Origin of the sequence: Cupriavidus sp. GA3-3 (assembly GCF_000389805.1) — a bacterium.
GTDB classification, from domain to species: Bacteria; Pseudomonadota; Gammaproteobacteria; order Burkholderiales; family Burkholderiaceae; genus Cupriavidus; species Cupriavidus necator_D.
Genome location: NZ_KB944461.1, coordinates 393,820 through 505,398 on the forward strand (window position 1 = coordinate 393,820; position 111,579 = coordinate 505,398).

The 111,579-nt window shown below is 67.5% G+C and carries 103 protein-coding genes, 1 tRNA gene, 1 pseudogene and 1 riboswitch (2 of these 106 cut by a window edge); of the genes and pseudogenes, 42 read left to right on the top strand and 63 right to left on the bottom strand.

Translation table 11 applies throughout. The features are described from left to right. From C265_RS04515 to C265_RS04530, 4 genes are all read right to left on the bottom strand, one after another. A protein-coding gene (locus tag C265_RS04515; RefSeq protein ID WP_144062240.1) for a hypothetical protein crosses the window boundary here: on the bottom strand, positions 1–168 show its 5' portion. 225 nt of this gene lie to the left of the window's left edge; 168 of the gene's 393 nt are visible here — the first part of the coding sequence; it begins with the start codon at positions 166–168; the stop codon falls past the left edge of the window. 128 nt (positions 169–296) lie between these two features. Continuing rightward, positions 297–839, bottom strand: a complete 543-nt coding sequence (locus C265_RS04520; protein WP_010813749.1) for a GspH/FimT family pseudopilin — start codon at positions 837–839, stop codon at positions 297–299. Next, positions 830–1,285 carry a type IV pilin protein gene (locus C265_RS04525; RefSeq protein WP_010813748.1) on the bottom strand — a complete coding sequence of 152 codons (456 nt, stop codon included), beginning with the start codon at positions 1,283–1,285 and terminating at the stop codon, positions 830–832. Before C265_RS04525 ends, C265_RS04520 begins: the two co-directional genes overlap by 10 nt. After that, positions 1,266–4,730, bottom strand: a complete 3,465-nt coding sequence (locus C265_RS04530; protein ID WP_246840176.1) for a pilus assembly protein — start codon at positions 4,728–4,730, stop codon at positions 1,266–1,268. The genes C265_RS04525 and C265_RS04530 overlap by 20 nt, the downstream gene beginning before the upstream one ends. 243 nt (positions 4,731–4,973) lie before the next feature. Here C265_RS04530 and C265_RS32755 point away from each other — a divergent pair, with 243 nt between their 5' ends. After that, positions 4,974–5,177, top strand: coding sequence for a hypothetical protein (locus C265_RS32755; RefSeq protein ID WP_246840177.1), 204 nt, complete (start codon positions 4,974–4,976; stop codon positions 5,175–5,177). Here C265_RS32755 and C265_RS04535 read toward each other — a convergent pair. From C265_RS04535 to glyA, 5 genes are all read right to left on the bottom strand, one after another. Next, entirely contained in the window at positions 5,159–5,767 is a 609-nt protein-coding gene (locus tag C265_RS04535; protein WP_010813746.1) for a PilX N-terminal domain-containing pilus assembly protein, read from the bottom strand. The two genes, C265_RS32755 and C265_RS04535, sit on opposite strands and share 19 nt — an antisense overlap. Beyond that, positions 5,764–6,783 (bottom strand): PilW family protein, encoded by a 1,020-nt coding sequence (locus C265_RS04540; RefSeq protein WP_010813745.1) that lies wholly within the window; start codon positions 6,781–6,783, stop codon positions 5,764–5,766. Before C265_RS04540 ends, C265_RS04535 begins: the two co-directional genes overlap by 4 nt. Before the next feature lie 16 nt (positions 6,784–6,799). Next, the gene (pilV, locus tag C265_RS04545) at positions 6,800–7,429 is read right to left on the bottom strand and encodes a type IV pilus modification protein PilV (RefSeq protein WP_011615852.1); all 630 of its coding nucleotides are present in this window, start codon (positions 7,427–7,429) and stop codon (positions 6,800–6,802) included. Positions 7,430–7,561: 132 nt separating this feature from the next. Then, positions 7,562–8,029, bottom strand: a complete 468-nt coding sequence (gene nrdR / locus C265_RS04550; protein WP_010813743.1) for a transcriptional regulator NrdR — start codon at positions 8,027–8,029, stop codon at positions 7,562–7,564. 156 nt (positions 8,030–8,185) lie between these two features. Continuing rightward, positions 8,186–9,433 carry a serine hydroxymethyltransferase gene (glyA, locus tag C265_RS04555; RefSeq protein WP_010813742.1) on the bottom strand — a complete coding sequence of 416 codons (1,248 nt, stop codon included), beginning with the start codon at positions 9,431–9,433 and terminating at the stop codon, positions 8,186–8,188. 124 nt (positions 9,434–9,557) lie between these two features. Continuing rightward, a riboswitch (ZMP/ZTP riboswitch) is annotated at positions 9,558–9,703 on the bottom strand. Between the two features lie 155 nt (positions 9,704–9,858). Here glyA and ybgC point away from each other — a divergent pair. The 11 genes from ybgC to C265_RS30965 all read left to right on the top strand — a co-directional run bounded on the left by ybgC (position 9,859) and on the right by C265_RS30965 (position 20,509). Beyond that, on the top strand, positions 9,859–10,263 hold the full coding sequence (gene ybgC / locus C265_RS04560) for a tol-pal system-associated acyl-CoA thioesterase (protein WP_010813741.1): 405 nt from the start codon (positions 9,859–9,861) through the stop codon (positions 10,261–10,263). Beyond that, positions 10,260–10,943 (top strand): protein TolQ, encoded by a 684-nt coding sequence (gene tolQ / locus C265_RS04565; protein WP_011615851.1) that lies wholly within the window; start codon positions 10,260–10,262, stop codon positions 10,941–10,943. The genes ybgC and tolQ overlap by 4 nt, the downstream gene beginning before the upstream one ends. 71 nt (positions 10,944–11,014) lie before the next feature. Next, complete coding sequence (tolR, locus tag C265_RS04570) at positions 11,015–11,458, top strand: protein TolR (protein ID WP_010813739.1); 444 nt, start codon at positions 11,015–11,017, stop codon at positions 11,456–11,458. 36 nt (positions 11,459–11,494) lie between these two features. Beyond that, entirely contained in the window at positions 11,495–12,511 is a 1,017-nt protein-coding gene (gene tolA, locus C265_RS04575; protein ID WP_052181592.1) for a cell envelope integrity protein TolA, read from the top strand. A gap of 208 nt (positions 12,512–12,719) precedes the next feature. After that, positions 12,720–14,093 (top strand): Tol-Pal system beta propeller repeat protein TolB, encoded by a 1,374-nt coding sequence (tolB, locus tag C265_RS04580; protein WP_010813737.1) that lies wholly within the window; start codon positions 12,720–12,722, stop codon positions 14,091–14,093. Between the two features lie 15 nt (positions 14,094–14,108). Next, entirely contained in the window at positions 14,109–14,615 is a 507-nt protein-coding gene (gene pal, locus C265_RS04585) for a peptidoglycan-associated lipoprotein Pal (RefSeq protein WP_010813736.1), read from the top strand. 31 nt (positions 14,616–14,646) lie between these two features. Beyond that, positions 14,647–15,405 (top strand): tol-pal system protein YbgF, encoded by a 759-nt coding sequence (gene ybgF / locus C265_RS04590; protein ID WP_010813735.1) that lies wholly within the window; start codon positions 14,647–14,649, stop codon positions 15,403–15,405. 127 nt (positions 15,406–15,532) lie between these two features. After that, positions 15,533–16,216, top strand: a complete 684-nt coding sequence (gene queC / locus C265_RS04595) for a 7-cyano-7-deazaguanine synthase QueC (protein ID WP_010813734.1) — start codon at positions 15,533–15,535, stop codon at positions 16,214–16,216. A 26-nt stretch (positions 16,217–16,242) separates the two neighbouring features. After that, entirely contained in the window at positions 16,243–17,358 is a 1,116-nt protein-coding gene (locus tag C265_RS04600) for a YeeE/YedE family protein (RefSeq protein ID WP_010813733.1), read from the top strand. Positions 17,359–17,414: 56 nt separating this feature from the next. Next, positions 17,415–17,490: transfer RNA gene (locus tag C265_RS04605), tRNA-Lys, on the top strand. Positions 17,491–17,608: 118 nt separating this feature from the next. Next, complete coding sequence (locus tag C265_RS30965; RefSeq protein WP_052181593.1) at positions 17,609–20,509, top strand: EAL domain-containing protein; 2,901 nt, start codon at positions 17,609–17,611, stop codon at positions 20,507–20,509. A 21-nt stretch (positions 20,510–20,530) separates the two neighbouring features. On the opposite strand, the gene C265_RS30970 is transcribed toward C265_RS30965, so the two are convergent. From C265_RS30970 to C265_RS04615, 3 genes are all read right to left on the bottom strand, one after another. Then, positions 20,531–21,037, bottom strand: a complete 507-nt coding sequence (locus tag C265_RS30970) for a DUF3318 domain-containing protein (protein WP_010813731.1) — start codon at positions 21,035–21,037, stop codon at positions 20,531–20,533. Continuing rightward, positions 21,034–21,414 carry a phage holin family protein gene (locus tag C265_RS04610; RefSeq protein WP_010813730.1) on the bottom strand — a complete coding sequence of 127 codons (381 nt, stop codon included), beginning with the start codon at positions 21,412–21,414 and terminating at the stop codon, positions 21,034–21,036. The genes C265_RS30970 and C265_RS04610 overlap by 4 nt, the downstream gene beginning before the upstream one ends. 168 nt (positions 21,415–21,582) lie before the next feature. Then, positions 21,583–21,909, bottom strand: a complete 327-nt coding sequence (locus C265_RS04615) for a YqjD family protein (protein WP_010813729.1) — start codon at positions 21,907–21,909, stop codon at positions 21,583–21,585. 256 nt (positions 21,910–22,165) lie between these two features. Here C265_RS04615 and C265_RS04620 point away from each other — a divergent pair, with 256 nt between their 5' ends. Continuing rightward, on the top strand, positions 22,166–22,804 hold the full coding sequence (locus tag C265_RS04620) for a peroxiredoxin (RefSeq protein WP_010813728.1): 639 nt from the start codon (positions 22,166–22,168) through the stop codon (positions 22,802–22,804). A gap of 151 nt (positions 22,805–22,955) precedes the next feature. On the opposite strand, the gene C265_RS04625 is transcribed toward C265_RS04620, so the two are convergent. Then, complete coding sequence (locus C265_RS04625; RefSeq protein ID WP_010813727.1) at positions 22,956–24,149, bottom strand: acyl-CoA dehydrogenase; 1,194 nt, start codon at positions 24,147–24,149, stop codon at positions 22,956–22,958. Positions 24,150–24,396: 247 nt separating this feature from the next. Between C265_RS04625 and C265_RS04630 the strand changes: the two genes are divergently transcribed. Further along, positions 24,397–25,206, top strand: a complete 810-nt coding sequence (locus C265_RS04630) for an IclR family transcriptional regulator (protein ID WP_010813726.1) — start codon at positions 24,397–24,399, stop codon at positions 25,204–25,206. Between the two features lie 25 nt (positions 25,207–25,231). Here the strand turns inward: C265_RS04630 and kynA are convergent, their stop codons facing one another. Genes kynA through kynB form a run of 3 tightly spaced genes read right to left on the bottom strand, consistent with a single transcriptional unit; the run spans position 25,232 to position 28,072 of the window. Further along, on the bottom strand, positions 25,232–26,116 hold the full coding sequence (gene kynA, locus C265_RS04635) for a tryptophan 2,3-dioxygenase (RefSeq protein WP_010813725.1): 885 nt from the start codon (positions 26,114–26,116) through the stop codon (positions 25,232–25,234). Positions 26,117–26,129: 13 nt separating this feature from the next. Continuing rightward, positions 26,130–27,386: a kynureninase gene (kynU, locus tag C265_RS04640; protein WP_010813724.1), complete on the bottom strand. Its 1,257-nt coding sequence runs from the start codon at positions 27,384–27,386 to the stop codon at positions 26,130–26,132. A gap of 35 nt (positions 27,387–27,421) precedes the next feature. Further along, positions 27,422–28,072 (bottom strand): arylformamidase, encoded by a 651-nt coding sequence (kynB, locus tag C265_RS04645; RefSeq protein WP_010813723.1) that lies wholly within the window; start codon positions 28,070–28,072, stop codon positions 27,422–27,424. A 158-nt stretch (positions 28,073–28,230) separates the two neighbouring features. On the opposite strand from kynB, the gene C265_RS04650 reads away from it, so the two are divergent. Further along, positions 28,231–28,713, top strand: a complete 483-nt coding sequence (locus tag C265_RS04650; RefSeq protein ID WP_010813722.1) for an Lrp/AsnC family transcriptional regulator — start codon at positions 28,231–28,233, stop codon at positions 28,711–28,713. Here C265_RS04650 and C265_RS04655 read toward each other — a convergent pair. Both C265_RS04655 and C265_RS04660 read right to left on the bottom strand, forming a co-directional pair. Then, the gene (locus C265_RS04655) at positions 28,710–29,165 is read right to left on the bottom strand and encodes a MarR family winged helix-turn-helix transcriptional regulator (protein WP_010813721.1); all 456 of its coding nucleotides are present in this window, start codon (positions 29,163–29,165) and stop codon (positions 28,710–28,712) included. The two genes, C265_RS04650 and C265_RS04655, sit on opposite strands and share 4 nt — an antisense overlap. A 17-nt stretch (positions 29,166–29,182) precedes the next feature. Beyond that, a complete protein-coding gene (locus C265_RS04660; protein WP_010813720.1) occupies positions 29,183–29,740 on the bottom strand; it encodes a flavin reductase family protein in 558 nt (185 codons plus the stop codon). Positions 29,741–29,896: 156 nt separating this feature from the next. On the opposite strand from C265_RS04660, the gene C265_RS04665 reads away from it, so the two are divergent. The 5 genes from C265_RS04665 (at position 29,897) to msrA (ending at position 35,280) form a co-directional block, all read left to right on the top strand. After that, complete coding sequence (locus tag C265_RS04665; RefSeq protein ID WP_010813719.1) at positions 29,897–30,967, top strand: hypothetical protein; 1,071 nt, start codon at positions 29,897–29,899, stop codon at positions 30,965–30,967. Then, positions 30,964–31,785 (top strand): alpha/beta fold hydrolase, encoded by an 822-nt coding sequence (locus C265_RS04670; RefSeq protein WP_010813718.1) that lies wholly within the window; start codon positions 30,964–30,966, stop codon positions 31,783–31,785. The genes C265_RS04665 and C265_RS04670 overlap by 4 nt, the downstream gene beginning before the upstream one ends. 88 nt (positions 31,786–31,873) lie before the next feature. Further along, on the top strand, positions 31,874–33,127 hold the full coding sequence (locus tag C265_RS04675) for an acyl-CoA dehydrogenase family protein (RefSeq protein ID WP_010813717.1): 1,254 nt from the start codon (positions 31,874–31,876) through the stop codon (positions 33,125–33,127). Beyond that, on the top strand, positions 33,124–34,659 hold the full coding sequence (locus C265_RS04680; RefSeq protein ID WP_010813716.1) for a class I adenylate-forming enzyme family protein: 1,536 nt from the start codon (positions 33,124–33,126) through the stop codon (positions 34,657–34,659). The genes C265_RS04675 and C265_RS04680 overlap by 4 nt, the downstream gene beginning before the upstream one ends. A gap of 78 nt (positions 34,660–34,737) precedes the next feature. Continuing rightward, on the top strand, positions 34,738–35,280 hold the full coding sequence (gene msrA, locus C265_RS04685; RefSeq protein ID WP_010813715.1) for a peptide-methionine (S)-S-oxide reductase MsrA: 543 nt from the start codon (positions 34,738–34,740) through the stop codon (positions 35,278–35,280). A gap of 58 nt (positions 35,281–35,338) precedes the next feature. Here the strand turns inward: msrA and C265_RS04690 are convergent. From C265_RS04690 to C265_RS04715, 6 genes and pseudogenes are all read right to left on the bottom strand, one after another. After that, positions 35,339–36,028, bottom strand: a pseudogene (locus tag C265_RS04690) (CoA-binding protein); the annotation flags it as partial. Positions 36,029–36,198: 170 nt separating this feature from the next. Continuing rightward, positions 36,199–37,251, bottom strand: coding sequence for a DUF72 domain-containing protein (locus C265_RS04695; protein ID WP_037023587.1), 1,053 nt, complete (start codon positions 37,249–37,251; stop codon positions 36,199–36,201). A 15-nt stretch (positions 37,252–37,266) separates the two neighbouring features. After that, positions 37,267–38,508 (bottom strand): cyclopropane-fatty-acyl-phospholipid synthase family protein, encoded by a 1,242-nt coding sequence (locus C265_RS04700; protein ID WP_010813712.1) that lies wholly within the window; start codon positions 38,506–38,508, stop codon positions 37,267–37,269. A 232-nt stretch (positions 38,509–38,740) separates the two neighbouring features. Continuing rightward, positions 38,741–39,379 carry a pyridoxamine 5'-phosphate oxidase gene (gene pdxH / locus C265_RS04705; RefSeq protein ID WP_010813711.1) on the bottom strand — a complete coding sequence of 213 codons (639 nt, stop codon included), beginning with the start codon at positions 39,377–39,379 and terminating at the stop codon, positions 38,741–38,743. 145 nt (positions 39,380–39,524) lie between these two features. After that, positions 39,525–40,718 (bottom strand): MFS transporter, encoded by a 1,194-nt coding sequence (locus C265_RS04710; RefSeq protein ID WP_010813710.1) that lies wholly within the window; start codon positions 40,716–40,718, stop codon positions 39,525–39,527. A 308-nt stretch (positions 40,719–41,026) separates the two neighbouring features. Further along, positions 41,027–43,378 (bottom strand): AsmA family protein, encoded by a 2,352-nt coding sequence (locus C265_RS04715; protein WP_010813709.1) that lies wholly within the window; start codon positions 43,376–43,378, stop codon positions 41,027–41,029. Positions 43,379–43,589: 211 nt separating this feature from the next. Here C265_RS04715 and tcdA point away from each other — a divergent pair, with 211 nt between their 5' ends. Continuing rightward, the gene (tcdA, locus tag C265_RS04720; RefSeq protein ID WP_010813708.1) at positions 43,590–44,459 is read left to right on the top strand and encodes a tRNA cyclic N6-threonylcarbamoyladenosine(37) synthase TcdA; all 870 of its coding nucleotides are present in this window, start codon (positions 43,590–43,592) and stop codon (positions 44,457–44,459) included. 15 nt (positions 44,460–44,474) lie between these two features. Here the strand turns inward: tcdA and C265_RS04725 are convergent, their stop codons facing one another. Further along, positions 44,475–45,053 carry an ATP-binding protein gene (locus C265_RS04725; protein WP_010813707.1) on the bottom strand — a complete coding sequence of 193 codons (579 nt, stop codon included), beginning with the start codon at positions 45,051–45,053 and terminating at the stop codon, positions 44,475–44,477. A gap of 124 nt (positions 45,054–45,177) precedes the next feature. Here C265_RS04725 and C265_RS04730 point away from each other — a divergent pair, with 124 nt between their 5' ends. After that, positions 45,178–45,618: a bacteriohemerythrin gene (locus tag C265_RS04730; RefSeq protein ID WP_010813706.1), complete on the top strand. Its 441-nt coding sequence runs from the start codon at positions 45,178–45,180 to the stop codon at positions 45,616–45,618. 6 nt (positions 45,619–45,624) lie between these two features. Here the strand turns inward: C265_RS04730 and C265_RS04735 are convergent, their stop codons facing one another. Then, entirely contained in the window at positions 45,625–46,002 is a 378-nt protein-coding gene (locus tag C265_RS04735) for a cupin domain-containing protein (protein WP_010813705.1), read from the bottom strand. Between the two features lie 70 nt (positions 46,003–46,072). After that, the gene (trxA, locus tag C265_RS04740; RefSeq protein ID WP_010813704.1) at positions 46,073–46,918 is read right to left on the bottom strand and encodes a thioredoxin; all 846 of its coding nucleotides are present in this window, start codon (positions 46,916–46,918) and stop codon (positions 46,073–46,075) included. Positions 46,919–47,152: 234 nt separating this feature from the next. On the opposite strand from trxA, the gene C265_RS04745 reads away from it, so the two are divergent. Then, entirely contained in the window at positions 47,153–48,868 is a 1,716-nt protein-coding gene (locus C265_RS04745) for a long-chain fatty acid--CoA ligase (RefSeq protein WP_010813703.1), read from the top strand. 69 nt (positions 48,869–48,937) lie between these two features. On the opposite strand, the gene C265_RS04750 is transcribed toward C265_RS04745, so the two are convergent. Together C265_RS04750 and C265_RS04755 are read right to left on the bottom strand one after the other, a co-directional pair. Then, positions 48,938–49,738, bottom strand: a complete 801-nt coding sequence (locus C265_RS04750; RefSeq protein WP_010813702.1) for an ankyrin repeat domain-containing protein — start codon at positions 49,736–49,738, stop codon at positions 48,938–48,940. A gap of 17 nt (positions 49,739–49,755) precedes the next feature. Next, complete coding sequence (locus C265_RS04755; protein ID WP_010813701.1) at positions 49,756–50,511, bottom strand: gamma-glutamylcyclotransferase; 756 nt, start codon at positions 50,509–50,511, stop codon at positions 49,756–49,758. Between the two features lie 255 nt (positions 50,512–50,766). On the opposite strand from C265_RS04755, the gene C265_RS04760 reads away from it, so the two are divergent. After that, positions 50,767–51,087 (top strand): hypothetical protein, encoded by a 321-nt coding sequence (locus tag C265_RS04760; protein WP_010813700.1) that lies wholly within the window; start codon positions 50,767–50,769, stop codon positions 51,085–51,087. 80 nt (positions 51,088–51,167) lie between these two features. Here C265_RS04760 and C265_RS04765 read toward each other — a convergent pair whose 3' ends face one another. The 7 genes from C265_RS04765 to C265_RS04795 all read right to left on the bottom strand — a co-directional run bounded on the left by C265_RS04765 (position 51,168) and on the right by C265_RS04795 (position 55,703). Next, positions 51,168–51,515: an FKBP-type peptidyl-prolyl cis-trans isomerase gene (locus tag C265_RS04765; protein WP_010813699.1), complete on the bottom strand. Its 348-nt coding sequence runs from the start codon at positions 51,513–51,515 to the stop codon at positions 51,168–51,170. A 59-nt stretch (positions 51,516–51,574) separates the two neighbouring features. Beyond that, positions 51,575–52,123, bottom strand: coding sequence for a YaeQ family protein (locus C265_RS04770; RefSeq protein ID WP_010813698.1), 549 nt, complete (start codon positions 52,121–52,123; stop codon positions 51,575–51,577). Positions 52,124–52,234: 111 nt separating this feature from the next. Further along, on the bottom strand, positions 52,235–52,543 hold the full coding sequence (locus C265_RS04775) for a hypothetical protein (RefSeq protein WP_011615834.1): 309 nt from the start codon (positions 52,541–52,543) through the stop codon (positions 52,235–52,237). 108 nt (positions 52,544–52,651) lie between these two features. After that, the gene (locus C265_RS04780; RefSeq protein ID WP_010813696.1) at positions 52,652–53,239 is read right to left on the bottom strand and encodes a YceI family protein; all 588 of its coding nucleotides are present in this window, start codon (positions 53,237–53,239) and stop codon (positions 52,652–52,654) included. Between the two features lie 14 nt (positions 53,240–53,253). Continuing rightward, positions 53,254–53,637 carry an MAPEG family protein gene (locus tag C265_RS04785; RefSeq protein WP_010813695.1) on the bottom strand — a complete coding sequence of 128 codons (384 nt, stop codon included), beginning with the start codon at positions 53,635–53,637 and terminating at the stop codon, positions 53,254–53,256. Between the two features lie 66 nt (positions 53,638–53,703). After that, the gene (locus C265_RS04790) at positions 53,704–53,946 is read right to left on the bottom strand and encodes an RNA-binding S4 domain-containing protein (protein ID WP_010813694.1); all 243 of its coding nucleotides are present in this window, start codon (positions 53,944–53,946) and stop codon (positions 53,704–53,706) included. Then, on the bottom strand, positions 53,946–55,703 hold the full coding sequence (locus C265_RS04795) for a glutamine--tRNA ligase/YqeY domain fusion protein (protein WP_010813693.1): 1,758 nt from the start codon (positions 55,701–55,703) through the stop codon (positions 53,946–53,948). Before C265_RS04795 ends, C265_RS04790 begins: the two co-directional genes overlap by 1 nt. 255 nt (positions 55,704–55,958) lie before the next feature. Between C265_RS04795 and C265_RS04800 the strand changes: the two genes are divergently transcribed. Next, positions 55,959–57,398 (top strand): CoA transferase, encoded by a 1,440-nt coding sequence (locus C265_RS04800; protein ID WP_010813692.1) that lies wholly within the window; start codon positions 55,959–55,961, stop codon positions 57,396–57,398. Between the two features lies 1 nt (position 57,399). On the opposite strand, the gene C265_RS04805 is transcribed toward C265_RS04800, so the two are convergent. The 4 genes from C265_RS04805 to C265_RS04820 all read right to left on the bottom strand — a co-directional run bounded on the left by C265_RS04805 (position 57,400) and on the right by C265_RS04820 (position 61,763). Continuing rightward, positions 57,400–58,017 (bottom strand): pyridoxamine 5'-phosphate oxidase family protein, encoded by a 618-nt coding sequence (locus C265_RS04805; protein WP_010813691.1) that lies wholly within the window; start codon positions 58,015–58,017, stop codon positions 57,400–57,402. A 56-nt stretch (positions 58,018–58,073) separates the two neighbouring features. Beyond that, positions 58,074–58,934: a PhzF family phenazine biosynthesis protein gene (locus C265_RS04810; protein ID WP_010813690.1), complete on the bottom strand. Its 861-nt coding sequence runs from the start codon at positions 58,932–58,934 to the stop codon at positions 58,074–58,076. 173 nt (positions 58,935–59,107) lie between these two features. Continuing rightward, positions 59,108–60,733, bottom strand: a complete 1,626-nt coding sequence (gene ggt, locus C265_RS04815; protein WP_010813689.1) for a gamma-glutamyltransferase — start codon at positions 60,731–60,733, stop codon at positions 59,108–59,110. Positions 60,734–60,785: 52 nt separating this feature from the next. Next, the gene (locus C265_RS04820) at positions 60,786–61,763 is read right to left on the bottom strand and encodes a tripartite tricarboxylate transporter substrate binding protein (protein ID WP_010813688.1); all 978 of its coding nucleotides are present in this window, start codon (positions 61,761–61,763) and stop codon (positions 60,786–60,788) included. 163 nt (positions 61,764–61,926) lie between these two features. On the opposite strand from C265_RS04820, the gene C265_RS04825 reads away from it, so the two are divergent. Beyond that, positions 61,927–62,811, top strand: a complete 885-nt coding sequence (locus C265_RS04825; protein ID WP_010813687.1) for a LysR substrate-binding domain-containing protein — start codon at positions 61,927–61,929, stop codon at positions 62,809–62,811. 227 nt (positions 62,812–63,038) lie between these two features. Next, positions 63,039–65,294: a catalase/peroxidase HPI gene (gene katG, locus C265_RS04830; protein ID WP_010813686.1), complete on the top strand. Its 2,256-nt coding sequence runs from the start codon at positions 63,039–63,041 to the stop codon at positions 65,292–65,294. A 143-nt stretch (positions 65,295–65,437) separates the two neighbouring features. Here the strand turns inward: katG and C265_RS04835 are convergent, their stop codons facing one another. The 3 genes from C265_RS04835 to C265_RS04845 form a co-directional block, all read right to left on the bottom strand. Then, on the bottom strand, positions 65,438–65,911 hold the full coding sequence (locus C265_RS04835) for an aminoacyl-tRNA deacylase (protein WP_010813685.1): 474 nt from the start codon (positions 65,909–65,911) through the stop codon (positions 65,438–65,440). Between the two features lie 181 nt (positions 65,912–66,092). Then, positions 66,093–67,595 (bottom strand): tripartite tricarboxylate transporter permease, encoded by a 1,503-nt coding sequence (locus tag C265_RS04840; RefSeq protein WP_010813684.1) that lies wholly within the window; start codon positions 67,593–67,595, stop codon positions 66,093–66,095. Positions 67,596–67,608: 13 nt separating this feature from the next. Then, positions 67,609–68,070, bottom strand: a complete 462-nt coding sequence (locus tag C265_RS04845) for a tripartite tricarboxylate transporter TctB family protein (RefSeq protein WP_010813683.1) — start codon at positions 68,068–68,070, stop codon at positions 67,609–67,611. 352 nt (positions 68,071–68,422) lie between these two features. Here C265_RS04845 and C265_RS04850 point away from each other — a divergent pair, with 352 nt between their 5' ends. Further along, a complete protein-coding gene (locus C265_RS04850) occupies positions 68,423–70,219 on the top strand; it encodes a potassium/proton antiporter (RefSeq protein WP_010813682.1) in 1,797 nt (598 codons plus the stop codon). Between the two features lie 32 nt (positions 70,220–70,251). Here C265_RS04850 and C265_RS04855 read toward each other — a convergent pair whose 3' ends face one another. From C265_RS04855 to C265_RS04865, 3 genes are all read right to left on the bottom strand, one after another. Continuing rightward, positions 70,252–71,247 carry a tripartite tricarboxylate transporter substrate binding protein gene (locus tag C265_RS04855; RefSeq protein WP_010813681.1) on the bottom strand — a complete coding sequence of 332 codons (996 nt, stop codon included), beginning with the start codon at positions 71,245–71,247 and terminating at the stop codon, positions 70,252–70,254. Between the two features lie 26 nt (positions 71,248–71,273). Continuing rightward, entirely contained in the window at positions 71,274–71,729 is a 456-nt protein-coding gene (locus C265_RS04860; protein ID WP_010813680.1) for a DUF2214 family protein, read from the bottom strand. 93 nt (positions 71,730–71,822) lie between these two features. After that, positions 71,823–73,043, bottom strand: a complete 1,221-nt coding sequence (locus tag C265_RS04865) for a CaiB/BaiF CoA-transferase family protein (protein WP_010813679.1) — start codon at positions 73,041–73,043, stop codon at positions 71,823–71,825. A gap of 298 nt (positions 73,044–73,341) precedes the next feature. Here C265_RS04865 and alaS point away from each other — a divergent pair, with 298 nt between their 5' ends. Then, on the top strand, positions 73,342–75,966 hold the full coding sequence (gene alaS, locus C265_RS04870; RefSeq protein ID WP_010813678.1) for an alanine--tRNA ligase: 2,625 nt from the start codon (positions 73,342–73,344) through the stop codon (positions 75,964–75,966). A gap of 62 nt (positions 75,967–76,028) precedes the next feature. Here the strand turns inward: alaS and C265_RS04875 are convergent, their stop codons facing one another. From C265_RS04875 to C265_RS04885, 3 genes are all read right to left on the bottom strand, one after another. Continuing rightward, positions 76,029–76,796, bottom strand: a complete 768-nt coding sequence (locus C265_RS04875) for a slipin family protein (protein WP_010813677.1) — start codon at positions 76,794–76,796, stop codon at positions 76,029–76,031. Between the two features lie 2 nt (positions 76,797–76,798). Beyond that, on the bottom strand, positions 76,799–78,298 hold the full coding sequence (locus tag C265_RS04880; protein ID WP_010813676.1) for a nodulation protein NfeD: 1,500 nt from the start codon (positions 78,296–78,298) through the stop codon (positions 76,799–76,801). Between the two features lie 102 nt (positions 78,299–78,400). Next, on the bottom strand, positions 78,401–79,294 hold the full coding sequence (locus C265_RS04885) for a LysR family transcriptional regulator (RefSeq protein WP_010813675.1): 894 nt from the start codon (positions 79,292–79,294) through the stop codon (positions 78,401–78,403). Between the two features lie 129 nt (positions 79,295–79,423). Between C265_RS04885 and C265_RS04890 the strand changes: the two genes are divergently transcribed. From C265_RS04890 to C265_RS04920, 7 genes are all read left to right on the top strand, one after another. Beyond that, a complete protein-coding gene (locus C265_RS04890) occupies positions 79,424–80,683 on the top strand; it encodes a YbfB/YjiJ family MFS transporter (protein WP_037023594.1) in 1,260 nt (419 codons plus the stop codon). 143 nt (positions 80,684–80,826) lie between these two features. Next, positions 80,827–81,603 carry a class II aldolase/adducin family protein gene (locus tag C265_RS04895; protein ID WP_010813673.1) on the top strand — a complete coding sequence of 259 codons (777 nt, stop codon included), beginning with the start codon at positions 80,827–80,829 and terminating at the stop codon, positions 81,601–81,603. A gap of 52 nt (positions 81,604–81,655) precedes the next feature. Beyond that, a complete protein-coding gene (locus tag C265_RS04900; RefSeq protein ID WP_010813672.1) occupies positions 81,656–81,844 on the top strand; it encodes a 4-oxalocrotonate tautomerase in 189 nt (62 codons plus the stop codon). A gap of 28 nt (positions 81,845–81,872) precedes the next feature. Continuing rightward, positions 81,873–82,904 carry a low specificity L-threonine aldolase gene (locus C265_RS04905; protein WP_010813671.1) on the top strand — a complete coding sequence of 344 codons (1,032 nt, stop codon included), beginning with the start codon at positions 81,873–81,875 and terminating at the stop codon, positions 82,902–82,904. Positions 82,905–82,949: 45 nt separating this feature from the next. Further along, positions 82,950–83,534, top strand: coding sequence for an NUDIX domain-containing protein (locus tag C265_RS04910; RefSeq protein ID WP_010813670.1), 585 nt, complete (start codon positions 82,950–82,952; stop codon positions 83,532–83,534). A 50-nt stretch (positions 83,535–83,584) separates the two neighbouring features. After that, a complete protein-coding gene (locus C265_RS04915; protein WP_010813669.1) occupies positions 83,585–83,812 on the top strand; it encodes a sulfurtransferase TusA family protein in 228 nt (75 codons plus the stop codon). A 356-nt stretch (positions 83,813–84,168) separates the two neighbouring features. Continuing rightward, complete coding sequence (locus C265_RS04920; protein WP_010813668.1) at positions 84,169–84,612, top strand: GNAT family N-acetyltransferase; 444 nt, start codon at positions 84,169–84,171, stop codon at positions 84,610–84,612. A 66-nt stretch (positions 84,613–84,678) separates the two neighbouring features. Here C265_RS04920 and C265_RS04925 read toward each other — a convergent pair whose 3' ends face one another. From C265_RS04925 to C265_RS04945, 5 genes are all read right to left on the bottom strand, one after another. Then, positions 84,679–86,247 carry a UxaA family hydrolase gene (locus C265_RS04925; protein ID WP_010813667.1) on the bottom strand — a complete coding sequence of 523 codons (1,569 nt, stop codon included), beginning with the start codon at positions 86,245–86,247 and terminating at the stop codon, positions 84,679–84,681. 20 nt (positions 86,248–86,267) lie between these two features. Further along, complete coding sequence (locus tag C265_RS04930) at positions 86,268–87,062, bottom strand: transporter substrate-binding domain-containing protein (RefSeq protein ID WP_010813666.1); 795 nt, start codon at positions 87,060–87,062, stop codon at positions 86,268–86,270. 61 nt (positions 87,063–87,123) lie between these two features. Beyond that, positions 87,124–87,852: an amino acid ABC transporter ATP-binding protein gene (locus C265_RS04935; protein WP_269446640.1), complete on the bottom strand. Its 729-nt coding sequence runs from the start codon at positions 87,850–87,852 to the stop codon at positions 87,124–87,126. Between the two features lie 49 nt (positions 87,853–87,901). Next, on the bottom strand, positions 87,902–88,552 hold the full coding sequence (locus C265_RS04940; protein ID WP_010813664.1) for an amino acid ABC transporter permease: 651 nt from the start codon (positions 88,550–88,552) through the stop codon (positions 87,902–87,904). 15 nt (positions 88,553–88,567) lie between these two features. Continuing rightward, positions 88,568–89,251, bottom strand: a complete 684-nt coding sequence (locus C265_RS04945; protein WP_010813663.1) for an amino acid ABC transporter permease — start codon at positions 89,249–89,251, stop codon at positions 88,568–88,570. Positions 89,252–89,499: 248 nt separating this feature from the next. Here C265_RS04945 and C265_RS04950 point away from each other — a divergent pair, with 248 nt between their 5' ends. Next, positions 89,500–90,531: a GntR family transcriptional regulator gene (locus C265_RS04950; RefSeq protein ID WP_010813662.1), complete on the top strand. Its 1,032-nt coding sequence runs from the start codon at positions 89,500–89,502 to the stop codon at positions 90,529–90,531. A 111-nt stretch (positions 90,532–90,642) separates the two neighbouring features. On the opposite strand, the gene galU is transcribed toward C265_RS04950, so the two are convergent. Continuing rightward, positions 90,643–91,533, bottom strand: coding sequence for a UTP--glucose-1-phosphate uridylyltransferase GalU (galU, locus tag C265_RS04955; protein WP_010813661.1), 891 nt, complete (start codon positions 91,531–91,533; stop codon positions 90,643–90,645). Between the two features lie 129 nt (positions 91,534–91,662). After that, positions 91,663–94,530 (bottom strand): valine--tRNA ligase, encoded by a 2,868-nt coding sequence (locus tag C265_RS04960; protein WP_010813660.1) that lies wholly within the window; start codon positions 94,528–94,530, stop codon positions 91,663–91,665. A gap of 219 nt (positions 94,531–94,749) precedes the next feature. Between C265_RS04960 and C265_RS04965 the strand changes: the two genes are divergently transcribed. Then, positions 94,750–97,098 carry a UvrD-helicase domain-containing protein gene (locus tag C265_RS04965; RefSeq protein ID WP_010813659.1) on the top strand — a complete coding sequence of 783 codons (2,349 nt, stop codon included), beginning with the start codon at positions 94,750–94,752 and terminating at the stop codon, positions 97,096–97,098. A 45-nt stretch (positions 97,099–97,143) separates the two neighbouring features. Here the strand turns inward: C265_RS04965 and C265_RS04970 are convergent, their stop codons facing one another. From C265_RS04970 to C265_RS04980, 3 genes are all read right to left on the bottom strand, one after another. After that, positions 97,144–98,436: an MFS transporter gene (locus C265_RS04970; RefSeq protein WP_010813658.1), complete on the bottom strand. Its 1,293-nt coding sequence runs from the start codon at positions 98,434–98,436 to the stop codon at positions 97,144–97,146. Positions 98,437–98,649: 213 nt separating this feature from the next. Further along, on the bottom strand, positions 98,650–100,179 hold the full coding sequence (locus C265_RS04975) for an acyl--CoA ligase (RefSeq protein ID WP_010813657.1): 1,530 nt from the start codon (positions 100,177–100,179) through the stop codon (positions 98,650–98,652). Then, positions 100,176–101,657 (bottom strand): aldehyde dehydrogenase family protein, encoded by a 1,482-nt coding sequence (locus C265_RS04980; protein ID WP_037023598.1) that lies wholly within the window; start codon positions 101,655–101,657, stop codon positions 100,176–100,178. Before C265_RS04980 ends, C265_RS04975 begins: the two co-directional genes overlap by 4 nt. Before the next feature lie 207 nt (positions 101,658–101,864). Between C265_RS04980 and C265_RS04985 the strand changes: the two genes are divergently transcribed. Then, entirely contained in the window at positions 101,865–102,623 is a 759-nt protein-coding gene (locus tag C265_RS04985; RefSeq protein WP_010813655.1) for an IclR family transcriptional regulator, read from the top strand. A 74-nt stretch (positions 102,624–102,697) separates the two neighbouring features. On the opposite strand, the gene C265_RS04990 is transcribed toward C265_RS04985, so the two are convergent. The 4 genes from C265_RS04990 to C265_RS05005 form a co-directional block, all read right to left on the bottom strand. Further along, entirely contained in the window at positions 102,698–103,504 is an 807-nt protein-coding gene (locus C265_RS04990) for a BPSS1780 family membrane protein (RefSeq protein WP_010813654.1), read from the bottom strand. 5 nt (positions 103,505–103,509) lie between these two features. Continuing rightward, a complete protein-coding gene (locus C265_RS04995; protein ID WP_010813653.1) occupies positions 103,510–104,505 on the bottom strand; it encodes a homoserine kinase in 996 nt (331 codons plus the stop codon). A gap of 131 nt (positions 104,506–104,636) precedes the next feature. Further along, positions 104,637–105,071, bottom strand: coding sequence for a membrane protein (locus C265_RS05000; RefSeq protein ID WP_010813652.1), 435 nt, complete (start codon positions 105,069–105,071; stop codon positions 104,637–104,639). A 220-nt stretch (positions 105,072–105,291) separates the two neighbouring features. After that, the gene (locus C265_RS05005) at positions 105,292–106,239 is read right to left on the bottom strand and encodes a TIGR00730 family Rossman fold protein (protein WP_011615808.1); all 948 of its coding nucleotides are present in this window, start codon (positions 106,237–106,239) and stop codon (positions 105,292–105,294) included. A gap of 4 nt (positions 106,240–106,243) precedes the next feature. Between C265_RS05005 and polA the strand changes: the two genes are divergently transcribed. The 3 genes from polA to C265_RS05020 form a co-directional block, all read left to right on the top strand. Continuing rightward, the gene (gene polA, locus C265_RS05010; protein ID WP_010813650.1) at positions 106,244–109,060 is read left to right on the top strand and encodes a DNA polymerase I; all 2,817 of its coding nucleotides are present in this window, start codon (positions 106,244–106,246) and stop codon (positions 109,058–109,060) included. Between the two features lie 157 nt (positions 109,061–109,217). Further along, positions 109,218–110,543: an NAD(P)/FAD-dependent oxidoreductase gene (locus tag C265_RS05015; RefSeq protein WP_037023600.1), complete on the top strand. Its 1,326-nt coding sequence runs from the start codon at positions 109,218–109,220 to the stop codon at positions 110,541–110,543. Between the two features lie 158 nt (positions 110,544–110,701). Further along, positions 110,702–111,579 carry the 5' portion of a dienelactone hydrolase family protein gene (locus C265_RS05020; RefSeq protein ID WP_010813648.1) on the top strand. It continues 1 nt past the right edge of the window, so 878 of the gene's 879 nt are visible here — the first part of the coding sequence; its start codon is at positions 110,702–110,704; the stop codon is cut by the window's right edge — 2 of its three bases fall inside, at positions 111,578–111,579.

Below are 111,579 nucleotides of genomic sequence, written 5' to 3' on the forward strand. Positions count from 1 at the left end.
CTGGGCCAGCGCCTTCGGCGCCAGCCCCATCATTGGCATCAGCCCGGCACCAAGCACGATCAGCGCGCACAGCGTTTCATGCAGCGCGAATCCCGCGGGGCGGCCGGCGCAACGCGGTCTGCGGCGCGGGCGGGCAGGTGGATGTGCTGGCTTGCGAAGATCCGGCATGGGCGGTCACCGAGACTGGCAGGGACCGTCAGACTAGCTGTCGCGAGCAGGCGAATACGTGCCTAAGCGTGGAGGATTTGCGGAATGTTGTTTCGGTCTTCCCGGGAACAGCGACCAGGCAGCCTCGCCTACTGACACACCGTGGCTTGTGTCGGCACGGGCGCGCATACGCGGACCCTGCCCAACTGGCTGATATCGATGAGCTTCTGGTTGCCGGTGCCCAGTCCCATCAGCACCTGGGCAGACTGCATCGCATCTGCCAGCGTGCGGGTATAGCCTACGGGCGAGTAGGAGAGGACCCCCGACTGCGGCGTGCTGGAGAATGCTACGGTCAATCCCTGGGCGGAGGGGACATGCTGAACCAGCACGGCTTGGCCCGTGCAGTCCGCGTTTCGATTTGGGTTCAGGCAGACAGTCCAGCCGTTGCGCCAGTCATTGCTGACGGGCGCCACGGTGACCCAGCTATTGCGCGATAGCGCACTGGCCCGTGCCAGGGAAAGCGACGAAGCCAGCGCGTCTGCTTCAGTGGCAAGCGTGTTGCGCTGAATGAAGGAGGTGTAGGCGGGTGCCGCCATGCCGGCGAGGATGACCAGCACGACCAGCGTGACCAGCAGTTCGATCAGCGTGAATCCGGTCTGGGGTCGGGGGGCTTGAGGGCGCATCACCAGCATCCCTGGGGCAGGTTCGCGAAGGCGGCGACATTGTTGATCAGCACGCCGCGCTCGCCGGTGCTGCGCAGCAGCAGCGTGCCACAGCGGTTGTCGGCGATCGTGGGCGTGGCGCTGACCTGCACGCATTCGTTGAATGCCAGCCCTGCGCACGCGCCGGATGCAATCGCGTAGTTGCCGCTTTCCGAGGCTTGCGGGAAGCCGCGCCAGGCGCGCGTGCTGTCGGCGGGGTCGACGTAGGAGTTGGCCTGTGCGTAACGACGCTCCAGCGCTTGCATGGCCGTCATCAATGCAGCCTTGGCTTCGGTGCGGCGCCCGCGGGCAACATGTTCGGCGTAGTTGGGATACGCAATGCCAGCGAGGATGCCAAGGATGGCGATGGCAATCAGCATCTCCATCAGCGTGAAGCCGCTGGCGTGGCGACGCCAGTCACGGTGGCAGCGCTTCATTTGCGGCTCCGAAATTGCGAATCTCGCGCCAGCCAAGGCGCCCGGTGGTGGGGTGCCCCCCGTCGGTGGCTGTGTTGCCGGACACAAGCGGCCTGCTGGACAACGACGCGCCTGCGCTGCGGCCGCCACCCGATGCGCCGAACGAGAACACGTCGATGAACTTCAGCGTAGTGATCTGGCCGACGGCATTGCGTTGTGGATCGACCGTGGTCTTGGTCTGGATCAGCACTGGCGCACCCAGGATGCCGAAGGTGGAGAGATCGCCGGTCGATGTCCCCGTGGCGGGCATGCCGGTCAGCGCATTGATCTGATAGCGGCCGCTGTTGCTGGAGGCGCCGCAAAGATCATCGCCGGTCATCAGCGAGTTGAACCAGATCTTTCCGTAGGCTGGCACGAGTGCGGTGACCTGGCGTTCTCCGTTGCCCGGGAAATCAAAGTACCACCCCGCCTTCTGCCCAGTCTTTGAGCCGAGGCTATAGCTGCGTGACGAATATTCGTAAGCGCCCTTGCTGTTACGGGTCAGGGTGACCGGGTTCAGCATGCTGCGGTCTGCGATCGACTGGGAGCCTCCCGCATCGTAGATGCCGTACATGGCGTTCCGGGTCAGCGTGCCGGTGGTGATGGTGTCGGCAGGCTCCAGGTACTTCCCGGTGCCGAACACCACCATGTAGCCGCCGGGCGCGTAGACCCATTTGGGCTGGACCGTGATCGGTTGCGGCTTTCCGCTGGCATCGCGGGCCTGGAACAGCGGCCGGCCGTAGTTGCCGCCGCCGTAGTAGGGCAGGGCCCCGGCAGCGTTCCAGGTGGATGGGCCGCCATTCAGGATGAACTTCCAGAGGCGGCCCTGGAGGTCGCCGGCGTAGGCGGCGACGGTCTGCCCGTCGGTAAGCCGCACCAGCGCCGGCGAGCTCAGCCCGTTGGCAATGCCGGCGGTGACGTCCGCCGCCATCGAGATCTTCCAGTAATTGACGCCCAGTTGCCACGGCGTCCCGGCCGGCTTGTCCAGTGCCACGATGAACAGCACCGAAGGCGCGGCCGGATTGCTCGCGCCATCCGCATCGTTGGCATTCAGGCCGTTGCCCGTCATGGCAAACCACCTGTACACAGGCTTGTTGTCGGAGTCCTTGCCGGCAAACAGCTTGACGATCTGGGGCGGCGACATGACGTTGCCCATGTCGGCATCATCCTTGTCCGTGAACTCCCACAAGACATTGCCGGATCCGACGCTGGCGGGATCGCTGACATTCAGCGCAAAGAGGCCTTGCGCGCCGCCACCCATGCCAGAGACCAGCACGGTCTGCCAGGCGTTGCCGACCCGGGCTTCCGCCACGGCAGGCGTGGCGTCCACGTACGGCCGATGGATATAGCTCGGCGAGGTCAGCTGGACCAGGTTGGCGAACACTGCGTTTGGCACGTAGGCAAACAGTTCAGAGCCATTGGCCGCATTGAAGGCGTGGAGCATGCCATCGTTGGCGCCGATGTAAACTGCGGCGGTACGCTGGCTGTGGGCCTTGTAGAAGGCGGTGTAGTCGCTTTCGGCGATGGTGCTGGACGGGGCCGCCATGTAGACGGGGCCCGAGTTGACGATGTCGCCCAGCAGTGAGTCGCGCAAGCGCATGGTCCCCGTGCTGCCGGTGGATTGCTCCTGGCTGCGCTCGCCACGCAGATAGCTGAGCCGGCTCTGGGCCACGGTGTCAGTCTCTGTCGGCGCGAGCTTCAGTGCGGCCTTCTGCGCGGCGTTGAGGGATTTCCATTCGAAGGTGGCGCCCGCACCCGCGCCGGTTCCTGCATTGTCGGCCGTGCCCGACGGGACCCAGGTCAGCAGATTGCGGGCAGCGGTGCGGGCAGTCAGCACCTTGCCAGCCTCCCAGGTTTCGGTACTGGAGATCTGAACGCCGGTGTCGGGATCATTGGTCACCGCCAGTGCCGAAAGGCGCCCGTTCCATCGCTGGTCGAATCCGGGAGTGAACAAGAGGGTGTCGCTCGCCACCTGGGAAGAGGTCAGTGCCACGCCAGACAATGTGCCGGCCGCGTTGACGATTTGCGCGAAGACCTTCTTGATGGAAGCGATCATGGCGGCCGGCTGCCCGGCCAGGAACCAGTTGGCGGGGACGTCGGATCCGCCCGACGATTCCCATTCGGCATTGCTGGTGACGGTGGCGCCGCTGGCCCCCTTGGTGCGGAACGGATTGCCATCACCATTCTGGTCGTCAAAGCCGCCGTATTTTGCCGCCAGGTACATCTGGCTGCGGCGCTGTTCGTCGCCGACGCTGCCGTTCCCGTTCTCATTGACGTCGATGCTGAACGTGGTGACGCGCAATTCCGGCATATCGGGGCGGAAGCCGTAGGTATGGGCCCAATACGCGACGCCGGCCATATAGTAGGTGCCGTGGCCGCTGGAGCCGGTGTCGGCGCCAGCCAGGTTGGCGAGCGAGGTGTCGGGGCGGCTGTTGCCGGATGTTCCCGAACTCTCGAGATCGGCCACCGCCTGCGTCCAGGTCGTGACATCGAAGCTGTACTTGCTGTATTTCGATATCGCGTCCGCCGGCCGGGCCGAGTCGTTGGCAGAGACCGGCTTGCCACCGGAGAGGTAGGTCGTCCTGGTGTTGCCGGGAATGTAGCGGTCCCAGTGCGTATTGATATCGGCAATGGCAAGGACGTAGTTCTTCTGGCAACTGGCAAGGATGGGGTCTGTCCATTGTGTGTAGACCGGAAATCCATCCTTGTAGGCGCTGGCGTTGTCGATGGCTTCGGGCGTTGGTTGCCGGCCTTGCAGGTAGCGGATGCTCTCGTAGTAGAGTTCGCCGACCGGATCCAATGACTTGTAGGCGCCGGAACGCCCGAACTGATTCAGGTAATTGATGACGCCGCTGATGTTCTCTGACGCGCTCTCGGGGTTCTGGATGAATACGCCGTCGTCATCCCATTCCCGGCGCAGGTTGCTGGCTTGGTTGAAATTGCTGTCGACGGTGTTCGGCCCCACATACTTCAGGGGCGCCCGCAAGACACCGCCATAACGGGTATTGGCGCTGTCGTTCAGGTAGCCAAACGCGCCAAAGCGGACCTTGTCTGCATTGCGCTGCATTTCGCCAACCGGCTTGTACCCGGTGCGATACAGCTTGCAGAAATCGGTGCGGGACCTCGCTTCGCTTGCATCGCAGACTTGCACCCGTACCAGGTAGGTGCCCTGGTTCCTGTACTTGCCGGGGCTCGAGCAGCTGGCGCCGGACTCGGTGCTGTCCCCAAAGAACACCTTGTTGCCACATGAGGTGATGTACAAGGTCCTGCTGCTGAAAGGCGTGACCGAGGACGCCTTGTCGTAGGTCTTGCGGGGGAAGTAGGAGTTGCTGTTGAAAAAACTCTCCTGCAGCACGGCACGTTGCAGGATGGTCTGTGTGGCGGAGTCGACGACGCGGTCGCCCCCGGTCAGCGCGTAGCGCAGCATATCGATGGCCGAGGCCGTGGCCCAGTTCATGAAGTTGCCGCTGAACTGGCCCGTGCATGTGTGATCGGCCGTGTTGGCGTCGCCGGCAATGACAAAATAGCCATTGCTGGCGCTTCCGCTGTAGTTGTAGCACTTGCGCGGATTGAAGTAGCCAATGTATTCCGTGGTCGGCGAATACGTGCCGGAGCGATAGGCTGACCCCACCGTGGGGAACTCCACCGAGAGCGTCAGCAGCAGGTTGGGATGGATATTCTGGTTGCGGCCGTACAGCGGCGCCTGCGCGAGCTTGACGGTCGCGAGGCTGCTCTGTTCCGTTGCGGCAAGCAGCGGGCCGGCGGGCAGGCTGAGAAGCGCGGCCATTGCCGCGAAAATGAATTTCCGGATCCGGCTCATTTGCCGTGCTCCGCGACAGGCATGGACGTTGCCATTCATTCCCCCTTCCGGTAGTACGACTGCAACATGACCCGGGTCGCCGGGTTAGCGCCAAAGCCGACGGCCGTGACGCGGAAGATGTATGCGCCCTCGCTCGCGCCTGGCGACATGTCGCTGATCGGCTCGATGATGTAGCGCGGCAGGGCGGCAGGCAGCAGCCCGCCTGTCGCGGTCGGGAACCTGCGGCCGGTGAAGGTGCCGTAGGCGGTGGTGCGTGCGTTGGCGCCCGTCTGGCTGAAGTCAACGGCAAGCCAGTTCGGCGTGCCGTCGAGCACCGGGTCGCACAATCCCTGGAAGGGTGAGGCGCCTGTCACGCCCGTATTGCAACCCGCCACGAACGGCAGCACATTCATCGTGGTGCCGGAGAAGATGGCCGACCGGCTGGTTGGGGCGGAAACACCCTGGATGTCGATTTCCGCATCCAGCAAGGCTGCCTCGGCCGCTTGCTGAGCCAGGTCCCGGTCGCGCTGGTTCGATGCCATGCGCTTGCTGCCAATGGCCAGCCGGGCACCGGCGATGGCGATGACGCTGATGATCAGCAGCATCACCAGGGCGGTGATCAGCGCGATGCCACGCGGGTTGGGGTGCGCGGTGCGGGCGTTCATGTCGGCGAGCAGGTGGTGCAGGTGGCCATGTTCCGGAGCTGTACGGTGACGGTGTACAGGCGTCGCATGCGCTGCAGTTGCGTGGCCGGCGTGAAGGATGTGTCGTTGCCCGGCGAGCCCGGGAACAGGCGCCCGAACAGGCGCAAGGTTGGCGGATCCTGAGGCGATGCGCTGGCGGTATCGCCCATCAGCACCATGGCAATCTTGATGGCGACGACGTTCTGCCAGGTGGTGGGCAGGGCCAGCACCTCGGTGGCCGACAGGAAGCGGTCCGGGGTCTGGTCGAAATTCGTATCCATGCCGTAAAGCACCTGGAAGACTTCAACGCCTGAGATCAGCGAAACAGCCTGGTACGCCGTGCCGGCCGTGAGGATTTCCTTGTTGGCGGCGTCCCGTGGACGATAGCCGCACATCAGCTGAGGCATGCCGCCGGCATCGTTGCTGACATAGAAGACCGCCATGCCGCGCGCTAGGTCTGCGTCTTCCCAGGCCTGCGGCTCGGCGACGCCATTGCCGGAGCAGTCGATCATGCTGTTGTCCGGGACGGTGCGGTCCTGCTGCGTGCCGGAGCCGAAGAAGCGGACCTGCAGCACATCGCTCTTGTTCACGGCACCCGCTTGGGCCGGACACGCGAGGTTTTGCGCCGGATTGCCGAGATCTTGCGCGGGGGCGCCGCAGCTGTCGAGGCCGCTGATGGTCGGCGACAGGCTCGTGGTGGTGAGCATGACGCCTCCGGGGCTGGGCGCGGGAGGCCCGCTGGCGCCGGGAGAGGCCGCGGCGCTGTTGCCCGCATAGTTGCTCCACGCGGCCTGGCGCACGATCCGAACCACGGTATCCACCGCAAAACGGCCTTTCTCATCCAGCGCAGTGGTGTCATCGATGCTGTTGTAGTTGGCTCGTCCGGTCAGGTAGAGCGCCGCGGCAGCCATGATCAGGAGCAGGCTCAGCGTCATCGCCACCATCAGCTCCACCAGCGACAGCCCCAGTTGACGATGCCGGCCGGCGTTGAGATACATCCTGGCGTTCCGCATGTCAGTTAACCGTGCCCTGCGTGGCCACGATGACCACCTGGGGGCGCGTGCCCATGTCGGACATGTCGACCCGTGCCGCGACGGTTCTGGCGGCAAGCCGGGAGATCCAGCCGATCTTGATGACAATCGGTGCGTCGTCCGCGCGGCCAGTGGCCGATGGCGTGCATCCCCATGAGAAGCCGGTGGCCTGGTCGTAGGCGACCATGTCCCGGCAAATCACGGCGCGTCCGCCAGGCAGGCCTGTGCTGACACGCTCCCAGAACTCGGCGACATCGAAATCCGCCAGTTGCTGCGCGCACCCGGCCGCCGTGCCCGGGCAGGCGATCGCGTACGGGCTGTTTGCTGCCGTGAGCGCGGGCGGCTGCCCGGTGGCAGTGTCGATGAAGTAGCGGTTCGGGATGATGGCTTCCGCCGCCGCGCCGGTTTGCGAGACGGCCGGATTGGCACGCATGCGCTCGGCCATCTCGGTGGCCAGCTGCATGGCAGTGGTGTCGTAGGAAGCTTGTTGCGTGAAGCGGGATGAATTCAGCAGCAGGCTGGCGACGCCGAGCACGCCAACCGCCAGAACGACAATTGCCACCAATGCTTCGAGCATGGCAAAGCCGGCTGCCCCGCGGCAGCGTTGACCCATTCTGACCCCCGTCAAAAGACGTCCGACTTCGTTAACTTCTTTTTTTGGTCTGCAATCCCGGGCCCTTTTAATATGCGACAGCGGGCCTTGCGGAAATGCAACGGGGATTAAACAACGATTTTGTTACTTTTGCTACCCCTTCCGGGGGGTGGACGCCGCAAACTCATCCAGCACGTCGCGGAATTCCGACACGTCCTCAAAGCTCCGGTACACCGAAGCAAAGCGGATATACGCGATCTTGTCGAGCTTGCGCAATTCGCGCATCACCAGTTCGCCGACCTGGCTGCTGGGGATTTCTTTCTCTCCCAGTGCCAGCAGTTTTTCTTCGATGCGGGTGATGGCTTCGTCGATGGCTTCGGCCGAGACCGGGCGCTTGCGCAGCGCCAGGCGCATGGAATCCTTCAGCTTGGCGCGGGTGTAGTCCACGCGCGAGCCGTTTTTCTTGACGATGGCGGGGAAGAACAGCTCGATCCGCTCATAGGTGGTGAAGCGGCGGTCGCAGGCTTCGCAGCGGCGGCGCCGGCGCACGGCATCGCCGTCTTCCGACATGCGCGTGTCGAGTACCTGGGTATTGGAATGACCGCAAAAGGGGCATTTCATGCCGGACCACCTTCAGTTGAACCCCGTCGCCTTGTCCGTGTTGTCGTTCTGCGGAGGCGGGGCGGGTTGGCGAGGCCCGCAAGCCAGTGCCCGAGGACGCCGGCTTGCGGAGCTGCCGGCCGCTCATGCGGAATCCGCATGGGCGGCCTCGATGCATCAGCCGTAGACCGGGAAACGCTTGGTCAGGGCTGCCGCCTGCTCGCGCACGCTGGCGATATTGGCGGCGTCGTGCGGGTTGTCCAGCACATCGGCGATCAGGTTGCCGACGATGCGGGCTTCTTCTTCCTTGAAGCCGCGCGTGGTCATGGCCGGCGAGCCCAGGCGGATGCCCGAGGTCACGAACGGCTTTTCCGGATCGTTGGGGATGGCGTTCTTGTTGACGGTGATATGCGCCTCGCCCAGGATGCGCTCGGCTTCCTTGCCGGTGATGTTCTTGGCGCGCAGGTCAACCAGCATCACGTGGCTTTCGGTGCGGCCCGAGACGATGCGCAGGCCGCGCGCGATCAGGGTCTCGGCCAGCACGGCGGCGTTCTTCACCACTTGCTGCTGGTATTCCTTGAACTCAGGCGTCAGCGCTTCCTTGAAGGCGACGGCCTTGCCGGCGATTACGTGCATCAGCGGGCCGCCCTGGATGCCGGGGAAGATCGCCGAGTTGATGGCCTTCTCGTGCTCGGCCTTCATCAGGATCACGCCGCCGCGCGGGCCGCGCAGGCTCTTGTGCGTGGTGGTGGTGACGAAGTCGGCGTGCGGCACCGGGTTCGGGTAGACACCCGCGGCGATCAGGCCGGCGTAGTGGGCCATGTCGACCATGAAGTAAGCGCCGATCGACTTGGCAACCTTGCTGATGCGCTCGAAGTCGATGCGCAGCGCGAAGGCCGAGGCGCCGGCGATGATCAGCTTGGGCTTCTTCTCCTGGGCCAGCTTTTCCAGCGCGTCGTAGTCGATGTCTTCCTGGGCGTTCAGGCCGTAGCTGACCACGTTGAACCACTTGCCGCTCATGTTCAGGGCCATGCCGTGGGTCAGGTGGCCGCCTTCGGCCAGGCTCATGCCCATGATGGTGTCGCCCGGCTTGAGCACGGCGAAGTACACGCCCTGGTTGGCCTGCGAGCCCGAGTTGGGTTGCACGTTGGCGGCTTCGGCGCCGAACAGCTGCTTGACGCGGTCAATGGCCAGCTGCTCGACGACGTCGACGTACTCGCAACCGCCGTAGTAGCGCTTGCCGGGATAGCCCTCGGCGTACTTGTTGGTCAGCTGCGAACCCTGGGCGGCCATCACGGCCGGCGAGGTGTAGTTCTCGGAGGCGATCAGCTCGATGTGGTCTTCCTGGCGCTGGTTCTCCTGCTGGATGGCGGCAAAGACCTCGGGGTCGATCTGGTCGATCGTAAAACGGCTGCGTTCGAACATGGCGAAACTCGTCTGAAAAATAGGGAATCCGATTCACGCATCGGGGGTAGGGCGCGCGGGGAAGGCTAGCGGCGACCAGCACCGGCGGCTTGTAACCGTCGGTGCAGGGCGCACCCTGCTTCCCATTCGCTGCCCAGGCGAGCGGCAGGCGCAAGCAACTTCACGCCTAGGCGTGCTGAACGCTACGCGAACGCGCAATGAACGTCACGCCAGAGAACTTGCGCTTCCTCGTGGTAGTGCCCACTGACTTCGCCAGTCGCGCAAGATGGAATGGTTGCGCGCAGTGTAGCGCGAGGCGGGCGCCCGCCGCAAGCCGTCGGCCCCGCCAGGCAAGCGCTGGCAAGGGCTGGCCAGCAACTTGCTGTTGCAAAGTCGTCATGCGGGTTTACACGAAACCGCTATCGCTCTCCGTTACAATTGCGGCCATGACAAACTTTGTCTGGACCCTGCGGGTGTACTGGGAAGACACCGACGCGGGCGGCGTAGTGTTCTACGCCAACTACCTGAAGTTCTTCGAGCGCGCCCGCACCGAGTGGCTGCGTGCGCTCGGCATCGAGCAGCAATCGCTCGCCGACGAGGCGGGCGTGGTCTTTATCGTCCGCAGCACGGCAGTGGACTACAATGCGCCCGCCCGGCTGGATGACCAGCTCGAGATCCGCACGCGCATCGACCGGGTCGGCCCGGCGTCGGTCCAGTTCACCCAGGAAGCCTGGCGTGGCGAGCTGATGCTGGCCTCTGGCGCGATCCGTGTTGGGTGTGTCGATCGAAGCACTTTCCGTCCCGCCCCGATTCCCGACCCCGTTCTAGCTACCATCAAGTCCGCACGATGAATCCCGTGACCGTCACGCAAGACATGTCGATCGTAACGCTGGTGCTCCACGCCAGCCTGCTGGCACAGGCCGTCATGGCGCTGTTGCTCGTCATGTCGCTGTTTTCGTGGACCTATATCTTCCGCAAGCACCTGGCGCTGCGCTCGGCGCGCACCCAGACCGAGGGGTTCGAACGCGACTTCTGGGCCGGCGGCGACCTGCAGGCGCTATATAACAGTGCCGTCAACAACCGCCACAACACCGGCGCGCTGGAGCGGATCTTTGAATCCGGCATGGGCGAGTTCCTGAAGGCGCGCGAGCGCGGCAACGAAGCCGGCGCGCTGCTCGATGCGGCCCGGCGCGCGATGCGCGCGGCCTACCAGCGCGAGATGGATGTGCTGGAATCGCATCTGCCGTTCCTGGCGTCGGTGGGTTCGGTGAGCCCGTATATCGGCCTGTTCGGCACGGTCTGGGGGATCATGAACGCTTTCCGCGGCCTGTCGAATGTGCAGCAGGCGACGCTCGCATCGGTGGCCCCCGGTATTGCCGAGGCGCTGGTGGCGACCGCGATCGGCCTGTTCGCTGCCATTCCCGCTGTGATCGCCTACAACCGCTATGCCACGGAGATCGACCGCCTGGCGATCCGGTTCGAGAGCTTCATGGAAGAGTTCCTGAACATCCTGCAACGGCAGGCACGCTAACCGCACACGTATCGAATCTAATCCAGACGGTCCGGGCGCAAGCCCGGGCCGGCGTTTCCAGGAGTCCTGCAATGGCAGCCATTCAGCGCCGTGGCGGCTCGCGCCGCCGGGCCAGCGCCGACATCAATGTCGTGCCGTACATCGACGTCATGCTCGTGCTGCTGGTCATCTTCATGGTGGCGGCGCCGATCGTGAGCCCCGCCACCGTCGACCTGCCCACCGTGGCCAACGCCACGCCGCAGCAGAAGGCGCCGCCGATCGTAGTCACCGTGCACGAGAGTGGCCAGCTGACCGCGCGCGGCAAGGACAGCGCCGGCAATGCCTTCGAGCGCAAGCTCGACAAGCAGGGCCTGCTCGACTTCGTGCACCAGCGCCAGAACGAGAATCCCGACCAGCCGGTGGTGATTGCCGCCGACCGCGCGGTCAAGTATGAGGCGGTGCTGGACGTGATGTCGATCCTGAAAGCCGACGGCGTCAAGCGCGTCGGCCTGATGGTCAAGTCCAAGACCTCCTGACGCATTGAAGCGCCTATCTGATTGCCGTTGCGCCTGATGAAGACCGTCGCCGCCTATCCCTACCAGCCGGTCAAGGAGCGGGGAACCCTGCGTTCCTTCCTGTTCGCGCTCTTCATGCACATGCTGCTGGCTGTCGTGCTGTACTACGGCGTGCGCTTGCAGAGCAGCACCCCCGTCGGCGCCGAGGCCGAGCTGTGGGAAGAGATTCCGGCCGCCACCGCGCCCCCGCCGCCGGAGCCGGTGGTGCAGCCGCGCCCGGCCCCGCCGCTGCCCGAGGTGAAGAGCAAGGTCGAGGACGACGCCGACATCGCGCTGGAACGCCAGAAGCGCCGTGCCGAGGCGGCGGCGCGCGAAGAGGCCGAGCGCAAGCAGGCGGCTGCCCGCAAGGAAGCCGAGCGCAAAGAGGCGGAACGCAAGGAAGCCGCGCGCAAGGAAGCGGAGCAGCGCGAGGCCGAGCGCAAGGAAGCCCAGCGCAAGGACGACGCGAAGAAGAAGGCAGCGCAGCAGGAACAGCAGCGCAAGGAACAGGCCGAGCGCAAGGAAGCAGAACGCAAGGAAGCGGACGCCAGGGCCAAGGCCCAGGCGGACGCCAAGGCCAAGGCTGACGCCGAGAACAAGGCCAAGGCCAAGGCGGATGCCGACGCCAAGGCCAAGCGCGAGGCTGCGGCCAATGCCCAGCGCAAGAGCGAGCTGGCGCGCCTGCAGGCGCTGGCCGGCGGCTCCGGCGCGGGCGGCGGCGGCGTGGGCAGTACGGCCGGCGCGGGTGCCGGCGGCGGTGGCAAGGCGTCGCCGGGCTATGCCGACCGCGTGCGCCGCCGCGTCAAGCCGAATATCGTCTTTGGCGAGGACGTGCCGGGCAACCCGACCGCGGTGGTGTCGGTGCAGCTGGCGCCGGATGGTTCGCTGCTGTCGGCGCGGCTGTCCAAGTCCAGCGGCAACTCGGGCTGGGATAATGCCGTGCTGCGCGCGGTGGAACGTTCCGACCCGCTGCCGCGTGATGAGAACGGCAAGGCGCCGGCCAGCTTCACCATTACCTTCCGTCCGAAGGACTGAGTGGCCTGGGCGGCATGATTTGCAACATAATGCAACCTTCATGGCCGGGTCTTGGTCCCAGCGCTAGCATGACAGGTTGCCTGACGCGGCCGGCAGGGTGCGATACGCATGCAGACGGGGCATGCGCCACGCGCTGCAATGCCGCATTTGCCCGTGTTGCCGATTGCCTGCCGTGCCCGACGAAACTTGAAATCGACTGAGGAGCAGCATGCGAAAGCTTTGGGCCCCCAACTGGCTGTCCGCGAGGCGGCACAACGCAACCCAACCCGAATCCCAACGCGCCATCGGCCGGCATCCGCTGGCCGGCCGCCGCGCGCTGATGGCCTGGCTGGCCGCGGCGATGACGATGGCAGCCGGCGCCGCGCACGCGCAACTCAACGTTGAGATCTCCGGGGTCGGCTCCAGCCAGATCCCGGTTGCGACCGCCAACTTCCAGGGCGAGGCCCAGGCCCCGCAGAACCTGACCGCGATCATCCGCGCCGACCTGGCGCGCAGCGGGCGCTTGCGCAATGTCGATCCGGGCGGCGCCACGGTGGCGGAATCCGCCAATGTCGACCTGGGCAGCTGGAAGTCGCGCGGCGCCGATGCCTTCGTCGCCGGCAGCGTGACCCCGGCCGCCGGCGGCAAGTATGAGGTCCGCTTCCGCCTGTACGACACCGTCAAGGGCCAGAGCCTGGGCGGGCTGGCCTTTACCGTCAACCAGTCCCAGCTGCGCGTGACCGCGCACAAGATCGCCGACTACATCTATGAAAAGCTGCTCGGCGAGCGCGGCGTGTTTGCCACGCGCCTGTCCTACGTGTCGAAGGTCGGCGGCCGCTACCAGCTGCTGATTTCCGACTCCGATGGCCAGAACGCGCAGGTGGCGCTGACCAGCAACGAGCCGATCATCTCGCCGTCGTGGTCGCCGGACGGCGCGCGCGTGGCCTATGTTTCGTTCGAGGCCAAGAAGCCGGTGGTGTATGTGCACGACCTGGCCAGCGGCAAGCGCACCCTGGTGTCGAACCAGAAGGGCAACAACAGCGCGCCGTCGTGGTCGCCTGATGGCCGGCACCTGGCGCTGGCGCTGTCGCGAGATGGCAATACCCAGGTCTACCAGGTCAATGCCGACGGTTCCGGCATCCGCCGCCTCTCGCGCAGCAGCGCCATCGACACCGAGCCGCAGTATTCTCCGGACGGCAAGAGCATCTACTTCACCAGCGACCGCGGCGGTGCGCCGCAGGTCTACCGCATGCCCGCTTCCGGCGAGGAAGGTGGCGGTGCGCAACGTGTCACCTTCAAGGGCAGCTACAACGTCAGCCCGCGGGTTTCGCCGGACGGCAAGTACCTGGCGTACATCTCGCGCGCGGGCGGCTTCAAGCTGCAGCTGCAGGACCTGAGCAACGGCGACGTGACGTCGCTGACCGATACGGCCAACGACGAAGCGCCCAGCTTTGCCGCCAACGGCAAGTACATCCTCTATGCCACCCGCGTGGGCGGTCGCGCGGTGCTGGCGGCGGTTTCCACTGACGGGCGTACCCGGCAGGTTCTGTCCCTCCAGTCCGGCGATGTTCGCGAGCCGTCCTGGGGTCCTTTCATGCAATAACAGGAGTCATTCACCATGCCCCAACTGATGAGCAAAACCCTTGCCGTTGCCGCACTGCTGGCCCTTGGCGCCTGCAGTTCCGGCGTCAAGCTGGACGACACCGCCAAAGCCGGTGCCGGCGCGGGCACCGGTGCCGATCCGCGCGCAGTGACCCCGGTCACGGCCGCCGATCCGCTCAACGATCCGAACAGCCCGCTGGCCAAGCGCAGCGTGTACTTCGACTTCGACAGCTACACGGTCAAGTCCGACTACCAGGGCATGCTGGGCGAGCACGCCAAGTACCTGGGCTCGAACAAGGGCCGCAAGATCCTGATCCAGGGCAACACCGACGAACGCGGCACCAGCGAGTACAACCTGGCGCTGGGCCAGAAGCGCGCCGAAGCCGTGCGCCGCTCGCTGGCTTCGATGGGCGTGCCCGACGGCCAGATGGAAGCCGTCAGCCTGGGCAAGGAAAAGCCCAAGGCCACCGGCCATGATGAAGCCTCGTGGGCCGAAAACCGCCGCGCGGACATCAACTACTGATCTCTGATCTCTGATCTCTGGACTGCCTTTCATGAAAGCACGCGTTTCCACCCTGTTGTGGCTCGCCGCCGTCGCCGGCGGCGGCATGCTGCCGCTGTCGCAGGCGCATGCCGGAGTGTTCGATGATGACGAGGCGCGCAAGGCGGTCATCAGCCTGCGCGACCAGTTCAACGGTTTCCAGGCGACCGCGACGCAGCGCATCGAGCAGAACAGCCGCACCACGCTCGACATGCAGAACCAGCTCGAGGGCCTGCGCCAGGAAGTGGCGCGGCTGCGCGGCCAGAACGAAGTGCTGCAGAACACGGTGGACACGCTGCAGAAGCAGCAGAAGGACTACTACGCCGACCTGGACGCGCGCCTGAAGAAATTCGAGCCGCAGCAGGTTACGGTCGAAGGCCGCGAAGGCCTGTCGCAGCCGGGCGAAAAGCCCGAATACGATGCCGCGCTCAAGCAGTTCCAGGCGGGCGACTTCAAGAGCGCCGGGAGTTCGTTCTCGGCTTTCGTCAAGAAGTACCCGCAGAGCCCGTACGTGCCGCTGGCGCAGTACTGGCTCGGCAACTCGCTGTATGCGCAGCGCGACTACAAGGGCTCCACCTCGGTGCTGCAGACGATGATCAATAACAACCCGACGCATCCCAAGGTGCCGGACGCGATGATCGCGGTCGCCAACAACCAGCTCGAGTCCGGCCAGAAGGCGGCCGCGCGCAAGACGCTGGAGCAGGTGGTGGCCAAGTATCCGGGCACCGAAGGCGCTCAGGCGGCCAGCAACCGGCTGAAGACGTTGAAATAACACCGGAAGCGGCCGGCTTGCCCGGTCCTGTCTGCAAGGCCCGCTTCGGCGGGCCTTTTTCTTGGGGCGCGCTAAAATACGCGATTCGCCTGAATCTTTTGCGCGCCGAGGCGGCGCGCTTCCCATCATGACCAAACGCGCCATCGTCCTGCTGTCCGGCGGACTAGACTCCGCCACCGTACTCGCCATGGCCCGCGCCCAGGGCTTCGAGACCTATGCGCTGTCGATGCGCTATGGCCAGCGCCACTCCTCTGAGCTGGAAGCCGCCAGGCGCGTGGCGGCCGCGCTGGGCGCCACCCGCCACGAGATCATCGACCTGGACCTGCGCCGCTTCGGCGGCTCGGCGCTGACCGACGACGCGCTGGCGGTGCCGACCGACGGCGCTTCCGACGGCATCCCGGTCACCTACGTGCCGGCGCGCAACACCATCATGCTGTCGCTGGCGCTCGGCTGGGCCGAGGCCGTCGGCGGGCGCGACCTGTTCTTCGGCGCCAACGCGGTCGACTACTCCGGTTACCCGGACTGCCGCCCGGAATACGTTGCGGCCTATGAGACGCTGGCCAACCTCGCCACCAAGGCCGGGGTCGAGGGCGACCGCTTCCGCGTGCATGCGCCCATCATCGACATGACCAAGGGCGAGATCATCCGCGCCGGCATCGCGCTGGGGGTGGACTACAGCCTGACGGTGTCGTGCTACCAGGCCGACGACGACGGCCTCGCCTGCGGCGTGTGCGATTCGTGCCGCATCCGCCGGGCCGGCTTTGAAGCCGCCGGTGTGCCCGATCCCACCCGCTACCAGGCCGCTGCCTGATCACAAGCCGACGTCCACGCCCCTACATGCCTGAAATCGACCTCGCCGCGCTCTCGCGCACCGTGCTGCTGAGCACGTTCATCCTGACCTTCCTGTTTGGCGCCGTGCTGCAGCGCACGCACTTCTGCACCATGGGCGCGGTCTCTGACATCGTCAACATGGGCGACTGGAGCCGCATGCGCATGTGGGTGCTGGCGATCGGCGTGGCCATGATCGGCACCGGCGTGCTGGCCTGGACCGGCGCGATCGACCCTACCAAGACCATCTACACCGCCAGCAAGCTGGGCTGGCTGTCGGCGCTGGCCGGCGGGCTGATGTTCGGCTTCGGCATGGTGCTGGCGTCGGGCTGCGGCAGCAAGACGCTGGTGCGTATCGGCGCAGGCAACCTGAAGTCGCTGGTGGTCTTTGTCTTCCTGGGCCTGTCGGCCTACATGACGCTGCGCGGGCTGTTCGGCGTGGTGCGAGTGAATACCGTCGATGCGGTGGCGCTGACGCTGCCCACTACGCAAGACCTGCCGTCCATGCTGGCGCAGGGCACGGGGCTCGCGCGCGGCGCGCTGCAGCTGGGCCTGGGCCTGGCGCTGGGCGGCGTGCTGGTGCTGTGGGCGCTGGCGGGCCGCGGCTTCCGCTCGTTCGACAACCTGCTTGGCGGCATCGGCGTCGGGCTGATCATCGTGGCAATGTGGTATGTCTCGGGCCACCTCGGCTATGTAGCCGAAGACCCCAATACGCTTGAGGAACTGTTCGTCTCGACCAACAGCGGCCGCATGGAAAGCCTGAGCTTTGTCGCACCCTATGCCTACACGCTCGACTGGCTGATGATGTTCAGCGACAAGAGCAAGGTGGTGACGGTCGGCATCGTCAGCGTGTTCGGCGTGATCGCCGGCGCGGCGGCCTATGCCCTGGCCACGCGCACGTTCCGCTGGGAAGGCTTCGGCAATGCCGAGGACGTCGCCAACCATATGGTCGGCGGCATCCTGATGGGTGCGGGCGGCGTGACCGCGCTGGGCTGCACGGTCGGGCAGGGCCTGTCGGGTGTGTCGACCCTGGCGCTTGGCTCGTTTATCGCGCTGGCGGGTATCCTGGCCGGTGCAGTGCTGGCATTCCGCTACCAGATATGGCGTCTGGAGCGCATGGCCTGAGGAGCGTGCTTGACACATCGAGAACCGCATCCCTATAATCGCGGTTCTGTTTTTTCGGGTCGTTAGCTCAGTCGGTAGAGCAGCGGACTTTTAATCCGTTGGTCGCGTGTTCGAGTCACGCACGACCCACCAGTATTACGAAGGGCCTGTGGCGCAAGCCACAGGCCCTTTTTGCGTCTGGCATGCCCCGCTAACGGGGGAGGCCTTTAACTAGTTCGAGGTAGAGACTTAGGCCTGCCTGCGCAGCACAATGGGTCAGCCGCGGCGTGTTGACCGCGGTCCATCAGAACGGCCGCGAGACACGGCCCACCAACAAGACCCTATGCGGCAAGCAGGCGTTTCCTTGCCGGCCAGCGGGCACGTGCTGCGCATTATCTGGCCGTTCGTACCGGTGGTCGTTGCGCTGGCGTTGTTCAGCATCGCCAGCCTGGACCTGTTGTCGGCCGCGCGCGCCTTTGTCGCGGGCGAGAGCCAGTGGTCCAGGGGCCAGAAGAACGCCGTGCTGCACCTGCTGCGCTACGGCGAGGATCGCGATCCGGCGGATTTCGAGGCATACCTGGAGTCGATCGCGATCCCGCTGGGCGACCACCGCGCGCGCCTGGAGCTCGACCGCGACGAGCCTGACCTGGAGCGCATCCATGAAGGGCTGCTTGCCGGCGGCAACCACCCCGAAGACATTGCGCGGATGGTGCGGCTCTACCGGAATTTCCGCCATATCCAGGAGGTCGATGCCGCGATCCGCGTGTGGGCCGCGGGCGACATCGAGATCTCTGCGCTGCACGAACAGGCACTGACCCTGCGTCGGCTGACCCGCCAGCCCGGCTGCGGGGATGAGTGCGTGGCGCCGGTGCTGCGCAATATTGCGCAGATCGACGCCAGGCTGACGCCGCTGGAGCGGGCCTTTTCGGGCCATCTGGGCCAGGCCTCGCGCCGCGTGACGCGGCTGCTGACCACCGGCAGCGCGGTGATGGCGGCCGCGCTGCTGATGTCGGCGATCCTGCTGTCGGTGGCGCCGCTGCGGCGCGAGCGCCGGCTGCGCGAGGCGCTGGCGCAGCGCGAAGAGCAGCTGCAGCTGGCGGTGGAGGGCAGCAACGACGGCCTGTGGGACTGGCATCTCGGCCGCGGCGAGCTGTACTTCTCGCCGCGCTGCGCGCAGATGCTGGGCTACCAGGACGCCGAACTGCCGCATGCGCGCGAAACCGTGCTGGGCCTGCTGCATCCTTCCGAGCTGGCAGCCTTCGAGGCCAAGCTGGCCCACCACCTGCGCAGCGGCGAGCCCTACGACGCCGAATTCCGCCTGCGCAACCGCGCCGGCGATTACCTGTGGGTGCGCGCCCGCGGCCGGCTGGTGCGCGGGGCGGGGCGCCGGCGCGCGCGCATGGCGGGGTCGCTCACGGATATTTCCGACCACAAGCGCTACGAGACCCAGCTCTTTGCCGAGAAGGAGCGCGCCCAGGTCACGCTGCAGGCCATCGGCGACGCGGTGGTGACAGCCGATGTGTGGGGGCGCGTGGAATCGCTCAATCCCGCGGCCGAGGCCCTGACCGGCTGGCGCGAAGCCGACGCCCGCGGCCTGCCGCTGAGCAGCGTGTGCGTGCTGCGTGACGAGGAAAGCCTGGCGCCGCTGCCCGATATTGTCACGCTGGCGTTGCGGCAGCGCTGGCGCAGCCGGTCGGCGCAGCTGGTGCAGCGCGATGTGTCCGGGCTGCCCGGACAGGCGCTGGCGGTCAAGCCATCGGTGGCGCTGATCCGCGACCGTGCCGCGCAGGCCATCGGCGTGGTGGTGGTGCTGCACGATATCAGCCAGGAACGCGCCCATGCGGCGCGGCTCGCGTACGAGGCCAGCCACGATGCGCTGACCGGCCTGGTCAACCGCGCCGAGTTCGAGCGCCGGCTGGACGCGGCGATCACGCGGGCACGGGTGCAGGGCACTACCCATACGCTGATGTACCTGGACCTGGACCAGTTCAAGGTGGTCAACGACACTTGCGGCCATGCCGCCGGCGACGAACTGATCCGGCAGATGGCTGAGGTCATGCGCAGCCAGCTGCGCCTCAGCGACACGCTGGCCCGGCTGGGCGGCGACGAGTTCGGCGTGCTGCTGGAGCAATGCGGCCACGCCGACGGCGAACGCGTGGCCGAGGCCTTGCGCCACGCCATTGCCTGTTTCCGCTTTGCGCATCGCCAGCGCACCTTCACGCTGGGTGTCAGCATCGGCCTGGTGACGCTGGATCGCCAGACCGTCAACGTCGCCGAGGCGCTGAGCGCGGCCGACGCGGCCTGCTATGTGGCCAAGGAGGGCGGGCGCAACCGTGTGCAGGTCTACCATCCGCTGGACAGCGTGGTGCAGGCGCGCCACGGCGAGATGGAGTGGGTCAGCCGCGTGCATGCGGCGCTGGCGGCTGGCCGCTTCTGCCTGTACTCGCAGGAGATCGTGCCGGCGCACGATGGCGCACTGCCGCAGACGGGCCGTCATGTGGAACTGCTGCTGCGCATGGTCGATGAACGCGGCCGGCTGGTGCCGCCGATGGCCTTCGTGCCGGCCTGCGAGCGCTACAACCTGATGCCGATGATCGACCGCTGGGTGGTCGAGACCGCGTTTGGCACCCTGGCGGGACGGCAGGCGGAGATTGCCACCTGCGCGATCAACCTGTCAGGCTCGTCGCTGGCGGACCTCCAGTTTCCCGATTTCGTGCGCGAGCAGGCGCAGCGCTTCGGCATCGCGCTGGACGGCATCTGCTTCGAGATCACGGAAACCGCGGCGATCTCCAACCTGGCACAGGCCGGCGCGTTCATCCTGCAGTTGCAGCAGCTGGGCTGCAAGTTTGCGCTGGATGACTTCGGCGCGGGCATGTCGTCGTTCACCTATCTCAAGCATCTGCCGGCGGCCTACCTGAAGATCGACGGCAGCTTCGTGCGCGACATGCTGGCCGACCCGGTCAACCTGGTGATGGTGGAGGTGATCCAGCGCATCGGCCACGCCATGGGCAAGCAGACCATTGCGGAATTCGTCGAGGGCGAGGCCATGCTCGAACGGCTGCGCGAGCTGGGCGTGGACCTGGTGCAGGGCTACCACATTGCTTCGCCGGTGCCGTTTGCCCCGGCGGATCCCAAGGCCGGTGACCGGCCGGCGCTGGCGCTGGCGGGCTGAGCCGCCAGGCGCCGCGGCGGGTCAGGGAACGAGCGGATCGCGGAAGCCGGTATCGGCGCCGGGCGGGGTGCCGGCCGGCGCGGGCGTCGGCGCGGTTGCCGGTGGCACGGCCTGGTGCCTGGCCTCGCGCCAGGTGTTGTACACCCAGTAGGCGGCGCCGGCTGCCAGGCCGACCTTGGACAGCTTCCAGGTCCAGCGCAGCACCGGCGTGCGCTTGACCAGCGGCAGCGCCAGCGTCAATACGGTGCTCAGCAGCGGGTAGTCCTTGGTCATGCCGACCACTTTCATCCACGACCCCGGACGGGCGATGCGCGGCAGCCAATGGCCAATAGTGCCCAGGCGGTGCGCGCCACCCCGCACCTCATGCAGGGCCTGCAGGCAGTCGTAGCGTTCCAGCGCGGCGCGGGTCAGCAGCAGTTCCTTGCGCACCGCCAGCGGCAGGCGCACCTCTTGCGTGAACCGGGCCCGCCGCGGGTGATCGCGGCGGTCGTGTCCGGCAGCGCTGTGGTCGGGTTCCAGGGGGCTCATCGGCGCAGGATCTCCCGGTCTTTGTCGATTTCGGCGAGCGTGGCCTCCAGCATCGGCGGGGCGTTGCGCACCAGGTTGCGTGCGTACGCGAGGCAAATCGCGCACAGCACGAGATAAAGGACCGTCAGTGCGCCCAGTGCCTGCCAGCGGTAGGTGTCCCAGAACAGGATGGCGATCAGCCCGGTCAGGGTGACCAGCCCGATGCCAAAGAACACCAGGCCGAAGCAGGCCAGCAGCGCGACCTTCATCAGGCGCGTGCGTTCCTCGGCAAGCTCCACGCTGGCGAGTTCGAGGCGGGTCTGGATCATTGCCACCAGCGAGCCGGCCAGGTTGCGCACGGATTCGAGGAACTTGGGGGAAGGGGGGGATTCGCTCATGCGGCTCCGGCGTGAAAGAGCGGCGCGACGGCGAGGCCGTACGCGCCTTTCCAGCAGGCGGGGCCGGGTTTGGCGCCATGGTGTGCCGCCAGCCCCGGCCACTGGCAACCCGATGACCGGGTTGCCGCTCAGGCGCGGCACCAGCATGCCGCGCCGGGTTGGAATCGCTTACTTGCGGTTCAGCAGCAGACCGATCAGCAGGCCTACGCCGGCCGCCACGCCCACGGCGCGCCACGGGTGGTCATGCACGTAGTCGTCGGTGGCGCGTGCCGCGGCCTTGCTCTTGGTCACGACGGCGTCTTGCAGGTCCTGGGCCTTTTCCTTGGCTTGCTTGAGCAGGCCCATGCCACGCTCGCGCAGTTCGGCGGCCTTTTCCCCGGTGGTCGAGGCGGCTTGCTTCAGCAGTTCCTCGGCGTCGGACAGAACGGTCTTGACATCGCTCATCAGTTTCTCCTGTTTGCGGGCGGTTGGTTCGGTTTGTGCGGATTCTGACATTTTCTACGCTCCGAGGCTAACGGCATTTGTCGGTCTGATACTTAGCATATGTGGCGGGCGGCGGTGGTTTCAAGGCTACACGCCAGCAAGCGCGACTCTGCAGTGCCTGGTATCGCAAGCATGCCGGAAAGCACGCGTGATCAATGTCACAAAATGTCTTTATGACTTCGAGTGATTTTGTAGTGACTTTATATTCGTTTGGGTTGGATATCAATCCGGATACTCTGGTTCCACCCCGAAATCAGGAGAACAGAACATGGCTTTGCGTCTTGGCGATATCGCCCCGGACTTCGAGCAGGATTCGAGCGAAGGCCGCATCCGCTTCCATGCGTGGCTTGGCGACAGCTGGGGCGTGCTGTTTTCGCACCCGGCCGACTACACCCCGGTGTGCACCACCGAGCTGGGCCTGACCGCGAAGCTGAAGGATGAATTCGCACGCCGCGGCGTCAAGGCGATCGCGTTGTCGGTGGACAACGTGGACTCGCACCGCGGCTGGATCCAGGATATCAACGAGACTCAGTCGACCACGGTCAACTTCCCGATCCTGGCCGATGGCGACCGCAAGGTGTCGCAACTCTACGACATGATCCACCCGAACGCGAACGAGACCCTGACGGTGCGCTCGCTGTTCATCATCGACCCGAAGAAGAAGGTGCGGCTGATCATCACCTATCCGGCCAGCACCGGGCGCAATTTCAACGAGATCCTGCGCGTGATCGACTCGCTGCAGCTGACCGACAACCACAGCGTGGCCACGCCGGGCAACTGGCAGGACGGCGACGACGTGGTGATCGTGCCCTCGCTGAAGGACGAGGCGGTGATCCGCGAGAAATTCCCCAAGGGCTACCAGGCGGTGCGGCCGTACCTGCGCCTGACGCCCCAACCCAACAAATGAACGCGGCCCCGCGTGAAGGCGGGGCCGGCGTGCAGGACAGGTGTTTTATCGACGGGGGCAGCCTCGTCGTCTCCTTGGTAGTGTGCTTGGCCCGGCCTTACAGCCGGGCCTTTTTACTGCGGAGAGCCTGTGCGCAAGTCGCGGATGGCGATCAGAAGAAGGCCTGCAGGCCGGTCTGGGCGCGGCCCAGGATCAGCGCGTGGATGTCGTGGGTGCCTTCATAGGTGTTGACCACCTCCAGGTTCACCACGTGGCGGATCACGCCGAACTCATCCGAGATGCCGTTGCCGCCCAGCATGTCGCGCGCCACGCGGGCGATGTCGAGCGACTTGCCGCACGAGTTGCGCTTCATGATCGAGGTGATTTCCACCGCGGCGGTGCCTTCGTCCTTCATGCGGCCCAGGCGCAGGCAGCCTTGCAGGCCGAGCGTGATCTCGGTCTGCATGTCGGCCAGCTTCTTCTGCACCAGCTGCGTGGCGGCCAGCGGGCGGCCGAACTGCTTGCGGTCCAGGGTGTACTGGCGCGCGGTGTGCCAGCAGAATTCGGCGGCGCCCAGCGCGCCCCAGGCGATGCCGTAGCGGGCCGAGTTCAGGCACGTGAACGGGCCCTTCAGGCCGCTCACGCCCGGCATGATGTTCTCTTCCGGCACGAACACCTGGTCCAGCACGATTTCGCCGGTGATCGAGGTGCGCAGGCCGACCTTGCCGTGGATGGCAGGTGCCGACAGGCCCTTCCAGCCCTTTTCGAGGATAAAGCCGCGGATCGCTTCCTTGCCGTCGTCGCCTTGCAGCTTGGCCCAGACCACGAACACGTCGGCGATCGGCGAGTTGGTGATCCACATCTTGGCGCCGGTCAGCTCATAGCCGCCGTCGACCTTCTTGGCGCGAGTGACCATCGAGCCCGGGTCGGAGCCGTGGTTCGGCTCGGTCAGGCCGAAGCAGCCGATCCATTCGCCGGTGGCCAGCTTGGGCAGGTACTTCTGCTTCTGCGCTTCGGTGCCGAATTCAAAGATCGGCACCATCACCAGCGACGACTGCACGCTCATCATCGAGCGGTAGCCCGAATCGACGCGCTCGACTTCACGCGCGATCAGGCCGTAGCTGACGTAGTTCAGGCCCGGGCCGCCGTATTGCTCCGGGATGGTGGGGCCGAGCAGGCCCAGTTCGCCCATCTCGCGGAAGATCTCCACGTCGGTCTTCTCGTTGCGGAACGACTGCAGCACGCGCGGCATCAGCTTGTCCTGGCAGTACGCCGCGGCGGCGTCGCGCACCATGCGTTCGTCGGCGGTCAGTTGCTGGTCCAGCAGCAGGGGGTCGGCCCAGTGGAATTCGGCGTTGGCAGCCATGCAGGTCTCCTTCGGTAGCGCGGGGGAAGCATCGGGGGCGGGACGAATGGTCGCTTGCCGCACCGGCGCTTCCGGGAATCATGACGGGTTCGGTGATCTTCGCGGAGGGTTTTTGTGGTTCCGCATTGCGGAACTGTGTTCCGTTGAATTAGTATATCGCAATGGTTTTGCCGTGCAACAGGCAAAACCCCCGACACCCATGCCTTTGTGCGATGAGCGGACAACCGCCGACCTGAGAGGAGCCGCCTTGACCAGTCCGCCACTTTCTCCCGATGCCACGCCGCCCGCGCCGGTGCGCGACAGCGATCCCAACTTCGTCACCGCGCTGGCGCGCGGGCTGGAGCTGATGCGCTGCTTCCGCACCGGCGAGGCAATGCTCGGCAACCAGGACTTCGTGCGCCGCACCGGCTTCCCCAAGGCCACGGTGAGCCGGCTGGCCGGCACGCTGGTGCAGCTCGGTTACCTGCGCTATGACGAAAGCCTGGGCAAGTACGCGCTGGATGCCGGCGTGCTGGCGCTGGGCTATGCCTACCTGTCGGCGTCGGACGTGGTGTCGCTGGCGCGGCCGCATATGTTGGCGTTCGCGCAGTCATACGGGGTCTCGGTCTCGCTGGGCAAGCGCGAGCGCATGGAAGTGATCTACCTGGAATCGATCCGCAACGATGCGGGCGTGATGCTGGGGCTGGGCGTGGGCTCGCGGCTGTCGCTGGTGTCCAGTTCGATGGGGCGGGCATACCTGGCCGCGCTGCCGGCGGCGCGGCGCGAGCGGGTCATGGCTGAGTTCAGCCAGGCTTTTCCGGAGCAGTGGAAGCAGCAGGAGACGGCCACGCGCGCGGCCCTGGCCGAGGCGCAGCAGCGCGGCTATGCGGCGTCGTTCCGCGACTGGCATCCGGCCATCCATGCGTGTGCGGTGGCGTTCCGGCCGGTGGGGGAGAAGGAGCTGCACATGCTGAGTTGCAGTGCCTCCTATGGGGCGGTGGATGAGTCGGTGTTCCACCAGACGCTGGCGCCGGCGTTGCGGGCGCTGGCGGCAAGGTTGTCGGACCCGGCGGGGTGACGGCCAGGTCCGACGCGCGCAGGCGTTACAGGTCCGTGCGCAGCTTCCACAGTTCCGGGAACAGCACCACGTCCAGCATCTTGCGCAGGTAGCTGACGCCCTCGGTGCCGCCGGTGCCGCGCTTGAAGCCGATCACGCGTTCGACCGTGGTTACATGGCGGAAGCGCCACTGGCGGAACGAATCCTCCAGGTCCACGAACTTCTCGCCGAGCTCGTACAGTTCCCAGTGCGCCGACGGATTGCGATAGACCTCCAGCCACGCCGCCTCGACCGAGGCGTTGTACGCAGTCGGCTGGGTCCAGTCGCGCTCCACGCAATCCGCATCGACCGCAAAACCACGCCGCGCCATCAGCCGGATCGCCTCGTCATAAAGCGACGGCGTCTTCAGCGCGGTCTCCACCAAGGCCAGGTGCTCCGGCCGGTGCGCATGCGGTTTCAGCATAGCCGCGTTCTTGTTGCCGAGAATGAACTCGATCTCGCGATACTGGAACGACTGGAAGCCCGACGACATCCCCAGGTAAGGCCGCATCGCGGAATACTCCGGCGGCGTCATCGTCGCCAGCACGTTCCACGCCTGCACCAGCTGGTCCATGATGCGCGACACCCGCGTCAGCATCTTGAACGCCGGCGGCAGGCTGTCGGCCTTGACCGACTCGCGCGCGGCGCGCAGCTCGTGCAGCATCAGCTTCATCCACAGCTCGGTGGTCTGGTGCTGCACGATAAACAGCATCTCGTTGTGGTCCGGCGACAGCGGATGCTGCGCGCTCAGGATCTGGTCCAGGCCGAGATAGTCGCCATAGCTCATGTCCTTGGCGAAGTCCATCTGCGCGCCGTGCCAGCCCTCGCCCTGTGCTTTCGTGCCTGCCTCGCTGGCAGCGCCGGAGAAGGGGCATCCCTTGAATTCACTCATGATGCACTCCCGATCAGGTCACCTGGCCGCGCGTCTGGAAGCGCGCGTCGCGATAGGCGCCGCTGTCCAGCACGTCGCGCAGGATTTCCACAGCATCCCACACCTCGGCGAAGCTGGTGTACAGCGGCGTGAAGCCGAAGCGGGCGATGCGCGGCTCGCGGTAATCGCCGATCACGCCGCGCTCGATCAGGGCCTGCACCAGCGCATAGCCGTCCGGGTGCTCCAGGCTGACCTGGCTGCCGCGGCGCGCGTGCTCGCGCGGCGTGACCAGCGTCAGCGGGTGGTGGCCGCAGCGCGCCTCCACCAGTTCGATGAACAGGTCGGTCAGCAGCAGTGACTTGGCGCGCAGCACCTGCATATTGGTCTGGGCGAAGATGTCCAGGCCGCATTCGACCATCGCCAGCGAGGTCACAGGCTGCGTGCCGCACAGGAAGCGGCGCACGCCTTCCACCGGGCGATACTGCGGATCCATCGCGAACGGCGCGGCATGGCCCCACCAACCCGACAGCGGCTGCCAGAAGGCATCGCGCAGCGCCGGCGCGACCCACACGAAGGCGGGTGAACCCGGGCCGCCGTTCAGGTACTTGTAGGTGCAGCCGATGGCGTAGTCGGCCCCGGCCGCCTTCAGGTTGACCGGCACCGCGCCGGCGGAGTGGCACAGGTCCCACACCGTGAGCGCGCCGCGGGCGTGGGCGAGTTCGGTCAGCGAGGCCATGTCCAGCATCTCGCCGGTCTTGTAGTTGACGTGCGTGAGCATCAGCACGGCGGTGTCGGCGCCGACGGCGGCGTCGATCTCGGCCGGCGAATTGACCAGGCGCAGCGAATAGCCCTGCTGCAGCAGGTCGGCCAGGCCTTGCGCGATGTACAGGTCGGTGGGGAAGTTGCTGGCCTCCGACACGATCACCTTGCGCGCCGGGTCGCGCGTCTGCTGCACGCGCAGCGCCGCGGCCAGCACCTTGAACAGGTTGATCGAAGTGGTATCGGTCACCACCACCTCATCCTGGCCGGCGCCGACCAGCGGGGCCAGCTTGTTGCCCAGCCGCTGCGGCAGCTCGAACCAGCCGGCGGTGTTCCAGCTGCGGATCAGGCCCTCGCCCCATTCCTCGGCCACCACCTGGGCGGCGCGAGCGGCGGCGGCGCGCGGGCGCGCGCCCAGCGAGTTGCCGTCGAGGTAGATCACGCCCTCGGGCAGAGCGAACTGGTCGCGCAGCGGGCGCAGCGGGTCTTGCTGGTCGAGCCGGATACAGTGCTCGCGGTCAAATGTCGTCATGTCGTGGGATTGGCCAGGGGTTGTTCGGGAATGGTTCAGTCAAGGCTGCGCAGCACCGCGCGCACCGGGCTGGCGTCGAGCCCGGCAAAGCGCAGCGGCAGCGCGATCAGTTCGTAGTCGCCGGCATCGACCTCATCCAGCACGATGCCTTCCAGGATGGCGAGCCCGTGCCTGCGCACGGCGTTGTGCGCGTCCATGGTCTTGGATTCCTGCGGGTCCAGCGACGGTGTGTCGATGCCCACCAGCTGCACGCCGTGCGCGGCCAGCAGCGCGATGGTCTCGGCCGCGACTGCGCAGAAGTGCGGGTCCCACTGCGCCAGCGGCGCCTGCCGGTAGGTGCGCAGCAGCACGCGCGGCGGCAGGCCGGCCAGCGCGTGTTCGATATGGCGCGGCTCGACCACCGGCGAGGCGCCGATGCAATGGATCACGCGGCAGGTGCCGAGGTAGGGCGTGAGCGGCACGGCGCCGATCGGCGCGCCGTCGGCGGCGTAGTGCAGCGGTGCGTCGGCGTGCGCGCCAGTGTGCGGCGACAGCGTGATGCGGCCGACATTCACCGGGCAGTGCTCGTCCATCTGCCAGGCCGGCTGCTGCTGGAACGGCGTGTCGCCGGGCCAGACCGGGGTGGCGGGGGAGAGCGGCGGGCTGATGTCCCACAGCCGGCGCGGGTCTTGATTGGGGGCGGTCATAAGGGTGCGCGGCGCCTTTGCAAGGCGCCGTCGTTGTCTGCCTCGATGACGGAAATCATAGTCAAAATTGCCGGCAAGAGGCTTGCTAAATGGACCGTCGATGCGGTCATCTTTCGCATAAAATGCGAAGAATTGATGATTAGTCGAAGGAAATTCGAATGAACCTCGATCCCACCGACCTGCGCATCCTGACCTGCCTGCAGGAGAACGGCCGCATCAGCAACCAGGACCTGGCCGACCGCGTGGCGCTGTCGCCTTCGGCATGCCTGCGGCGGGTGCGCCTGCTGGAAGAGTCAGGGGTGATCGGCGGCTACCGCGCCTGGTTCGACGCCGAGCAGCTCGGGCTGGAGCTTGAGGCGATCGTGCAGGTCTCGATGCGCCATGATGTGGAAGGCTGGCACGACACCTTTATCGCCGCGGTTCAGTCGTGGCCGGAAGTGCTGTCCGCGTACATCATCACCGGCGACAGCAACTACATCCTGCGGGTGCAGGCGCGCAACCTGAAGCACTACTCGGACTTCATCGTGAACCGGCTGTACCGCACCAAGGGCGTGATGGATATCCGCTCGAATATCGTGTTGCAGCGCATCAAGGTGGACAGTTCGCCGCTGGCGATCCTGAAGGCGGCGGAGGGCGCCTAGCGTTGCGTATGCAGCGCAATCAGCTGCCGCAGGGCTTCTTTCAGCAGCGCGCCCTGGCGCGGGCCAAAGTCGTCCAGCACTGCACGCTCGTGCTGGGCGGCGCGTGCCAGCAGCGGCTGGGCCAGCGCGAGGCCGCGCGGGGTGATCGAGATCAGCGCCTGGCGGCGGTCGGCCTGGCCGGCGCGGCGCGTCACCAGCCCGTCGGCGGCCATGCGGTCGACCAGCTTGGTCAGCGTCGGCTGCTTGGTCAGCGTGATTTCGGCGAGCGTGCCGATGGTGCAGTCGGGGCGGTCGGCCAGCGTGGCCAGCACGCGCCATTCCTGCACGGACAGGCCGCTGGCCTCCACTTCGCGGTGGAATTCGCCCGAGATCAGGTGGCTGGCGCGGGCCAGCAGGTAGGCCAGGTAGCCATCGACAAAGGGCAGGGGGGATTGCGCGGGCAGGTCCGCCATGATGGGCCCGGTGCCGTTCAGAGGTCGAGGGGGGCGGTGGTGGTGAACTGGCCGCCCTGGAATACCAGCGGGCCGTCGCTGCCATCGAGCACGCCGCAGCGCTCGACTTCACCCACGAAGATGATGTGGTCGCCCTCGTCGTAGCGGCTGCGGTTGTGGCATTCGAACCAGGCCAGCGCATTGGACAGGATCGGCAGGCCGGTGGCCGAGAGCCGGTAGTCGACGCCGGCGAAACGGTCGCCCTTGAGGGTGGCGAAGCGCTGGCACAGCTCCAGCTGCGAGGCCGACAGCACGTTGATGATGTAGTGGGTGCCGTCGCGGAACATCGGCAGGCTGTTGGCGCGCGTGGCCATGCTCCACAGCACCAGCGGCGGATCCAGCGACACCGAATTGAACGAACTGGCGGTGATGCCGATGAACGGCGGCGCGCCGGCGGCGACCGACGCGGCGCTGGCGCGCGTAGTGATCACCGTCACCCCGGTTGCGAACTGCGACAGGGTGCGGCGGAAGTGCTGCGCATCGAAATCTGGTGCGGCGGCGCTGGTGATCTGTGGCTGGGCCTCAGGCATGCCCATGGGGGCTCCGCTGGAGTTCATGAAATTTCATATATATTATTCGCGCCATGGGCATCGAGTACAAGCCCGGCGACCACCAATCCGCGATGCGGGCGTTGGCTGGCGCACAAAACCAGGCGAGCCCTGCCGCCATACAAGAACAACCGGAGACAAGTCATGCTCATCGAGCAGATCGAACACCGCTGGCTGGCGGCGTTCCGGCGCACGCTGGAACTCTGTGCCCTGCAGGGTGCGGAAGTCGTTGGAATTGTAACGGAGTCGCAATCCCGCCCTGTCAACGTGGCCTTGGCCGAACTGGCCGTGCAGTCGCTGGGCGCCACCCCGGTGCGGATCCAGGTGCCGACACCGGCACTTGGCGCGCCCGCGCCGGTGCGCTCCACCGGCGCCAGCGATGCCTTGCAGGGCCTCGCGCCGGTGGTGGCGGCCTTGTCGCGCTGTCACCTGGTGCTGGACTGCACGGTGGAAGGCCTGCTGCACGCGCCGGAACTGCCGCTGATCCTGCGCGGTGCCGACGGCATCGTGCCGCGCATGCTGATGGTCAGCAACGAACATCCTGAGATCCTGGAACGCTGCCAGCCCGACCCGGCGCTGGAAGGCACCGTGCGTGCCGCCATGAAGCGCCTGCGCGGCGCGCGCGAGATGCGCGTGCATTCGCCGGCCGGCACCGAGCTGCGCATCGGCCTGGCCGACGCCCGCGTGGGCGGGGTCTGGGGCTTCTGCAACAAGCCCGGCCAGGTCTCGCATTGGCCCGGCGGGCTGTGCCTGGCGTTTCCGGCCAGCCGCCAGGTCAACGGCACGCTGGTGCTGGCGCCGGGCGACGTCAACCTGACCTTCAAGACCTACCTGCGCGATACCGTGGTCTGCCATATCGAGGACGACTACATCGTCGGCGTCGAGGGACAGGGCGTCGACGCCGACATGATGCGCGGCTACTACCAGGCCTGGGCCGATCGCGAAGGCACGCGCGATGCGTATGCGGTCTCGCACGTGGGCTGGGGCCTGAACCGGCTGGCGCGCTGGGACGCGATGACTTTCTACGACAAGCGCGACTGCAACGGCACCGAGCTGCGCGCGTTTGCCGGCAACTTCCTGTTCTCGACCGGCGCCAACGAGGTCGCCGGGCGGCATACGCTGGGCCATTTCGACCTGCCGCTGCGCAACTGCACGGTGTCGCTGGATGGCCGCAACGAGGTGGAAGCGGGCACGCTGGTGGAGGTGGCGGCATGAGCGCGACCGCGACGATGCAACGCCACGCCAACGGCATCGCCACGCTGGCCTGGGGCGATGGCCCGGTGGCGGTGGTGATGCTGCACGGCATCGGCGGCGGCAAGGCCGCCTGGCCCGCGCAGGGCGAGGCGCTGGCGCAGGCCGGCTACCGCGCCGCGGCCTGGGACATGCCCGGCTACGGCGACAGCGCCCTGATCGATCCCTATGACTTCGACGGGCTGGCGCAAGCGCTGGCGCCGCTGCTGCAGGCCGAGCGCGACGCTGGCCGGCGCGTGGTGCTGCTGGGCCACAGCATGGGCGGCATGGTGGCGCAGCAGGCCTGCGCGGCCGCGCCCGCGCTGATCGACGGCATGGTGCTGTCCGGCACCTCGCCCGCCTTTGGCAAGGGCGACGGGCCCTGGCAGCGCGACTTCATCGCCGCGCGCACCGCGCCGCTGGACGCCGGCAGGACCATGGCCGAGATGGCCGCCGGGCTGGTGCGCACCATGGTCGCGCCCGATGCCGAGCCACAAGCCGTGGCCTTTGCCACGGCGGTGATGGCGGCGGTGCCGGCGCCAACCTACCGCGCGGCGCTGGGCGCGCTGGTGCGCTTCAACCAGCGCGACGCGCTGCCGCGCATCGCGGTGCCGGTGCTGGCGCTGGCCGGGCAGCACGACACCAATGCCGCGCCCGAGGTGATGGAGCGCATGGCGCAGCGCATTCCCGGCGCCGAATACCGCTGCCTGCCGGATGTCGGCCACCTGGCCTGCATGGAGCGGCCGGCGCTGTTCAACGAAGCGGTGCTGGATTTCCTGCAGCGGCGCTTCCCCGTGCACTGAACCACGCCGCTTCCCGGCAACGCAACACAAGAACCGCCGCAGCGCCGCCACCGCATCCGGCGCGAGCAGGAAAACAGGAGACCGCGACATGCCATCCGGACAGCTCGACTTCATTCCCGCCATCGGTACGGCGGACTTTACCCCGCAACAAGCGCGCCTGCTGGCGCTGGCCAACCGCCTCGGCCGCGAGCGCTTCGCCGCGCGCGCAGCCACCTGGGACCGCGAGGCCAGCTTCCCCTTCGCCAACTATGCCGACCTGCGCGAGGCCGGCCTGCTGGCCCTGTGCGTGCCGCAGGCGTTCGGCGGCGAGGGCGCGGACTTTGCCACCTACTGCATGGTCGGCGCCGAGATCGGCCGCTTCTGCGGGGCCACGGCGCTGACGTACAACATGCATATCTGCTCGACCATGTGGACCGGCGTGCTGTCCGACGGCATCGACATGACGCCTGAGCAGCGCGCCGAGCACGAAGCCCGGCGCGAGCTGCATTTCTCGCGCGTGGTGCGCAATGGCGCGGTCTATGCGCAGCCGTTCTCCGAAGGCTCCGCCGCTGCCGCGGGCAAGGCGCCGTTCGGCACCACCGCGCGCAAGGTCGAGGGCGGCTGGGTGCTGAACGGGCGCAAGATCTTCGCCTCGCTGTCGGGCGCGGCCGACTACTACGGCATCCTGTGCACCGAGGACCGCGGCGACCAGCATCCCGACATGCGCGACACGCTCTATATCGCCGTGCCCGGCAAGGCGGAAGGGCTGACCGTGACCGGTGAGTGGGACCCGATGGGCATGCGCGGGACGGTATCGCGCACGCTGCTGCTCAAGGACGTGTTCGTGCCCGACCATGAGCAGCTGATGCCGCGCGGCGTCTACTACCGTGCCGCGCAGACCTGGCCGGCAATGTTCTTCACGCTGTCGCCGACCTACCTGGGCGTAGCCCAGGCTGCCTACGATTTCACCGTGCAGTACCTGCGCGGCGAGGTGCCGGGCCAGCCGCCGGTCAAGCGCCGCATGTACCCGACCAAGCAGATCGCGGTGGCGCAGATGCGCATCCAGCTGGAAACCATGCGCTCGATCTTCTGGCGCGTGATCCATGAGGCCAGGCCCAATCCGACCAAGGACGAGCGCCTGCGCCTGTACGCCGCGCACTACACCGTGATGGAAGGCGCCAACGACATCGCCCGGCTGGCGATCCGCACCTGCGGCGGCCAGTCGATGCTCAAGGACCTGCCGCTGGAGCGGCTCTACCGCGACTCGCGCTGCGGTGCGCTGATGCTGCCCTGGACCGCCGAGCTGATCCTGGACCGCATGGGGCGCGAGACCCTGTACGAATCCGGCGAGCGCGACGAATGAGCGCCGCCAGCCGCGCCATGCGCGCGGGCGCCGCCGGGCTAGGCGCGCTGCCGGCCATGCTGCATGGCCATGCCGCCGCGGCGCCGGGGCGGCCGGCGTTGCACTACCTGGGCCGCACCTTCACCTACGGCAAGCTGTGGCGGCGCGTCGAGCGTGCCAGCGCCCACCTGGCAGCGACGTGGGGCATCCGCGCGGGCGACCGCGTCGGCACGCTGTGCCTGAACCACGAGTTGCAGCTGGTGCTGCTGTTCGCCTGTGCGCGTGTCGGGGCGATGTTCGTGCCGCTGAACTACCGGCTGGCGCCGGCGGAGCTGCGTACCATTGCCGGCCACGCGCAACTGGCCGCGCTGTTCCATGACGAGCGCCATGCAGGGCTGGCGCAGGAGGCTGGCAGCGGCTGCCAGGTCGCGCATCTCGACCGGCTGATCGACCATCCCGCGCCGTTCGGCGTGGCCCATGCGCCGGTGCCGGACGATGCGCCGCTGCTGCTGGCCTACACCTCCGGCACCACCGGCAAGCCCAAGGGCGCGGTGCATACGCAGGCCGGGTTGCTGGCCAATGCGCGCGCCAGCTGGTGGGCGCACGGCATGACCGCGGACGACCACGTGCTGTCGGTGCTGCCGATGTTCCATGTCGGCGGGCTGTGCATCCAGACGCTGCCGGCGCTGCTGGCCGGGGCGCAGGTCACGCTGCACGACCGCTTTGCGCCGGACGCCTGGCTCGGCGCGGTCGCGCAGGCGCGGCCGAGCCTGTCGCTGATGGTGCCGGCCACGCTGCGCGCGGTGCTTGAGCATCCCGGCTGGCCCGGGGCCGACCTGTCGGCGCTGCGCGGCGTGATGGCAGGTTCGTCGACCATCCCGCTGTCGTATATCGAGGCCTTCCATGCGCGCGGCGTGCCGCTGGGGCAGGTCTATGGCGCGACCGAGACCGGTCCGGTGTCGGTGGTGCTGAAGCTGCAGGATGCGATGGCCCGGCCTGGCTATGCCGGCTGGCCGCAGCCGGAGGCGCAAGTCCGGCTGGCCGGTCCGGACGGTGCCGAGGTGGCGCCGGGCGAGGTTGGCGAGCTGTGGGTGCGCGGCGCCAACGTGATGGCTGGCTACTGGAACCAGCCTGATAACGGCCTGCCCGACGGCTGGTTCCATTCCGGCGACCTCGCGCACCGCGATGCCGGCGGCTGCATCGAAGTCGTCGGCCGCAGCAAGGACATGATCATCTCGGGTGGCGAGAACATCTATCCCGCCGAGATCGAGAACGTGCTGGCCGGCCTGCCCGGCGTGCAGGAGTGCGCGGTGGTCGGCGTGGCCGATGCGCGCTGGGGCGAGGTGCCGGTGGCGGTGATCGTGCCCGCGCCGGGCGCGCCGCGCGACGCGCTGGGCGCGGAGCCGCTGCGCGAACTGCTGGCCACGCGCATTGCCCGCTTCAAGCTGCCGCGCGAGGTGGTGCTGCTGGAGGACCTGCCGCGCAGCGCGCTGGGCAAGGTGCTCAAGCCGCAACTGCGCGCGATGCTGGAGGCGCAGCGCCAGCCTGGCTGAATCTGCTGCAAGGGCGCCAATCTGCGCTTATGCTTGAGGCCGTGACACCACAGACGACAACGCAAGGGGGCGGCGCAAATGGAACATGGACTTGAAACGGCCACGCTGGGGGGCGGGTGCTTCTGGTGCCTGGAAGCGGTCTACCAGCAGGTCGATGGCGTGGTGGCGGTGGAGTCCGGTTATACCGGCGGGCACGTGGATCACCCGACTTACCAGCAGGTTTGCGAGGGGGATACCGGGCACGTCGAGGTGGTCCGTGTCACCTTCGATCCGTCGGTGATCAACTATCGCCAGATCCTGGAAATCTTCTTCGCCATCCATGACCCGACCACGCCGGACCGGCAGGGCAACGACGTGGGGCCGCAGTACCGGTCGGCGATCTTTACGCATTCGGAGGCGCAACGGGCCACGGCGGAATACGTGATGCGGGAGTTGGCTGCCGCCAAGGTCTTTGATGCGCCGATCGTGACGCAGGTCGAGCCGGAGCAACCGTACTGGCGCGCCGAGGCAAGTCACCAGAACTACTACCAGGATCATCCGAGCCAGGGGTACTGTGCCTTTGTGATCTCGCCGAAACTGGCCAAGTTTCGAAAGCAGTTTGGGGGCAAGTTGAGGAAGTAGGGACCGGGCGCTGGGTCGGCGCCAAAAGCCGACCCTAGTTTCCCTGCGCAAACATCGCGTAACCGACCACGGCCGCGGTTTGCGGATCGTCCGCGAGGTAGTCGAGGTAATCCGAATAGTCCAGGCAGGCTTCGTTGCCGGTATTGATGAACTGGTGGAAGCCCACGTCCATCTGCCTTCCTGTGGCGTAGACGATGGCGCAGACGTTGCCGCTCTGGGTCAGCAGGCTCACGGCACCCGGGCCGTCCTGCGGCGGGAACGCGCGGAACGTGGTGGCAAATGCGGTGATGGCGCGCGTGGTCAGGTTGGCCAGCCCCATGCAGTTGGGTCCGGCGATTGCCATGCCGCTCTCGCGGGCGAAGGCCGCAAGTGCGGCCTGGCGCCCGGCACCAGCTTCACCGGCCTCGGCAAAGCCCGAGGCGTAGACGATGGCGGCACGGACGCCGCGGGCATGGCAGCGCTGCAACTGCGGCAGCACCTCGTCCGCGCCGAGCGCCAGCACCGCCACGTCAGGCACCTGCGGCACGGATTCGATATCGGGATAGCACGCCAGGCCGGCGATCTCGGCATAGCGCGGATTGACCGGATACACCTGACCCTGGTATCCAAGGCGCTGCAGGTGGTCCAGCGCCACGCCGCCGATGCGGCTGGTATCGCGCGAGGCGCCGACAATGGCTATCGAGGCAGGATCAAGCAGCTGCGGCAGGGCGGCGCGGCCCGGTGTGCGCGCCGTAGTGGAAAGGGGCATCGTCGTCTCCATCCTTCCTCGGTTGGAAGGTGCCCCGATTCAAGCCGATCGCGTGGGTGGGGACAAGTGCATGGCCTCCAGCTGTGCATATTATGCACAAGTGTTCAGGCGGTGATGGCCGTTGCCTGCGGGAGCGGCCTATCGGCCACTGTGCACTGCCGGCAAGCGATTCACCGCGCCAGCCTCGCAATGATCGACTCGGCCAGCCGCACGCAACTCAGCGGCGCGCAGCCCTCGGCGTTGTTGCTGACAATGACGATGGCAGGCTGCCCCGCGCGCAGCGTGCGTGCCACCACATCGGCAATGGCATGGCGGGTGTCGGGGTCGTCGTCGACGATGCGGTCGAAGGGTGCGTACAGCTTTTCCGCGTAGGCGTAGGGCCGGCCCCCATGCAGCATCCAGCGCAGCACCAGCGGGCCTAGCGCTTCCTCGTCCATCAGCGCCTGCGCCGCGGCCTGGCGCGGCACCGGCGGCAGGCGGTCGCGTGCCGACAGGCAGAAGCGCACCCCGTGGCGGCGCAACAGCCGGATATAGCGTGGCGTCAGCAGTGCTGGGTCGCGCAGCTCTACCGTGTAGCACGCATGCGGGGTGATCGACGGATCGAGTGCCGGCAGCGCGCCCAGGAAGGCATCGAGCCGCTCCAGGAACACGGCGCTGTCGGCCAGCGGACCCATCGGCGACAGCTGGAACAGCAGCGGCCCGCATTTGCTGCCCAGCCCGCTGGTGGCGGGCACAATGAAGTCGCGCACCGCGATCTTGGCATCGAGGAAGGCAGCGTTGGCCAGCCGGCCGGCGCCGTCGGAGCCGCGCAGCCAGGCATCGCAGACGCTGGCGGGCGCCTTGACCAGGAAGCGGAAGCCGTCGGGGACCTGCGCGGCATAGGACAGGTAGTCCGCCAGCGGGATCGGCCCGTAGAAGCCGCGGTCGATGCCGGCGGCACGCAGCAGCGGATGGCGCGAATATGCGGCCAGGCCCTTGCGTGACAGCAGGCTGTCGCCGTACTCGCCGTCATAGACCAGCCCGTTCCAGCCGGGGTAGGCCCAGGAGGATGTGCCGAAGTACAGGTTCGATGGCAGCTGCGCGGCGAGCGCGCACAGGGTTTCGTCCGCCTGTGCGGGTTGCACGCTCTTGCCACGCGCAGGTTTGCCGGAGGGGGCGGCGGGCGGCTCCGCAGGGGCAGGTGGGGCGGGCTGGAGCAGCCCGCCAAAGAGGTCTTCAGTCAATCGCCGGCGTTGCCTTCAGTCGTTGCGGCCAATGGGTTGGTCGTAGATATAGCGGCGCGACCACGGCAGGGTATCGGCCGGCAGCCCGGCCTTGTGGCAGAGCACCTGGTAGATCGACATCTTCTCGGTCTCGAAGGCATGTGCGCAGCCGGCCAGGTAGACCCGCCAGATGCGGTATTTCTTCTCGCCGACCAGGCTGCGGATGGTGTCGCCGCGGGCCTCGAAGTTGTCGGCCCAGTAGTGCAGCGTCTGCGCGTAGTGGCGGCGCAGCAGTTCGACGTCGAAGGCTTCCAGGCCGCCTTGCTGCAGCGTGCGCAGCACCAGCCCGATATGCGGCAGCTCGCCCTGCGGGAACACATAGCGGTCCATGAACTCGGCGCCGTCCATCGGCGTCGCGCCGTTGTCGGGGTCGGGCGAGGTGATGCCGTGGTTCATCACATAGCCGTCGTCGGCCAGCAGTTCGCGGATGCGGCTGAAGTAGCCGGGCAGGTTGTCCTTGCCCACATGCTCGAACATGCCGACGCTGGTGATGCGGTCGAAGGTGCCGGCGGTGTCGCGGTAGTCCTGCAGCCGGATCTCGATGCGGTCGGACAGGCCCGCGGCCCTGACACGTTCGGTGGCCAGGTCGAACTGGTTTTGCGACAGCGTGATGCCCACGCAGCGCGCACCGAACTTCTGCGCGGCGCGCAGCACCAGCGCGCCCCAGCCGCAGCCGATGTCCAGCAGCGTCTGGTCAGGCTGCAGCCGGATCTTGGTCAGGATGTGGTCGATCTTCTTGATTTGCGCCGTGGCCAGGTCTTCGTCGCCGTGCTCGAAGTAGGCGCAGGAGTAGACCATGTTGGGATCGAGCCAGAGCTGGTAGAAGTCGTTGGAGACGTCGTAGTGGTACTGGATCGAGTTCTTGTCTTCCTGCTTGGTATGCGCGAAGTGCTGCGCCGCCTTGAACAGCGCGCCGCCGGCGCGGTGCGTGGCCGCGGCCGAGAAGCCGTAGGCGACCTTGATGATGTCCGTCAGCCTGCCCTCGAAGTCGATTTTCTCCTGCACATACGCTTCGCCCAGGTTGTCCAGGCTCGGCGTCAGCAGCAGCGGCAGGGCCGCGGCTTCGCGTACGGTCAGCGTGACAGCCGGCTTGTCGAAGTGCCCGAGCGGGTATTCGATGCCATTCCACAGCCGCAAGCTGACCGGCAGATTGGCATTCTCTCGCAGGTCGGCGATCCAGTTGTCGAGTTGCTTTTCCAGGGCTTGCTTGAAAAACATGCGCTTTACCTCCCGATGGTTGCGGCACACGCTGCGGCCGACGCATCAGGCAAGGTTGGTACTGAGCTGGAACCTTGCCCAATCCGTATCGAGCGCTGCAAGAAAAGAGTAACCAAGCGACGCCGGTCTCACTTTAGTCCAATTCCGCAGCTTGTGCAGCGCACCGCCCAGAAGACCCCACTACCGACCCGTTCGGCGTAGTTGGCGCATGTTCAGGCGCGTGCCAACCGTTTCAGGGCGACAGCCGCACGATCTGCCAGTCGCCGCCGGGTTGCAGGCGGAAGGCAATGCGGTCGTGCAGCCGCGACGGGCGGCCCTGCCAGAACTCCAGCGCGGTCGGCACCAGGCGGTAGCCGCCCCAGTGCGGCGGGCGCGGCGGGTTTTCGCCGAACTTGCTGCGGTATTCCTGCTCGCGCTGCTCCAGCACGTCGCGGCCGGGCACCTCGCGGCTTTGCGCAGAGGCCCAGGCGCCCACGCGCGAGCCCAGCGGGCGCGTGGCGAAATAGGCGTCGCTCTCGTCGTCCGAGACTTTCTCGACGCGCCCTTCGACGCGTACCTGGCGCTCCAGCTGCACCCAGTGGAACAGCAGCGCCGCGCGCGGGTTTGCCGCCAGGTCCAGGCCCTTGCGGCTTTCATAGTTGGTGAAGAAGGTGAAGCCGCGGTCGTCGATGCCCTTGAGCAGCACGATGCGCGCGGACGGCTGGCCGTCGGCGTCGACCGTGGCCAGGGTCATGGCATTGGGTTCGGGCAGCTTGGCCGTGACCGCCTCGTCGAACCAGCGTTTGAACTGGCTCATCGGGTCGGGCGCTACGTCGGTTTCGGACAGAGAGCCCAGCACATAGCTACGGCGAAGGTCGGCAAGTTGAGTCATGTCGCAATCATCAGGATATCGGTCGGGATGCGCGGTGCGCCCGGGGGCGGGGGCCGCAGGTCCGGCTGATTCGAGTATAGCGAATGCATCGGGGATCGCATTTGCGTGGCGACAAACGTATCGGCAGCGCCACCTGCCGCGGCGGCTAAACCGGCGGTGGCAGCACCTTGCGCCCCTGGCGCCGCGAGTAGTAGCCGGCCGCGCCCATCGCGCCCGCCATCGACAGGAAGATCGGCAGCATGCCCAGCGCCGTGCCGACCACGCCAAACGTGAGCGGCCACACCACCTGGCTGGTATTGAGCACCGCCGAGCGCAGGCCCAGTGCCTCGCCGGCGCGGCCGTGCGGCGACGCCGTGTGCAGGATATTCATGACATTGGGCTGGGCGCTGCCCAGCGCCAGGCCCAGCACGAAGGCCAGCCCGCACATCAGCCAGAACTGCGTGACCAGGGGGTAGGCCAGGTAGGCCAGCGCTCCCACCAGCAGCGCGCTGCGGATGATTTTCCACTCCGAGAGCCGGCGCGACACCGCCGGCATGGCCACGCGGATGGCAAAGGTGGCAATCGCGAAAGCGCCCAGCACCCAGCCGATCGACGACGGCGACAGGCCGATGCGCGAGCCCTGGATCGGGATCAGGAAGGCGTGCAGGTCCCATGCGGCGGACAGCACCGCACTGGCGATAAAGACCGCGCGCAGCTCGGCATGCTGCAGCAGGTCCAGCGTGGAGTGGCGGCTGCCGTCCTCGATGGCGATGCGCCCGGCATTGCCGCCTTGCGCCGGCAGGCGCGGACGCAGCCATTGCAGGCCGGCCTGGCCGACCAGCGCCACCGCCACCAGCACCATGAAGGCGGGACGGAAGCCCGCATGCTCGATCACGTAGCCCATCGCCACCGGCCCGAGCGTGCCGGACACCGACAGCCCCAGCGCATGCCAGGTGTAGTTGCGCAGCCGGGTCTCGTTGGTGGAGACCTGGCCGATCAGCAGCTGCATCGCCACCTGGACCAGCATGAAGCCCACGCCGATCAGCGCGCATGACAGGTACAGCGCGCCGAGGTCGTGCCAGAGCGCCGGCAGCAGCGTGCCCGCCACCACCATCAGCGAGCCCGCGGTCATCGGCTTGCGCGGCCCGATCTTGTCGATGCGCTTGCCGGCGCGGATTGCCAGCAGCATCGGCAGCACCGCATACAGCGACATCAGCACGCCGAGTGTGATGGTGGAGGCTTTGAGGGAAATCGCGAACAGCGACACCACCACGCGGCTGGCATTGAAGGCCACGTGGTTGCACACCGTCAGCGCGATCAGCCAGGTGATCGGCGGGACGGCGGTGTGCGGCAGCGACATGGGAACGGGGGCTCGCGGTGGCCGCGCTCGTGGCGGCCGGCGGCCGTGCCGAGGCGGGAAAATAAAGAGGAAACAAAGGGCGGCCGCAGCCGCGCCTTCAGAAGGATGCAGCGGGCGAACCCGCACCGCACCCGATGCTTGCCATGCTTAAACTTCTTGTAAATGGCCGTTTAATTATGCGCCCGGCGTGGGCGCGGTACAACGGCTGTGTGCGGCAGGATGTCGCAGCGGGGCAAAGTGTTGCGATTTTGCTTCAGACAAGGGCGGACATGTGGCCGCCAGGCGACGCGCCATGGTTTGCACGCGCCTCAACCGCCCTTGTACAGGGGATCGTTGTCCGGGCGCGCCGGTGCCGGCGCCGGCTTGCGCTCCTCGCGCTCGCTGGCGCGTGCCGGCTGGCGGGTCTGGGCGTCAGCCTGCGCGGCGGTCCCCGGCGTTTCCTTCGGGATCGGCCTGCCGGCGGTCATGCCGGCGGTCTTGCCGGTCCTGGGATCCTTGTAGGTCTTGCCCGGCGGCGGCGCGACCGGGCGTTTGCGCAGGTCGGCCAGCAGCGTTGCGCACAGGTTGTCTTCGCCGTCCGGGGACAGGTCCACCAGCGGCAGCACCGCAGTCGCCACCGGTGCCAGCAGCGCCAGCGACAGCGCGCCGCCGGCGCGCAGCGCCAGCACCCCGATATCGGGGCTGACGGACGGCTTCTTCATGGTGCCGCCCACGTACAGTGGCGAGCGCAGCGAGAACACGCGCAGGCCCTTGGAGTCCGGGTGGATGGTCAGCGCCAGCCTTTCATTGCGCAGGTCGATGCCGCCGGTGGTTTCGACCACCGCATCTTCCGTATCCAGCACAAAGGTGCGCGCCCGCGCGATGCCGTCGGTGAAGGCAAAGTCGCTGACGCCGCAGTTGATCCGCACCGGCCTGTCGCCGAACAGCTTGCGGATCACCACGCTGCCCACGTTCAGCCCCATCGCTTCAAGCAGGAACTTGCTGACCGTGCCGTTCTCGACCAGCAGCTTGGCTTCGCCGTTGGAAGACGCCATCAGTGCCGCCACTGAATTGCCGGTGGCCGAGAGCTTCGCGCTGCCGTTGAGTTCGCCGATGCTGGTGCGCATCAGGTCAAAGGTGGGGAACAGCTGCTTGAGCTTCATGTGCCGCGCGGTCATGTCGATCGTGGCCCCCATCGGCTCGCGCTTGCCGTCCAGGCGCATGGTCGACACCAGGTTGCCGCCGGCCACGCCGAAATTCAGCGGGTCCAGCAGCAGCACGCCGTCCTGCAGCTTCAGGTGCGTGACCAGGTCGGTGATCGGCAGGTCGGCATCGCGGATGATGCGCTTGCCGGCAAAGCGCACGTCGGCGTCGATCTCGTCCCAGCGCTCGGTGCGGAATGGCGCCACCGGCAGCGCCTTGTCGGCCGGCTGGGCCACCGGGCTGTCCTTGGCGGGGCGTCCGGGCTTGGCATCGGCGCCGATCAGCGGCGCCAGGTCGACAAAGCGCAGCTGGTTGGACACCAGATTGCCGGCCAGCAGCGGGCGCGGCTCGCGCTTGGTAAAGGTCAGCGTGCCGGACAGGTCGCTGCCGCCGACGCGGCCGGTGAACTTCTGGTACTCGTAGATCGAGCCCTGCTTGCGCAGCGTCGCCATCAGCCGGCCGCGGGTCTGGTACGGGGGCGTGGACGGCAGCACCACGCCGGTCAGCGCATAGAGCCTGGCCATGCTGTCGCCGCTCAGGGTCAGGTGCACGTCCAGCGCGGCCAGGTGGGCCGGGTTGGTCACGGTGCCTTCGATCACGGCGCGGGTGGTGCCAACCCGCACATCGGCCAGGATCGGGAAGGGCACGTCGGCGTTGCGCAGGCTCAGCACCGTGCCGGCCTTGCCGCTGGCGTTGATGGTGGCCTCGTTGTAGCGGCCGGTGGCTTTCCAGCGCACGCCGTAGCGGTCGTCGGGGCCCTTGGCCGTGGCCGGCGGGGCGGAAACGCCCGGCGCCGAAGCCGCTGGCGCGGAGGCTGCCCTGGCCGCGCCGGGTGCACTGGCCGGGGGCCCTGGCGGCACCGCGGAGGCCTCGGGCGCGACCAGCGCGCCGTCGCGGGCCTTGTCATAGAGCGGGCTGCCGCCGATGGTGTCGAGCTCCGCCTGCAGCTCGATCTTCTTGAGCTGGTCGGCCAGCGCCAGGTTGCCGCGCGCCAGCACCACCTCGCCGATATGCAGCTCCCATTCGGACGGGCCCTTCTTGGGGCCGAACTCGAGGGTCCAGTTGTTGCGGGCGTCCGGCAGGCGCTCCAGCCACACCGCCGGGCTGTCGACGACAATGGTCGGCACCGCGATCTGGTGCGCCAGCAGCGGTATCGGACGCAGCACGAAGATCAGCTCGCGCACGGTTGCCAGGTTGGGCTGTTTGGCCCAGTCGGTATTGGCGATGGTGATGTCGCGCGCCGACAGCCGCGGCCACGGCACCAGCGTATGCCAGCCTTTCTCGCCCTCACCGCGGCGCCAGGTCACGGTCAGGTCGCCGTTGATGGCAAAGGGGCGGCCGATGGCCTCGGTGACGCGGTCATTGAGCCAGGGCTTGAGGCGGTTCCAGTCGAAGGTCAGGATCACGACCACCAGCAGCGCGATCAGCGCGATGGGTGTCAGCACACTCCACAGAACAACCTTGCGGCGCACGGGCATGAGGCGGGCTCTCCTGTCTGGCGGGGGGCAGGGCCGGGGCCGCCCAAGCCAGCGCGGGGCGGCGAACGGACCACTGCACGTCTATTGTATAGTTGCGCGCTTCCTGTCTTTGTCGGGGATTGGCTGACATCGCCGCCGGAAAATGCCGGATTCTTGCCCCGCGCAGCCAAGCGCCGACCCTGCCGCACTCCATCGACCCGATACCTCCAGCATGAACGATGCCGCACACGACCTGGCCGGCCTGCCCGAGCCGCTGACCCACGAAAGCCCGGCCGAGGATGACTACCACCGCCGCTTCGGCGGCGTGGCAAGGCTCTACGGCGCCGCCGGCCTGGCCCGCCTGGAGGCGGCCAGCGTGTGCGTGGTCGGCATTGGCGGCGTCGGCAGCTGGGCGGCCGAGGCACTGGCGCGCAATGCGGTCGGGCGCATCACGCTGATCGACCTGGACCATATCGCGCTGTCCAACACCAACCGCCAGATCCATGCGCTGGGCGATGCCTACGGGCGCGCCAAGGTCGAGGCCATGGCCGAGCGCATCGTGGCCATCAACCCGCGCTGCCGGGTAACGCAGGTCGATGATTTCGTCACGCCGGACAATGTGCCCGAGCTGCTCGGCGCCGGCTATGACTACGTCATCGACGCCATCGACGCGGTGCGCGTCAAGACTGGGATGCTCGGCTGGGCCCGGCGCCAGGGCGTGCGGGTGATCACCTGCGGCGGCGCGGGCGGCCAGCTCGACCCCACGCGCGTGCGCATCGACGACCTGGCGCGTACGATCCAGGACCCGCTGCTGTCCAAGGTGCGCGCCGGCCTGCGCAAGCAATGGGGCTTTACGCGCGACCCGAAGAAGAAGTTCGGCATCGCCGCGGTCTATTCGGACGAGCCGCTGCAATATCCCGAGCCCGAGCAGCAGGCCTGCGAGATCGACGAGGCGCCGCCGCTGGACCTGCAGCCGGGCCAGCCGGCCATGCGCGGCCCGCAGGGGCTGGCCTGCGCGGGCTTTGGCTCGTCGGTGGCGGTGACGGCGGTGTTCGGCTTTGTCGCGGCGTCGGCGGTGATCGGCGCGATCGCGCGCGGCTGAAGCCGCCCGGGCCGCTCAGGCGCTCAGCGCGCGCAGCAGCCCGTCGATCTCGGCGTCGCCGGGTGCAAGGTTGTCGAAGAAGATCAGCTCCGGATAATCCGCGGGCGCCGGCATGAAGCGCCGGGTGCGGTAGGCTTCCCAGTGGCCCAGCTTGTAGGCGTCGTTGGGATTGCCGCGCCGGATGATGCGCGCATGGGCCTCGTCTTCAGGCAGATGGACCCAGACCGTGCGCACCGTCGTGCCGGCGGGCACGTGCAGCCAGCCGGGGTCATGCAGCAGGTGGGCCTTGACCTCGCGCGACAGCGGGCCGATCACGATCACGCTGATGCCCAGCGCCAGGTTCTCGCGCGCGGTGTCGAGCAGGCCCTGGTATTCCGGGTCGCGCAGGTTGTTCAGGTAGGCCGGGCTGTCGCGGTCATTGGGGTCGCCGGTGATCGCGGCCATGGCCGCGGCGCTGTAGCGGCCGTACAGGGTGTCTTTGTCGAGCAGGCAGAAAGGCTCGCCGGTGGCCTGCATCAGCGGGCCGATCAGGCGGTGGGCGAGGGTGGTCTTGCCGGTGCCGGCATGGCCGCAGAAGAAGATCAGTCTTGGCATGAGGGTTTGGTGTAGCGGACAGGGCGCATCGCCCACAGCATACCCCCTGGGCTTGCGCCAGATCAGGCCCGGGCCGCGCCGATTCGGTATCCTTGCCGTTTTCTCCCACGATTGCCGTCGATCCATGGACGCCAAAGACCAGCTTTCCTCCGCCGGCCTGCCGGACCACCTCCATCTGGGCGAACCGGTCACGGACGCCACCCATGCCGAGTTCGTGCAGCTGCTGGCCGCGGTGGCCGGCGCCGACGATGCCGGCTTCCTGGCGGCGATGGACGAATGGATCGACCATACCCGCCATCATTTCGCACAGGAAGAGCAGTGGATGGAGGCGATGGGCTTCGGCCCGCGCCATTGCCACGCGGGCGAGCACCAGCAGGTGCTGGCCGTGGCCGCCGCGGTGCGCGACAAGGTGCACACCGATGCCGAGTTCCAGCTTGGCCGCCGCCTGGTGGCCGAGCTTTCGGGCTGGTTCGACCATCACGTCAAGTCGATGGACGCGATGATGGTGGAGCATATGCGCGAGCACGGCTTCACGCTGGTCGAAGGCCCGGTCACGGCGGCATGAGCGCAGTCAGGCCGGGTGGGCGGAGTCGCGGTCGATCACCACGAAATACTTGCGCACCGGTGCCAGCACCTCGAACAGCCCGGTAAAGCCGGCCGGGATCACGCAGGCGTCGCCGGGGCCGAAGTCGCTGGCCTGGCCGGCATCGTCGCTGATGCGGATGCGGCCGCTGATGACATGGAAGAACTCTTCCTTGCCGGCCGGAAAGGCGATGCGCCAGGCCCCGGGCTCGCATGCCCAGATACCGCAGTCGAAATCGCCGTGCTGCGCGCTGTAGTGCGTCCAGGTGGTGCGGTCGGGGTTGCCTGACACCAGCCGGTCCGGGCGCGGGCGGTCGTGGCTGGGGGCGGGCTCGGTCTTGAAGTCGATCAGGCGGGGCGCTGGCATGGCGGATGGCAGGAAAAATGGCGGAACTGAGTCCGCCAGTTTACCGCGCCGGGGCCCGCGGCCCGGCCGTTCAGTTCAGCGCCGTGCTCAGCTGGCGGCGCCAGTGCGACACCACGTCGGGCCGGTCGGCCAGCATCTCGAACACCGACAGCATGGTCTTGCGGCCGATATCGTCCTCGAAAGTGCGATCGGTGCGCACGATTTCCAGCAACTGCTCCAGCGCCGGCTCGTACTGCTGGCGCGCGATCAGCAGCCTGGCCAGGTCCCGCCGCGCCGCCAGGTCGCGCGGGTCGGCGGCAATGCGCGCGCTCAGGGTGGGCTCGTCCGGCAGGCCGGACAGGCCCTCCATCGCATCCATGCGCATGCGCAGCGCGGCATGGGCGTCCTGCTGCGCGGCCTGCGGCGACAGGGCCTCGAACTGCGACCTGGCCTCGGCGATGGCATTGCCGTCCAGCAGGAAACCGATATAGGCCAGCCGGGCGGCGTCGGTCTCGGGGTCGAGCGCAATGGCTTCGTCGAACTTCGCCTCGGCGCCGGCCCGGTCGCCCTCGGCGGCCAGTTGCAGCGCGTCATGCAGGGCCGTCTGCGCGGGCCTGGGCATCAGCCGCCCGAGGAATTCACGCAGGCCGGACTCGGGCAGCACGCCGATGAACTGGTCCACCGCCTGGCCGTCGGCAATCGCCACCACATGCGGGATGCTGCGCACGCCGAAGTGCGCGGCCAGGTCCTGGTTCTCGTCGACATTGACCTTGACCAGCTTCCACTGGCCGCCGGCCTCGGATTCCAGCCGTTCCAGCATCGGGCCCAGCGTGCGGCAGGGGCCGCACCACGGCGCCCAGAAGTCGACCAGCACGGGCGCCTGGCGCGAGGCCTCGATCACTTCGGTTTCGAAATTCTGCAGGGTCACGTCGCTCATGGGAAATCCTGGATCGGGGAGAGGCGGGAGCGGCCAGCCCGGGCGGGCCGCCCGAAGGGGCAAGGCAATCTATACCCCTATTGTGAGGGCGAAGGCGCCGAATGCAACGCCCTGTGCCAATACCGTGCCCGCAGGGTTCGGGAAAGTCTGCGGTTGAAAATAGAACGATCGTTCGGTTATAGTCCTTGATCATACCAAAAGCCCCGGTCCGCGAGACCGCACAGGAGACCTTGCATGCAGACCCCAGCTCGCCCGCATTTCCAGTTCTGGCCGAAGCGCCTGCCGACCGCCATCGTGCTGCCGGAGACCTCGCTCTGGGCCAACCTGGAAGTCTCGGCGCTCCGCTATGCCGACAAGGCCGCGATCCGCTACTTCGGCAATGCCATCACCTTCCGTGAGCTGGAGGCGCAGGCCACCGCCCTGGCCGGCTGGCTGCAGCAGAAGGCGGGCGTGAAGAAGGGCGACCGGGTGCTGCTGTACATGCAGAACTGCCCGCAGTTCATCGTCAGCTACTACGCCATCCTGCGCGCCGACGCGGTGGTGGTGCCGGTCAACCCGATGAACCGTGCCGAGGAATTCAAGCATTACGTGACCGACGCGCAGGCGCGCGTGGCGATCTTCACCGCCGACCTGGCCGCCGGGGTCGAGCAGGCGCAGGCGGAGCTGGCGCCGGCCGAGCGCCTGGAGCATATGCTGGTGACCCAGTATGCCGACGCGCTGCCGCCCACGCACGAACATCCGGAAGACGCGCCGCCGGCCTGGCTGACCACGCCGCATCCGCTGCCCGCGGGCGCCACCGCGTGGCCCGAGGCACTGGGTGCCGGCCTGCAGCCTGGCCCGCACACCGCCGGCCCGGACGACATGGCGGTGATGCCCTACACCTCGGGCACCACCGGCTTCCCCAAGGGCTGCATCCATACGCACCGCTCGGTGATGCACAACATCGTCGGCGGCTCAACCTGGTCGGGCTCGGGCGCCGAATCGGTGATCCTGTCGGTGCTGCCGCTGTTCCACGTCACCGGCATGCAGTACGGCATGAACGGCCCGATCTACAGCGGCGCCACCGTGGTGATGCTGCCGCGCTGGGACCGCGAGGTGGCCGGCCGCCTGATCTCGCGCTACCAGGTCACGCACTGGACCAATATCCCGACCATGGTGATCGACTTCCTGGCCAGCCCCAACCTGGCCCAGTTCGACCTGGCCAGCCTGCGCTATATCGGCGGCGGCGGCGCGGCCATGCCGCAGGCCGTGGCCGAGCGCCTGCGCGAGCAGTTCGGGCTGAACTACCTGGAAGGCTACGGCCTGTCCGAGACCATGGCGCCGACGCACAGCAACCCGTCGGACCGGCCCAAGCTGCAGTGCCTGGGCGTGCCGACCTTCAACACCGACGCGCGCGTGGTCGACCCGGTCACGCTCAAGGAACTGCCGCCCAACGAGATCGGCGAGATCATCGTCAGCGGCCCGCAGGTGTTCAAGGGCTACTGGGGCAAGGAAGACGCCACCCGCGACGCCTTTATCGAGTTCGAGGGCAAGGCCTTCTTCCGCACCGGCGACCTGGGCCGCATGGACGAAGAGGGCTACTTCTTCATCACCGACCGCCTCAAGCGCATGATCAATGCGTCGGGCTTCAAGGTGTGGCCGGCCGAGGTGGAGAACCTGCTGTACAAGCATCCGGACGTGCAGGAGGCCTGCATCATCGGCACGCGCGACCCGTACCGCGGCGAGACCGTCAAGGCGGTGGTGGTGCTGCGCGCCCATGCCAAAGGCAAGACCACGCCGGAGCAGATCATCGAATGGGCCAAGGAGAACATGGCCGCCTACAAGTACCCGCGCGTGGTGGAGTTCGTTGAGGCGCTGCCGAAGTCGGGCACCGGCAAGGTGATGTGGCGCCATCTGCAGGAATGCGAGAATGCGCGCAACACCGGCGCAGAGGAGAGGCCCGCGGCCTGAGGCAGCCGGGTAGCCAATGAAAAAGGCTGGTCGCCCGACCAGCTTTTTTTATTTACGCGGTGCCGGCCCTCAATGCCCCCGCACCCGCATCAGCATCTTCACCATCGTCTTGTAGCCCCGCTCGCGCGCATGGCGCGTGGGGCTCACGCCTTCGCGGTCGGCGAGGTTGGCGTCAGCGCCCGCATCCAGCAGCAGTTGCACCGTTTCCTCGTAGCGGGTGCTGCCATCGCCCAGGATCACCGCTTCCAGCAGCGCGGTCCAGCCGAGGTCGTTGACATGGTCCACGGCAACGCCGGCCTTCAGCAGCAGCTTCACCACCTCGACATGGCCGTGCTGGCTGGCGGCGATCAGCGCGGTGCCGTCATAGCGGTCGGTGCTGGCCAGGTCGGCGCCGTGCGCCAGCGCCAGGCGCACCATGTCGGCCTGGCCGGTGGCGGCTGCCAGCAGGAAGGGGCTGTTGGCCTCGGTGTCCTTCAGGTTCACATCGGCGCCGGCCAGCAGCAGCGTGCGCGCGACTTCGGTGTGCCGGTTCTGCACCGCCGCCAGCAGGGCGCTGCGCCCGCGCTCGTCGGCCGCGCGCGCCGAGGCGCCGGCGGCCAGCAGGCGCGCCACCAGGTCCTGGTCGCCGGCGCTGGCGGCGGTGATCAGGTTGCGGTCGAGCGTGCCGATGGTGTCGCGGCGTGGCGGCGGCTGCATGGCCGCGCTGCGCGGCGCTCGGGCGGCGGGCTGGCTGGCCGCGCCGCCGGCGGGCCGTGCCGCCAGGGTTTGCCCGCCCTGGGCCGCCAGCAGGCCGCCCCCCATCAGCAATCCCATCAGGCCCAGCAGCTCGTTGAGTGCCTGTCTGCGGGTGCGGGCGGCGGGGCGCGTCATGGCGGCAGCTCCTTGGCTCAGACGGTTTCGTGGGGGCTGGCCGGCAGGGGCGCTGCGTCGTCGCGGGCGGCGTGCGCAGCGCGCTCGGCGTCGGCGGCATCGTTGGCCTGCAGCTGGCGCCAGAGCCTGCCCAGGTAGGGATCGTCGACGCCGTTGGTGGCCAGGCCCAGCAAGGTCTGCTGCAGGTATTCGCGCGCGGGGCCGTACAGTCCGGCAGCGTGGCGCAGGCGCTCGACCACGCTGGGATCCGGCAGCCGGCCGGCGTAGGCCTCGTGCGAGCGGTTCATGACGAAGGCGAGGGCACGCTGCTCAGGCGCGCTGGCATCCCCGGTGCGGATGCGCAGCCAGCGCGGATGGTAGGCCCCGGTCAGCATCTCGCGGCGCCACAGCACGCGGAATTCCTGCTCGACCACATGGCTGGGGATGCGGAACACCATGCCGTGGCAGCAGCCGCCCCGGTCCAGGCCCAGTACCAGGCCCGGGTTGTCCCAGGTGCCCCGGTTGATGCGGGAATAGAGGTAGAAGCCGCGGTGGTAGCCGTGCACGGTGGCGCGCTGGCGCTCGGTGTGCACCACCATCGGGTTCCAGATCAGCGAACCATAGCCGAACAGCCAGACATCGCCGCCAAGCGCGGGATCTTCCGGGCGGCGCGCCAGCGTGTCGGAAAGGGACTGCTCGAGCACGGCTTCCGGCAGCAGCGAGGACGCGACCGGAGTACTGCACAGCGAGGTGCGCAGACGGTCGGATTCGAGGTCCTGTCGCGTGATGGCCATGGTGGAAGCATAAATCAAAGCGGCGCCACGGGAAGGTGGGGGAAATGACATAAGTGCCAGTTTTTCTCAGAATTGCCTGAGCAACCGGCACGGGTGTGGGCGCCTGACAACGTTTGGCGCGGCGTGCCGCCTCTGTCACTCGCCGCGGACGGGTGCTGCCGCACCTTTGTCCGCGATCAGGTGCACGTGAATTGCTGGCCGGCGCGGCTGCCATGTCCTTACAATGGTGGCCTCAATTCACAGGGGGAACCCGCGATGGCACGCACGCTTACGGTGGTGTTCGGCAGTGGCAAGGAATATGACTTCACGATCGGCACGGACGAGCTGGCCGCGGTCACCGAGGACGCCGCGTGGCGCTGGTTCGACCGGGAATACAGCGAGCTGGGCTGTCAGGCGTCGAGCCCGGTCGGCAAGGTGCTGGTGATCGACAAGATCCTGAATGTCGCCAAGTTTTCCGGAGAGGCGCGCTTCTCCGGCGATCCTGCCTGGGCGCAGGACTATGCCCGCCATGCGGCGCGGCTGCTGGACCGGGACAAGGTCCGCGTCGATGTCGGCAACGCCGCGATCGGGTTCTGAGGCGCGGGCGCGCCAGCAAGACGGGTAGTTGCCGCGGTTGTCGCCCCTGCCTGTGCAGGCGCGACAACCTTGCTGCCGGCTTAGACCGCCAGCAGTTCCACTTCAAACAGCAGGGTAGCGTTCGGCGGGATCACGCCGCCGGCGCCGCGGGCACCGTAGCCGAGGTCGGCCGGGATCACCAGCCGGCGCACGCCGCCCACCTTCATGCCCTGCACGCCTTCGTCCCAGCCGCGGATCACATGGCCGGCACCCAGCGGGAACACGAACGGGTCGTTGCGGTCCTTGCTCGAATCGAACTTGCGGCCAGCCTGGCCGTTCTCGTACAGCCAGCCGGTGTAGTGCACGGTGACGTGCTTGCCGGCGGTGGCTTCGGCGCCGGCGCCGACGGTGGTGTCTTCGTATTGCAGGCCAGAGGGCGTGGTTTGCATGGCGTATTTCCTTCCGATGGGAACAGACGTGGTGAGAGGAGAACGCAGCGCGGCTGCGTTCAGGCTTGGGCGCGCTGGAGCACATCCAGCGTCAGTTGCACATTGCGGTCGTCGTCGGCCACCCAGATGTCGCCGTCCTGGATCGTCACCGACAGGCGCATGGCGCGCTGCGCCAGCGCAGCCAGGGCTTCGACCGCTTCCGCCGGGACATTGTAGACGGTGACGTTGCGCAGCTTGCCGGCCTTGCCCGCCATGCCCTTCCACCATTCGCGCGCGCTGGCGGCGTTGTAGGTATAGACGGTCACGCGCTCGGCGCGCGCCGCGGCGCGCTTCAGGCGCGCTTCGTCGGGCTGGCCCAGTTCGACCCAGTGGGCGATGTCGCCGGTCAGGCGCTTGTCCCACAGGTCGGGTTCGTCGGGTTCGTCCAGGCCGCGCGTGAAGGCCAGCGTTTCGGTGGCTTCGCAGGCAAAGGCCAGCAGGCGCACCATCATGCGCGCGTCATTCTCGGACGGGTGCTGGGCGATGGTCAGGCTGTGGCTGCCGTAGTAGGGCCGGTCCATGTCGGAGACCGACAGGTCAGCTTTGAAGATGGTGGATTTGAGCGCCATGAGGTGAAGTGAGCGGCAGGCGCCCCGGCTGGGGTGCGGGAGACGCAAAAGGCCGCATCATACGCCATTTGCCGGACACCGCCTGCGGGCCCGGCATACTCGCGCAGTGGCTCAGCGCTTGCGGTATTCCTTGAGGTAGAAGCGCAGCAACGCCGACAGCAGCAGCGTGCTCAGGAAGCCGGCGGCAACGATCAGCGCCTGCCCGGCGGTGGAGTCGATCTGGCCGGCCACCCCGAGGCGGAACAGCCAGGTGCCGACCATCATCGCCAGGAACGGCATCAGCAGCGCGCCGCGGCCGTAGGTTTGCACTGCCCACAGCGGGAAGCGGCGCAGGAAGTCGCCCGGAATGCTGCAGGCCAGGCAGGCACCGGCAGCTGCCAGTGCGGCGGCCACGATGTCGCCGGAATGGATGTCGAACATGGTCTTGGTCTCGCGCGCCCCCATCAGGCACACGCAGGCGAGCGTGGCGGGAATTGGGCAAAGCGCTGATTCTACAAGAGAAATTTGCGCCGGAGGTGACGAATACGGTTACCGTGGGGTGCTGCCCGCGGGCGATGCCTCGACCGCCACTTGCAGCGTCACGGTGTCGCCTACCTCGGGCAGGAAGCGGGTCATGCCAAAGGCACTGCGCGGCACCTCGGCGCGGAAGTCACCGCCGCAGACCTGCCGGCTCACGCCGAACAGGGTGACCTCGCCGCAGCGGAAACGCTCGGCCTGCAGGCGCAGCGGCTGCGTGACGCCGTGCAGCGTCAGCTCGCCTTCCACCGCCGCCAGCCGGCGGCCTTCCATCAAGAAGCGGTCCGCGCGCAGCCGCGCCACCGGGTGCTGGGCAGTATCGAAGAATTGTGCCGAGCGCAGCACGCCGTCCAGGGTGCGGTTGCCGGTATCGACCGAGGCCAGGTCCACGGTCACGTCGAGTGCGCCGGCGCCGCTGTCCGCGTCATATATGAGGCGCCCGTCGATCTTGCCAAAGCGCCCGCGCACCGAACTGCGCTCGAAATGGCTGGCGGAAAAATAGACGGTGGTGTGCGCCGGATCGATGGTGTACTCAAGCGGCGCCGCCTGCGCAGCGGTGATGCCCAGGGCGGCAGCGAGTGCCAGCGCGCGTGCGGCCATGGCTCAGTCGGCGTTCAGTGGACGAACACGGGCAGCAGGAACATGCCCACCACCGACAGGTAGCCGATGGTCCAGCACAGCGTGCGCAGCGTGGCGCGGTCGGTCACGTAGCACACGGTGTAGAGCAGGCGGGCCACGATGAAGACCACGGCCAGCTCGTCGATGCGGGCCTGCGGCGCCTGCAGGTGGCTGGCGGCCAGCACGGCGGCGGCAAAGAAGGGGAAGGCCTCGAAGTGGTTGCGGTGCGCCATGTCGGCGCGGCGCGCGCGGCCGGACTGCTGCTCCAGCCAGCCGCGCGGGTCATGGTTGTCATAGCCAGGCCCGCTGGCCTTGGCGATGGCCACCGTCGCCAGCGGCAGGATGCCGGCCAGCAGCACGCACCAGAAAGCGATCGGCATAGTCCAGTCCTTTCGGTTGCAATGCCGGCGCCGCCGTCACTGGCGCCGCCGGCCCGCCCCGCGCGGTCAGGCGGCGACCACGCGGATCTCGATGCCCGCCAGGCCCACCACCTGCCCGGCGCGGATCTTGGCAGTCTTGCGCGATTCAGGCGCGCCGTCCACCGAGACTTCGCCGGCGGCGACCAGCGCCTTGCCGGCGCCGCCGCTGTCGCACACGCCCGCCAGCTTGAGTAGGTCATTGAGCGCGATGAACTCGCCCTCGAGCGGGAAGGTGATGGTTTGCACGGCTGCCTTGCCAGGTTTGGCCATCACTTGCCCCAGCTGTCTTTCAGACCGACGATGCGGTTGAAGACCGGCTTGCCCGGCCGCGAATCGCTGCGGTCGGCGACGAAGTAGCCATGGCGCTCGAACTGGAAGCGGTCTTCGGGCTGCGCTTCGCGCAGGCCCGGCTCCAGGTAGGCGGTGATCACCTGCTTGGAATCCGGGTTGAGCGCATCCAGGAAGTTCTTGCCGCCGGCATCCGGGTTGGGGTCGTTGAACAGGCGGTCGTACAGGCGCACTTCGGCCTCGTACGCGTGCGCCGCGCTGACCCAGTGGATCACGCCCTTCACCTTGACGCTGTCGGCGCCCGGCGTGCCGCTCTTGGTTTCGGGCAGGTAGCTGGCGTGCACGGCGATCACGTTGCCATCGGCATCCTTGTCCACGCCGGTGCACTCGATCACGTAGCCGTATTTCAGCCGCACCTTGTTGCCCGGGAACAGGCGGAAGTAGCCCTTAGGCGGAGTCTCGTTGAAGTCCTCGCGCTCGATCCACAGCTCGCGCGACAGCGGAAAGACGCGCTTGCCGAGTTCCGGCTTCTTCGGGTGGACCGGTGCCGAGCATTCCTCGCTCTGGCCCTCGGGGTAGTTGTCGATGATCAGCTTGAGCGGCTCCAGCACGGCCACGCCGCGCGCGGCACGGCCGTCCAGGTCGTCGCGCACCGCGCCTTCGAGGGTGCTCATGTCGATCCAGCTGTCGGCCTTGGCCACGCCCACGCGGTCGCAGAACAGCTGGATCGATTCCGGGGTGTAGCCGCGCCGGCGCACGCCCACCAGCGTGGGCATGCGCGGATCGTCCCAGCCGTCCACGCGCTGCTCGTCGACCAGCTGCTTGAGCTTGCGCTTGCTGGTGATGGCGTAGGTCAGGTTCAGCCGCGCGAACTCATACTGGTGCGGCAGCGGGTCGCGAAACACGCCGCTGTCGCGCAGGTGCTCAAGCACCCAGTCGTACAGCGGGCGGTTGTTCTCGAACTCCAGCGTGCACAGCGAATGCGTGATGTTCTCGAGCGCGTCCGAGATGCAGTGGGTGAAGTCGTACATCGGGTAGATGCACCACTTGTCGCCCGTGCGGTGGTGATGCGCATGGCGGATGCGGTAGAGCACCGGGTCGCGCATCACGATATTGGGCGCGGTCATGTCGATCTTCGCGCGCAGCACGTGCTCGCCGTCGGCGTACTTGCCGGCGCGCATGTCGCGGAACAGCTGCAGGTTCTCTTCGACGCTGCGCTCGCGGTAGGGCGAGGGCTTGCCCGGCTCGGAGAAATTGCCGCGGCTGGCGGCGATCTGCTCGGCGGTCTGGCTGTCGATGTAGGCGGCGCCGCGCTCGATCAGGGTCTCGGCAAAGGCGTAGAGCTGGTCGAAGTAGTCGCTGGCGTAGTACAGGTGCGGCTGTCTGGTGCCGTCCTTGCCCTCGCTGTCCCAGGAAAAGCCCAGCCAGTGCACCGCGTCGATGATCGAATCGACGTATTCAGTGTCTTCCTTGACCGGGTTGGTGTCGTCAAAGCGCAGGTGGCAGCGGCCGCCATAGTCGCGCGCCAGCCCGAAGTTCAGGCAGATGCTCTTGGCGTGGCCGATATGCAGGTAGCCGTTGGGCTCCGGCGGGAAGCGGGTGATGACGGTCGGCAGCGGTTCGCCGGCCTTGTCCTGGCGGCCGGCATAGGTGCTGGCGGCGAGATCCTGGTCGATGATGCTGCGCAGGAAGTTGGAGGCGGCGGGGGTGCTGTCGGTAGGCTTGTTGTCGTGGCTCATGATGGCGCCGGTTGGCCGGCCTGGTGCGTCTGGGTGCTTGGGGCCGGGTCGTCAGATTGCGTGGCGGAATGCCAATAACGGGATTTTACCGTGCCGGAGCCGCCGCACGCCGCGAGCCGCCGCGGATTTCCGCCCTTATCCCGGATTTGCGTCCGCGCGGATGCGCCTGGCTGCGACGAAAGTGATGTGTCGGAGTAGCATGGGAGCGTGCCGGCCCGTGGTGGCCGGCTTTGGTCCATCGCTGCAGGAATGCCCATGAACGCCCAACCCGATGCGGCGCCAGTGCCGCTTGAGCCCTCTGAAGTCGTTGCCGCGCTGTGGCGTGATGCCGGCCTGCCCGCCGAGGCGCTGGCGCACCTGAAGCTGGACGGCGCCGAGCCGGTGCTGCCGTCGAGCTTTGCCGTGGGCACCGCCGCCCAGGCCAGCCTTGGCGCCGCGGCGCTGGCAGCCGCCGCACTGTGGCACAGCCGCACCGGCCGCTGGCAGGACGTCAGCGTCGACATGCGCCACGCCATCACCGAATTCCGCAGCGAACGCTACCTGCGCGTCGATGGTGGCCCCGCGCCCGAACTGTGGGACAAGCTGGCCGGCATCTACCGCTGCGGCGACGGCCGCTGGGTGCGCCTGCATACCAATTTCCCGCACCACCGCGACGGCGTGGTGCGCTTGCTCGGCTGCGCCAATGACAAGGCGGCCGTGCAGGCCGCGCTGGAAAAGCGGGACGCCGAAGCCTTCGAGACCGCGGCGTCCGACGCGGGCCTGGTGGTTGCGGCATTGCGCAGCTTCGAGGAATGGGACCGCCATCCGCAGGCGGCCGCCTTGCGCGGCCTGCCGCCGGTGACGCTGGAGCGCATCGGCGACGCCCCGCCGCAACCACTGCCGGCGCCCGCATCCGCGGATGCGCAGCCGCTGTCGGGCGTGCGCGTGCTCGATTTCACCCGCATCATCGCCGGCCCGGTGGCGGGCCGCACGCTGGCCGCGCATGGCGCCGACGTGCTGCTGGTCACTGCCTCGCACCTGCCGTCGATCCCGCCGCTGGTGATCGACACCGGCCGCGGCAAGCGCAGCTGCCAGCTGGACCTGCGCGATCCCGATGACAAGCGCACCCTGCACAAGCTGCTGCACGGTGCCGACGTGATGGTGCAGGGCTACCGGCCCGGCGGCCTGGCCGAGCTGGGCGTGGGGCCGGAGGCCGCGGCGCGCGCACGTCCGGGCATCGTCTATGTGTCGCTGAGCGCCTATGGCCATGTGGGGCCGTGGTCGCACAAGCGCGGCTTCGATTCGCTGGTGCAGACCGCCACCGGCTTCAATGATGCCGAAGCGCAGGCGGCCGGCGGCGACATGCCGCGCCCGTTGCCGGCGCAGGTGCTGGACCACGCCGCGGGCTACCTGCTGGCCTTCGGCGCGATGGCCGCGCTGCACCGGCGCGCGGTGGAGGGCGGCAGCTGGCATGTGCGGGTGTCGCTGGCGCAGGTGGGGCAGTGGCTGCGCGGCCTGGGGCGCGTGCCGGACGGGCTCAAGGCGCCCGAGCAGAAGATCGACGACGTTTCCGACCTGCTTGAGGCCGTGCCGTCGGGCTTCGGCATGCTGACGGTGGTGCGTCATGCGGCGCATCTGTCGGAAACGCCGGCGCGCTGGACCTTGCCGTCCGAGCCGCTCGGCACGCACGCGCCGGAGTGGCTGCCGCGCGGCTAGGTTAGTAGAGCGTGGTGCGCTGCCGCTCGGGCAGGTCACGGTCGTAGGCGGCGCCGTCGATGGCGTTGTCGCTCAGCGTGGCCAGGATCTCGCCGTTGCTGGGCAGCGACTGGCGCGCCACCTGCGCATCCGCTGCCCACAGCCGCGAGCGGATCAGCGCGCGGGCGCACTGGAAGAACACTGACTGCACCGTGACCACCAGCACCGTGGTCGGGGCCTTGCCGTCGGCCAAGCAGCGCGCGACCAGCGCCGGGTCGACGCTGATCTGCGCGGTGCCGTTGACGCGGATGGTCTCGTTGATGCCGGGGATCACGAACAGCAGCCCCACGCGCGGATCGGCAACGATATTGCGCAGGCTGTCGATGCGGTTGTTGCCGCGCCGGTCGGGCAGCAGCAGCGTGTGTTCGTCCAGCACCTGCACAAAGCCCGGCGCATCGCCGCGCGGCGAGCATTCAGCCCGGTCCTCGCCCACCGTCGACAGCAGGCAGAAGGGCGCCGCCTCGATAAAGGCGCGGTAGTGCGGGTGCAGGTAGTCGACTTCCTTGGACAGCGACGGGGCCGCCGGTTGCGCGTAGAGCGCTTCCAGTTCGGCCAGCGTGGTGATGGCGTGCGAGGTCATGGCAGGCGGGGCGTGGGTCGGCGGGAGGCGAAACCGTCAATGTAGCGCAGATGCCGTTACACGGTCACGGTACCCCGGCCGATCTCCAGCACGCGGCCGCCCACGCGGATGGCGCCTTCGGCATCGGCCTTCAGGCGCAGCCGGCAGGGGCGGCCAACGGCCTCGCCCTGGTCGATCGCATACTCGGCCGGCAGCGCGTGGCCGGTGGCCAGCAGCCAGCCGCCGAGGTTGGCGCAGGCCGAACCCGTGCCCGGGTCCTCGGCCACGCCGCCGCCTTGCTTGGTGAAGAAGTAGCGCGACAGCACGCGGCCGGGCTGCTCCGGGTCGAAAGCAAAGACGTAGACGGTCTTGCGGCCCAGGCTGCTCTGCGGCCAGATCTGCAGGCGCGCGCTGTCGGGGTTGGCGCGGCGCACGGCATCGGTGCCGCGCACTGCCACCAGCAGCTGGTCGGCGCCGGTGTCGACCCACATCGGCGACACCAGCAGGTCGTGTTCCCGCAGGCCGAGCAGGCTGGCGATGTCGGCATCGGACAGGCCCGCCGGCGCGGTCTTCGGCTTGCCGCTGTGGGGGGCGGTGAAGGTCCAGACATCGCCCTGCGCGGTCACCGGCACCACGCCCGCCGCGAACTCCAGCGTCAGCGCGTCGCCGGTTCCGGCCAGGTCGCGCACAGCGTGCGCGGTGCCCAGCGTCGGATGGCCGGCGAAGCGCATTTCATAGCCCGGCGTGAAGATGCGCACCCGCGCGCTGGCACGTTCCGACGGCAGGATAAAGGTGGTTTCCGACAGGTTGAACTGCAGCGCCAGTGCCTGCATGGTGGCCTCGTCCATACCGCGCGCATCCTCGAACACGCATAGCGGATTGCCACCGAAGGTGGCTTCGGCAAAGACGTTGAGCAGGCGGAAGGCGTAGGTGGTCATGGCGCGGGGGGCTCCGGAGGCTGGTTGATCACCAGTGTACGGAGCGGGGGCGGACACGCCATGCACAGTTGGGCCGATCGCCGGCGGGCCAGTTGCGGACAGTTGTGCCGTGCCATGAAAAACGCCCGGGTGGACCCGGGCGTATCGCTGGCGAAGGCACTGAGTCAGCCGGCTCAGAACCCCACTGCCTGGCCATCGCGCCGGCTGTCGCTGGCCGCGACATAGCCGTGCTCGGCGTCCTCCGACAGGCGCCAGATGAACTGGCCCGAGCCGAAGTCCATGTACGGATCGTCCACCGACTTGAGCTGGTGGCCGCGCGCCTTCAGGCCCGCGACCGTGGCCGGGTCCATGGTGCTTTCCACATCCAGCGTGAAGTCGCGGTTGACCTTCCAGCGCGGCGCGCAGCAGGCGGCCTGCGGCTGCTGCTTGTAATCCAGCATGCGCACCACGGTCTGCAGGTGGCCCTGGGGCTGCATGTCGCCGCCCATCACGCCGAAGCTCATCACCGGCTGGCCGTCCCTGGTCAGGAAGGCCGGGATGATGGTGTGGAACGGACGCTTGCCGCCCGCGACCACGTTGGCCGACTTCGGGTCCATCGAGAAGCCCACGCCGCGGTTCTGCAGGCTGATGCCGGTGCCCGGCACCACCACGCCCGAGCCGAAGCCCATGTAGTTGGACTGGATGAACGAGATCATCATGCCGTTCTCGTCGGCGGCGGTCAGGTAGATGGTGCCGCCCACCTTGGGCATGCCGAAGTCGAAATGCGTGGCGCGCTGCATGTCGATCAGCTTCGCGCGCGACTTCAGGTAGCCATCGTCAAGCATCTGCTCGGGCGTGACTTCCATGCTGCGCGGGTCGGCCACGTAGCGGTAGAGGTCGGCAAAGGCCAGCTTCATTGCCTCGATCTGCAGGTGCTGAGAATCGACCGAGTCCACCGGGATCGAAGCCATGTCGAACTGGTCCAGGATGCCCAGCGCGATCAGCGCGGCGATGCCCTGGCCGTTGGGCGGGATCTCGTGCAGCTCGTAGCCGCGGTAGGACTTGCTGATCGGCTTGACCCAGTCGGGGCGGTAGTTGCGCAGGTCATCGAGCGTCATGGCGCCGCCGCACTGCTGGCTGAAGGCGGCAATCTGCTCGGCGATCTCGCCTTCATAGTAAGCGCGGCCACGGGTCGCGCCGATCTTGCGCAGGGTTTCGGCGGCAGCCTTCATGGTGAACTTCTCGCCCACCGCGGGTGCGCGGCCATTGGGCATGAAGGTCTCGGCATAGCCGGGCTGGTCCTTCAGTTCAGGCACCGCGGCGGCCCACTTGTGTGCCACCACCGGCGGCACGGCATAGCCGCGCTCGGCGATCTCGATCGCCGGCTCCATCAGGTCGGCGAACGGCAGCTTGCCGAAGCGCTCATGCAGCGCGGCCCAGCCGGCGACCACGCCGGGCACGGTGACCGAGTCCCAGCCGCGGATCGGGCGGTTGGCCAGGCCGTTGGCATCGGTGCCGTACTTGTTCTTGAAGTATTCCGGGCTCCACGCCGCCGGGGCCACGCCCGACGAGTTCAGGCCGTGCAGTTCCTTGCCGTCCCACAGGATGGCAAAGGCATCGCTGCCCAGGCCGCACGACACCGGCTCGACGATGGTGATCGCGGCGGCCGCGGCGATGGCGGCATCGACCGCATTGCCGCCCTTGAGCAGCATGCGCAGTCCGGCTTGCGCAGCCAGCGGGTGCGAGGTGGAAACCACGTTGCGCGCAAACAGCGGGATGCGCACGGAGGGGTAGGGGTTGGTCCAGTTGAAGTTCTGCATGCTTGTCTGTGTCCTTGTGCTCGGTGCGCCCGTAGCGCAAATTCTGCGGCCCTTATTCTGCCGTGATCTTGCGATCCTTGATCAGCTTGCCCCAGCGCGCGCTGTCCTTCTTCACCATCGCGGCGAACTGCGCCGGCGTGCCGCCGACCGGCTCGGCGCCCAGCTTGCCCAGGCGTTCCTTGACCTCGGGCGACTGGATGGCCTTGTTGAACTCGGCATTCAGGCGGTTGACGATATCCGCCGGCAGGCCCTTGGGGCCATAGATGCCGAACCAGGTGTCGGACTCGAAGCCGGGCAGGCCCGACTCACTCGCGGTGGGGATTTCCGGTGCCAGCGGCGAGCGCTTGGCGCTGGTCACCGCCAGTGCCTTGAGCTTGCCGTCCTTCACATGCGGCAGGCCCGACACGATGCTGTCGAACAGCACCTGCACCTTGCCCGAGATCAGGTCCGGCACGGCCAGCGCGGTGCCGCGGTAGGGGATGTGGGTGATGAACACGCCCGCCTGCGCCTTGAAGGCCTCGGCGGTCAGGTGCACCACGGTGCCGTTGCCGCTGGAGGCGTAGTTCAGCTCGCCGGGATGCTTCTTGGCGTAGTCGATCAGCTCGCGCACGTTTTTCGCCGGCAGGCTGTTCGGCACCACCAGCAGGTTGGTGGCGATCGCCACCTGGCTGACCGGGGTGAAGTCGGTCTCGGTGTTGTATGGCAGGCGGGTGTTGATATACGGCCCGATCGAGTGCGTGCTGGTGGTGGCGATCAGCAGCGTATAGCCATCGGGAGCGGCCTTGGCGGCCATGTCCGAGCCGATCGCGCCGCCGGCGCCGGGGCGGTTGTCGACCACGATCTGCTGGCCCAGGTTGGCGCCCACCTTCTGCGCGATGGCGCGTGCCAGCAGGTCGGTCGCGCCGCTGGCCGGGAAGGGCACGATCAGGCGGATCGGCTTGCTGGGATAGGTATCGGCCAGTGCGGGCGTGGCGGCCAGGCAAAGCCCGCAGCCAAGGCCGATGCCGAAGCGGCGCAGCCAGGATTTCATTCTTGTCTCCGGTGTCAGGCGATTGGCCCCGATTCATGAGCCGGCCTTCATTATTCCGTGCTGCCGGTCACAAAGAAAGCTAATATTTCTTTCCAATGTCACAAGGAAATCTTAAGGATCAGCCCTTGCCGGCATATGCCTGACTCTTCCCTTGTGTGCACCGATGAGCACTGTCCGCTTCCTCCGTACCTTCGTTGCCGTGGCCGAGCACGGCTCCTTTGCCGCCGCTGCCGGCCAGGTGGCGCTGACCCAGGCCGCCGTCAGCCTGCAGATGCGCGCGCTGGAGACCGAATTGCGCCGCGAGCTGTTCGACCGCAACGGCCGCGTGGCCGTGCTCAATGCCGACGGCCGCGCGCTGCTGCCGCAGGCGCGGCGCATGCTGGCGCTGTATGAAGAGATGCGCCTGCCGCTGGCCTCGGACGAAGCCATGGCGGGTGCGGTGGCGGTGGGTGCGGTGGTGTCGGTGATGGGCGGGCTGTCACATGCGGTGGCGCATATGAAGCGCACTTATCCTGCGCTCGACGTGCGCCTGGTCGGCGCCAAGTCGATCGAGCTGGCGGCGCAGGTCGAGGCCGGCGAGCTGGATGCCGCCATCCTGGTCGAGGGCGCCGCACGCGTGCCCGGCACGCTGCGCTGGACGCCGCTGTACCAGGAGCCGCTGGTGGCGATCGCGGCACGCGGCAGCCCGGGCCGCGACGCACGCGAGGCGCTCGCCACCAATCCCTACCTGCGCTTCGACCGCAGCCAGCGCACCGGCGTGCTGGTCGAGCGCGCGCTGCGCCGCGCGCACCTGAAGGTCAACGAGTTCCTGGAGCTGAACGCGATCGAGGCGCTGGTGGAACTGGTGCGGCAGGAGGTCGGCGTGACCGTGGTGCCGCTGCTGCGCCGCGCGCGCTGGCGCGACGACGAGGCGCTGCGCATCCTGCCGCTGCTGGTCAACGGCGAGCCGGTGATGCGTCACATCGGCATGCTGGAGCGGCGCGACCACGGGCGCGGGAAGGTGACCGCGGCAGTACGGGCGGCCTGCAGCGAGCTGTTCGGCGCCTAGCTGTCGCCGTGCCATAACCAAGTCCTATCGCGCGGATAGTCAGAAACACGTTCTCCTGAAGATCCCTATTGCATATATTTCGGTTGCGGACGGCCGCTGACGCGGCCCGACTCGCCATGGGCGCCACGACTCCTGCGTTGGCGCACGCCCTCGCGCGTCCGCTGATTGCCCGACCTTTGACGCCATCGCTGCAGGCGTGTTCAGTACGTCCCTACATGGAGAAACGTATGTCTAACGAAACAAGGTGTCCGTTCAGCCATGCCGCCGGCGGCGGCACGACGAATCGTGACTGGTGGCCGAATCAACTGCGTCTGGACCTGCTGAGCCAGCATTCCAGCAAGTCCAACCCGTTGGGCGGCGACTTCAACTATGCCAAGGCCTTCAAGAGTCTCGACTTCGCAGCAGTGAAGAAGGACCTGGCCGCGCTGATGACTGACTCGCAGGACTGGTGGCCGGCGGACTTCGGCCACTACGGCCCGCTGTTTATCCGCATGGCCTGGCACAGCGCGGGCACATACCGCATTGGCGATGGCCGCGGTGGTGCAGGGCGCGGCCAGCAGCGTTTCGCACCGCTCAACAGCTGGCCGGACAACGCCAGCCTGGACAAGGCGCGCCGACTGCTATGGCCGATCAAGCAGAAGTACGGCCAGAAGATCTCCTGGGCCGACCTGATGATCCTGGCCGGCAACGTCGCGCTCGAGACCATGGGCTTCAAGACGTTCGGCTTCGGCGGTGGCCGGGAAGACACCTGGGAACCGGATGCGGATGTTTCCTGGGGCAAGGAAAAGACCTGGCTGGGCGGTGACCTGCGTTATGGCAAGGGTGCTGCCGGCAAGGATGAAGGCGTGGTCGTGGCCGACGAGGCGTTGCATGGCACCGAGACCAGCCGCACCGACTCCGGACGCAACCTGGAGAACCCGCTGGCCGCCGTGCAGATGGGCCTGATCTACGTGAACCCGGAAGGCCCCGACGGCAATCCGGACCCGCTTGCCGCGGCCCACGACATCCGCGAATCGTTCGGGCGCATGGCCATGGACGACGAGGAGACCGTCGCGCTGATCGCCGGCGGGCATGCCTTCGGCAAGACCCACGGTGCCGGTCCCGCGGACAACATCGGGCCCGAGCCCGAGGGCGCCGATCTCGAACGCCAGGGCCTGGGATGGACGAGCACCTTTGGCACCGGCAAGGGCGCCGACACCATCACCAGCGGCCTGGAGGTGACCTGGAGCAATACGCCGACGAAGTGGGGCAATAGCTATCTGGAGAACCTGTTTGGCCACGAATGGGAGCTGACCAAGAGCCCCGCCGGTGCCAACCAGTGGGTTGCCAAGGATGCCGCGGAAACCATCCCGCACGCCTACGATCCTGCGAAGAAGCTGCGGCCGACGATGCTGACCACGGATCTGTCGCTGCGTTTCGACCCGGCCTACGAGAAGATCTCGCGGCGCTTCCTGGAGCATCCTGACCAGCTCGCCGATGCCTTTGCCCGCGCCTGGTTCAAGCTGATCCACCGTGACATGGGCCCGCGCGCCCGCTACCTCGGACCGGAAGTGCCGGCCGAAGAACTGCTCTGGCAGGATCCGATCCCGGCGGTCGATCATCCGCTGGTCAACGAGCAGGACGTCGCCGCGCTCAAGCAGAAGATCCTGGCGTCAGGGCTGCCGGTCTCGCAACTGGTGCAGACCGCCTGGGCCTCGGCATCCACCTTCCGCGGCTCGGACAAGCGCGGCGGCGCCAATGGCGCGCGTATCCGCCTGGCCCCGCAGAAGGACTGGGCGGCCAATGAGCCCGAGCAACTGGCGAAGGTGCTGAAGGTGCTCGAAGGGATCCAGGCCGAGTTCAACGGCGCACAGTCCGGCGGCAAGAAGATCTCGCTTGCCGACCTGATCGTGCTGGCCGGTGGCGCGGGGATCGAGCAGGCGGCGCAGAAGGCCGGCCATCGGGTGACCGTGCCGTTTACGCCGGGCCGCATGGACGCCTCGCAGGAACAGACCGACGTGCAATCCGTCGGGGCGCTCGAGCCGATTGCAGATGGCTTCCGCAACTTCCTGAAGGGGAAGTACAACATCCGGGCGGAGGACCTGCTGATCGACAAGGCGCAATTGCTGACCCTGACTGCTCCCGAGATGACGGTGCTCATTGGCGGACTGCGCGTCCTGAACGTGCATACCGGGCAGGATGCTCACGGCGTCTTCACCGACCGTCCGGAAACGCTGAGCAACGATTTCTTCCGCAACCTGCTCGACATGCGTACGGAATGGAAGCCGCTCTCGGAGGCCCGGGACGTGTTCGAGGGGCGTGACGCCAAGACCGGTGCGAAGAAGTGGACCGGCACCCGCGTCGACCTGGTGTTTGGTTCGAATTCCCAGCTCCGGGCCCTTTGCGAGGTCTACGCAAGCGAGGACGGACAGGAGAAGTTTGTCCGTGACTTCGTCGCCGCCTGGGCCAAGGTGATGAACCTCGACCGGTTCGACGTTGCCTGAACGGTCGCGTGGCCCCGTCAGGGCCGTCCTCCCTGACGGGGCTTTCTCAACCCGGGTGTGAGCGGCGCAGTGGACGCGTCGCCGACACAATGACAAGCGGCCGGCAAGCGCCGGCCGCGTGGCCTGCCAGGGCATGCCCCCGCCTACATGATCCTGTGCGCAAAATGCCCGCGCCGCGCATCGGCCATCAGGTCGAGGAACTGCCCGGTGCTCATGTGCACCAGTTCCTGGTGGTCGCCCGCCTCGAAGTAGACGTCGGGATGCGTCAGCAGGCTGTCGTCGAGCCAGGTCTGCGTGCCGTACGCCATGCCGACCGGCGGGAGCGCGCCGTGGTCGCAGTCGCGGAACACTTCGCGCACGCCATCCTCATGCGCCAGCGACAGCTTGCGGCCGGTCTGCTCGCAGATCTCCGACAGTTTCAGGTGGTGAGTCGAAGGAATCACGGCAGCGACGTAGCCGCTGCTGTCTTCCAGCAGGACGGTCTTGGCCAGTCGGTCTCCGGGAATGTGTGCGGCCTGCGCAGTGGCCATGCTGCTGAGGCTGTAGGGGTGCCGGACGGTGTCGAACTGGCTTTGCTTCTTGCTCAGGCATCTCGCCAGCGTGGTAGACATGGTCATGATTTCAACCTCCGACGCGCGCAGCGCGACCGTTGTCCGAGTCCTACCAATATAGGTCGTCGGGGGTCGGGCGGCGGTGGGGCGGAGCCAGAACGTAGCCGGCAAGCGCAAAAAAAAAGGGCACCTTGCGGTGCCCTTAGTGTGTTGTGCCGCCGGCCCCGGGGCCGGCGATATTCCCTGCTTATTCTTCCTGGAACGCTTCCTCGCGCTTGGCCTTGATCGACGGCATCGCCACGATCAGCACCAGCACGGCAGCGGCGATCAGCAGGCCCAGCGACAGCGGGCGCGTCACGAACACGCTGAAGTCACCACGCGACAGCAGCAGCGAGCGGCGGAAGTTCTCTTCCATCATCGGCCCCAGCACGAAGCCGAGCAGCAGCGGCGCGGGTTCGCACTTGAGCTTGATGAACAGGTAGCCCACCACGCCGAAGGCCGCGGTCTGGAACACGTCGAAAGTGGTGTTCTGGACCGAGTACACGCCGATGCAGCAGAACGTCAGGATGGCCGGGTACAGGTAGCGGTAAGGCACCTTCAGCAGCTTCACCCAGATGCCGATCAGCGGCAGGTTCAGCACGATCAGCATCAGGTTGCCGATCCACATCGAGGCGATCAGGCCCCAGAACAGCGCCGGGTTGCTGGTCATCACCTGCGGGCCGGGCTGGATGTTGTGGATGGTCATCGCACCCACCATCAGCGCCATCACCGCGTTGGGCGGAATGCCCAGCGTCAGCAGCGGGATGAAGGAGGTCTGCGAAGCCGCGTTGTTGGCCGATTCCGGACCCGCCACGCCTTCGATCGCACCCTTGCCGAATTCCTGCGGATACCTGGAAGTCTTCTTCTCCAGCGAGTAGGCAGCAAACGAAGCCAGCGATGCACCGCCGCCCGGCAGGATGCCCAGTGCCGAGCCCAGCAGCGTGCCACGCAGCACCGCCGGGATCATGCGCTTGAAGTCTTCCTTGGTCGGGAACAGGTTGGTGATGTGGTCGGTAAAGGTTTCGCGGTGTTCCTTCTGCTCCAGGTTGGCGATGATTTCAGCAAAGCCGAAGATACCCATTGCCACCGAGACGAAGTTCAGGCCGTCGGTCAGTTCCGGCACGTCGAACGAGAAGCGCGCGGCGCCCGAGTTCACGTCGGTGCCGACCAGGCCCAGCAGCAGGCCCAGCACGATCATGGCGATGGCCTTGACCAGCGAACCCGAAGCCAGCACCACGGCGCCGATCAGGCCCAGCACCATCAGCGAGAAGTATTCGGCGGGGCCGAACTTGAACGCCAGTTCCGACAGCGGCGCGGCAAAGGCGGCCAGGATCATGGTGGCGACGCAGCCGGCGAAGAACGAGCCCAGCCCGGCTGTGGCCAGCGCCACCCCCGCTCGTCCTCGCCTTGCCATCTGGTAGCCGTCGATGGTTGTCACCACCGAGGATGATTCACCAGGCAGGTTCACCAGGATGGCGGTGGTCGAACCGCCGTACTGGGCGCCGTAGTAGATACCGGCCAGCATGATCAGCGCGGCCACCGGGGGCAGCGTGTAGGTCACCGGCAGCAGCATGGCGATGGTGGCCAGCGGCCCCAGGCCCGGCAGCACGCCGATCAGGGTTCCCAGCACGCAGCCCAGGAAGGCGTACGCGAGGTTCTGGAAGGTCAGGGCGGTGGAGAAGCCCAGACCCAGGTTGGCGAGTAGTTCCATGTTGGCGGCCTCCTTAGCTTGCCAGGAAAGCCGGCCACACCGGCATCTGCAGGTTGATGCCGTACACGAACGCGCCCAGGCTGATCAGCACCAGGATGATGGCGTTGAGGATGGCACCCTTCCAGCTGAATTCATGGCTGGCCATCGACGACACCAGCACCAGCACCAGCACCGACAGCACCATGCCCAGCGGCTTGAGCAGCAGGCCGAACAGCACCACCGAACCGAGGATCCACAAGAGCGTCTTGATGTCCCAGCGGGCCAGGTTGTCTTCTTCCGACTTGGAAGACAACGAGCCCCACAGCACCAGCACGCCCAGCAGGGCGAGCACGATGCCGAGCCAGAACGGGAAGTATCCCGGTCCCATTTTTGCGGCGGTTCCCATGGAATAACCGCGCGCGACCCAGGAAAAGCCGAATCCGACCAGGATGAACATCAGGCCGGAGGCGAAGTCCTTTTGGCTACGTATGCGCAAAGTGAATCTCCTCGATAAGACTGCTTGAAATCTCAGGAGGGCTCCCTTCCGCTGCCTTTGTTGCGGTGCATCAATGCGGCAGTTTGCGGGAGCTCTCCTACGGGCAGGGTGGAAGTTAAGGGGGCGACCTTTCAGCTACCTTTCAGATGTCTGCAAACAGGGTCATGCTGAGGGTATCCCCTAGTGAAAGAGCGCTTAAAAGTGCCGCCAAGCCAAGCTGGGAGCGGGTTGGCGGGCCGTGGCGCCAGTCGCTGCGCTATTATCCGGGGCGGTCTTGCGCCGCGCGGCGCTACCCGCCGCTGAAAGGTTTGAAAGGTTCCGCAAGGAACCACTACGCAACGCGAGGAGCGGTTTGGAGAGCATTGACCACATCATTCTGATCGGCGCCGTCGTGATGTCGCTGGGCATCGTGCTGGGGGCTTTCTCGGCACGCCTGGGCGTGCCGTTCCTGCTGGTCTTCCTGGCCGTGGGCATGCTGGCCGGCGTGGACGGGCCGGGCGGCATACGTTTCTCCGATACCTGGCTCAGCTTCCTGGTCGGCAACCTGGCGCTGGCGGTGATCCTGCTCGATGGCGGGCTGCGCACGCGCTTTGCCACCTTCCGGGTGGCGCTGAAACCTTCGCTGTCGCTGGCGACCGTGGGGGTGCTGGTGACGGCAGCGCTGGTCGGCGTGTTCGCCGCGTGGCTGCTGGGCATCGACTGGAGGCTCGGGCTGCTGCTTGGTGCCATCGTCGGCTCGACCGACGCGGCCGCGGTGTTCTCGATGCTCAATAGCAGCGGCATCCGGCTGAAGGAGCGGGTGGCGAGCGTGCTCGAGATCGAGTCCGGCATCAACGACCCGATGGCGATCTTCCTGACCCTGACGCTGATCGAATGGCTGACCGCGCCTGACGGCCTGACGCCGCTGGGCCTGGTCACGCGGCTGCTGGTGCAGTTCGGCGTGGGCGGCGTGCTCGGCCTGGCGCTCGGCTATTGCCTGGCCCGCGTGCTGGAGCGCATCCGCGTGGCCGAAGGGCTGCAGGCGATCCTGCTGTGCTCGGGCGGCGCCATGGTGTTCGCGCTGGTGCAGAGCGCCGGCGGCAGCGGTTTCCTGGCGGTGTACCTGACCGGCATGCTGATCGGTAACCGCGAGCGCGCGGTGACGCCGGACACCATGCGCGCCATGGACGGCATGGCCTGGCTGGCGCAGTCGGCCATGTTCCTGCTGCTGGGCCTGCTGGTGTCGCCGCACCGGATCTGGGAGGTGGCCGGTCCGGCGGTGGCGGTGGCGGCCTTCCTGATGCTGGTGGCGCGGCCGGTGGCGGTGTGGCTGGCGCTGCTGCCGTTCCGCTTCAATGCGCGCGAGACCGGCTTTATCGCGTGGATGGGCCTGCGCGGCGCGGTGCCGATCGTACTGGCGCTGTTTCCGCTGCTGCGCGAGGTGCCGCAATCGGGGCTGCTGTTCCGCATCGCCTTTGCCGTGGTGCTGGCCAGCCTGCTGTTCCAGGGCACCACGGTGTCGGTGGCGGCGCGCCTGGCGCGCGTGCGGCGCCCCGGCTACCCCGAGCCGCTGGCGCGTTCGCGCCTGCGCGGCACGCGCGCGCCGATCCTGGAGGTGATGCAGTTCGAGGTGGGGCCCAATGCGCCCGTGGAGAACGTGCGCGCCGACCAGCTGGAGCTGCCGCCGCGCTGCCGGCTGCTGACGGTGGCGCGCGACGATGCGCTGGCGGCGCTGGATCAGACCGTGCTGCGCGCCGGCGACAGCGTCTCGGTGCTGGCGCCGGTGACGACCCTGCCGATGCTGTCGGCGCTGTTCCAGGCACCGGGCCGCGCGCCTACCTGGGAGCAGGCCTCGCATGATTTCCTGATGTCGGGTGATGCGCTGCTGCGCGACGTCGCGGCGCTGTACGGCACGCGCGCGCTGACCCCGGAAGAGGAGCCGCTGACGCTGGAAGCGGCGATGCAGCGGGCCTTCACCTCGCCGCCGGTGGAAGGCGACAGTGTCGCGATCGCCGGCCTGCCGCTGACGGTGACGCGCATGGAAGGCGCGCAGATCCTGCAGGTGGGGTTGCTGCTGCCGCGGCTGGACGGGGATTCGGGCGGGCGGCTATGGCCGCGCCGGCGCAAGGACGGGGCAGAGCGGGGCGGGGAGGGCGCCGAGGCCGAGTAATGACAAAAAAGGCGGCCATGGCCGCCTTGTTTTCAATCCACCTTCGCCCCGGATACCTTCACGATCTGCGCGTATTTCTTCAGCTCGCGCTGGATCAGCGCCGCGAACTGCTCGGGCGTGGTCGGTGCCGGCTGTGCGCCGATGCGGGCCAGGCGTGCCTTCATCTCGTCGGTCTTCAGGATTGCCACGATCTCATGGTTAAGCCGCTCGACGATCTCGCGCGGGGTGTTGGCCGGCGCGAACACGCCGAACCACGTCGAGATGTCGAAGCCTTCCAGGCCCAGCCCCTTGCCGGCTTCCGCGATGGTCGGCAGTTCCGGGAAGGCCGCGGCGCGGCTGGCGGTGGTGACCGCAAAGGCCTTCAGCTTGCCCGCCTTGATATTGGCCGAGGCCGAAGCCAGGTTGTCGAAGATCAGGTCGGTCTGGCCCGACAGCACCGACAGCTGCGCCGGTGCGGCGCCGTTGTACGGGATATGGACCATGCTGACCTTCGCCATGCTCTTGAACAGCTCGCCCGACAGGTGGCCGGCGCTGCCGTTGCCGCCCGAGGCGTAATCCAGCTTGCCCGGATTCTTGCGCGCGTACGCGACCAGGTCGCGCACATTGTTGATATGCAGGTCGGCGGCCTTGCCCGGGTGCATCACCAGCACGTTGGGGACGTCGGCCACCAGCGTGATCGGCGCGAAGTCCTTGACCGGGTCGTACGGCATCTTGCTGAACAGCGTCGGGTTGATGGCGTGCGTGGCCACCGCGCCCATGACGATGGTGTAGCCGTCGGCCGGCTGCTTGGCGACGTAGTCCGCGCCCAGGTTGCCGCCCGCGCCGGGCTTGTTCTCGACCACCACCGGCTGGCCCAGGCTGTCGCGCAGCTTCTCGCCGATGGCGCGCGCGACGGTGTCGAGCGGGCCGCCGGCGGGGTAGGGCACCACGAAGCGGACCGGCTTGGTCGGGTAGGCATTGGTGGCCGCCACGGCGGCGGCGGGCAGCAGGGCCGCGGTCAGCGCGGCGGCAAGCAGTTTCTTCAGCATGTTTCGGACTTCAGGGATTGGGATTCTTATCTGGCGCCGATGCCCCGCGCCATCATGACCGCGCACAGCGGCAGCAGGATCACCATGTGGGCTTCGATCATCACCCAGCGGCGGGCGGCCTTCAACTCGGACGGTGGCGGCACGTAATCCGGCAGCCGGCGCGCCTGCTTGCGCCAGCGCGCGATGGCGAAGGTCGGCGGCAGCGAGCACAGCGCGATCAGCACGAACACGCCCACCTTGGCATGGAACCACGGGTTGTGCAGGTAGAAGTCGGCGCCCTTGGCGCCGTAGAACAGGCGCAGCAGGCCGGTGCCCAGCACCACCATCGCCGACAGGAAATAGAACAGGTCGTACAGCGACAGGCGCCGCACCGCGGCCGGCGTGATTTCCGGGCGCAGCACCACGGCCTCGGCGGCCATCAGGGTGATCAGGACGAAGATCGCAAGGAAATGCAGGAAGGACAGTATGGCGTCGGTCAGCATGGATTCTCCTTTGCCTTTGCTTCAGTGGGGACTGAACTGCTTCGGGAAGGCACCGGCGGGGCACCAGGGCCGCCCGCCGGCAGGAGGAGAATCTTACAGCACACCCTTTGCACGCAGCGCTTCGATCTGCTCAGGGCCGTAGCCCAGCGTCTCGGCCAGCACCGTGTCGGTGTGCTCGCCCAGCAGCGGCGGGTGGCGCAGTGCCTGCGGCGGCGTGGCGCTCATCTTGATCGGGCTGCCCACCAGCCTGACCTCGCCGGCGCTGGGGTGGGGCAGGTCCACGCGCAGGCCGCGCGCCTTGACCTGGTCGTCCTCGAACACGTCGTCGAGGGTGTTGATCGGGCCGCACGGCACGCCGGCGGCCTCCAGGTCGCGGATCCACTGGGCGCGGGTGCGCGGGCGCACCATCTCGGCCAGGATCGGCACCAGCACGTCGCGGTTGGCCACGCGCTGCGGGTTGGTGGCAAAGCGCGGGTCGTCGGCCAGCTCGGGCTTGCCGCCGTCGGTGACGAACTTGCGGAACTGCCCGTCGTTGCCCACCGCCACGATGATCCAGCCATCGGCGGCCTGGAAGGTCTGGTAGGGGACGATATTGGGGTGCGCATTGCCCCAGCGGCGCGGCGCCTGGCCGCTGGCCAGGTAGTTGGTGTTCATGTTGGCCAGCATCGCCACCTGCACGTCCAGCAGGGCCATGTCGATGTACTGGCCCTCGCCGGTGCGGTCGCGGTGCGCCAGCGCCGCCAGCACGGCGATGGTGGCGTACTGGCCGGTCATCAGGTCGGAAATGGCCACGCCGGCCTTCTGCGGGCCGCCGCCGGGCAGGTCGTCGCGCTCGCCGGTCAGGCTCATGAAGCCGCCCATGCCCTGGATGATGAAGTCATAGCCCGGGCGCGCGGCGTACGGCCCGGTCTGGCCGAAGCCGGTGACCGAGCAGTAGATCAGGTCGGGCTTGACCTGCCTGAGCGACTCATAGTCCAGACCGTACTTCCTGAGCTGGCCTACCTTGTAGTTCTCCAGCACCACGTCGCTCTGCGCCGCCAGCTCGCGCACGATCTGCTGGCCTTCCGGCGTGCTGATGTCGCAGGTCACGGAGCGCTTGTTGCGGTTGGCGGCCAGGTAGTAGGCGGCTTCGGCGGTGTCGCGGCCGTCCTCGTCCCTGAGCCAGGGCGGGCCCCAGGTGCGGGTATCGTCGCCGGCGCCGGGGCGCTCGATCTTGATCACGTCGGCGCCGAAATCGGCAAGGTTCTGGGCGCACCACGGCCCGGCAAGGACGCGGGTCAGGTCGAGGACGCGGAGATGGCTTAAAGCTCCCATGGCGGTAGTCAATGCAGTGGGTAAGGCGGGGGATCGGTCGCAACGGCGAGGGGTCGGCGCGCCCCTGCAAACAGGGGCCAGCACGGGTTGCCTGCAATGTACCACCGGCAAATCGCCGGTGCGGCTTTGGGTGCTTTATAAGGCGCTTGTGGCGATGGGATTTGGGCGATAGCCGGCCGGCTCCCCGGCGCCATGCCTGACGTGCCCGGCAGGCTGCCTTGCCCGTATAATCAACGGTTTGCAAATCCAATACTGATTCGTCGCGCCCGGCCACGCCAGGGCAAGCGTCCGCCATCCCATGAAAGTCTCAGACATTCGCAGCAAGTTCCTGCAGTTCTTCGAATCGAAGGGCCATACCGTGGTCCGCTCGTCCAGCCTGGTGCCGGCGAACGACCCGACGCTGCTGTTCACCAACTCCGGCATGGTGCAGTTCAAGGACGTGTTCCTGGGCACCGACAAGCGCCCGTACACCCGCGCCACCTCGGCGCAGCGCTCGGTGCGCGCCGGCGGCAAGCACAATGACCTCGAGAACGTGGGCTACACCGCGCGCCACCATACGTTCTTCGAGATGCTGGGCAACTTCTCGTTTGGCGACTACTTCAAGCGCGATGCCATCCTGTACGCGTGGGAACTGCTGACCAAGACCTACCAGCTGCCGGCCGAGAAGCTGTGGGTGACGGTCTACGCGGAAGACGACGAGGCCTACGACATCTGGGCCAAGGAAGTGGGCGTGCCGGCCGAGCGTATCGTGCGCATCGGCGACAACAAGGGCGCGCGCTACGCCTCGGACAACTTCTGGCAGATGGCCGACACCGGCCCGTGCGGCCCGTGCTCGGAAATCTTCTACGACCACGGCCCGGACGTGTGGGGCGGCCCGCCGGGATCGCCCGAGGAAGACGGCGACCGCTACATCGAGGTGTGGAACCTGGTGTTCATGCAGTTCAACCGCGACGAGCAGGGCAATATGACGCCGCTGCCCAAGCCGTGCGTGGACACCGGCATGGGCCTGGAGCGCATTGCCGCGGTGCTGCAGCACGTGCACAGCAACTATGAGATCGACCTGTTCCAGGCGCTGATCAAGGCCGCCGCGCGTGAAACCCATATCGACAACCTGAACCAGAACTCGCTCAAGGTCATCGCCGACCATATCCGCGCGTGCTCGTTTCTGATCGTCGACGGCGTGATCCCCGGCAACGAAGGCCGCGGCTACGTGCTGCGCCGGATCATCCGCCGCGCCATCCGCCATGGCTACAAGCTGGGCCAGAAGACCCCGTTCTTCCACAAGATGGTGGCCGATCTGGTCGAGCAGATGGGCCAGGCTTATCCCGAACTGGCTGAAGCCCAGTCGCGCGTGACCGAAGTGCTGAAGGCCGAGGAAGAGCGCTTCTTCGAGACCATCGAGAACGGCATGTCGATCCTTGACGCCGCACTGGCCGACCTGAAGCTCAAGGGCGGCAAGACGCTGGACGGCGAACTGGCGTTCAAGCTGCACGACACCTTCGGCTTCCCGCTGGACCTGACGCAGGACGTGTGCCGCGAGCAGGAAATCGGCGTGGACGAGGCCGCCTTCGACGCGGCCATGAACCGCCAGCGCGAGCAGGCGCGCGCCGCCGGCAAGTTCAAGATGGCCGCCGGCCTGGAGTACACCGGCGACAAGACCGTGTTCCACGGCTACGAGAAGCTGGAACTGCCGCAAGCCAGGGTCACCGCGCTGTATGTGGACGGCGCCGCCGTGAACGCCATGCAGCCGGGCCAGACCGGCGTGGTGGTGCTCGACAACACCCCGTTCTACGCCGAGTCCGGCGGCCAGGCCGGCGACCAGGGCGTGCTGAAGGCAGGCAATGCCGTCTTCGCCGTGACTGACACCACCAAGATCCAGGCCGACGTGTTCGGCCACCAGGGCACGCTGGAAGGCGGCGCACTCAAGGTGGGCGATGCCGTGTCGGCCCAGGTCGACGCGCAGCGCCGTGCGCGCACCGTGCGCAACCACTCGGCCACCCACCTGATGCACAAGGCCCTGCGTGAAGTGCTGGGCAGCCACGTGCAGCAGAAGGGCTCGCTGGTGGATGCGGACAAGACCCGCTTCGACTTCTCGCACAACGCGGCGCTGACCGACGAGCAGATCCGCCGCGTGGAAGAGATCGTCAATGCCGAGATCCTGCGCAACGACGACACGCATGCCGAGATCATGCCGTTCGACGACGCGGTCAAGAGCGGCGCGATGGCACTGTTCGGCGAGAAGTACGCCGACGACGTGCGCGTGCTGTCAATCGGCACCTCAAAGGAACTGTGCGGCGGCACCCACGTGCACCGCACCGGCGACATCGGCCTGTTCAAGATCGTGGTGGAAGGCGGCGTTGCCGCCGGCATCCGCCGCGTGGAAGCCATTACCGGCGACAACGCGCTGCACTACCTGCAGGGCCTGGACGCCAGGCTGAACGAAGCCGCCGCCGTGCTGAAGGCCCAGCCGTCGGAGCTGGTGCCGCGCATCGGCCAGGTGCAGGACCAGGTGCGCGCGCTGGAGAAGGAGCTGGAACGCCTGAAGAGCAAGCTGGCCGCCTCGCAGGGCGACGAGCTGGCCGCGCAGGCGGTCGACATCAAGGGCCTGAAGGTGCTGGCCGCGCAACTGGACGGCGCCGACGTCAAGACCCTGCGCGAGACCATGGACAAGCTCAAGGACAAGCTGAAGAGTGCGGCCATCGTGCTGGGTGCGGTGTCCGACGGCAAGGTCAGCCTGATCGCTGGTGTCACCGCCGATGCCACGGGCAAGGTCAAGGCCGGCGAGCTGGTCAACTTTGTCGCGCAGCAGGTGGGCGGCAAGGGTGGTGGCCGTCCCGACATGGCCCAGGCTGGCGGCACCGAGCCGGCCAAGCTGCCGCAGGCGCTGGCTGGTGTCGGCGAGTGGGTGGCGACCAAGGTCTGAGTGGCTGAGGGGGGCAACCCCCTCAGACCCGGCAACTGCTAATGGCGCTTCGGCGCCATTTTCTATGGGCGCTCGTCGCCGGGCGGCTTGCCGGCGAGCCGGTTGAGAATGTCGATCGGCAGCGGGAAGACGATGGTGGAACTCTTGTCCCCTGCAATCTGTGTCAGCGTCTGCAGGTAGCGCAGTTGCATGGCCTGCGGCTCGCGCGCCAGCATCTGGGCCGCTTCCAGCAGTTTCTCCGAAGCCTGCAGTTCGCCCTCGGCATGGATCACCTTGGCGCGCCGCTCGCGTTCGGCCTCGGCCTGCCGCGCAATCGCGCGGATCATGGTTTCGTTGAGGTCGACATGCTTGATCTCGACGTTCGAGACCTTGATGCCCCAGGCGTCGGTCTGGGCGTCCAGCGCCTGCTGGATGTCGAGGTTGAGCTTCTCGCGCTCGGCCAGCATCTCGTCCAGCTCGTGCTTGCCCAGCACCGAGCGCAGCGTGGTCTGCGCCAGCTGGCTGGTGGCTTCCAGGAAGTTCGCCACCTGGATGATGGCGCGTTCCGGATCGACCACGCGGAAGTACACCACCGCATTGACCTTCACCGAGACGTTGTCGCGCGAAATCACATCCTGCGGCGGCACGTCCATCACCACCGTGCGCAGGTCCACCCTGACCATCTGCTGCACGGCGGGGATCAGCAGCACCAGGCCCGGGCCCTTGACCCGCCAGAAGCGTCCGAGCATGAACACCACGCCGCGTTCGTATTCGCGCAGCACGCGGAACGAGGTGATCACCAGCAGTGCCAGCAGGAAGATCAAACCGCCGAAGCTGAATCCGTAGGCCATGGTCAGGCTCCCTTGTCTGGCGTCGGTTGGGGTGGAGTTGTCGGGACAAGCGGGGCGTTGCCGGCGGCGATCACCTCGAGCACCAGGCCCTTGCGCGCGGTGACGACCACCGGCGTGCCGCGCGGCAAGGAGCTGGCGCTGTGCACGCGCCAGGTCTCGCCGCGCACCGTGGCCCAGCCTTCCTCGCGCAGGTCGTCCAGCATTTCGCCGCGGGCGCCGACCAGGGTGTCGGCACCGCTGACCACCGGGCGCTTGCGCGAGCGCACCAGCATCGCCGACATGCCGAACACGAAAATCGCGGACAGCGCTGACATCGCCGCCACCATCGGCAGCGGCACGCCGAAGCCCGGCACGTCGGTGTCGATCAGCATCACCGCGCCAAAGGCAAAGGCGATGATGCCGCCCACGCCCAGCGCGCCGAAGGTCGGCAGGAACAGCTCCGCCACCATGCAGCCGATGCCGAGCGCCACCAGCGCCAGCCCGGCGTAGTTCACGGGCAGCATGTGCAGCGCGAACAGCGCCACCAGCAGGCAGATCGCGCCGGCAATGCCGGGCACCACCATGCCCGGCGTGGAGAATTCGAAGATCAGGCCGTAGATGCCGATCATCAGCAGCAGCAGCGCCACGCTGGGCTCGGTGATCACGGCCAGGAAGCGGTTGCGCCAGTCGGGTTCCAGCGTGACCACCGGCGCATTGGCGGTGTGCAGCACGCCGGCCTTGCCGCCGGCAGCGGTGATCGTGCGGCCTTCAACCTGGCGCAACAGCGCGGGCAGGTCGGGGGCGACCAGGTCGACCACGCGCTGGGCCAGGGCCTCGTCGGCCGACAGGCTGACCGATTCGCGCACCGCGCGTTCGGCCCACTCGGCATTGCGTCCGCGCAGCTGGGCCAGGCCGCGGATATAGGCCGAAGCATCGTGCATTTGCTTGCGTTCCATCGCGTCGGCCCGCGCTGGCTCGCTGGCGGGGGCGGAGGCGGGCTTGGCGCCGGGCAGGGCCTCTGGCTTCTGCGGCCCGCCAATGCCGACCTGCACCGGGGTGGCCGCGCCCAGGTTGGTGCCCGGCGCCATTGCCGCGATGTGGCTGGCGTAGAGGATGTAGGTGCCGGCACTGGCCGCGCGCGCGCCGCCGGGATAGACGTAGCTGGCCACCGGTATCGGCGAGGCCAGGATGGCCTGGATGATCTCGCGCATGGACGCGTCCAGCCCGCCCGGGGTGTCCATTTCCAGCACCACCAGCTGGGCGCCGCCCGCGCGCGCGCGTTCCATGCTGCGCAGGATAAAGCTGGCGCTGGCGGGGCTGACCGCACCCTTGAGCGGAATCACGTAGACCGGCGCGGTTGCCGTGGTCGTGACGGTGGCGGCAGGCGCCGAGGCGCCGGAGGGCGGCGCCGCACGGGCACCTGGGCCGGCGAGGGCAACGGCGCCGCACGCCAGCGCCAGGCCGGCCAGCAGCCGGCCGGACATCGGCCGAAGGGCCCGCAGCAGCGCGGTGGCAGGTTTCATGAGAGGGGCGGGGCACGCAAGGTGCCGTGATGGCGCCACTTCAAGTGTAGGCCACCGGGCACATCTTGCACGCGGGCTGCCTCGGGCCCGCGCGCCGGGCGCTCAGGCCGCCGCCAGGTCCGGCCTGGCCGAGGGGCCGGGTGAGTGGGCGGTGAGCGTGTCGATCAGCGCATGCAAGGCCGCGCTGGCCATGGACGGATGCCAGGCCAGCAGCGTGCGCACGCGGCCGGCCGCGCCCAGGCTGTGCTGGCGGATGGCGGGCAGGTCGCGGTACAGCCCCAGCACCGAGCGCGGCACGATCGCCGCGCCGATGCCGGCCGCGACGCAGGCGACGATGGCATGGTACGAGCTCAGCTGCAGCACGCGCGGCGTCGGCGCATCGCCGATCACATACCAGTTCTCGAGCCGGGCGCGGTAGTTGCAGCCGGGCTCGAACGCCAGCAGCGTCGGCACCTCCAGGTCGGCCGCGGTGCGCACCGGGCGATGGCGGGCGCGCGTGATCACCACCAGCTCTTCCTCGAACACCGGGACGGCGCTCAGTGCCGGGTCGGTCAGCGGCTCGGCGACAAAGGCGCATTCGACTTCGAAGCGCGCCAGCGCATCCAGCGCCTGGCGCGTGGCCAGCGTCACCAGCTCCAGCTGCACCGCGGGCCAGGCCTGGTGGTACGCGGCCAGCACATTGGGCAGGCGGCTGGCGGCGGTGCTCTCCATCGAGGCAATGCGCAGCCGGCCGTGCGGCCGCGCCGGCAGCACCGCCTGGCGTGCCTCTTCGGTCATGCTGAGGATGCGGCAGGCATAGTCGAACAGGGTCTGCCCGGAAGGCGTCAGCACCATGCGCCGGCCGTCGCGCACGAACAGGTCGACCCCGAGCGACTGCTCCAGCTGGCGGATGCGCGTGGTGACATTGGACTGCACCCGGTGCAGCCGCTCGGCCGCACGGGTGATGCCGCCGGCTTCGACGACGGCGCGGAAGATCTCGAGGGCGGCAAGGTCCATGCGGGACTCCTGAGGCTATTTATCTCTTATCAAGATGCCTGACATCTTGATAATTCATTTTTTGGAATGATGAAGCCAGCGTAGCATACAGGCATCGCAATGCAACCGCTGCCCCGCCAGCCTCCAGCCATGCCGAACCCCCACAGCCTCGACCCTGAACATCCCGCCGCTGCGCGCGTGGCCACCCGGGCGTCGGCACGGCGCGAAGCCGGCGCGGTGGCGGTGGCCATGGCCGGCCTGGTATCGCTGGCGGTGGTGATGGGCATCGGCCGCTTTGCCTTTACGCCGCTGCTGCCGATGATGCTGCATGACGGCACCGTCACGCTGGATCAGGGCGGCTGGCTGGCCACGGTCAACTACATCGGCTACTTCGCCGGCGCCGCAGTGTGCATGTTCATCCGGCCCGACGCGGTGCGCATGGTGCGCTGGGGCCTGGCCGCAACGATGCTGCTGACGCTGGGCATGGCCCTGCCGGGCGGCATGGCGGCATGGTCGCTGTGGCGCGCCGCCGCGGGCGTGGCCAGCGCCGTGGTGATGGTCTACACCGCGGGGTGGTGCCTGCAGCGGTTGGCGGAACTGGGCAAGCCGGAACTCGCCGGGCTGATCTTCTGCGGGCCGGGGCTGGGCATCGTGGTCACTGGGCTGGGTGCATCCGGCATGGTCGGTGCGGGCTGGCATGCGGACTATGGCTGGCTCGCGTTCACGGCGCTGGCGGTGGTGCTGGTGGCGGCGGTCTGGCGGATCTTCGTCGCGCAGCCGGCTGTGCCGATGACGGCGACGGCGGCGGCATCCCCGGCGGCAGCCGACACCGGCGCCGCGCGGCTCGATGCCCAGACCTGGGCGCTGACCTTTGCCTACGGCCTGGCCGGCTTCGGCTACATCATCACCGCGACCTTCCTGCCGGTGATTGCGCGCGAGGCGCTGCCTGGCACGGTCTGGGCCGACCTGTTCTGGCCGATCTTCGGCGCGGGCGTGACGGTGGGCGCGTTCCTGGTCACGCGGGTCGGCATGGCGCACGACAACCGCAAGCTGTTGACGCTGCTGTACGGCATGCAGGCGCTGGGCGTGGCGATCGCGGTGGTGTTCCCGACCGTGGCCGGCTTTGCCCTCAGCAGCCTGCTGGCGGGGCTGCCGTTCACCGCGCTGGTGGCGTTTGCGATGCGCGAGGCGCGGCGCCTGTGGGGGCCGCAAGCGGCGCGGCTGATGGGCCTGATGACGGCGTCCTACGGCCTGGGCCAGATCGCCGGGCCGCCGCTGGCAACCGCGCTGGTGGCGCGCACCGGCGGCTTTGCCGGCTCGCTGGCGTGCGCGGCGGCGGCGCTGCTGCTCGGCGCGCTGGTGTTCGCCTGGATGTGCCGCGCCTGGCCGCTGGCGGCTGCCCGGAGCTGATCGGCAAGGTGCGCTAAAGTATTGCCTTTGCCGCCTGGCGCGCCACGCGAGCGGCTGCCGCGCCTGGCGTGCAGCCCGTGGCGCGGCACAGAAGGCCGGGGCCGTACCCGGCACGCGAGACCGGGCGGCGCAGGAGCGACCCCATGTCTTTTGCCTTGCAGCCCGCGCGTGCCGCGGGTGCCCCCATCCGGCCCGTTTCCGCCGAAGAACAGCGTGTGCGCGTCGACCTGGCCGCCGCCTACCGCCTGGCCGCGCGCGAGGGCTGGGATGACCTGATCTACACCCATATCTCCGCCACGGTGCCGGGCGAGTCCGACCACTTCCTGATCAACCCCTTCGGCTTTGCCTTCGACGAGATCCGCGCCAGCGACCTGGTCAAGATCAACGGCCGCGGCGAGGTCGTCGGCGCGACCGTGCATCCGGTCAATGTGACCGGCTTTGCGCTGCACGCCGCGGTGCATGCGGCGCGCGCCGACGCGATGTGCGTGATGCACCTGCATAACACCGCCGGCATTGCCGTATCGGCGCAGGCCGCCGGGCTGCTGCCGCTGTCGCAGCACGCGATGCGCTTCCACGGCCGCATGGCCTACCACGACTACGAAGGCCTGGCCTTCACCCCGGCCGAAGGCGCGCGGCTGACCGCATCGCTGGGTGGGCATCCCGCCATGCTGTTGCGCAACCACGGCACGCTGACGGTGGGCCGCACCGTGGCCGAGGCCTATGTGCTGATGGCGACGCTGATCAAGGCCTGCGAGGTCCAGATTGCCGCACAGGCGGGCGGTGCGCTGGTGCAGCCAGGCGCGGCCGTGGCGGACAAGACCTCGGAGCAGCTCTACGACAACGGCGCCGTCGAAGGCGTGATGGAGTGGCCCGCGCTGCTGCGCAAACTGGATAGAATCGATCCTTCATACCGGGACTGAGCGGGATCGATTTCCCGCCGCGACTCAATCACATTCATCAAAGGAGCATTGCATGCCGACTTTCCACGTCGAAATGTTTGAAGGCCGTACCATCGAGCAGAAGCGCAAGTTTGTCGAGGAAGTGACGCGCGTCAGCTGCGAGACCCTGGGCTGCTCGGCCTCCGCCGTCGACATCATCATCACCGACATCAAGCGCGAGAACTGGGCCACCGGCGGCGAGCTGTGGGCCGACAAGAAGTAAGGCTCCATTCAGCCCCACACTGAACACCATGCAGCACTTCGCCTCTGACAACTACGCCGGCTTCTGCCCGGAATCGCTCAAGTATTTCCTGGAAGCCAACGCCAGCGGCCATGAGCAGGCCTACGGCGACGATTCCTGGACGCAGAAGGTCTGCGACCGTATCCGCGACCTGTTCCAGACCGACTGCGAAGTGTTCTTCGTGTTCAACGGCACGGCGGCCAACTCGCTGGCGCTGTCGGCGCTGTGCCAGTCGTACCACTCGGTGATCTGCCACGAGCTGGCGCATATCGAGACCGATGAATGCGGCGGCCCGGAGTTCTTCTCCAACGGCTCCAAGCTGCTGACCGCGCCCGGCGCTGACGGCAAGCTCACGCCTGACGCGGTCGAGGCGCTGGTCACGCGCCGCTCCGATATCCATTACCCCAAGCCCAAGGTGGTGTCGCTGACGCAGTCGACCGAAGTCGGCACCGTCTACAGCGTGGAAGAGGTGCGCGCGATCGCTGCCATCGCCAAGCGCCGCCAGCTGCGCGTGCATATGGACGGCGCGCGCTTTGCCAATGCGGTGGCGTCGCTGGGCGTGCATCCGTCCGAGATTACCTGGCGCGCCGGCGTCGACGTGCTGTGCTTCGGCGGCACCAAGAACGGCCTGCCGGTGGGCGAAGCGGTGGTGTTTTTCGACCGCCGCCTGGCCGAGGACTTTGCCTACCGCGTCAAGCAGGCCGGGCAGCTGGCGTCGAAGATGCGCTTTATCTCCGCGCCGTGGCTGGGTTTGCTCGAGAACGACGTATGGCTCGCCAACGCGCGCCATGCCAATGCGATGGCGCAGCTGCTGCAGCAGCGCATCAGCGATATTCCGGGCGTTCGCATCATGTTCCCGACGCAGTCCAACGCCGTGTTCGCCGAGCTGCCGCTGCCCGCGATCGAGGCGCTGCGCGCCAGGGGCTGGCGCTTCTATACCTTTATCGGCGCCGGCGGCTGCCGTTTCATGTGTTCATGGGACCTGCAGCCGCAGACGGTCGAGGCGCTGGCCGCCGACATGCGGGCGGCTTGCGGCGCCTGACCGGCACCCATACCTATAACGACGAGACCCTTCAGGAGCCCCCAAATGCAATACCGATTCTGCCCGCAGTGCGGCGCGCCGCTTGAGGTGCTGCCGCTGTCCGGGCGCGAACGCCACGCCTGCGTGCAGCAGGAATGCGGCTTCGTGCACTGGAACAACCCGCTGCCGGTGCTGGCGGCGGTGGTGGAGTACCAGGACAAGCTGCTGCTGGCGCGCAATGCCGCCTGGCCGGAGACCATGTTCGCGCTGGTGACGGGCTTCCTGGAGCGCGACGAGCCGCCCGAGCTGGGCGTGGCGCGCGAACTGAAGGAAGAGACCAACCTCGATACCGAGTCGGTGTCGCTGATCGGCGTCTACGAGTTCATGCGCAAGAACGAGCTGATCATTGCCTACCACGTCAAGGCGACCGGCACCGTGGCGCTGTCCGAGGAACTGGCCGACTACAAGCTGGTGGCGCCGGAGGACGTGCGCGTCTGGTCGGCTGGCACCGGCTTCGCGGTTGCCGACTGGCTGGCCGCGCGCGGCTATCCGGTGCGCTTCTTCGACCGCCAGACCGGCGCCGACATTCCGGACCCGCGCCGCCCGCACGACTTCAGCCTGGTCGGGGGTTCGCTACAATACCGTTGGTGAGGCTGGCCTCCGGCCAGCCGCCCAGCCCCCAGAATCGAAGGAAGAGACGAATGGAGTTCCAGAAAGAAGTGGATGCGCGCGGCCTGAACTGCCCGCTGCCGATCCTGCGCACCAAGAAGGCCCTGGCCGACATGGCCAGCGGCGATGTGCTCAAGGTGCTGGCCACCGATCCCGGCGCCACGCGCGATTTCCAGGCCTTTGCCAAGCAGACCGGCAATGAGCTGCTGTCGCACTCGGAAGTGGACAAGGTGTTTGTGTTCTACATGCGCCGCCGCTGAAGCGCTCCCGCTCCCAAAGAAAAAAGCCGCGTAATCAGAATTACGTGGCTTTTTTCTTTGGGATTCTGCGTCGATGAATATCGGCACGATTTTCCAGGCGCGCGGCAATGCGAGATTGGCGTAAATTGCAAGTCCTGCATTATTCCTGGCGGGACATCTCGCAAGGATTATCCCATTGCGTTTCCGCCGGTTTTGGGCTGCATTATTCTCCCCATAATGGCGGCGCCGCGGCACATGTGTTTACCCGGATTGGGCTGGTTTTTATGTATGCGCTAAATTACTACTGCGCCCTTGCCTGGTGCCGTGATGGTCACTGTGGGGAGGGCGGAAGTTGATCAAGTGATTCAGGAGAGGCGATGCCAAGGGACGTCCGTATCCGAGCCGCTGGAATTGCCGATATTCAAGCTATTTCGGAAGTGCTGCAGCAATGTGGGTTGTCAGTTGAAAATGTGAGGCCGGCCGCATGTCTGTGCCATGTCGCTGAATTCGGGGAAATCGTAGCTGGTTGTGCCTGCGGGGAGATATTCGACCAGACCTTTGTCGTCAGGACCGTTGGCGTGCTTCCCGATTTTCGGGAGCGAAGAATTGCGACCCATCTGGTTGCGGCCCTGTTGATGCGCGCCCGCGCTAACGGTTGCACCAAGGCCGTCCTGCTGACGACGGAGCATCCGGCCTTTTTTGCGCGCTATGGCTTCTCGCTGACATCCGTGGACGAGTTGCCGACCGAACTGGAATTGTCCAGGGAATTTCAACGCCGCTTCGGCGCCTGGACGCACTGCATGTGCCGCCGCCTGGACTGAGGCGGGGCAAGACGCAGCGCAGCGGCCCGATGGGCCGCCGCGTCGCCGGCTGCGCGCCGGCGGGCTTCAGGTGATCGCGCTCAGCTGCCAGGGTACGAACTCGTTCTGCCCGTAGCCGTGCAGCTCGCTACGTGAACGCTTGCCGGAGGCGGTGTCCAGCATCAGCCGGAACAGTTCCTCACCGAGCCCGCCAATGGTGGCGCTGCCGTCCAGCACGGCGCCGCAGTTCAGGTCCATGTCATCGGACTGGCGTTGCCACAGCGCGGTATTGGTCGCCAGCTTGACCGAGGGCGAGGGCGCACAGCCGTAGGCCGAGCCGCGCCCCGTGGTGAAGCAGATCAGGTTGGCACCCCCCGCGATCTGGCCGGTCGCGGAGATGGGGTCGTAGCCCGGCGTGTCCATGAACACCAGGCCGCGCGCGCGCACCGGCTGCGCGTACTCATAGACCTCGGCCAGGTTGGCCGAGCCGCCCTTGGCGATGCCGCCCAGGGATTTTTCCAGCACGGTGGTCAGCCCGCCCGCCTTGTTGCCTGCCGACGGGTTGTTGTCCATGCTGGCACCGTGGCGCGCGCAATAGTCCTCCCACCAGCGGATGCGCGCCACCAGCTTGCGGCCGATTTCCGGTGTCTGTGCGCGGCGCGTGAGCAGGTGCTCGGCGCCGTAGATCTCGGGCGTCTCGGAGAGGATGGCAGTGCCGCCGTGGCGCACCAGCAGGTCTACCGCCGCGCCCAGCACCGGGTTCGCCGAGATGCCCGAGTAGCCGTCGGAGCCGCCGCACTGCAGGCCCACCACCAGGTGGCTGGCAGGCACCGGCTGGCGCTGCACGGCATTCGCGGCGGGCAGCATCTCCTGGATCATGGCAATGCCGCGTGCGATGGTCCTGGTGGTGCCGCCGCTGTCCTGGATGGTGAAGGTCTGCAGGCGGTCGTCGTGGGCCAGCCCCTGGGTGGCAAGCAGCGCCGAAATCTGGTTGGTCTCGCAGCCCAGCCCGATCACCAGCGCGCTGGCGAAGTTGGGATGGCAGGCATAGCCGCCCAGCGTGCGCTGCAGCAGCGCCAGCCCTTCCCCCTGCGGGTCCACCGCGCAACCGACGCCGTGCGTGAGCGCCACCACGCCGTCGACGTTGGGATAGGCGGCCAGCGCCTCGGGATGGATGTCGCGGCGGAAGTGGTCGGCAATGGCGCGCGCCACCGTGGCCGAGCAGTTCACCGAGGTCAGGATGCCGATGTAGTTGCGCGTGGCCACGCGGCCATCGGCCCGCACGATGCCCGCGAAGGTGGCCGGCGCCGGCACCGGCTCCGGCGCGCGCGCATCGGCGCCATAGGCATAGTCGCGCGTGAAGTCGCCCATGGCCAGGTTGTGGGTGTGCACGTGCTGGCCGGGGCGGATGTCCTGGCTGGCGAAGCCGATGATCTGCCCGTAGCGGCGCACCGCCTCGCCGGCGCCGATGGCGCGCGTTGCCACCTTGTGGCCGGGCGGGACCAGGCCGAGCACAGTCACGTCTTCTTCGTCGAGCGTGGTGCCTGCCACGAGCTGGTCGCGGGCAATGACGACGTCGTCTTCCGGGTGCAGCCGGATCACGCGCAAGGCGGCGTGCAGCTGTGCTGCCTTGCCGGGGTTGGCAGGTGCGTTCATGCGATGAGCTCCCTCGTTCCTTATTTCAGCATCTCGGCCGGCAGCGACAGGCCGAAATAGCGCTTGTAGATGTCGTTGATCCTGCCGTTCCTCAGGTTGGCCCTGACCCAGCCGTCCAGCCAGTCCTTGAGGGCGGTATCGCCCTTGCGCAGGCCGATCGCATAGGGAAATGTCTGCATCACGAACTTGATTTCCAGGTCGCGCGACGGATTGCTGCGCCTGACCTCCGGAATCACGCTGATGGCCGCGGCCAGGTAGTCCTGCTGGCCGGTGGAGACCGCGGTATTGGTGGTCGCGTCATCCTCGTAGCGCACGATATTCACCGCTGCCACGGCCTTGGCGCCCCGGCTCAGTTCCTGGTCGCTGGTGGTGCCGCGCGTGACCGCGACGGTCTTGCCCGACAGGTCGGCGAAGGACTTGACCTGGGCCTTGGTCGGGCCGCCCACCACCACGGGGATCACGCCATACGGCTCGGAGAAATCGATGACCTTCTTGCGCGCGTCCGTCACGGAAAAGGAGGCCAGCACCACGTCCGCCTTGCGGGTGAGGAGGAAGGGCACGCGGTTGGGGCCCGTGACCGGAACGATCTCAAGGTCGACGCCCAGGTCCTTGGCGAGCAGGCGCGCGGTCTCGATGTCGGAGCCGCTCTGCCTGGCTTGTGTATCCAGCATGCCGTAGGGAGGCGCGCTGATATCGACCGCCACCAGGATCTTCTTGCGCTGCTTGATGGTGTCGAGCGTGTCGGCCGAGGCGGCGGAGGTGCCGGCCAGCAGCAGGGCGGCGAGTGGGGCAAAGAGATAGCGGCGATAGTTCATGAGGTTGTCTCCGTATTGTTGGATATCGAAACGGGTTCTTGCTGAGCGGGCGCTGCCGCGCTTACAGGCCGTTGCTGACGAACTGGCGCAGTTCCGGCGTGGCAGGTTCGTCAAGCAGCCTGCCACTGCCGCATTCCCAGACGATGCCCTGGTGCATGAACATGATCTGGTCCGCCACCGAGCGCGCGAACGACATCTCGTGCGTGACCAGCACCATGGTCATGCCGTCTTCGGCCAGTTTTTCAATGACCCGCAGCACCTCGCCGGTAAGCTCGGGATCGAGCGCGGAAGTGACTTCGTCGAACAGCATCAGGCGCGGCTGCATGGCCAGCGAGCGCGCGATGGCGACGCGCTGCTGCTGGCCGCCGGAGAGCTGTTCCGGGTAGTAGTCGGCGCGCTCTTCCATGCCGACTTGCCGCAGCACGTGGCGGGCCAGTTCGCCCGCTTCCTTGCGCCCCATGCCCTTGACCTTGCGCGGTGCCAGCATGACGTTCTCGGCCACGGTCAGGTGCGGGAACAGGTTGTAGCTCTGGAACACGATGCCGACTTCCTTGCGCAGCGCGCCCAGGTCAACGGCGTCTTCGTGCATGGCATGGCCGCACACATGCAGGGCCCCGCCGCTCACGCGCTCCAGCCCGTTGATGCAGCGCAGGGCCGTGCTCTTGCCCGAGCCGCTGCGGCCGATCAGGGCCACCACCTCGCCGCGGCGCACCGAGAAGCTCACGCCCTTGAGGATTTCCACTTGTCCGAAGGACTTGCTTACCTTGTCGAAGCGGACCACTTCGTCCACGCTTGTCTCCATGACGTTCCTTTGTTGTCGGGTTTTGGCGCTGTCAGGCTCAGGCGCGTGCCTTGTTGAAGCGGCGCTCCAGGCGGTACGAGAGCGATGAGAGCGGATAGCAGATGGCGAAATACAGCGCCGCGGCGATGGTGAACACCAGAAAGGGCTTGAAGGTGGAGTTGTTGACCACCCGCGCCGAATAGGTCAGGTCGAAGAAGCCGATCACCACCGCGTACGACGAGTTCTTCACGATCTGCACCAGGAAGCTCACCGTGGGCGCAATGGCAATGCGGGCGGCCTGCGGCAGGATCACGTACACCGCCCGCTGCAGCGGCGTGAGCGCCAGGCATTCGGCGGCCTCCCACTGCGTGCGCGGCACGGCCTGGATGCAGCCCTTCCAGATCTCGCCGAGGTAGGCGCTGGAATACGCCGTCATCGCGATCCCCGCGGCGACCAGCGCCGGCAGCTCGAAGCCGCCCACGCTGATGCCGAAATACACCACGAACATGATCACCGGCAGCGGCACGCCCTGTACCAGCTGCACGTAGGCGCCCGTGAGCGTGCGCAGCACGCGCCCGCCGCGGCTGCGCGCCAGCGCCAGCGGTACGCCCACCAGCGCGCCGCCGGCAAAGCCCATGCCTGCCAGCAGCAAGGTCCAGCCTGCGCCGCGCAGGATGAACAACACTTGATCGAAAGAAATTCCGTGCATGAGGCGCGCTCCGGTTCAGAGAGGGGTTTGCAGGCGCCGGCGGCGCGTAAAGGCCAGGGCGCCGATGCCTGCCATCGACAGGCGCAGCAGCCAGGACAGCAGCAGGTAGACGAGCGCGATCACCAGGTAGATCTCGAAGCCGCGGAAGGTCTCCGACTGGATGCGGTAGCCCACCGCTGTGAGTTCCTCGGCCGAGATCTGCGACATGATCGAAGTGGCCAGCATCATCAGCACGAACTGGCTGATCAGCGCCGGATACATGCGCTCCACCGCTTGCGGCAACACCACCAGGCGCAGCATCTGCCAGCGCGACAGCCCCAGGCAGGAAGCGGCCTCGAGCTGGCCGCGCGGCACCGACTCGATGCCGGCGCGCACGATTTCGGTGGTATAGGCCGACACGTTCACGACCAGCGCCACCACTGCCGCCGCCATGGCCGGCACCCGCACCTGCACCGCCGCCAGCCCGAAGAAGAGCCAGAAGGCCTGGATCACCAGCGGCGTATTGCGAATCACGTCCACATACACCGTGACGCAGCGGCGCGCCCACGCGGGGCCTTGCGTGCGCACCACGGCCAGCGCCGTGCCCAGCACGAAGCCGAACACGATGGTGGCGACCGACATGCGCAAGGTCAGCCACACGCCGTCGAGCAAGTCCCGCCAGCCCGTGGACAGGAAACTGAAATCAAACTGGTAGTCCATCGGCGCGGGTTCCTCCTTCTCGTGGCGCCGCCGCGGCCGGCGCGCGCCCTGTCTCTTGTTGTGGCTTCGTTGTCGTGCTTGCGGCGTGCGACACGCGCCGTGGTGGGATGAAATATATGACCATTGCCGGCAATGGTCAATATCCGTGGATACCCGTGTATGATGGAATGCGATGAGATGCCCTGGCGTGCCGCCATGGCTACACTGACCGACCGCCACGTTCTGGAGACAAAGTGCCGAGCCCATCGATGACGACACGAGACCGAAATCGCGTCGCCCCCCTTGCTGCCAGCCTGGAAGCGGAGGAAGCCAGCCGCCATGCGCCGATCTACGCGTTGATCCACCAGGTGCTGCGCAAGGCGATGCTGGACGGGACGCTGGAGCAGGGCACCGTGCTGCTGGAAGGGCCGGTCGCGGAGATTCTGCGCGCCACCCGGTCGCCGGTGCGGCAGGCCTTGCGCGAGCTGGAGGCCGAAGGCCTGGTCAGCCGCTTCGACGGGCGCGGCTATGTCGCCGGCCCGGCCGGCACCGAGCCCAGGCGTGTGCCGCTGGACGCGGCCATGCTGGGCGTGGACAGCGCGCCGGACGTGGCACGCAAGACGCTGGGCTGGGAGGTCATCTACGACGAGGTGGAGCGCAACCTGGTCCACCTGTCGGTGTTCGGGCGCTACCGTGTCAACGAAGTCGAGCTGGCGCGCTATTTCAACGTGGGGCGCACCGTGGTGCGCGATGTGCTGCTGCGCCTGGAAAGCCTGGGCATCCTGGAGAAGGACGAGCGCCAGCGCTGGGTCATCATCCCGCTGGATGCGCAGCGCATCCACGATCTCTACGAGCTGCGCTCACTGGTGGAGCCGGCCGCGCTGCGCGGCGCCATCGTCCATGCGGACGCGGCCGAGCTGGCTGCCATGATGGAAGACCTGCACAAGGTGCAGCGTGTCTACCCGAAGGTGTCGCGCACCGCCATGGACAAGCTGGAGCATGACCTGCACGTGCGCCTGCTGTCGCTGTGCCCGAACAAGGAGCTGCTGGGCAGCCTGCAGCGCACGCGCTGCATCCTGACCCTGAGCAAGCATGTACTGGGAGCGTCGGCGCCGATGCCGCAGGAAGATCCCTTCCTCTCCGAGCACATGGCCGTGCTGCAGGCCGCCGCCGCAGGCGCGCCGCGCAAGGCCGCTGAGCTGTTGCGGGAACACCTGGAGCTGTCGTGCGCGAAGGTCACGCAGCGGGCCGGGCTGGTGCGCGAAACGTTCGCGCTGCCGACGGTGTCCTACATCGCCTGAGCGCAAATAAGGAGAGGCCGCAACCCTCCCGGCATTTGCCGGAATGGTTGCGGCCTCTCACGGCTGCAGACGTCCAGGAACTTCCTTTCCTGTCCGCAGGGCAGGGCGCGATCAGCTGCCGATGCTGGTCAGGTGCTCGCGCGATTCCAGGTAGGTGCTGAATTCAGTCCCGACTTCCGGGTGCTTCAAGGCAAATTCAACGGTTGCCTTCAGGTAGCCCAGCTTGCTGCCGCAGTCATAGCGGCGGCCCTGGTAGCGGTAGGCCAGCACCTGCTCCTGGCCCAGCAGCGACTGGATCGCGTCGGTCAGCTGCAGCTCGCCGCCGGCGCCCGGCTTCAGGTCACGCAGGTGTTCGAAGATGCGCGGGGTCAGGATGTAGCGGCCGACCACGCCCAGGTTGGACGGCGCGTCTTCCGGCGCCGGCTTCTCGATGATGCCGGAGACCTTGATCACGTCCGCATCCCATTCGCGGCCGTCGATCACGCCGTAGGAGCGGCTTTGCTCCGGCGTGATCTCCTCGACCCCCAGCACCGAGCAGTTGTAGTGGTTGAAGGTATCCACCATCTGCTTCATCACCGGCGGGTTGCCGTCGATCAGGTCATCGGCCAGCATCACTGCGAACGGCGTGTCGCCGACCAGCTTGGCCGCGCACAGCACCGCATGCCCCAGGCCCAGCGCTTCGGGCTGGCGCACGTAGAAGCATTCCACGTTGGCGGGCTTGATCGAGCGCACCACGTCCAGCAGCGCCTGCTTGTTCTTGGCCTCAAGCTCCACTTCCAGCTCGAAGGCCTTGTCGAAATGGTCCTCGATGGCGCGCTTGGAGCGGCCGGTGACAAAGATCATCTCGGTAATGCCGGCGGCCATGGCTTCTTCCACGGCGTACTGGATCAGCGGCTTGTCCACCACCGGAAGCATTTCCTTGGGGCTGGCCTTGGTGGCCGGCAGGAAGCGAGTGCCCAGGCCCGCAACCGGGAACACAGCCTTGGTGACGCGATTTTCCATATCAGGTGTACCTCTCAGATTCCAGTCCATAACCCTGCCAGCCATTGCGGGCGTCGTCTGTCCGGTTCTGTCCGACGAAGCCGGACAGAACCCCCGGCAGGCAGGGGCGTGAATGCGGCTGCCGTGCCGTCAGGCCGGCAGCCGCTGCAGCTGGCCCTGCAGCTTGGCCAGCGTCTGCTCGAAATCGGCCAGGCGCTGCGTCTCTTGCGCCACCACGGCAGGCGGTGCCTTGGCGACAAAGCTCTCGTTGGAGAGCTTGGCGCGGCACTTGCCGATTTCGCCACCGATGCGCTCGACTTCCTTCGACAGGCGCGCGCGCTCGGCGCCGACATCGATCTCGATCTTCAGCAGCAGGTGGTTGCCCCCGGCAATGGCGACCGGCGCGCCGGCGCCTTCAGCCTGCAGGGTAGCTTCATCTTCGAAGACGCGTACCTCGGAAAGTTTCGCCAGTGCCTGGATATGTGCGCTCGCCGCCTTCAGGAAGGTGCTGTCACCCTCAGCATAGAGCGGGATGCGCTGGGCCGGCGAGATGTTCATCTCGCCGCGCAGGTTGCGGCAGGCATCGATCACTTCCTTCAGGCGCGCAACCCATTGCTCGGCTTGCTCGTCGATCTTGGCGACCGCAGGCAGCGGGTAGGGCTGCAGCGCGATGGTCTCGGAGCCGTCACCCTTGGCGCGGCCGGCCAGCGGGGCCACCTTCTGCCACAGCTCTTCGGTGATGAAGGGGATGATCGGATGCGCCAGGCGCAGCACGGTCTCGAGCACGCGCAGCAGCGTGCGCCGCGTGGCGCGCTGCTGGGCCTCGGTGCCGTTCTGGATCTGCACCTTGGCCAGTTCCAGGTACCAGTCGCAGTATTCGTCCCAGACGAACTTGTAGATGGCGTTGGCGATGTTGTCGAAGCGGTATTCGGCAAAGCCCTTCTCGACCTCGGCTTCCACGCGCTGCAGCAGCGACACGATCCAGCGGTCGGCCTGCGAGAAATCCAGGTAGCCGTCCGGGCCGCAGTCGTTGTTGCACGGGCCCATGCCGCAGTCATGGCCTTCGGTGTTCATCAGCACGAAGCGGGTCGCGTTCCACAGCTTGTTGCAGAAGTTGCGGTAGCCCTCGCAGCGGCCGGTATCGAAGTTGACGTTGCGGCCCAGCGTGGCCAGCGACGCGAAGGTGAAGCGCAGCGCGTCGGCGCCGAATGCGGGAATGCCCTCGGGGAATTCCTTTTTCGTCTTCTTCTCGATCTTGGGCGCGTCCTTGGGGCGGCGCAGGCCGGTGGTGCGCTTCTGCAGCAGCGTGTCGAGGTCGATGCCGTCGATCAGGTCCACCGGGTCCAGCGTGTTGCCCTCGGACTTGCTCATCTTCTTGCCTTCCGAATCGCGCACCAGGCCGTGCACGTAGACGGTATGGAAGGGCACCTTGCCGATGAAGTGCTTGGTCATCATGACCATGCGCGCCACCCAGAAGAAGATGATGTCGTAGCCGGTCACCAGCACCGACGACGGCAGGAAGTGATGCATCTCGGGCGTTTCTCCCGGCCAGCCCAGCGAGGAGAAGGGCACCAGCGCCGACGAGAACCAGGTGTCGAGCACGTCTTCCTCGCGGCGCAGGCTGCCGGTGCTGCCGGCGGCCTTTGCCTTTGCCAGCGCTTCTTCTTCGGTGCGGCCGACAAAGCAGTTGCCGGCATCGTCATACCACGCCGGGATCTGGTGGCCCCACCACAGCTGGCGCGAGATGCACCAGTCCTGGATATTGCCCAGCCACTGGTTGTAGGTGCTGATCCAGTTTTCCGGCACCAGCTTGATCTCGCCGCTCTGCACGGCTTCCAGCGCCACCTCGGCGATCGAGCGGCCCGGGTAGAAGGTGCCTTCCGGCGCCGGCTTGCTCATGGCGACGAACCACTGGTCGGTCAGCATCGGCTCGATCGCGCTGCCGGTGCGCTCGCTGCGCGGGGTCATCAGCTTGTGCTTCTTGACCTCGGCCAGCAGGCCGCGCTTGTCCAGGTCCTCGACGATGGCGCGGCGCGCGTCGAAGCGGTCCAGGCCGGCGTAGGCGGCGGGGGCGTCGGCAACGATCTTCGCGTCCAGCGTCAGGATCGACAGCTGCGGCAGGTTGTGGCGCTGGCCCACGGCATAGTCGTTGAAGTCATGGCCGGGGGTCACCTTGACCACGCCGGTGCCGAACTCGCGGTCGACGTACTCGTCGGCAATCACCGGGATCTGGCGCTCGGTCAGCGGCAGCTGCACGAACTTGCCGATCAGATGCGCATAGCGCTCGTCTTCCGGGTGGACCATCACGGCCACGTCGCCCAGCATGGTTTCGGGGCGGGTGGTGGCCACGGTCAGGTGGGTCAGGCCGCCCTTGGCATCAGCCTCGACCAGCGGATAGTGGATATGCCACAGCGAGCCTTCTTCCTCGACGCTGTCGACTTCCAGGTCCGACACCGCGGTGCCCAGCACCGGGTCCCAGTTGACCAGGCGCTTGCCGCGGTAGATCAGGCCCTGTTCGTGCAGGCGCACGAAAGCTTCGGTGACCGCCTTCGACATCTCGGGCGACATCGTGAAGTACTCGCGGCTCCAGTCGATCGAAGCGCCCATGCGCCGCACCTGGCGGGTGATGGTCGAGCCCGACTCTTCCTTCCAGGCCCACACCTTCTCGGTGAACTTCTCGCGGCCCAGGTCATGGCGCGACACGCCCTGCGACTCGAGCTGGCGCTCCACCACGATCTGGGTGGCGATGCCGGCGTGGTCGGTGCCCGGCACCCACAGCGTATTGGCGCCGCTCATGCGCGCATGGCGCGCCAGGCCGTCCATGATGGTCTGGTTGAAAGCGTGGCCCATATGCAGCGTGCCGGTCACATTGGGCGGCGGCAGCTGGATCGCAAAGTCCGGGCGGGCAGGGTCGAAGGTCGGCTTGGCAATGCCGCGCTTCTCCCACTCGGGGCCCCATTTCGCCTCGATGGCGGTGGGTTCGAAGCTTTTGGCGAGGGACTGGTCTTGGGCGGTCATGCTGGGATGTCGATATTGGCGTCGGGGGTCGTCGCAGGGTGCTTCGGCCTGCGCCTGGCGAGGCGGCGGCCGTCGGCGGCCGGCATTGCGCCAGTAAAACGTTAAATTATACGGGGGTGGCAGGCTGGTGCCTATTTCCCGGCCATCCGGCCCCGCCGGATGTGACTTGCAGGACAGGGCCCGCCGGTATAATTGCCGTCAATCCACAAGGCTGATCCGATGTCCGACCTGCTTGCCAACCTGAACGCCGAACAACTAGCCGCCGTCACCCTGCCTGACGAACCGGCGCTGATCCTGGCGGGCGCGGGCAGCGGCAAGACCCGCGTGCTGACCACGCGCATCGCCTGGCTGATCCAGAACGGCCGGGTCTCGCCGGCGGGCATCCTGGCGGTGACCTTTACCAACAAGGCCGCCAAGGAAATGCAGACGCGGCTGTCGTCGATGCTGCCGATCAACACCCGCGGCATGTGGATCGGCACCTTCCACGGCCTGTGCAACCGCATGCTGCGCGCGCATTTCCGCGACGCCGGGCTGCCCCAGACCTTTGCCATCCTGGACAGCCAGGACCAGCTCTCGGCGCTCAAGCGGCTGCTCAAGTCGCTCAACGTCGACGATGAGAAGTACCCGGCCAAGAACCTGCAGTACTTCATCAACAACGCCAAGGAGCAGGGCCTGCGCCCGGCCGACGTCGAGGCCAACGACGACTTCAACAAGCGCTTTGTCGACCTCTACGCCGCTTACGACCTGCAGTGCCAGCGCGAAGGCGTGGTCGACTTCGCCGAGCTGCTGCTGCGCTGCTACGAGCTGCTGCGCTACAACGACGCCATCCGCCAGCACTACCAGCACCGCTTCCGCCACGTGCTGGTCGACGAGTTCCAGGACACCAACGTGCTGCAGTACCAGTGGCTCAAGCTGCTGGCCGGCTACGGCACGCAGAACCCGGCCGCGGTCTTTGCCGTGGGCGACGACGACCAGAGCATCTATGCGTTCCGCGGCGCCAACGTCGGCAATATGCGCGACTTCGAGCACGAGTTCCGCGTGCGCCGGCTGATCAAGCTGGAGCAGAACTACCGCTCGCACGGGCATATCCTGGATTCGGCCAACCACCTGATCTCGCACAACGCGCGCCGCCTGGGCAAGAACCTGCGCACCGACGCCGGCCACGGCGAGCCGGTGCGAGTGTTCCAGGGCGGCTCCGACGGCCAGGAAGCCGCCTGGATCATCGAGGAGATCCGCGACCAGATCGCGCAGGGCGCCAGCCGCGCCGAGATTGCCATCCTGTACCGCAGCAACGCGCAGTCGCGCGTGATCGAGCATGCGCTGTTCTCGGCCGGCATCGCGTACCGCGTCTATGGCGGCCTGCGCTTCTTCGAGCGCGCCGAAATCAAGCACGCGCTGGCCTATATGCAGCTGCTGGAGAACCCGCGCAACGATGCAGCCTTTGGCCGCGTGGTCAACTTCCCGGCGCGCGGCATCGGCGCGCGCTCGCTGGAAGTGCTGCAGGACATGGCGCGCCAGTATGACTGCGCGCTGGCCGAGGCGGTGGCCTACGTGCCCGGCGCGGCCGGCAGCAAGCTGGCGGCGTTTACACGCCTGATCGAGAAGATGCGCGAGGACACGCGCCGCATGACGCTGGCCGAGACCGTCGAGTACGTGATCAACCACAGCGGCCTGATCACCCACTACCAGGGCGAGAAGGAAGGCCAGGACCGCATCGAGAACTTGCAGGAACTGGTGACCGCCGCGCAGGCCTTCGTGGTCGAGGAAGGCTACGGCCTGGAAGCGCTGGCCGCGGTGATCCCGGTTGACCGCAGCCCCGCCGCCCCGGCACTGGCCGACGGCGACCAGGCCCAGCAGGTGCTGGATCCGGAAGCGCTGCCGGTGGTGATGACGCCGCTGGTCGCGTTCCTGACCCATGCCTCGCTGGAAGCCGGCGACAACCAGGCCCAGGCCGGCCAGGACGCGGTGCAGATGATGACCGTGCATGCGGCCAAGGGGCTGGAATTCGACGTGGTCTTCATCACCGGGATGGAAGAGGGCCTGTTCCCGCACGAGAACAGCATGATGGACCCGGACGGCGTGGAGGAAGAGCGCCGCCTGATGTACGTGGCGATCACGCGTGCGCGCAAGCGGCTCTACATGTCGTTCGCGCAAAGCCGCATGCTGCACGGCCAGACCCGCTACCACGTGCGCTCGCGCTTCTTCGAGGAACTGCCCGAGGCCTCGCTCAAGTGGCTGACGCCGCCGGCGCAGGGCTACGGCGGCGTGCGCCGCCAGGAGCGCGACAGCGCCTGGGGCCGCGACTGGTTCCGCAAGCCCGAGGACGTGCCCTATACCGGCACGCGCCCCACCGGCGGCATGGACAACGGCAACGGCTATGCCGATGCCAAGCGCGAGGCCGGCACCGGCTTCCGGGTGGGGCAGTCGGTGTTCCACAACAAGTTTGGCGAAGGTGTGATCACCGCGCTGGAAGGCGAGGGCACCGACGCACGCGCCAATATCAACTTCAAGCGCAACGGCGCCAAGTGGCTGGCGCTGTCGGTGGCGAAGCTGGACGCGATCGACTGAACGAGTCCGGCTTCGCTGCGCGCGCCATGCCGCGACCCGGGCGGCTCAGGGCAGGGCGTGGCGGACCTCGCCAGCCTTTTCGTCGGGGCTGTCCACCGTCAGCAGCGGATTGATGAACAGCGAGGCCAGCGCGCCAACCCCGAGCAGCGCCCCCGAGATCATGAACGGCAGGTCATAGCTGCCGGTGCGCTCGATCAGGTAGCCGAACACCACCGGCGACACCATGCCGGCCACGCCGAAGCCGGTGTTCATCATGCCGCCCGCGGTGCCGGCGTACTTGCCGGCGATGTCCAGCGGCAGGCTCCACAGCACCGCGTTGGTCAGCTCCAGGAAGAAGAACGACAGCGACAGCAGGATCACCGCGTTGACGGCATCGGCCGTGAAGGTCATCGGCGCGATGAACATCAGCGAGCCGGCCAGCCCCACGAACAGGACCGCGCCGCGCGCCAGGCGCAGGTTGCCGGTGCGCTTGTAGATGCGGTCCGACAGCACGCCGCCGAGCGTATCGCCGACCACGCCGGCCATCAGCGGCAGCGCGGTGAACAGCGCCAGCTGCTTCAGGTCGAAGCCGCGCGCCTCCTTCAGGTACGAGGGCAGCCACGTCAGGTAGACCCACAGCGACCAGCCGTAGCAGAAGTCGACGAAGGTCACCAGCCACATGCGCCGGAACAGGCGCCGCCACGGCGTGGCCGCCTTGGCGGCCTGCCGGCTGTCGCCGTGCCGGTAGCCGATCTCCTGCAGCTCCTGCGCGGTCACGCGGCTGTGCTTGTCGGGCGAATCCTTGAAAAAGAAGGCGTACAGCAAGGTCCAGCCGAGGCTGACCGCGCCCAGCACGATAAAGGCTTCGCGCCAGCCGGCGGCGGCCACGATGACCAGCACGACCGGCGGCGTGATCGCACCGCCCAGCCGCGCGAAGCTGTGGGTGATGCCCTGCGCGAAGCCGCGCTCCGCCACCGGCATCCAGTAGGTGAAGGCGCGCGTCGCGGTCGGGAACGCACCGCCTTCGCCGATGCCCAGCACGAAGCGCAGCACCACCAGCATCAGCACGCTGCCCGCGAAGCCGGTCAGCACGGTGGCCACGCCCCAGATCAGCGAGAGGACAATCAGCACCTTCTTGGGCCCGAACTTGTCAGCCATCCAGCCGCCGAGAATCTGCATGGCGGCATAGGGGTAGGCAAAGGCCGAGAACACCAGCCCCAGCTGCGATGTGGTCAGTCCCATTTCCTCGCGGATCAGGGGGGCGGCGACCGAAATGTTGACGCGGTCGATATAGGCGATGAAATACATCAGGCACATGACGCCCAGGATCATGTGCCGGGTCTTGATACGTTGCTTCATAACCACCTCCTGTGCGCGGCGCGCGCGTGGTGTTGACGGGGCGGCGGCCGGCACACGGTCCGTAGCCATGCGCTTGCGGCGCGCCGGGGGCGCGGCGCCGGCCGCGCTGCCCCGTCCTTGAGCAATCTGTCTGCAGTCTTGAGTCGTGTCTCCTGGTCTGGTGGATTCCGGTCGGGCAGGCTCCTTGGCGAGGGTTGTGGAAGGGGGGAAGGTTCAGGCGTGGTCGAGCAGCTTCAGCCGCTGCACCTTGCCGGACGGGCCGCGCGGCAGCTCGGCGATAAAGCGGAACTCCTTCGGCGTCTTGTAGCGGCCCAGCTCGCGCAGGCAATGCGCGCGCAGCGCCGCGTCATCGCAGCGCGCGGCCTCGCGCATGACCACGTAGGCAACGATCTCCTGCCCGTAGGCCGGGTCCGGCACGCCTACCGCCGCGGCTTCGAGCACGCCCGGATGGCGCAGCAGCGCCTCGTCGATCTCGCGCGGGGCGATGTTCTCGCCGCCCTTGATGATCAGTTCCTTGGCACGCCCGCTGATGTAGAAATAGCCATCGGCGTCGCGGTAGCCGAGATCGCCCGTGCGCAGCCAGCCATCGTGCGTAAAGGCCTCGCGCGTGATGTCCGGCGCCTTGTAGTAGCCCGCCATCACGCTCTCGCCCTGCAGCACGATCTCGCCGACCTGTCCGTCAGGAGCCGGCTTGCCGTCGCGCCCGAGCACGCGTGCGCGCGTGCCAGATGGCCTGCCGATGCTGCCGATGCGCCGCTGGCCCGGGTCGAGCGGATTGCTGAACGCCGGTGCGGCAGTCTCGGTCATGCCCATGGTCTCGATCACGCCGATGCCGAAGCGCGCCTCGAAGGCGCGGTGATGCTCGGGCGGCAGCGCGGCCGAGGCCGAGCGGCAGAAGCGCACGCCGGCCGGGGCCTGGCCGTGCGGATCGTTCAGCAGGTAGGCGATGATGGTCGGCACCACGTTCAGCCAGGTGCATCCGTGGCGCGCGCTGTCCTGCCAGAACGCGCTGGCGGAAAAGCGCATCGGCATCACCACCGAGCCGCCGTGCACCAGCGGCGCGATCGCGGTCACGACCAGGCCGTTGATGTGATACAGCGGCAGCGTCGCCAGCACCCGGTCGGCCGGCCCGAGGCAGTGCTCGCGGCTGACGTTGGTGCCGTTGGCCACCAGGTTGCGCTGCGTCAGCAGCACGCCTTTGGGCGTGCCGGTGGTGCCGGACGTGTACATGAGCAGCGCGGGCGCGTCAGGCTGCGGTGGGGGCAGTGGCGACGCAGCATCATGCGTGGCAGGCAGTGCCGGCAGGCTGTTGGCATCGGGCGCGGTGACGAGCACCGGCACGTCCAGTCCGGCCTCGCGCAGGGCCTCGCGGATGGCGGCTTCTCCGTCGGGCCAGGTGAAGACCAGCCTCGTATCCGAGTGCGCCAGGATGTAGCGCAGCTGCGCCGGCTGGCACAGCAGGTTGATCGGATTGACCACCAGCCCGCAGGCCATGGTGCCGAGCAGGAGCCGCGCGGTCTGCTCGCCGTTGGGCAGGTACACCGACACCGTCTGGCCGCTGCCCAGGCCGGCTGCCGCATAGCTGCGGCCGAGCGTGCCGGCGTCCGTCGCCAGCGCGCCGAAAGTGAGCGCATGGCCGCTGTCCGGGGACAACAGGTAGGGCTTGTCGGGCCACTGCGCGGCGCGCACGGCAATCAGCGCGGCAAGCGTGTCGAACACTTCGGGTTCCGTGCGCGCGTTCATTTGCCGACCCTCGCGAAGTAGTCGCCCAGCAGGTCCGCTTCATCGGGCACGTGCTCGGCGATGGGCACGGCGATGCGGGTGATATTCAGGTATTGGCGCCAGCCGAGGTTGTCCGAGAAGTTGTTGCCGCCCCAGGTGCCGCAGCCCATCGACAACGAGAACGGCAGGCCGTTGTCGAAATTCCCGCCGGTGGCGAAGCAGTGCGCCTGGTTCACGATCACGCGCGCCACCGGCAGCTCTTGTCCAAGCTGCAGCGCATGGCGCGGGTTGGACGAATGCAGGCTGACCGAATGCCCGGCGCCCATATAGGCGTACAGGCTCGCCACGCGCTCGACCGCCGCCGCGAAGTCGGTCGCGCGGTAGAGCGTCAGCACGGGCGAGAGCTTCTCGCCGGAGAAGGGGTAGTCGCTGCCGACACCGGTTTCCTCCACCAGCAGCATCGCGGGCTGCAGCGCGCGCACGCGTTCCAGCCCGGCGAGCTCGGCAATGCGGGTCGCGCTCTGTCCCGTGAAGCTGCCGGCGAGCTTGGCGTCGCGCCACATCAGCGCCTGCAGCCGCGCTTTCTCCGAAGCCGTGAGCAGCACGCCGCCGACCGCCGCCAAGGCGTCGAGCATGGGCGTGTAGACCGCGTCGACCACGACCAGGCTGTTCTCCGAAGAGCAACTGGTGGCATTGTCGAAGGTCTTGGAGCGCGCCACCTTGGCTGCCGCGTCATCCAGCGTGGCGCTGGCGTCGATGATCGATGCCACATTGCCGGCGCCCACGCCGAAGGCCGGCGTGCCGCAGGTGTAGGCCATGCGCACGTTGGCCTGCGAGCCGGTCGCGACCACCAGGTCGGCCTGCCGCATGAGCTCCGCCGTCGCGGTCTTCGAGACCGGCGCGGGCAGCATCTGGACCAGGTCGGCGGGCAGGCCGGCGCGCGCAAACTCGGCGTGGATGAACGACAGCAGCAGCGCGCAGGTGTCCTGCCCCTTCGGCGACGGCGCCAAGATCACGCTGTTGCCGCACTTGAGCGCGTTGATGATCTTGTTGGCCGGCGTGGCCGCAGGATTGGTCGAAGGCGTAATGGCCGCCACCACGCCCACGGGCCGCGCGATCTCGGTGATGCCGGCTGCCGCATCCTGCGCGATCACGCCCACCGTCCTGCGGCCATGCAGGTCGCGCAGCAGGCCCAGCGTCTTGCGGTGGTTCTTGCGGATCTTGTCGTCGACATTGCCCAGCCCGGTGTCGGCGACGGCACGCTCGGCCAACTGGCGGTTGCGCGCGGGCTCCATGATGGCCCACGCGGCAGCGGCGACTGCCGTGTCGACGGCGGCCTGGTCGGCACGCGCGAACTCGCGCTGCGCCTGCCTGGCCCGGGCCACGACCGCAGCGACGGCTTCAGCCGCGGCTTGCGCTGGCTGCACGGGCAGGGATGCCGTCGGTAGGGGCAAATCGGAATTGTTGGACTGCCGGCGATGCAGTATTTGCACACTCATGGATTCGACTCCGCGGTTTGGACGGTTAGGGCCGCCGCGCTTTGTCGTGCACTTCGCGGCACCGTCGGCGGCCCTGGATCGAATCTAGTGAAGCGGGGCAGACAGGCCGTCCCAATTTGTGCGCTTTCGCGAGCGCGCAGCCGGGGTGCGATCGAGAATTCAGTTTTCGGGACGGCCATGCGTCCCGGAATCCTTTAAATTTGATCCATGAGCAATCATTCGAATGCCGCCGCCGTGCGCGCCTTCCGCATTCTCGAGATCCTGTCCGCGGCCGACGGACCGCTGTCGCTGGCGGCCATCGTGCAGGCGATCGAGCTGCCGAAGCAGACCGTCCACCGCATCCTCAAGCAGCTTGAAAGCACTTGGCTGGTGTCGCGCACTGCCGGCAACCGCCACTACGAGTGCTCGTCGCGCGTGCGGCAGCTGGCCGTCAATGTGCTGATGCAGGCAGGTCCGGCGGCGGCGCGCCATGCGATCCTGCAGCAGCTGGTCGACAAGATCGGTGAGACCTGCAACCTGACCATGCTGTCCGGCGACGACGTGGTCTACCTGGACCGCGTGGAAACGCAATGGCCGCTGCGCATGCACCTGCAGCCGGGCTCGCGGGTGCCGCTGCACTGCACCGCCAGCGGCAAGCTGCTGCTGGCGTTCCTGCCGAGCGCGCAGCGCCAGCGCCTGGTTGCCAGCCTGCCGCTGCGCGCGCATTCGGCGCACACCATTACCAATGCCGAGGCCTTGCACGCGGAACTGGCCGAGACACGGCAGCGGCGCCTGGGGGTCAACAATCAGGAAAACCTGGAAGGCATGATCGCGGTCGCGGTGCCGGTGATGCGCAACCGGAGCCGCGCCTGCGCGGCGATTGCCGTGCAGGTGCCGATGGCGCGCATGACGATGGACCAGCTGATGGGATTCGTGCCGGACCTGCGCCTGGCAGCGGACGAGATGGTGAAGACGTTCTGCGAATAGGCCGTGAGGGCGGTGTGCTCCCTCTCCCGCAAGCGGGAGAGGGAGCACACGATCGCGCAGCGAGCGCCCGTTGTTCAGGCCCCGGGAGTTGCCGGCGCGGTCGGATCTACCCCCGGCGGCGTCACGTTGAAGCAGCCCCGGTACGTCGCATAGAACGAGCAGTACAGGATCGCCAGCATCAGCAGCGAATATGGCGTGACCAGGAACGACAGCACCGTCTCCGCGCCGAAGGCGCTGAACACCGCCTCCAGGAAGAACGGGATCGCCACCAGCAGCATCGCGAACAGCACCGCGTAGGTGAGGAAGGCGCCGCGGTTGCGCCAGCACGCGGTCCAGCTGAAGAACAGTGCCTTGACCGGCGGCACGCCGTGCCAGGCTGCCAGCAGCGGCGCGAACCAGAACATCATCGCGATCGGCGTGTACAGCAGCGCGCCGATCAGCATGGCGTAGTACAGCTGGCGCACCGCTTCGGCGGTCGGCGCTTCTTCCTTCAGCACGATCGGCACCAGCGCGCTCATGTCGACCACCGAGCCGGCGATCAGCCCCAGCATGAACACCAGCCCGGCGTAGATGCCGCCCAGCACCAGCAGGTTGCGCGTGGCTTCCTTGCCGTTGGCGCGGAAACCCGCCAGCAGCACGGTGGGCATCACCCGCTTGTTCTGGATCACGTCGCGGCATGCGGTCATCACGCCGACCGACAGGCCGGGGGTGACCACCAGCAGCGCGATGATGCCGATCAGCGGCACCACGATGGCCAGCTGCGCGGCGATCAGGTAGACGAACAGCAGCATCAGGAAGGTCAGCGGGTTCTTGCGGAACAGCCAGATGCCCTGGCGGAACCAGGTGTAGCCTTCCTTGGCAGGGACTTCCAGTAGTTGCATACGGATCAGATCCAGGGGAGCGGGGCGCTTGCAGGGTCCGCGCCGATGCGCCGGCGCAGGATGCGTTCGAAATGGGTCGGGTCGTGCGGTTGCAGCATGTCGGCCTCGCGCGGCAGGTAGAAGTCCCACAGTCGCGATACCCAGAAGCGCAGCGCACCCGCGCGCAGCATGTCCTGCCAGTGCGCGGCCTCGGTGGCGGTCAGCGGCCTCACGGCATGATAAGCCCGCAGCAGGGCCTGCGTGCGCGCGGGGTCGAGTTCGCCGCTGGCCAGGTCGATGCACCAGTCGTTGACGGTGACTGCCACATCGAACAGCCACTTGTCGTTGCCGGCGAAGTAGAAGTCGAAAAAGCCGCCCAGGCGGTGGCGTCCGCTGCCGTCTTCCTCGAACAGCGCGTTGTCGCGGAACAGGTCGCAGTGGCACGGGCCCGAGCCCAGGCCGGCGTAGTCCGTGCTGGCGAAGAAGGCGGCCTGGTGGGCGATCTCCTGCTGCAGCAGCGCGCGCTGGCCGGCATCCAGGAAGGGCAGGATCTCAGGCTCGGTCTGCCGCCACCAGGGCAGGCTGCGCAGGTTGGGCTGCTGGCGCGGATAGTCCTGGCCGGCCAGGTGCATGCGTGCCAGCATGTCGCCCACTTCAGCGCAGTGCTGCGCGTCGGGCGCCAGTTGCGATGCGCCCGGCAGGCGCGTGACGATGGTGGCGGGCTTGCCCTTGAGCGGGCGCAGGATCTCGCCGTCGCGTGCCGGGATCGGCGCGGGCACGCGGATGCCGCGCTCGGCCAGGTGCGCCATCAGGTGCAGGTAGTACGGCAGCTGCGCGAACGTGAGCCGCTCGAAAATGGTCAGCACATACTGGCGCGTCTGGCCATCGTGCTCCGTGGTGAGGAAGAAATTGCTGTTCTCGATGCCCGAGGCGATGCCGCGCAGCTCGCGCACTTCGCCAAGGTTGAAATCCAGCAGCCAGCGGGCGATCTCGTCCTGCGAGACCGTGGTGAATACGGCCATACTCGTTGTGTGAAGCGAATCGGAAAGCGGCGGGCACCGGTTCCGGACAAAGTCCGGGCCGCCGCCGCGGCATGACACTGCCGGAGGGCCGGCGCGGCCTGGGGCTTACGCCAGGCCGTGGGCAAGCGAACTCAGAACTTCAGGTTGACCGAAGGCACGCGGTTGACATCGTGCTCGCGGATCTTGGGCGAGCTGTCTTCCGGCTTGCTCATCTCGTATTTAGTGCCGAAACCCGACCTGACCTGGATATCGGTGGCCCGTCCCTTGTCGCGGTACTCGCGCACCTGGGTGCCATCGCGTTCATTGAGCTGGAAGCTCGGCTGGCGCGGCTGGTTCAGTTGCGACTTGGCCGTCGGGGCGATCGGCTGGTTGTTGATCTGGTTCAGCTCCTGCTGCGTCAGCGCATTGCTTTCCTGCGCGACGGCCCAGCCGGAAGCCAGCGCCAGCGCGGCGGCGGCCACGGCGGCGAGGCTGGACACGGACCGCCTGGCAGGCGATTCAGGCTCGCCGGCCACGGCGGAAGACCGCGTGGGCCGGACCGAGCGGGCGGTGGAGGGGGAGGTCATCAGGTGCTCCTGTGCGGGGCTGCGGCGCAGCTTGCGCGCAACCCCGCGGCATGCAGCGGTTGGACTGCAACCCGGCGGCGCCGGGCTTGGCAGACGGACAGGTTCCATTCTAGCAATTCCTGCCGTGCGCAGGCCGCTGCCGTGCCCCGGGGGGCACCTGCGCAACGGGCGCCGGGTGCCGGGTACGTGGCTTGGCGCCGCGCGCCCCGGCGTCCATGCCTTACAGGTAAAACATCTCTTCCTTGGGCGGAATCGGCTTGTCGCCGCCGCGCTGCTCGTAGTAGTCGTAGACCGCTTCCAGCACTTCGTGCGGTTCGTCGACGATCTTCATCAGGTCCAGGTCGTGCTCGGCGATCAGGCCCATCGGCAGCAGCGTGAAGCGGAACCAGTCCAGCAGGCCCTTCCAGAAGCGGCTGCCGAACATGATCACCGGCACCGAGCGCGACTTGCCGGTCTGCACCAGCGTCAGCACCTCGGCCAGCTCGTCGAGCGTGCCGAAGCCGCCCGGCATCACGATAAAGGCGTCCGAATTCTTGACGAAGGTGACCTTGCGCGTGAAGAAGTGGCGAAAGCGCATGGCAATGTCCTGGTACGGATTGCCCTGCTGCTCGTGCGGCAGTTCGATGTTCAGGCCGACGCTGGCGGACTTGCCGGCATGCGCGCCCTTGTTGGCCGCTTCCATGATGCCGGGGCCGCCGCCGGAAATCACGGCAAAGCCGGCGTCCGAAAACAGCCGGGCGATCTCGATGGTGCGCTGGTAGTACGGCGAATCCTCGCGCAGGCGCGCGCTGCCGTAGATCGACACGGCCGGGCGGATCTCGGAGAGGTACTCGGTGGCCTCGATGAACTCTGCCATAATCGTGAACATTTGCCACGAGGCGCGCGCCTTCTTTGCGGTAGCGCGGTCTTCGTCGGCCAGCGCACGCAGGCTGGGGATCATCTTGCGCGGATTGGCGCGCGCGGCCGCAGCAGCGGCCTTTTCAGCAGCAACTTCGGGCGGATTGCCCGCGGCAGCAGCATCGGCCGCCGCGGCGATGGCCGCGGCGTGCTCGGAAGCAGCCTCCGGCGGGGGTTGTACGGTATCGCCGGAAATGTCGGAAACATCCGGGTCAGCAAGGGGGGCGGTCGAGGCACCGCCTGCAGCGGCACCAGTCAATTTTGAGTCCATGGGAATGTCGGATAGTCCAAAAACACTCTTGCTCGTCGATGGATCGAGCTATCTGTATCGCGCTTATCACGCTCTGCCGGACCTGAGGAATGGGGAGGGTCTGCCCACAGGGGCAATCTACGGCATGATCAACATGCTGCGCAAGTTGCGCAACGACTACCCGGCAGAGTATAGCGCCTGCGTGTTCGACGCCAAGGGCAAGACCTTCCGCGACGACATGTATCCGGCCTACAAGGAACATCGCCCGTCGATGCCGGAAGACCTGGCGCGCCAGATCGAGCCGATCCATGAGGCCGTGCGCGCCATGGGCTGGCCGATCGTGGTGGTTGATGGCGTGGAGGCCGACGACGTGATCGGCACGCTGTCGCGCCAGGCCACGGAGCAGGGCGTGCGCACGGTGGTGTCCACCGGCGACAAGGACCTGGCGCAGCTGGTCAACAACCAGGTCACGCTGGTCAATACCATGAGCGGCGAGGTGCTCGATCCCCCTGGCGTGGTTGCCAAGTTCGGCGTGCCGCCCGAGCGCATCATCGACTACCTGTCGCTGATCGGTGATGCGGTCGACAACGTGCCGGGCGTGCCCAAGGTGGGCCCCAAGACCGCGGTCAAATGGCTGGCCGAGCATGGCTCGCTCGACGGCGTGATCGCCGCCGCCCCCGGCATCAAGGGCGTGGTCGGCGAGAACCTGCGCAATACGCTGGACTGGCTGCCGATGGCGCGCCAGCTGGTCACGGTCAAGACCGACTGCGACCTCTCCGCCGCGGTGGCGGACTTCCACGCGCTGCGTGAAACGGGCGAGGACAAGGACAAGCTGGTGGCGTTTTTCTCGCGCTACGGCTTCAAGACCTGGCTGCGCGAAGCGACCGGCGAAAGCCTGCCCGATGCCCGCGCCCAGGCCCGCGCCCGCGCGGCCGCCGCGCCGGCGCAAGGCGGCCTGTTCGATGTGCCGGCCACGGCCGGCGCAGCCGAGGCACCGGCAGCGGACCAGGCCGCGCCGACCGAGATCCGCTACGACACGGTCAGCACCGAAGCCCAGCTGGATGACTGGATGCGGCGCATCGAGGCCGCGCCGCTGGTGGCGATCGACACCGAGACCACCTCGCTGGACCCGATGCAGGCGCAGCTGGTCGGCATCTCGCTGTCGGTCGAGCCGGGCGTGGCCTGCTATATCCCGGTGGCGCACCGTGGCCCGGACGTGGCCGGGCTGCCCGACCACGGCCAGCTGTCGCGCGAGTTCGTGCTGGGGCGCATGCGTGCGTGGCTGGAGGATGCTGGCCGCCCGAAGCTGGGCCAGAACCTCAAGTACGACGTCCATGTCTTTGCCAACCATGGCGTGAAGCTGCGCGGCGTGGCGCACGACACCATGCTGCAGAGCTACGTGCTGGCCTCGCACCGCAACCATGGCATGGACAGCCTGGCCGAGCGCCTGCTGAGCCTGAAGACCATCACCTATGAAGAGGTGTGCGGCAAGGGCGCCAGCCAGATCGGCTTCGACCAGATCGACCTGGCGCGCGCCACCGAATACGCTGCCGAAGACGCCGACGTGACTCTGCGCCTGCACCGCAAGATGTTCCCGCAGGTGGAAGCCGCGGCGGGCCTGCGCCGCGTGTATGAAGAGATCGAGATGCCGGTCTCGGTGGTGCTGCAGAAGGTCGAGCGCAACGGCGTGCTGATCGATGCCGAACGCCTGGCCGCGCAGAGCGCCGAGCTGGGCCAGCGCATGCTGGCGCTGGAGCAGGCCGCCTACGAGGCCGCCGGCCAGCCCTTCAACCTGGGCTCGCCCAAGCAGATCGGCGAGATCCTGTTCAGCCAGATGAAGCTGCCGGTGGTGAAGAAGACCGCCAGCGGCGCGCCCTCGACCGACGAAGAGGTGCTGCAGAAGCTGGCCGAGGACTACCCGCTGCCCAAGCTGCTGCTGGACTACCGCGGCCTGGCCAAGCTCAAGTCCACCTATACCGACAAGCTGCCCAAGATGGTCAACCCGCAGACCGGCCGCGTGCACACCAGCTACGGCCAGGCCACCGCGGTGACCGGCCGGCTGGCGTCGACCGAGCCCAACCTGCAGAACATCCCGGTGCGCACCGAGGAGGGCCGCCGCATCCGCGAAGCCTTTATCGCCGAGCCCGGCAGCGTGATCGTGTCGGCCGACTACTCGCAGATCGAGCTGCGCATCATGGCCCATATCTCGGGCGACGAGAACCTGCTGCGCGCCTTTGCCAACGGCGAGGACATCCACCGCGCCACGGCAGGCGAGATCTTCGGCGTGGAGCGCGAGGCCGTCAGCAGCGAGCAGCGCCGCTACGCCAAGGTGATCAACTTCGGCCTGATCTACGGCATGAGCGCGTTCGGCCTGGCCGGCAACCTGGGTATCGAGCGCGAGGCCGCAAAGCACTACATCGACCGTTATTTCATGCGCTACCCGGGCGTGGCCCACTACATGGAAGAGACCCGGCAGACCGCGCGCGAGCAAGGCTATGTCGAGACCGTGTTCGGCCGCCGGCTGTGGCTGCCCGACATCAACGGCGGCAGCGGCCCGCGCCGGCAGGCCGCCGAGCGCGCCGCCATCAACGCGCCGATGCAGGGCACCGCCGCCGACCTGATCAAGCTGTCGATGATCGCGGTGCAGGGCTGGCTGGAGCGCGACGGGCTGCAGACGCGCCAGATCATGCAGGTGCACGATGAACTGGTGCTGGAGGTGCCGGAGCATGAGCTGGAGCTGGTCAAGGTGCGGCTGCCGGAGCTGATGTGCTCGGTGGCGCAGCTGCGCGTGCCGCTGGTGGCCGAAGTGGGCAGCGGCGCCAACTGGGAAGAAGCGCACTGACGAGGCCGCCTGTCAGCCAGCCTGCGCCGCCCATGCGTTGTGGTATCGAATGAAGCGACTGCCGAGTCAGGCTTACCGGCTTGCCAGTTATGCTGCAATGCAGCAGACTGTGGCAAACGCCTCAGGCAAGAATTTACAAAAACGCATCAGGTAGACCATGACAGAAACAAGGACGCCTCGCATCGTTGTCGTCGGTGGGGGAGCAGGGGGGCTGGAACTGGTAACGAAGCTGGGCGACAAGCTCGGCCGCAAGGGGCAGGCGCAGGTGGTGCTGGTGGACCGCCTGCCCACCCACATCTGGAAGCCGCTGCTGCATGAAGTGGCAGCCGGCAGCATGGACCCCAACACGCACCAGCTGGAATACGCGGCGCAGGCGCGCTGGCATCACTTCGAGTTCCAGCTGGGCGAGCTGACCGGCATCGACCGCATCCGCAAGACCATCTCGGTGTCGGCCAGCTTCGACGAGGACGGCGCCGAACTGCTGCCGGCGCGCGAGCTGCCCTATGACACGCTGGTGCTGGCGATCGGCTGCGTCACGCATTTCTTCGGCGTGCCCGGCGCGGCCGAGAATGCCATCGCACTGGACGTCGTGGCGCAGGCCGAGCGCTTCCGCAAGCGCCTGATCGCGGCCTGCGTGCGGGCCCAGAACGGGCGCGGGCGCGTGGGCGCGGCCGGCCGGCCGCGCGTTGACGTGGCCATCATTGGCGCGGGCGCCACCGGCGTGGAGCTGTCGGCCGAACTGCGCAACACCGCGCACGTGCTCAGCGCCTACGGCCTGCACCAGCTTGATCCGCGCCGCGATGTGCATATCCACGTGATCGAGGCCGGCCCGCGCATCCTGCCGGCGCTGTCCGAGCGGGTCTCGGTCGAGACCGCCAAGCTGCTGAAGAAGCTCGACGTCGATGTCCTGACCAGCGAGCGCGTGACCGAGGTCACGCCGCAGGCGGTGCTGACCGCCAGCGGCAAGCATATCGATGCCGACCTGACGGTATGGGCGGCGGGCATCACCGCGCCGCCGGTGCTGGCCACACTGGGGCTGCCGGTCAGCCGCCAGGGCCAGATCGTGGTCGGCCCGACGCTGCAGAGCGAGGGCGACCCGGACATCTTCGCCTTCGGCGACTGCGCCAGCTGCCCGTGGGCCGAGAAGCAGACTACGGTGCCGCCGCGCGCACAGGCCGCGCACCAGCAGGCCACCTTCCTCTACAGCGCGCTGCGCGCGCGGCTGGACGGGCGCCCGCTGCCGTCGTTCGCCTTCAAGGATCTCGGCTCGCTGGTGTCGCTGGGGCATTTCAGCGCAGTGGGCAGCCTGATGGGCGGGCTGATCGGCGGCTCGATGTTCATCGAAGGGCTGATGGCGCGCGTCATGTACACGTCGCTGTACCGGATGCATGTGATGGCGTTGCACGGCGCCGTGGGCATGGCGCTGGACACGGTTTCGCACTGGCTGCGCCGCAAGACCAGCCCGCGCGTCAAGCTGCACTGACGCGCGCCGGGCCGGGGCTTCCCGTGCTGCACCATGCCGCGCGGGCTGGTGGCGTGCGGAGGTGGCTGCAAGGCCGCCCCATGTTTTCTCCATGTCTGCTTAAAATCTGCCGCTGGCGCCGCATCCCGGCCCAGCCACCAACGATCCTGGAGACACGCATGCTCAAACCGGAAGTGGATAGCCTCGTCCCCGGCCAGACGTTCGACCGCCGCGGCTTTGTCAAGACGGCGCTGGGTTCCGCCTTTGCGGCGGCCGCGCTGCCGGTGATGGCCCAGCAGGCCATCAAGACCGACTTTGCCGGCCTGAGCGCCGGCGAGGTCACCATCCCCTCGGGCGGCTTCAGCATGCCGGCCTACCGCGCCCAGCCCGAAGGCAAGAAGAACCTGCCGGTGGTGCTGGTGGTCAGCGAGATCTTCGGCGTGCACGAGCATATCGCCGACGTGTGCCGGCGCTTTGCCAAGCTGGGCTACCTGGCGATCGGGCCGGAACTGTTCGCGCGCCAGGGCGATCCGCAGAGCTTCGGCACCATCCAGGAGCTGCAGCGCGAGGTGATTGCCAAGGTGCCTGACGCGCAGGTGATGGGCGACCTGGACGCCGCGGTGGCCTGGGCCGGTGCCAACGGCGGCGACGTGTCGCGCCTGGCCATCACCGGCTTCTGCTGGGGCGGGCGCATGACCTGGCTCTATGCAGCGCACAGCAAGCGCCTGAAGGCCGGCGTGGCCTGGTATGGCCAGCTGGCGCCCGAGCCGACCCCGCTCAAGCCGAAGAATCCCATCGACCTGGTCGGCCAGCTCCATGCCCCGGTACTCGGCCTGTATGGCGGCAAGGACACCGGCATCCCGCAGGAGCAGGTGGAGAGGATGAAGTCCGCGCTGGCGGCGTCGTCCGACCCGGACGCCAAGGCCTCGCGCTTTATCGTCTATCCCGAGTCCGGCCATGCCTTCCATGCCGATTACCGGCCCAGCTACCGTGAAGCCGATGCCAGGGATGGCTGGCAGAAGTGCCTGGACTGGTTCAGGCAGCACGGCGTGGCCTG

Coding starts and splice junctions, on each gene's coding strand:
- C265_RS04675 (WP_010813717.1), top strand. CDS start 31,874: ATGCCATCCGGACAGCTCGACTTCATTCCCGCCATCGGTACGGCGGAC.
- glyA (WP_010813742.1), bottom strand. CDS start 9,433: ATGTTCGAACGCAGCCGTTTTACGATCGACCAGATCGACCCCGAGGTC.
- C265_RS04965 (WP_010813659.1), top strand. CDS start 94,750: ATGTCCGACCTGCTTGCCAACCTGAACGCCGAACAACTAGCCGCCGTC.
- C265_RS04910 (WP_010813670.1), top strand. CDS start 82,950: ATGCAATACCGATTCTGCCCGCAGTGCGGCGCGCCGCTTGAGGTGCTG.
- C265_RS04960 (WP_010813660.1), bottom strand. CDS start 94,530: ATGACCGCCCAAGACCAGTCCCTCGCCAAAAGCTTCGAACCCACCGCC.
- pdxH (WP_010813711.1), bottom strand. CDS start 39,379: ATGACTCAACTTGCCGACCTTCGCCGTAGCTATGTGCTGGGCTCTCTG.
- C265_RS04770 (WP_010813698.1), bottom strand. CDS start 52,123: ATGGCGCTCAAATCCACCATCTTCAAAGCTGACCTGTCGGTCTCCGAC.
- C265_RS04900 (WP_010813672.1), top strand. CDS start 81,656: ATGCCGACTTTCCACGTCGAAATGTTTGAAGGCCGTACCATCGAGCAG.
- C265_RS04535 (WP_010813746.1), bottom strand. CDS start 5,767: ATGAACGCCCGCACCGCGCACCCCAACCCGCGTGGCATCGCGCTGATC.
- C265_RS04620 (WP_010813728.1), top strand. CDS start 22,166: ATGGCTTTGCGTCTTGGCGATATCGCCCCGGACTTCGAGCAGGATTCG.
- C265_RS04735 (WP_010813705.1), bottom strand. CDS start 46,002: ATGCCAGCGCCCCGCCTGATCGACTTCAAGACCGAGCCCGCCCCCAGC.
- C265_RS04975 (WP_010813657.1), bottom strand. CDS start 100,179: ATGAACGCGCGCACGGAACCCGAAGTGTTCGACACGCTTGCCGCGCTG.
- C265_RS04820 (WP_010813688.1), bottom strand. CDS start 61,763: ATGAAATCCTGGCTGCGCCGCTTCGGCATCGGCCTTGGCTGCGGGCTT.
- C265_RS04800 (WP_010813692.1), top strand. CDS start 55,959: ATGAACGCCCAACCCGATGCGGCGCCAGTGCCGCTTGAGCCCTCTGAA.
- C265_RS04530 (WP_246840176.1), bottom strand. CDS start 4,730: ATGCTGCGCTACGCGCTGACCGGGGGCGACCGCGTCGTCGACTCCGCC.
- C265_RS04885 (WP_010813675.1), bottom strand. CDS start 79,294: ATGGACCTTGCCGCCCTCGAGATCTTCCGCGCCGTCGTCGAAGCCGGC.
- C265_RS04700 (WP_010813712.1), bottom strand. CDS start 38,508: ATGTTTTTCAAGCAAGCCCTGGAAAAGCAACTCGACAACTGGATCGCC.
- C265_RS04890 (WP_037023594.1), top strand. CDS start 79,424: ATGCCGAACCCCCACAGCCTCGACCCTGAACATCCCGCCGCTGCGCGC.
- C265_RS04755 (WP_010813701.1), bottom strand. CDS start 50,511: ATGGCCATCACGCGACAGGACCTCGAATCCGACCGTCTGCGCACCTCG.
- C265_RS04915 (WP_010813669.1), top strand. CDS start 83,585: ATGGAGTTCCAGAAAGAAGTGGATGCGCGCGGCCTGAACTGCCCGCTG.
- C265_RS04995 (WP_010813653.1), bottom strand. CDS start 104,505: ATGGCCGTATTCACCACGGTCTCGCAGGACGAGATCGCCCGCTGGCTG.
- C265_RS04940 (WP_010813664.1), bottom strand. CDS start 88,552: ATGCACGGAATTTCTTTCGATCAAGTGTTGTTCATCCTGCGCGGCGCA.
- C265_RS04610 (WP_010813730.1), bottom strand. CDS start 21,414: ATGAGCGAATCCCCCCCTTCCCCCAAGTTCCTCGAATCCGTGCGCAAC.
- C265_RS04670 (WP_010813718.1), top strand. CDS start 30,964: ATGAGCGCGACCGCGACGATGCAACGCCACGCCAACGGCATCGCCACG.
- trxA (WP_010813704.1), bottom strand. CDS start 46,918: ATGAGCGACGTGACCCTGCAGAATTTCGAAACCGAAGTGATCGAGGCC.
- C265_RS04765 (WP_010813699.1), bottom strand. CDS start 51,515: ATGCAAACCACGCCCTCTGGCCTGCAATACGAAGACACCACCGTCGGC.
- C265_RS04825 (WP_010813687.1), top strand. CDS start 61,927: ATGAGCACTGTCCGCTTCCTCCGTACCTTCGTTGCCGTGGCCGAGCAC.
- C265_RS04980 (WP_037023598.1), bottom strand. CDS start 101,657: ATGAGTGTGCAAATACTGCATCGCCGGCAGTCCAACAATTCCGATTTG.
- C265_RS04715 (WP_010813709.1), bottom strand. CDS start 43,378: ATGCCCGTGCGCCGCAAGGTTGTTCTGTGGAGTGTGCTGACACCCATC.
- tolB (WP_010813737.1), top strand. CDS start 12,720: ATGCGAAAGCTTTGGGCCCCCAACTGGCTGTCCGCGAGGCGGCACAAC.
- C265_RS04920 (WP_010813668.1), top strand. CDS start 84,169: ATGCCAAGGGACGTCCGTATCCGAGCCGCTGGAATTGCCGATATTCAA.
- C265_RS04875 (WP_010813677.1), bottom strand. CDS start 76,796: ATGGCCTACGGATTCAGCTTCGGCGGTTTGATCTTCCTGCTGGCACTG.
- C265_RS04945 (WP_010813663.1), bottom strand. CDS start 89,251: ATGGACTACCAGTTTGATTTCAGTTTCCTGTCCACGGGCTGGCGGGAC.
- ybgC (WP_010813741.1), top strand. CDS start 9,859: ATGACAAACTTTGTCTGGACCCTGCGGGTGTACTGGGAAGACACCGAC.
- C265_RS04710 (WP_010813710.1), bottom strand. CDS start 40,718: ATGTCGCTGCCGCACACCGCCGTCCCGCCGATCACCTGGCTGATCGCG.
- C265_RS04835 (WP_010813685.1), bottom strand. CDS start 65,911: ATGACCATGTCTACCACGCTGGCGAGATGCCTGAGCAAGAAGCAAAGC.
- katG (WP_010813686.1), top strand. CDS start 63,039: ATGTCTAACGAAACAAGGTGTCCGTTCAGCCATGCCGCCGGCGGCGGC.
- C265_RS04905 (WP_010813671.1), top strand. CDS start 81,873: ATGCAGCACTTCGCCTCTGACAACTACGCCGGCTTCTGCCCGGAATCG.
- C265_RS30965 (WP_052181593.1), top strand. CDS start 17,609: ATGGGTCAGCCGCGGCGTGTTGACCGCGGTCCATCAGAACGGCCGCGA.
- C265_RS04520 (WP_010813749.1), bottom strand. CDS start 839: ATGCTGGTGATGCGCCCTCAAGCCCCCCGACCCCAGACCGGATTCACG.
- C265_RS04725 (WP_010813707.1), bottom strand. CDS start 45,053: ATGCCAAGACTGATCTTCTTCTGCGGCCATGCCGGCACCGGCAAGACC.
- C265_RS04970 (WP_010813658.1), bottom strand. CDS start 98,436: ATGAAGCAACGTATCAAGACCCGGCACATGATCCTGGGCGTCATGTGC.
- C265_RS05005 (WP_011615808.1), bottom strand. CDS start 106,239: ATGGACTCAAAATTGACTGGTGCCGCTGCAGGCGGTGCCTCGACCGCC.
- C265_RS04930 (WP_010813666.1), bottom strand. CDS start 87,062: ATGAACTATCGCCGCTATCTCTTTGCCCCACTCGCCGCCCTGCTGCTG.
- C265_RS04750 (WP_010813702.1), bottom strand. CDS start 49,738: ATGACGCGCCCCGCCGCCCGCACCCGCAGACAGGCACTCAACGAGCTG.
- nrdR (WP_010813743.1), bottom strand. CDS start 8,029: ATGAAATGCCCCTTTTGCGGTCATTCCAATACCCAGGTACTCGACACG.
- C265_RS04855 (WP_010813681.1), bottom strand. CDS start 71,247: ATGCTGAAGAAACTGCTTGCCGCCGCGCTGACCGCGGCCCTGCTGCCC.
- ybgF (WP_010813735.1), top strand. CDS start 14,647: ATGAAAGCACGCGTTTCCACCCTGTTGTGGCTCGCCGCCGTCGCCGGC.
- C265_RS04615 (WP_010813729.1), bottom strand. CDS start 21,909: ATGTCAGAATCCGCACAAACCGAACCAACCGCCCGCAAACAGGAGAAA.
- C265_RS04790 (WP_010813694.1), bottom strand. CDS start 53,946: ATGGCCAAACCTGGCAAGGCAGCCGTGCAAACCATCACCTTCCCGCTC.
- msrA (WP_010813715.1), top strand. CDS start 34,738: ATGGAACATGGACTTGAAACGGCCACGCTGGGGGGCGGGTGCTTCTGG.
- pal (WP_010813736.1), top strand. CDS start 14,109: ATGCCCCAACTGATGAGCAAAACCCTTGCCGTTGCCGCACTGCTGGCC.
- C265_RS04680 (WP_010813716.1), top strand. CDS start 33,124: ATGAGCGCCGCCAGCCGCGCCATGCGCGCGGGCGCCGCCGGGCTAGGC.
- C265_RS04780 (WP_010813696.1), bottom strand. CDS start 53,239: ATGGCCGCACGCGCGCTGGCACTCGCTGCCGCCCTGGGCATCACCGCT.
- queC (WP_010813734.1), top strand. CDS start 15,533: ATGACCAAACGCGCCATCGTCCTGCTGTCCGGCGGACTAGACTCCGCC.
- C265_RS04730 (WP_010813706.1), top strand. CDS start 45,178: ATGGACGCCAAAGACCAGCTTTCCTCCGCCGGCCTGCCGGACCACCTC.
- C265_RS04810 (WP_010813690.1), bottom strand. CDS start 58,934: ATGACCACCTACGCCTTCCGCCTGCTCAACGTCTTTGCCGAAGCCACC.
- C265_RS04990 (WP_010813654.1), bottom strand. CDS start 103,504: ATGCAACTACTGGAAGTCCCTGCCAAGGAAGGCTACACCTGGTTCCGC.
- C265_RS05015 (WP_037023600.1), top strand. CDS start 109,218: ATGACAGAAACAAGGACGCCTCGCATCGTTGTCGTCGGTGGGGGAGCA.
- C265_RS05000 (WP_010813652.1), bottom strand. CDS start 105,071: ATGACCTCCCCCTCCACCGCCCGCTCGGTCCGGCCCACGCGGTCTTCC.
- C265_RS32755 (WP_246840177.1), top strand. CDS start 4,974: ATGGATATTCTGGTTGCGGCCGTACAGCGGCGCCTGCGCGAGCTTGAC.
- C265_RS04660 (WP_010813720.1), bottom strand. CDS start 29,740: ATGGGCATGCCTGAGGCCCAGCCACAGATCACCAGCGCCGCCGCACCA.
- C265_RS04925 (WP_010813667.1), bottom strand. CDS start 86,247: ATGAACGCACCTGCCAACCCCGGCAAGGCAGCACAGCTGCACGCCGCC.
- C265_RS04760 (WP_010813700.1), top strand. CDS start 50,767: ATGGCACGCACGCTTACGGTGGTGTTCGGCAGTGGCAAGGAATATGAC.
- C265_RS04540 (WP_010813745.1), bottom strand. CDS start 6,783: ATGTATCTCAACGCCGGCCGGCATCGTCAACTGGGGCTGTCGCTGGTG.
- tcdA (WP_010813708.1), top strand. CDS start 43,590: ATGAACGATGCCGCACACGACCTGGCCGGCCTGCCCGAGCCGCTGACC.
- C265_RS04895 (WP_010813673.1), top strand. CDS start 80,827: ATGTCTTTTGCCTTGCAGCCCGCGCGTGCCGCGGGTGCCCCCATCCGG.
- C265_RS04950 (WP_010813662.1), top strand. CDS start 89,500: ATGACGACACGAGACCGAAATCGCGTCGCCCCCCTTGCTGCCAGCCTG.
- polA (WP_010813650.1), top strand. CDS start 106,244: ATGTCGGATAGTCCAAAAACACTCTTGCTCGTCGATGGATCGAGCTAT.
- kynU (WP_010813724.1), bottom strand. CDS start 27,386: ATGACGACATTTGACCGCGAGCACTGTATCCGGCTCGACCAGCAAGAC.
- tolR (WP_010813739.1), top strand. CDS start 11,015: ATGGCAGCCATTCAGCGCCGTGGCGGCTCGCGCCGCCGGGCCAGCGCC.
- C265_RS04795 (WP_010813693.1), bottom strand. CDS start 55,703: ATGAGCCACGACAACAAGCCTACCGACAGCACCCCCGCCGCCTCCAAC.
- C265_RS04775 (WP_011615834.1), bottom strand. CDS start 52,543: ATGTTCGACATCCATTCCGGCGACATCGTGGCCGCCGCACTGGCAGCT.
- kynA (WP_010813725.1), bottom strand. CDS start 26,116: ATGAGTGAATTCAAGGGATGCCCCTTCTCCGGCGCTGCCAGCGAGGCA.
- C265_RS04655 (WP_010813721.1), bottom strand. CDS start 29,165: ATGGCGGACCTGCCCGCGCAATCCCCCCTGCCCTTTGTCGATGGCTAC.
- tolA (WP_052181592.1), top strand. CDS start 11,495: ATGAAGACCGTCGCCGCCTATCCCTACCAGCCGGTCAAGGAGCGGGGA.
- C265_RS04525 (WP_010813748.1), bottom strand. CDS start 1,285: ATGAAGCGCTGCCACCGTGACTGGCGTCGCCACGCCAGCGGCTTCACG.
- C265_RS04785 (WP_010813695.1), bottom strand. CDS start 53,637: ATGCCGATCGCTTTCTGGTGCGTGCTGCTGGCCGGCATCCTGCCGCTG.
- C265_RS04860 (WP_010813680.1), bottom strand. CDS start 71,729: ATGCTGACCGACGCCATACTGTCCTTCCTGCATTTCCTTGCGATCTTC.
- C265_RS04650 (WP_010813722.1), top strand. CDS start 28,231: ATGAACCTCGATCCCACCGACCTGCGCATCCTGACCTGCCTGCAGGAG.
- C265_RS04880 (WP_010813676.1), bottom strand. CDS start 78,298: ATGAAACCTGCCACCGCGCTGCTGCGGGCCCTTCGGCCGATGTCCGGC.
- C265_RS04745 (WP_010813703.1), top strand. CDS start 47,153: ATGCAGACCCCAGCTCGCCCGCATTTCCAGTTCTGGCCGAAGCGCCTG.
- ggt (WP_010813689.1), bottom strand. CDS start 60,733: ATGCAGAACTTCAACTGGACCAACCCCTACCCCTCCGTGCGCATCCCG.
- C265_RS04840 (WP_010813684.1), bottom strand. CDS start 67,595: ATGGAACTACTCGCCAACCTGGGTCTGGGCTTCTCCACCGCCCTGACC.
- tolQ (WP_011615851.1), top strand. CDS start 10,260: ATGAATCCCGTGACCGTCACGCAAGACATGTCGATCGTAACGCTGGTG.
- C265_RS04985 (WP_010813655.1), top strand. CDS start 101,865: ATGAGCAATCATTCGAATGCCGCCGCCGTGCGCGCCTTCCGCATTCTC.
- kynB (WP_010813723.1), bottom strand. CDS start 28,072: ATGACCGCCCCCAATCAAGACCCGCGCCGGCTGTGGGACATCAGCCCG.
- C265_RS04805 (WP_010813691.1), bottom strand. CDS start 58,017: ATGACCTCGCACGCCATCACCACGCTGGCCGAACTGGAAGCGCTCTAC.
- C265_RS04665 (WP_010813719.1), top strand. CDS start 29,897: ATGCTCATCGAGCAGATCGAACACCGCTGGCTGGCGGCGTTCCGGCGC.
- C265_RS30970 (WP_010813731.1), bottom strand. CDS start 21,037: ATGAGCCCCCTGGAACCCGACCACAGCGCTGCCGGACACGACCGCCGC.
- C265_RS04600 (WP_010813733.1), top strand. CDS start 16,243: ATGCCTGAAATCGACCTCGCCGCGCTCTCGCGCACCGTGCTGCTGAGC.
- C265_RS04625 (WP_010813727.1), bottom strand. CDS start 24,149: ATGGCTGCCAACGCCGAATTCCACTGGGCCGACCCCCTGCTGCTGGAC.
- alaS (WP_010813678.1), top strand. CDS start 73,342: ATGAAAGTCTCAGACATTCGCAGCAAGTTCCTGCAGTTCTTCGAATCG.
- C265_RS04865 (WP_010813679.1), bottom strand. CDS start 73,043: ATGGGAGCTTTAAGCCATCTCCGCGTCCTCGACCTGACCCGCGTCCTT.
- pilV (WP_011615852.1), bottom strand. CDS start 7,429: ATGGGTCAACGCTGCCGCGGGGCAGCCGGCTTTGCCATGCTCGAAGCA.
- galU (WP_010813661.1), bottom strand. CDS start 91,533: ATGGAAAATCGCGTCACCAAGGCTGTGTTCCCGGTTGCGGGCCTGGGC.